The 115,343-nt window shown below is 63.6% G+C and carries 93 protein-coding genes and 2 pseudogenes (1 of these 95 running past the window's edge); 59 read left to right on the plus strand and 36 right to left on the minus strand.

From position 1 onward, the window contains the following. Positions 1-11,004: non-ribosomal peptide synthetase (locus NCS03_RS28925; RefSeq protein ID WP_502801553.1), on the plus strand; the 11,004-nt coding region annotated here is incomplete at its 5' end. A gap of 101 nt (positions 11,005-11,105) precedes the next feature. Here the strand turns inward: NCS03_RS28925 and NCS03_RS28930 are convergent. After that, positions 11,106-11,765, minus strand: coding sequence for a hypothetical protein (locus NCS03_RS28930; protein WP_250522582.1), 660 nt, complete (start codon positions 11,763-11,765; stop codon positions 11,106-11,108). A gap of 172 nt (positions 11,766-11,937) precedes the next feature. Here NCS03_RS28930 and NCS03_RS28935 point away from each other — a divergent pair, with 172 nt between their 5' ends. From NCS03_RS28935 to NCS03_RS28945, 3 genes and pseudogenes are all read left to right on the plus strand, one after another. After that, positions 11,938-12,795, plus strand: coding sequence for an alpha/beta fold hydrolase (locus tag NCS03_RS28935; protein WP_008345483.1), 858 nt, complete (start codon positions 11,938-11,940; stop codon positions 12,793-12,795). Continuing rightward, complete coding sequence (locus tag NCS03_RS28940; protein WP_250530329.1) at positions 12,795-14,486, plus strand: cyclic peptide export ABC transporter; 1,692 nt, start codon at positions 12,795-12,797, stop codon at positions 14,484-14,486. Before NCS03_RS28935 ends, NCS03_RS28940 begins: the two co-directional genes overlap by 1 nt. 131 nt (positions 14,487-14,617) lie before the next feature. Further along, positions 14,618-14,788: pseudogene (locus NCS03_RS28945) on the plus strand (NAD-dependent epimerase/dehydratase family protein); the annotation flags it as partial. 12 nt (positions 14,789-14,800) lie between these two features. On the opposite strand, the gene NCS03_RS28950 reads toward NCS03_RS28945, so the two are convergent. After that, a complete protein-coding gene (locus NCS03_RS28950; protein ID WP_250530330.1) occupies positions 14,801-16,354 on the minus strand; it encodes a methyl-accepting chemotaxis protein in 1,554 nt (517 codons plus the stop codon). A 1,000-nt stretch (positions 16,355-17,354) separates the two neighbouring features. Between NCS03_RS28950 and NCS03_RS28955 the strand changes: the two genes are divergently transcribed. From NCS03_RS28955 to NCS03_RS28965, 3 genes are all read left to right on the plus strand, one after another. Then, positions 17,355-18,533 carry a porin gene (locus NCS03_RS28955; protein ID WP_250530331.1) on the plus strand — a complete coding sequence of 393 codons (1,179 nt, stop codon included), beginning with the start codon at positions 17,355-17,357 and terminating at the stop codon, positions 18,531-18,533. A gap of 1,115 nt (positions 18,534-19,648) precedes the next feature. Further along, positions 19,649-20,716 (plus strand): hypothetical protein, encoded by a 1,068-nt coding sequence (locus NCS03_RS28960; RefSeq protein WP_008345468.1) that lies wholly within the window; start codon positions 19,649-19,651, stop codon positions 20,714-20,716. An 804-nt stretch (positions 20,717-21,520) separates the two neighbouring features. Next, positions 21,521-21,775, plus strand: coding sequence for a hypothetical protein (locus NCS03_RS28965; RefSeq protein WP_250530332.1), 255 nt, complete (start codon positions 21,521-21,523; stop codon positions 21,773-21,775). Positions 21,776-21,847: 72 nt separating this feature from the next. Here NCS03_RS28965 and NCS03_RS28970 read toward each other — a convergent pair whose 3' ends face one another. Genes NCS03_RS28970 through NCS03_RS28980 form a run of 3 tightly spaced genes read right to left on the minus strand, consistent with a single transcriptional unit; the run spans position 21,848 to position 26,294 of the window. Further along, the gene (locus NCS03_RS28970; protein ID WP_250504333.1) at positions 21,848-23,782 is read right to left on the minus strand and encodes a putative bifunctional diguanylate cyclase/phosphodiesterase; all 1,935 of its coding nucleotides are present in this window, start codon (positions 23,780-23,782) and stop codon (positions 21,848-21,850) included. After that, the gene (locus tag NCS03_RS28975) at positions 23,779-24,300 is read right to left on the minus strand and encodes a YfiR family protein (RefSeq protein WP_250457634.1); all 522 of its coding nucleotides are present in this window, start codon (positions 24,298-24,300) and stop codon (positions 23,779-23,781) included. The genes NCS03_RS28970 and NCS03_RS28975 overlap by 4 nt, the downstream gene beginning before the upstream one ends. A 2-nt stretch (positions 24,301-24,302) precedes the next feature. Next, positions 24,303-26,294 carry a TonB-dependent receptor plug domain-containing protein gene (locus NCS03_RS28980; protein ID WP_250530333.1) on the minus strand — a complete coding sequence of 664 codons (1,992 nt, stop codon included), beginning with the start codon at positions 26,292-26,294 and terminating at the stop codon, positions 24,303-24,305. A gap of 344 nt (positions 26,295-26,638) precedes the next feature. Between NCS03_RS28980 and NCS03_RS28985 the strand changes: the two genes are divergently transcribed. Beyond that, positions 26,639-29,038, plus strand: a complete 2,400-nt coding sequence (locus NCS03_RS28985; protein WP_250530334.1) for a hybrid sensor histidine kinase/response regulator — start codon at positions 26,639-26,641, stop codon at positions 29,036-29,038. Between the two features lie 176 nt (positions 29,039-29,214). On the opposite strand, the gene NCS03_RS28990 is transcribed toward NCS03_RS28985, so the two are convergent. Next, complete coding sequence (locus NCS03_RS28990; protein ID WP_250530335.1) at positions 29,215-30,582, minus strand: LLM class flavin-dependent oxidoreductase; 1,368 nt, start codon at positions 30,580-30,582, stop codon at positions 29,215-29,217. A 211-nt stretch (positions 30,583-30,793) separates the two neighbouring features. Between NCS03_RS28990 and NCS03_RS28995 the strand changes: the two genes are divergently transcribed. Genes NCS03_RS28995 through NCS03_RS29015 form a run of 5 tightly spaced genes read left to right on the plus strand, consistent with a single transcriptional unit; the run spans position 30,794 to position 36,712 of the window. Then, positions 30,794-31,228: an SDR family NAD(P)-dependent oxidoreductase gene (locus tag NCS03_RS28995; protein ID WP_051078948.1), complete on the plus strand. Its 435-nt coding sequence runs from the start codon at positions 30,794-30,796 to the stop codon at positions 31,226-31,228. A 40-nt stretch (positions 31,229-31,268) separates the two neighbouring features. Further along, positions 31,269-32,933 (plus strand): rhodanese-like domain-containing protein, encoded by a 1,665-nt coding sequence (locus NCS03_RS29000; protein ID WP_250530336.1) that lies wholly within the window; start codon positions 31,269-31,271, stop codon positions 32,931-32,933. Further along, the gene (locus tag NCS03_RS29005) at positions 32,930-34,123 is read left to right on the plus strand and encodes an LLM class flavin-dependent oxidoreductase (RefSeq protein ID WP_250530337.1); all 1,194 of its coding nucleotides are present in this window, start codon (positions 32,930-32,932) and stop codon (positions 34,121-34,123) included. The genes NCS03_RS29000 and NCS03_RS29005 overlap by 4 nt, the downstream gene beginning before the upstream one ends. Then, positions 34,120-35,457 carry an LLM class flavin-dependent oxidoreductase gene (locus tag NCS03_RS29010; RefSeq protein WP_250530338.1) on the plus strand — a complete coding sequence of 446 codons (1,338 nt, stop codon included), beginning with the start codon at positions 34,120-34,122 and terminating at the stop codon, positions 35,455-35,457. The genes NCS03_RS29005 and NCS03_RS29010 overlap by 4 nt, the downstream gene beginning before the upstream one ends. A 22-nt stretch (positions 35,458-35,479) precedes the next feature. After that, positions 35,480-36,712, plus strand: coding sequence for an SfnB family sulfur acquisition oxidoreductase (locus NCS03_RS29015; protein ID WP_250530339.1), 1,233 nt, complete (start codon positions 35,480-35,482; stop codon positions 36,710-36,712). Between the two features lie 49 nt (positions 36,713-36,761). Here NCS03_RS29015 and NCS03_RS29020 read toward each other — a convergent pair whose 3' ends face one another. The 3 genes from NCS03_RS29020 to NCS03_RS29030 form a co-directional block, all read right to left on the minus strand. Next, on the minus strand, positions 36,762-37,730 hold the full coding sequence (locus NCS03_RS29020; RefSeq protein ID WP_250530340.1) for an ABC transporter substrate-binding protein: 969 nt from the start codon (positions 37,728-37,730) through the stop codon (positions 36,762-36,764). A 61-nt stretch (positions 37,731-37,791) separates the two neighbouring features. Further along, a complete protein-coding gene (locus tag NCS03_RS29025) occupies positions 37,792-38,565 on the minus strand; it encodes an ABC transporter ATP-binding protein (RefSeq protein ID WP_250530341.1) in 774 nt (257 codons plus the stop codon). After that, the gene (locus tag NCS03_RS29030) at positions 38,552-39,460 is read right to left on the minus strand and encodes an ABC transporter permease (RefSeq protein ID WP_175982464.1); all 909 of its coding nucleotides are present in this window, start codon (positions 39,458-39,460) and stop codon (positions 38,552-38,554) included. Before NCS03_RS29030 ends, NCS03_RS29025 begins: the two co-directional genes overlap by 14 nt. A 443-nt stretch (positions 39,461-39,903) precedes the next feature. On the opposite strand from NCS03_RS29030, the gene NCS03_RS29035 reads away from it, so the two are divergent. From NCS03_RS29035 to NCS03_RS29085, 11 genes are all read left to right on the plus strand, one after another. Then, entirely contained in the window at positions 39,904-41,601 is a 1,698-nt protein-coding gene (locus tag NCS03_RS29035; protein WP_250530342.1) for a 5-guanidino-2-oxopentanoate decarboxylase, read from the plus strand. Next, entirely contained in the window at positions 41,598-43,073 is a 1,476-nt protein-coding gene (locus tag NCS03_RS29040; RefSeq protein ID WP_250530343.1) for an aldehyde dehydrogenase family protein, read from the plus strand. Before NCS03_RS29035 ends, NCS03_RS29040 begins: the two co-directional genes overlap by 4 nt. A 159-nt stretch (positions 43,074-43,232) precedes the next feature. Further along, positions 43,233-44,330, plus strand: coding sequence for an ABC transporter substrate-binding protein (locus NCS03_RS29045; RefSeq protein WP_250530344.1), 1,098 nt, complete (start codon positions 43,233-43,235; stop codon positions 44,328-44,330). A gap of 5 nt (positions 44,331-44,335) precedes the next feature. Further along, entirely contained in the window at positions 44,336-45,256 is a 921-nt protein-coding gene (locus NCS03_RS29050; protein ID WP_250530345.1) for an ABC transporter permease, read from the plus strand. Beyond that, a complete protein-coding gene (locus NCS03_RS29055; RefSeq protein ID WP_250530346.1) occupies positions 45,253-46,095 on the plus strand; it encodes an ABC transporter permease in 843 nt (280 codons plus the stop codon). Before NCS03_RS29050 ends, NCS03_RS29055 begins: the two co-directional genes overlap by 4 nt. Before the next feature lie 13 nt (positions 46,096-46,108). Continuing rightward, positions 46,109-47,191, plus strand: a complete 1,083-nt coding sequence (locus tag NCS03_RS29060) for an ABC transporter ATP-binding protein (protein WP_250504345.1) — start codon at positions 46,109-46,111, stop codon at positions 47,189-47,191. 39 nt (positions 47,192-47,230) lie between these two features. After that, positions 47,231-48,043: a transporter substrate-binding domain-containing protein gene (locus NCS03_RS29065; RefSeq protein ID WP_008345445.1), complete on the plus strand. Its 813-nt coding sequence runs from the start codon at positions 47,231-47,233 to the stop codon at positions 48,041-48,043. A gap of 43 nt (positions 48,044-48,086) precedes the next feature. After that, the gene (locus tag NCS03_RS29070; RefSeq protein ID WP_250522598.1) at positions 48,087-48,851 is read left to right on the plus strand and encodes an amino acid ABC transporter permease; all 765 of its coding nucleotides are present in this window, start codon (positions 48,087-48,089) and stop codon (positions 48,849-48,851) included. Continuing rightward, positions 48,848-49,504 carry an amino acid ABC transporter permease gene (locus tag NCS03_RS29075; protein WP_250437726.1) on the plus strand — a complete coding sequence of 219 codons (657 nt, stop codon included), beginning with the start codon at positions 48,848-48,850 and terminating at the stop codon, positions 49,502-49,504. Before NCS03_RS29070 ends, NCS03_RS29075 begins: the two co-directional genes overlap by 4 nt. A gap of 44 nt (positions 49,505-49,548) precedes the next feature. Beyond that, positions 49,549-50,274 (plus strand): amino acid ABC transporter ATP-binding protein, encoded by a 726-nt coding sequence (locus NCS03_RS29080; RefSeq protein ID WP_008345440.1) that lies wholly within the window; start codon positions 49,549-49,551, stop codon positions 50,272-50,274. Positions 50,275-50,339: 65 nt separating this feature from the next. Continuing rightward, positions 50,340-51,230, plus strand: coding sequence for a LysR substrate-binding domain-containing protein (locus tag NCS03_RS29085; RefSeq protein ID WP_175982457.1), 891 nt, complete (start codon positions 50,340-50,342; stop codon positions 51,228-51,230). 61 nt (positions 51,231-51,291) lie between these two features. Here the strand turns inward: NCS03_RS29085 and NCS03_RS29090 are convergent, their stop codons facing one another. Next, positions 51,292-51,993 carry a sterol desaturase family protein gene (locus NCS03_RS29090; protein ID WP_250437727.1) on the minus strand — a complete coding sequence of 234 codons (702 nt, stop codon included), beginning with the start codon at positions 51,991-51,993 and terminating at the stop codon, positions 51,292-51,294. A gap of 899 nt (positions 51,994-52,892) precedes the next feature. After that, entirely contained in the window at positions 52,893-54,206 is a 1,314-nt protein-coding gene (locus tag NCS03_RS29095; RefSeq protein WP_008345437.1) for a Gfo/Idh/MocA family protein, read from the minus strand. Between the two features lie 173 nt (positions 54,207-54,379). On the opposite strand from NCS03_RS29095, the gene NCS03_RS29100 reads away from it, so the two are divergent. Further along, positions 54,380-54,754: an ester cyclase gene (locus NCS03_RS29100; protein ID WP_008345436.1), complete on the plus strand. Its 375-nt coding sequence runs from the start codon at positions 54,380-54,382 to the stop codon at positions 54,752-54,754. Here the strand turns inward: NCS03_RS29100 and NCS03_RS29105 are convergent. The 6 genes from NCS03_RS29105 to NCS03_RS29130 form a co-directional block, all read right to left on the minus strand. After that, positions 54,751-55,521 (minus strand): ABC transporter ATP-binding protein, encoded by a 771-nt coding sequence (locus NCS03_RS29105; protein ID WP_033535709.1) that lies wholly within the window; start codon positions 55,519-55,521, stop codon positions 54,751-54,753. The genes NCS03_RS29100 and NCS03_RS29105 overlap by 4 nt on opposite strands. Positions 55,522-55,534: 13 nt before the next feature. Then, positions 55,535-56,317 carry an ABC transporter permease gene (locus NCS03_RS29110; RefSeq protein ID WP_008345434.1) on the minus strand — a complete coding sequence of 261 codons (783 nt, stop codon included), beginning with the start codon at positions 56,315-56,317 and terminating at the stop codon, positions 55,535-55,537. Positions 56,318-56,326: 9 nt separating this feature from the next. After that, complete coding sequence (locus NCS03_RS29115; protein ID WP_250530347.1) at positions 56,327-57,100, minus strand: ABC transporter permease; 774 nt, start codon at positions 57,098-57,100, stop codon at positions 56,327-56,329. Positions 57,101-57,151: 51 nt separating this feature from the next. After that, entirely contained in the window at positions 57,152-58,237 is a 1,086-nt protein-coding gene (locus NCS03_RS29120) for an ABC transporter substrate-binding protein (RefSeq protein WP_250442109.1), read from the minus strand. 66 nt (positions 58,238-58,303) lie between these two features. Next, positions 58,304-59,242 (minus strand): TauD/TfdA dioxygenase family protein, encoded by a 939-nt coding sequence (locus NCS03_RS29125; protein ID WP_008345425.1) that lies wholly within the window; start codon positions 59,240-59,242, stop codon positions 58,304-58,306. A 267-nt stretch (positions 59,243-59,509) separates the two neighbouring features. Then, a complete protein-coding gene (locus tag NCS03_RS29130) occupies positions 59,510-60,340 on the minus strand; it encodes a CmcJ/NvfI family oxidoreductase (RefSeq protein ID WP_008345423.1) in 831 nt (276 codons plus the stop codon). A gap of 322 nt (positions 60,341-60,662) precedes the next feature. Here NCS03_RS29130 and NCS03_RS29135 point away from each other — a divergent pair, with 322 nt between their 5' ends. The 6 genes from NCS03_RS29135 to NCS03_RS29160 are packed head-to-tail and all read left to right on the plus strand — an operon-like array spanning position 60,663 to position 68,565. Next, a complete protein-coding gene (locus NCS03_RS29135; RefSeq protein ID WP_033535660.1) occupies positions 60,663-61,907 on the plus strand; it encodes an acyl-CoA dehydrogenase family protein in 1,245 nt (414 codons plus the stop codon). Between the two features lie 27 nt (positions 61,908-61,934). Beyond that, positions 61,935-63,332, plus strand: a complete 1,398-nt coding sequence (locus NCS03_RS29140) for an LLM class flavin-dependent oxidoreductase (RefSeq protein ID WP_250530348.1) — start codon at positions 61,935-61,937, stop codon at positions 63,330-63,332. Continuing rightward, the gene (locus tag NCS03_RS29145) at positions 63,329-65,035 is read left to right on the plus strand and encodes an ABC transporter ATP-binding protein (protein WP_250530349.1); all 1,707 of its coding nucleotides are present in this window, start codon (positions 63,329-63,331) and stop codon (positions 65,033-65,035) included. Before NCS03_RS29140 ends, NCS03_RS29145 begins: the two co-directional genes overlap by 4 nt. Then, complete coding sequence (locus tag NCS03_RS29150) at positions 64,971-66,692, plus strand: ABC transporter substrate-binding protein (protein WP_250530350.1); 1,722 nt, start codon at positions 64,971-64,973, stop codon at positions 66,690-66,692. The genes NCS03_RS29145 and NCS03_RS29150 overlap by 65 nt, the downstream gene beginning before the upstream one ends. 5 nt (positions 66,693-66,697) lie before the next feature. After that, positions 66,698-67,690 (plus strand): ABC transporter permease, encoded by a 993-nt coding sequence (locus NCS03_RS29155; protein ID WP_250530351.1) that lies wholly within the window; start codon positions 66,698-66,700, stop codon positions 67,688-67,690. After that, positions 67,687-68,565 carry an ABC transporter permease gene (locus NCS03_RS29160; protein WP_250530352.1) on the plus strand — a complete coding sequence of 293 codons (879 nt, stop codon included), beginning with the start codon at positions 67,687-67,689 and terminating at the stop codon, positions 68,563-68,565. Before NCS03_RS29155 ends, NCS03_RS29160 begins: the two co-directional genes overlap by 4 nt. A 23-nt stretch (positions 68,566-68,588) precedes the next feature. Here the strand turns inward: NCS03_RS29160 and NCS03_RS29165 are convergent, their stop codons facing one another. After that, entirely contained in the window at positions 68,589-69,401 is an 813-nt protein-coding gene (locus NCS03_RS29165) for a MetQ/NlpA family ABC transporter substrate-binding protein (RefSeq protein WP_008345412.1), read from the minus strand. Positions 69,402-69,580: 179 nt separating this feature from the next. Here NCS03_RS29165 and NCS03_RS29170 point away from each other — a divergent pair, with 179 nt between their 5' ends. From NCS03_RS29170 to NCS03_RS29180, 3 genes are all read left to right on the plus strand, one after another. Then, complete coding sequence (locus NCS03_RS29170) at positions 69,581-70,756, plus strand: acyl-CoA dehydrogenase family protein (RefSeq protein WP_250530353.1); 1,176 nt, start codon at positions 69,581-69,583, stop codon at positions 70,754-70,756. A gap of 16 nt (positions 70,757-70,772) precedes the next feature. After that, a complete protein-coding gene (locus tag NCS03_RS29175) occupies positions 70,773-71,066 on the plus strand; it encodes a peptide ABC transporter substrate-binding protein (protein WP_008345409.1) in 294 nt (97 codons plus the stop codon). Between the two features lie 119 nt (positions 71,067-71,185). Further along, the gene (locus NCS03_RS29180; protein ID WP_175982444.1) at positions 71,186-72,004 is read left to right on the plus strand and encodes a MetQ/NlpA family ABC transporter substrate-binding protein; all 819 of its coding nucleotides are present in this window, start codon (positions 71,186-71,188) and stop codon (positions 72,002-72,004) included. An 85-nt stretch (positions 72,005-72,089) separates the two neighbouring features. Here NCS03_RS29180 and NCS03_RS29185 read toward each other — a convergent pair whose 3' ends face one another. Both NCS03_RS29185 and NCS03_RS29190 read right to left on the minus strand, forming a co-directional pair. Continuing rightward, a complete protein-coding gene (locus tag NCS03_RS29185; protein WP_502801554.1) occupies positions 72,090-73,526 on the minus strand; it encodes an MFS transporter in 1,437 nt (478 codons plus the stop codon). Positions 73,527-73,550: 24 nt separating this feature from the next. After that, positions 73,551-74,024 (minus strand): nuclear transport factor 2 family protein, encoded by a 474-nt coding sequence (locus NCS03_RS29190; protein WP_250437739.1) that lies wholly within the window; start codon positions 74,022-74,024, stop codon positions 73,551-73,553. A 234-nt stretch (positions 74,025-74,258) separates the two neighbouring features. Between NCS03_RS29190 and NCS03_RS29195 the strand changes: the two genes are divergently transcribed. The 3 genes from NCS03_RS29195 (at position 74,259) to NCS03_RS29205 (ending at position 76,774) form a co-directional block, all read left to right on the plus strand. After that, positions 74,259-74,885, plus strand: coding sequence for a TetR/AcrR family transcriptional regulator (locus NCS03_RS29195; protein WP_250437740.1), 627 nt, complete (start codon positions 74,259-74,261; stop codon positions 74,883-74,885). Positions 74,886-75,346: 461 nt separating this feature from the next. Next, positions 75,347-76,228: an NmrA family NAD(P)-binding protein gene (locus tag NCS03_RS29200; protein WP_250530388.1), complete on the plus strand. Its 882-nt coding sequence runs from the start codon at positions 75,347-75,349 to the stop codon at positions 76,226-76,228. Positions 76,229-76,312: 84 nt separating this feature from the next. Then, complete coding sequence (locus NCS03_RS29205) at positions 76,313-76,774, plus strand: MarR family winged helix-turn-helix transcriptional regulator (protein WP_250457676.1); 462 nt, start codon at positions 76,313-76,315, stop codon at positions 76,772-76,774. Positions 76,775-76,849: 75 nt separating this feature from the next. On the opposite strand, the gene NCS03_RS29210 is transcribed toward NCS03_RS29205, so the two are convergent. Then, positions 76,850-78,031, minus strand: a complete 1,182-nt coding sequence (locus tag NCS03_RS29210; protein WP_250530355.1) for an MFS transporter — start codon at positions 78,029-78,031, stop codon at positions 76,850-76,852. Positions 78,032-78,175: 144 nt separating this feature from the next. Here NCS03_RS29210 and NCS03_RS29215 point away from each other — a divergent pair, with 144 nt between their 5' ends. Continuing rightward, entirely contained in the window at positions 78,176-79,045 is an 870-nt protein-coding gene (locus NCS03_RS29215; RefSeq protein WP_284504517.1) for a LysR family transcriptional regulator, read from the plus strand. Between the two features lie 34 nt (positions 79,046-79,079). Here the strand turns inward: NCS03_RS29215 and NCS03_RS29220 are convergent, their stop codons facing one another. After that, positions 79,080-79,886 carry a phytanoyl-CoA dioxygenase family protein gene (locus NCS03_RS29220; protein WP_008345400.1) on the minus strand — a complete coding sequence of 269 codons (807 nt, stop codon included), beginning with the start codon at positions 79,884-79,886 and terminating at the stop codon, positions 79,080-79,082. Positions 79,887-79,989: 103 nt separating this feature from the next. On the opposite strand from NCS03_RS29220, the gene NCS03_RS29225 reads away from it, so the two are divergent. The 6 genes from NCS03_RS29225 to NCS03_RS29250 all read left to right on the plus strand — a co-directional run bounded on the left by NCS03_RS29225 (position 79,990) and on the right by NCS03_RS29250 (position 85,725). After that, positions 79,990-80,898, plus strand: a complete 909-nt coding sequence (locus NCS03_RS29225) for a LysR family transcriptional regulator (protein ID WP_008345399.1) — start codon at positions 79,990-79,992, stop codon at positions 80,896-80,898. Positions 80,899-81,132: 234 nt separating this feature from the next. Then, positions 81,133-82,032, plus strand: coding sequence for a LysR family transcriptional regulator (locus NCS03_RS29230; RefSeq protein WP_175982437.1), 900 nt, complete (start codon positions 81,133-81,135; stop codon positions 82,030-82,032). 186 nt (positions 82,033-82,218) lie between these two features. Further along, the gene (locus NCS03_RS29235; protein WP_033535663.1) at positions 82,219-83,565 is read left to right on the plus strand and encodes an MFS transporter; all 1,347 of its coding nucleotides are present in this window, start codon (positions 82,219-82,221) and stop codon (positions 83,563-83,565) included. Continuing rightward, positions 83,562-84,602 carry an amidohydrolase family protein gene (locus tag NCS03_RS29240; RefSeq protein ID WP_008345396.1) on the plus strand — a complete coding sequence of 347 codons (1,041 nt, stop codon included), beginning with the start codon at positions 83,562-83,564 and terminating at the stop codon, positions 84,600-84,602. Before NCS03_RS29235 ends, NCS03_RS29240 begins: the two co-directional genes overlap by 4 nt. Then, positions 84,599-85,267, plus strand: coding sequence for an RraA family protein (locus tag NCS03_RS29245; protein WP_008345394.1), 669 nt, complete (start codon positions 84,599-84,601; stop codon positions 85,265-85,267). Before NCS03_RS29240 ends, NCS03_RS29245 begins: the two co-directional genes overlap by 4 nt. A gap of 65 nt (positions 85,268-85,332) precedes the next feature. After that, positions 85,333-85,725 (plus strand): hypothetical protein, encoded by a 393-nt coding sequence (locus NCS03_RS29250; protein WP_033535664.1) that lies wholly within the window; start codon positions 85,333-85,335, stop codon positions 85,723-85,725. A 52-nt stretch (positions 85,726-85,777) separates the two neighbouring features. Here the strand turns inward: NCS03_RS29250 and NCS03_RS29255 are convergent. Both NCS03_RS29255 and NCS03_RS29260 read right to left on the minus strand, forming a co-directional pair. Beyond that, positions 85,778-87,348: pseudogene (locus NCS03_RS29255) on the minus strand (S53 family peptidase). A gap of 93 nt (positions 87,349-87,441) precedes the next feature. Continuing rightward, the gene (locus NCS03_RS29260) at positions 87,442-87,765 is read right to left on the minus strand and encodes a DUF4148 domain-containing protein (RefSeq protein WP_250442119.1); all 324 of its coding nucleotides are present in this window, start codon (positions 87,763-87,765) and stop codon (positions 87,442-87,444) included. A gap of 195 nt (positions 87,766-87,960) precedes the next feature. Here NCS03_RS29260 and NCS03_RS29265 point away from each other — a divergent pair, with 195 nt between their 5' ends. From NCS03_RS29265 to flhC, 4 genes are all read left to right on the plus strand, one after another. Further along, entirely contained in the window at positions 87,961-88,896 is a 936-nt protein-coding gene (locus NCS03_RS29265) for a cation diffusion facilitator family transporter (protein ID WP_033535665.1), read from the plus strand. 195 nt (positions 88,897-89,091) lie between these two features. Next, positions 89,092-91,452 (plus strand): putative bifunctional diguanylate cyclase/phosphodiesterase, encoded by a 2,361-nt coding sequence (locus tag NCS03_RS29270; RefSeq protein WP_250530357.1) that lies wholly within the window; start codon positions 89,092-89,094, stop codon positions 91,450-91,452. Between the two features lie 193 nt (positions 91,453-91,645). Next, complete coding sequence (gene flhD, locus NCS03_RS29275) at positions 91,646-91,963, plus strand: flagellar transcriptional regulator FlhD (protein ID WP_250530358.1); 318 nt, start codon at positions 91,646-91,648, stop codon at positions 91,961-91,963. After that, entirely contained in the window at positions 91,960-92,529 is a 570-nt protein-coding gene (gene flhC, locus NCS03_RS29280) for a flagellar transcriptional regulator FlhC (RefSeq protein WP_250522611.1), read from the plus strand. Before flhD ends, flhC begins: the two co-directional genes overlap by 4 nt. 10 nt (positions 92,530-92,539) lie before the next feature. Here flhC and NCS03_RS29285 read toward each other — a convergent pair whose 3' ends face one another. The 7 genes from NCS03_RS29285 to NCS03_RS29315 form a co-directional block, all read right to left on the minus strand. After that, entirely contained in the window at positions 92,540-93,205 is a 666-nt protein-coding gene (locus tag NCS03_RS29285) for a type VI immunity family protein (protein ID WP_250530359.1), read from the minus strand. A 254-nt stretch (positions 93,206-93,459) separates the two neighbouring features. Then, the gene (locus NCS03_RS29290; protein WP_144403556.1) at positions 93,460-93,987 is read right to left on the minus strand and encodes an SMI1/KNR4 family protein; all 528 of its coding nucleotides are present in this window, start codon (positions 93,985-93,987) and stop codon (positions 93,460-93,462) included. 9 nt (positions 93,988-93,996) lie between these two features. Continuing rightward, entirely contained in the window at positions 93,997-94,980 is a 984-nt protein-coding gene (locus NCS03_RS29295; RefSeq protein ID WP_284504510.1) for a PAAR-like domain-containing protein, read from the minus strand. 15 nt (positions 94,981-94,995) lie between these two features. Next, positions 94,996-96,066, minus strand: a complete 1,071-nt coding sequence (locus tag NCS03_RS29300; RefSeq protein WP_175982427.1) for a beta-ketoacyl synthase N-terminal-like domain-containing protein — start codon at positions 96,064-96,066, stop codon at positions 94,996-94,998. Beyond that, positions 96,063-97,061, minus strand: coding sequence for a DUF2169 family type VI secretion system accessory protein (locus NCS03_RS29305; RefSeq protein WP_250530361.1), 999 nt, complete (start codon positions 97,059-97,061; stop codon positions 96,063-96,065). Before NCS03_RS29305 ends, NCS03_RS29300 begins: the two co-directional genes overlap by 4 nt. A gap of 61 nt (positions 97,062-97,122) precedes the next feature. After that, positions 97,123-98,412 carry a TIGR02270 family protein gene (locus NCS03_RS29310; protein WP_250530362.1) on the minus strand — a complete coding sequence of 430 codons (1,290 nt, stop codon included), beginning with the start codon at positions 98,410-98,412 and terminating at the stop codon, positions 97,123-97,125. 11 nt (positions 98,413-98,423) lie between these two features. Next, the gene (locus NCS03_RS29315) at positions 98,424-98,891 is read right to left on the minus strand and encodes a DUF6484 domain-containing protein (protein ID WP_250442125.1); all 468 of its coding nucleotides are present in this window, start codon (positions 98,889-98,891) and stop codon (positions 98,424-98,426) included. 170 nt (positions 98,892-99,061) lie between these two features. Here NCS03_RS29315 and NCS03_RS29320 point away from each other — a divergent pair, with 170 nt between their 5' ends. Genes NCS03_RS29320 through NCS03_RS29330 form a run of 3 tightly spaced genes read left to right on the plus strand, consistent with a single transcriptional unit; the run spans position 99,062 to position 100,809 of the window. Then, the gene (locus NCS03_RS29320; protein WP_250530363.1) at positions 99,062-99,631 is read left to right on the plus strand and encodes a hypothetical protein; all 570 of its coding nucleotides are present in this window, start codon (positions 99,062-99,064) and stop codon (positions 99,629-99,631) included. A gap of 26 nt (positions 99,632-99,657) precedes the next feature. Next, positions 99,658-100,236 carry a hypothetical protein gene (locus NCS03_RS29325; protein ID WP_250530364.1) on the plus strand — a complete coding sequence of 193 codons (579 nt, stop codon included), beginning with the start codon at positions 99,658-99,660 and terminating at the stop codon, positions 100,234-100,236. A 33-nt stretch (positions 100,237-100,269) separates the two neighbouring features. Further along, positions 100,270-100,809: a hypothetical protein gene (locus NCS03_RS29330; RefSeq protein WP_250530365.1), complete on the plus strand. Its 540-nt coding sequence runs from the start codon at positions 100,270-100,272 to the stop codon at positions 100,807-100,809. A gap of 6 nt (positions 100,810-100,815) precedes the next feature. Here the strand turns inward: NCS03_RS29330 and NCS03_RS29335 are convergent, their stop codons facing one another. The 5 genes from NCS03_RS29335 to NCS03_RS29355 form a co-directional block, all read right to left on the minus strand. After that, complete coding sequence (locus tag NCS03_RS29335; RefSeq protein WP_200889158.1) at positions 100,816-101,703, minus strand: ABC transporter permease subunit; 888 nt, start codon at positions 101,701-101,703, stop codon at positions 100,816-100,818. A 10-nt stretch (positions 101,704-101,713) separates the two neighbouring features. Next, positions 101,714-102,529: a taurine ABC transporter ATP-binding protein gene (locus NCS03_RS29340; RefSeq protein WP_008345374.1), complete on the minus strand. Its 816-nt coding sequence runs from the start codon at positions 102,527-102,529 to the stop codon at positions 101,714-101,716. A 49-nt stretch (positions 102,530-102,578) separates the two neighbouring features. Next, positions 102,579-103,655 (minus strand): taurine ABC transporter substrate-binding protein, encoded by a 1,077-nt coding sequence (tauA, locus tag NCS03_RS29345; protein ID WP_250530366.1) that lies wholly within the window; start codon positions 103,653-103,655, stop codon positions 102,579-102,581. A 210-nt stretch (positions 103,656-103,865) separates the two neighbouring features. Further along, positions 103,866-105,113 (minus strand): ABC transporter substrate-binding protein, encoded by a 1,248-nt coding sequence (locus tag NCS03_RS29350; RefSeq protein ID WP_502801555.1) that lies wholly within the window; start codon positions 105,111-105,113, stop codon positions 103,866-103,868. A gap of 40 nt (positions 105,114-105,153) precedes the next feature. Beyond that, positions 105,154-106,404 (minus strand): DUF1479 domain-containing protein, encoded by a 1,251-nt coding sequence (locus NCS03_RS29355; protein ID WP_175982419.1) that lies wholly within the window; start codon positions 106,402-106,404, stop codon positions 105,154-105,156. Positions 106,405-106,497: 93 nt separating this feature from the next. On the opposite strand from NCS03_RS29355, the gene NCS03_RS29360 reads away from it, so the two are divergent. The 8 genes from NCS03_RS29360 to NCS03_RS29395 form a co-directional block, all read left to right on the plus strand. Next, a complete protein-coding gene (locus NCS03_RS29360) occupies positions 106,498-107,439 on the plus strand; it encodes a helix-turn-helix domain-containing protein (protein ID WP_008345370.1) in 942 nt (313 codons plus the stop codon). A gap of 351 nt (positions 107,440-107,790) precedes the next feature. After that, positions 107,791-108,465, plus strand: coding sequence for a PIG-L deacetylase family protein (locus NCS03_RS29365; RefSeq protein ID WP_250530367.1), 675 nt, complete (start codon positions 107,791-107,793; stop codon positions 108,463-108,465). Continuing rightward, positions 108,458-109,405 (plus strand): glycosyltransferase family 2 protein, encoded by a 948-nt coding sequence (locus NCS03_RS29370; protein WP_008345368.1) that lies wholly within the window; start codon positions 108,458-108,460, stop codon positions 109,403-109,405. Before NCS03_RS29365 ends, NCS03_RS29370 begins: the two co-directional genes overlap by 8 nt. 184 nt (positions 109,406-109,589) lie before the next feature. Then, on the plus strand, positions 109,590-110,861 hold the full coding sequence (locus NCS03_RS29375) for a glycosyltransferase family 4 protein (RefSeq protein ID WP_250530368.1): 1,272 nt from the start codon (positions 109,590-109,592) through the stop codon (positions 110,859-110,861). Further along, the gene (locus NCS03_RS29380; RefSeq protein WP_008345366.1) at positions 110,858-111,436 is read left to right on the plus strand and encodes a D-glycero-alpha-D-manno-heptose-1,7-bisphosphate 7-phosphatase; all 579 of its coding nucleotides are present in this window, start codon (positions 110,858-110,860) and stop codon (positions 111,434-111,436) included. Before NCS03_RS29375 ends, NCS03_RS29380 begins: the two co-directional genes overlap by 4 nt. Then, on the plus strand, positions 111,433-112,593 hold the full coding sequence (locus NCS03_RS29385; RefSeq protein ID WP_502801556.1) for a glycosyltransferase family 9 protein: 1,161 nt from the start codon (positions 111,433-111,435) through the stop codon (positions 112,591-112,593). Before NCS03_RS29380 ends, NCS03_RS29385 begins: the two co-directional genes overlap by 4 nt. Positions 112,594-112,596: 3 nt before the next feature. After that, on the plus strand, positions 112,597-114,342 hold the full coding sequence (locus NCS03_RS29390; protein ID WP_250530369.1) for a carbamoyltransferase family protein: 1,746 nt from the start codon (positions 112,597-112,599) through the stop codon (positions 114,340-114,342). A gap of 32 nt (positions 114,343-114,374) precedes the next feature. Further along, positions 114,375-115,343 carry the 5' portion of a glycosyltransferase family 2 protein gene (locus tag NCS03_RS29395; RefSeq protein WP_250530391.1) on the plus strand. Its footprint extends 48 nt past the window's final position, so only the first 969 of its 1,017 coding nucleotides appear in the window; its start codon is at positions 114,375-114,377; its stop codon lies off the right edge, out of view.

The raw sequence follows: 115,343 nt of genomic DNA on the forward strand, positions 1-115,343 counted from the left end.
CGCATGTACCGCACAGGCGATCTCGCACGTTATCGTGCCGATGGCAACATCGAGTTCCTCGGCCGCAACGATCATCAGGTGAAGGTGCGCGGCTTCCGTATCGAGCTCGGCGAGATCGAAGCGCAACTCGTGGATCATGCCGCCGTGCGTGAAGCGGTCGTCATCGCGCGGGCCCGCAGCGAAGCCTCCCAGGATCAGCAACTCATCGCTTATGTCACGCTGCTCGCCGATGTCGATGCCAGTGTCTTGCGCGAGCATCTCGCCGAGCGCTTGCCCGATTACATGGTGCCCTCAGCGATCGTCATGCTCGATGCACTGCCGCTCACGCCCAACGGCAAGCTCGACCGTCACGCGCTGCCCGATCCGCACGCCGATGCCTTCGCGTTGCGTCCCTTCGAAGCGCCTTTGGGCGAGACCGAATCGTCGCTCGCCGATCTGTGGGCCGAATTGCTGGGCCTCGATCGCGTCGGCCGGCAGGATAACTTCTTCGCGCTCGGCGGCCATTCGCTGCTGGCCGTCACGCTCATCGAACGCATGCGCCGCATCGGCCTGCACGCCAATGTGCGCGATCTCTTCGCCACGCCCGTGCTCAGCACGCTTGCCGCATCGATCGAGCGCGGTGCGATTGCGCACGATATCGTCGTGCCGCCCAATGTCATCACGCCCGACACGACCGCGCTCACCCCTGCCATGCTGCCGCTCATCGCCTTGACGCAAGCGGATATCGACTCCATCGTCGAACAAGTCCCGGGCGGCATAACGAACGTGCAGGACATTTACGCGCTCGCACCGCTGCAGGAAGGCATTCTGTTCCATCACATGCTGAGCACCGAGGGCGACCCGTATCTGCAAACCGCGCGCATCGCCTTCGATAGCCGCGAGCGTCTGGATGCCTGGCTCGATGCGCTGCAACGGATCATCGCACGGCACGACATCCTGCGCACCGCCTTCATCCACGACGGCATCAGCACGCCCGCGCAAGTCGTCTGTCGCCAAGCGCCTGTCACCATCGATGAGATCGAGCTCGATCCCGCACACGGTCCGGCTGTCGATCAACTCGCGCGTCTGTTCGATGCGCGCTCGCAACGCCTGCCTCTGCATCGGGCGCCCCTGCTTCGGCTCACCCTCGCGAAGGAACACGATTCGCCGCGCTGGCTCGCGCTGCTCGTGTGGCATCACCTGATCGGCGATCACGTTACGCTCGAAGTGATTCAGAAAGAGATCAGCGCATTGCTCGAGGGCCATGCCGATGCGCTCGATGTGGCGCAACCGTTTCGCGATCTGGTCGCGCAGGCGCGGCTCGGCGCCACTCAGCAGGAGCATGAAGCGTTCTTCCGCGACATGCTCGCCGCGCTCAGCGAGCCCACGCTGCCCTTCGGCTTCACCGATGTGCATCACGACGGCTCCTCGGTCGCCGAAGCTCGCGTGACGTTGCCCGCGGCGTTGAACACGCGTCTGCGCACGCAGGCGCGAGAACTCGGCGTCAGTCTCGCCAGTCTCTGTCATCTCGCATGGGCGCGTGTGCTCGACGCGGCAAGCACCGGCGATGGCCGCATCGTCTTCGGCACCGTGCTGCTCGGGCGCATGCAGGCAGGTGTCGATCAGGCGCTCGGGCTGCTCATCAACACCTTGCCGATTCGCCTCGATGTGAACGATGTCTCTGTTGTCGATAGCGTGCGTGACACGCATCAACGTCTCGCGGCCTTGCTGCAACATCAGCATGCTCCGCTCGCACTCGCTCAGCGATGCAGTGGCGTGGCCGCGCCCGCGCCGCTCTTTAGCGCGCTGCTGAACTATCGCCACAACCAGGCCGTCGCCGATGAACAATATGCCTTCGAGGGGATCGAGCTGCTGGGCGCCGAAGAGCGCACCAACTATCCGCTCATGCTCGCTGTCGAAGACAACGGCGAGAGCCTTGGCTTGACCGCGCAAACGCTCGCGCCGCTCTCGCCCGATCAGTTGTGCGGGTACATGGAGCAAGCGTTATCGAGCCTCGTGCAGGCACTCGAGCAGGCACCGCAGACGCCCGTCGACCAACTCGATGTGCTGCCGCCCAAGACGCGTCAGTTACTGGTCCAGACGTGGAACGATACGGCTGCGTCGTACCCTGTCGATCTGTGCATTCATCAGTTGTTCGAGCAGCAGGTCGAGCGCACGCCCGATGCGATCGCGCTGATCTTTGGAGATCAGACGCTCACGTATGCGCAACTCAATGCGCGCGCCAATCGGCTCGCGCATCATTTGATCAAGTTGGGCGTGCGTCCGGAAGATCGCGTGGCGCTGTGCGTGGAGCGTGGCATCGGCATGGTGGTGGCGTTGCTCGCGATACTCAAAGCGGGCGGCGCCTATGTGCCGCTCGATCCGGCTTACCCCGGCGAACGCCTGACTCACATCCTCACTGACTCGACGCCGCGCCTCTTGCTCGCCGATGCCATCGGCCGTGAAGCACTCGGCGATACGGGTACGTTGAGCGTGCTCGATCCGGACGCATCGCTCGATGCATCAGAGGACAATCCTCAAACCAGAATCGAACCACATCATCTCGCATACGTGCTCTTTACATCGGGCTCCACAGGCAAGCCCAAAGGCGTGATGATCGAGCATCGCCAGATGCTGAACTTCCTGTGCTCGATGCGCGATATCACCTCGATGAACGCCGCCGACACACTGCTCGCTGTCACGACGATATCCTTCGATATCGCGGGCCTGGAGTTGTATTTACCCTTGAGCGCCGGCGCGCGCATCGTGCTCGCATCGCGCAACGATGCGGCCGATCCGCTCGCGTTGCAAGCGCTCATCGATGCACACGCCATCAGCTTCATGCAGGCGACCCCGGCCACCTGGCGCATGCTGCTCGACACGCAGTGGAGCGGCAGCGCGAAGCTTACCGCGCTGTGCGGCGGTGAAGCGTTGTCCGCGAACCTCGCGGCGCGTCTGAACGAGAAGGTCAAGGCGCTGTGGAATCTCTACGGTCCGACTGAAACGACGGTCTGGTCCTCGTGCTATCGCACGGGCCGCGACGCGCATAGGTCATCCACGGTATCGGTCGGCCGGCCGATTGCCAACACGCGTCTGTACGTGCTCGATGCGCACTACCGGCTCGTGCCGCCGGGTGCCGTGGGCGAGTTGTATATCGGTGGCGCGGGGGTGGCGCGTGGTTATCTCAATCGTGCCGAGCTCACCGCCGAGCGCTTCCTCGACGATCCGTTCATTGCCGATGCGCGCATCTATCGCACGGGCGATCTCGCGCGCTATCGCGCCGATGGCAATCTCGAGTTCCTCGGACGCAACGATAATCAGGTCAAGATTCGCGGCTTCCGGATCGAACTCGGCGAGATCGAAGCGCAGCTCGCGAGTCATCCGGCCGTGCGCGAGGCCGTCGTCATCGCACGGGCGCGGCGTGAAGAGACGCAGGACCAGCAGCTCATCGCCTATGTCACTGGCGCCACCGCTATCGATACGAATGCGCTTCGCGAGCATGTGACTGCGCGCTTGCCGGATTACATGGTGCCATCGGCGTTCGTCACGCTCGATGCGCTTCCGCTCACGCCCAACGGCAAGCTCGATCGGCGCGCATTGCCCGATCCGCAGTGGCAGGATCTCGCCGCTTATGTCGCGCCGCGCACCTCGCTCGAACATACGCTCGCGCAGTGCTTTGCCAGCGTCCTCGGACTCGAGCGCGTGAGTGTCTTCGACAACTTCTTCGCGCTCGGCGGGCATTCGTTGCTGGCCACGCAACTCGTATCGCGCTTGCGTCAGGCGCTTTGCATCGAATTGCCCTTACGAACATTGTTCGATGCGCCGACGGTGGCTTCGCTCGGCGAAACCTTACAGCAGGAAGCGGGTCGCGTGAGCGCAATCCCGACACTGCAAGCACGCACGCGGCCGCAGCATTTACCGCTGTCTTTTGCGCAGGAACGCTTGTGGTTCCTCGAACAGCTCAACCCCGGACAGTCGACCTATAACATTCCGGTAGCCGTGCGCCTGAGCGGGTCGCTCGATGTTCCGGCGCTCGACACTGCGTTGAATGCCCTCGTGGAGCGTCACGAAAGCCTGCGTACTTCGTTCGTGCAACAAGACGGGCAGGCGGTTCAATGTATCGCGACGCAATTGCGGATCGCACTGCCTCTCGTCGAACTCGGCACGCTCGCCTCCGACGCGCAAGCCGCCGAAGTCCGCCGGATCACGCAAGCCGAAGCCACGCGAGCCTTCGATCTTCAGCATGGGCCGCTTCTTCGCGCGCGGCTGCTTCGCCTCGCCGAAGACGAGCATGTGCTGCTCTTCGCGATGCATCACATCATCTCCGATGGCTGGTCCATCGGCGTGCTCGTGCGTGAACTCGGCGCGTGCTATGAGGCCGCGTTGCATGACGAAGCGCTCGCTTTGCCGCCGTTGGCCGTGCAGTATGCCGACTTTACCTTGTGGCAGCGCGATTGGCTCACCGGCGCGGAACTCGATCGACAGACGCAATACTGGCGCACTCAGCTCGCCGAACTCGCACCGCTCGATCTGCCGACTGATCGCCCTCGCCCTGCGCGGATCAGCGGACGTGGCGCAACATTGCCCTTTTCGCTGAGTCCCAACTTGTCGGAGCGCGTGACCACGCTCGCGCATCGAGAAGGCGTGACGCCATTCATGGTGCTGCTCGCCACACTCCAGACGCTTCTTGGTCGTCTCTCCGGGCAATCGCAAGTGGCAGTCGGCTCGCCGATCGCCAATCGCACGCATGCACAGATCGAACCGCTCATCGGTCTGTTCGTCAATACGCTCGTATTGCGTGCGGACCTGTCGGGCGCGCCCAGCATGCGCGAATTGCTCACGCAAGTGCGCGATACGACGCTCGCCGCTTACGCACATCAGGACCTGCCTTTCGAAAAACTCGTCGAAGCGCTCGCGCCGGCGCGCGACACGAGCCGTACGCCGCTCTTTCAAGTGATGCTCGTCTTGCAGAATGCGCCGCTCGAGGCGCTTGCTTTGCCCGGTCTCACGCTGGAACTTCTGCCCCCGGCCGAAGCCGGCGCCAAGTTCGACCTCACGCTGAACCTGACTCACACGCACGACCGCTTCGCGGGCAGCATCAGCTACGCAAGCGATCTTTTCGATAGGCAGACTATCGTGCGTTTCGGCGAACGCTTCACGCGCTTGCTGGATCAGGCGCTCGCGCGGCCCGATGTACCGTTACATGCGCTCGAACTCGTGTTGCCTGAAGAGTATGCGCTGTTCGATCGATGGAACGACACGGCAGCCGCCTACCCCGAGCACCTCTCCATGCATCAGCTTTTCGAGCAACAGGTTCGACGCACGCCCGATGCCACCGCGCTCATCTTCGAAGACGAATCCCTCACGTATGCGGAGCTGAATGCGCGTGCTAATCGGCTTGCTCATCGACTGATCGCGCTGCGCGTGCGTCCGGAAGATCGCGTCGCGTTATGCATGGAGCGGCGCGTCGGCATGATCGTCTCGTTGATAGCCACGCTCAAGGCGGGCGGCGCATACGTGCCACTCGATCCTGCGTATCCGGGTGAACGGCTGAATCACATTCTTGCCGATGCCGCGCCTCGATTGCTGATCGCCGATGCAGCCGGCCGTCATGCGTTGGGCGACACGGGCACTCTGACGGTACTCGATCTTCATACATCCGACGACGAAACGCTCTCGCAGGCCGATCCGCAAGCACCGGTCGCGCCGCACAACCTCGCGTATGTGATCTATACGTCGGGATCGACGGGCAAGCCGAAGGGCGTCGCCATCGAACATCGAAACGCCGTCAACTTCCTGAACTGGGCGCAGAACGCCTTTACATCGAAAGAGCTTTCACACACGCTGTTTGCCACATCGATCAATTTCGATCTTTCGATCTATGAATGCTTCGCACCGTTGACCTGCGGCGCCACCGTGCATCTCGTCGACAACGTCCTCGCACTTTCCAGAAAGCCGCACGATGTGAGCCTCGTCAACACGGTGCCTTCGGCGATCACTTCCCTACTCGATGCAGGTGCATCGCTCGCATCCGTCGAGACTATCAACCTTGCGGGCGAGCCGCTCAGGCTCGCGCTGATGAAACGCATCTTCGCCGAGACCGATATCGAACGATTGTGCAATCTGTATGGCCCGTCCGAGACGACCACTTACTCGACGTGGATCGAGATGCATAGGGGCGATCACCTGAAGGAGACCATCGGCAAGCCGATCGCCAACACCCGCGTCTATCTGCTCGATGCGCGATGCAAGCCGGTGCCGCTCGGCACGGTGGGCGAAGTGTATATCGGCGGCGCGGGCGTGGCGCGTGGCTATCTCAACCGGCCTGAACTCACCGCCGAACGCTTCCGCGACGATCCGTTCATGCCCGGCGATCGCATGTACCGCACAGGCGATCTCGCACGTTATCGTGCCGATGGCAACATCGAGTTCCTCGGCCGCAACGATCATCAGGTGAAGGTGCGCGGCTTCCGTATCGAGCTCGGCGAGATCGAAGCGCAACTCGTGGATCATGCCGCCGTGCGTGAAGCGGTCGTCATCGCGCGGGCCCGCAGCGAAGCCTCCCAGGATCAGCAACTCATCGCTTATGTCACGCTGCTCGCCGATGTCGATGCCAGTGTCTTGCGCGAGCATCTCGCCGAGCGCTTGCCCGATTACATGGTGCCCTCAGCGATCGTCATGCTCGATGCACTGCCGCTCACGCCCAACGGCAAGCTCGACCGTCACGCGCTGCCCGATCCGCACGCCGATGCCTTCGCGTTGCGTCCCTTCGAAGCGCCTTTGGGCGAGACCGAATCGTCGCTCGCCGATCTGTGGGCCGAATTGCTGGGCCTCGATCGCGTCGGCCGGCAGGATAACTTCTTCGCGCTCGGCGGCCATTCGCTGCTGGCCGTCACGCTCATCGAACGCATGCGCCGCATCGGCCTGCACGCCAATGTGCGCGATCTCTTCGCCACGCCCGTGCTCAGCACGCTTGCCGCATCGATCGAGCGCGGTGCGATTGCGCACGATATCGTCGTGCCGCCCAATGTCATCACGCCCGACACGACCGCGCTCACCCCTGCCATGCTGCCGCTCATCGCCTTGACGCAAGCGGATATCGACTCCATCGTCGAACAAGTCCCGGGCGGCATAACGAACGTGCAGGACATTTACGCGCTCGCACCGCTGCAGGAAGGCATTCTGTTCCATCACATGCTGAGCACCGAGGGCGACCCGTATCTGCAAACCGCGCGCATCGCCTTCGATAGCCGCGAGCGTCTGGATGCCTGGCTCGATGCGCTGCAACGGATCATCGCACGGCACGACATCCTGCGCACCGCCTTCATCCACGACGGCATCAGCACGCCCGCGCAAGTCGTCTGTCGCCAAGCGCCTGTCACCATCGATGAGATCGAGCTCGATCCCGCACACGGTCCGGCTGTCGATCAACTCGCGCGTCTGTTCGATGCGCGCTCGCAACGCCTGCCTCTGCATCGGGCGCCCCTGCTTCGGCTCACCCTCGCGAAGGAACACGATTCGCCGCGCTGGCTCGCGCTGCTCGTGTGGCATCACCTGATCGGCGATCACGTTACGCTCGAAGTGATTCAGAAAGAGATCAGCGCATTGCTCGAGGGCCATGCCGATGCGCTCGATGTGGCGCAACCGTTTCGCGATCTGGTCGCGCAGGCGCGGCTCGGCGCCACTCAGCAGGAGCATGAAGCGTTCTTCCGCGACATGCTCGCCGCGCTCAGCGAGCCCACGCTGCCCTTCGGCTTCACCGATGTGCATCACGACGGCTCCTCGGTCGCCGAAGCTCGCGTGACGTTGCCCGCGGCGTTGAACACGCGTCTGCGCACGCAGGCGCGAGAACTCGGCGTCAGTCTCGCCAGTCTCTGTCATCTCGCATGGGCGCGTGTGCTCGACGCGGCAAGCACCGGCGATGGCCGCATCGTCTTCGGCACCGTGCTGCTCGGGCGCATGCAGGCAGGTGTCGATCAGGCGCTCGGGCTGCTCATCAACACCTTGCCGATTCGCCTCGATGTGAACGATGTCTCTGTTGTCGATAGCGTGCGTGACACGCATCAACGTCTCGCGGCCTTGCTGCAACATCAGCATGCTCCGCTCGCACTCGCTCAGCGATGCAGTGGCGTGGCCGCGCCCGCGCCGCTCTTTAGCGCGCTGCTGAACTATCGCCACAACCAGGCCGTCGCCGATGAACAATATGCCTTCGAGGGGATCGAGCTGCTGGGCGCCGAAGAGCGCACCAACTATCCGCTCATGCTCGCTGTCGAAGACAACGGCGAGAGCCTTGGCTTGACCGCGCAAACGCTCGCGCCGCTCTCGCCCGATCAGTTGTGCGGGTACATGGAGCAAGCGTTATCGAGCCTCGTGCAGGCACTCGAGCAGGCACCGCAGACGCCCGTCGACCAACTCGATGTGCTGCCGCCCAAGACGCGTCAGTTACTGGTCCAGACGTGGAACGATACGGCTGCGTCGTACCCTGTCGATCTGTGCATTCATCAGTTGTTCGAGCAGCAGGTCGAGCGCACGCCCGATGCGATCGCGCTGATCTTTGGAGATCAGACGCTCACGTATGCGCAACTCAATGCGCGCGCCAATCGGCTCGCGCATCATTTGATCAAGTTGGGCGTGCGTCCGGAAGATCGCGTGGCGCTGTGCGTGGAGCGTGGCATCGGCATGGTGGTGGCGTTGCTCGCGATACTCAAAGCGGGCGGCGCCTATGTGCCGCTCGATCCGGCTTACCCCGGCGAACGCCTGACTCACATCCTCACTGACTCGACGCCGCGCCTCTTGCTCGCCGATGCCATCGGCCGTGAAGCACTCGGCGATACGGGTACGTTGAGCGTGCTCGATCCGGACGCATCGCTCGATGCATCAGAGGACAATCCTCAAACCAGAATCGAACCACATCATCTCGCATACGTGCTCTTTACATCGGGCTCCACAGGCAAGCCCAAAGGCGTGATGATCGAGCATCGCCAGATGCTGAACTTCCTGTGCTCGATGCGCGATATCACCTCGATGAACGCCGCCGACACACTGCTCGCTGTCACGACGATATCCTTCGATATCGCGGGCCTGGAGTTGTATTTACCCTTGAGCGCCGGCGCGCGCATCGTGCTCGCATCGCGCAACGATGCGGCCGATCCGCTCGCGTTGCAAGCGCTCATCGATGCACACGCCATCAGCTTCATGCAGGCGACCCCGGCCACCTGGCGCATGCTGCTCGACACGCAGTGGAGCGGCAGCGCGAAGCTTACCGCGCTGTGCGGCGGTGAAGCGTTGTCCGCGAACCTCGCGGCGCGTCTGAACGAGAAGGTCAAGGCGCTGTGGAATCTCTACGGTCCGACTGAAACGACGGTCTGGTCCTCGTGCTATCGCACGGGCCGCGACGCGCATAGGTCATCCACGGTATCGGTCGGCCGGCCGATTGCCAACACGCGTCTGTACGTGCTCGATGCGCACTACCGGCTCGTGCCGCCGGGTGCCGTGGGCGAGTTGTATATCGGTGGCGCGGGGGTGGCGCGTGGTTATCTCAATCGTGCCGAGCTCACCGCCGAGCGCTTCCTCGACGATCCGTTCATTGCCGATGCGCGCATCTATCGCACGGGCGATCTCGCGCGCTATCGCGCCGATGGCAATCTCGAGTTCCTCGGACGCAACGATAATCAGGTCAAGATTCGCGGCTTCCGGATCGAACTCGGCGAGATCGAAGCGCAGCTCGCGAGTCATCCGGCCGTGCGCGAGGCCGTCGTCATCGCACGGGCGCGGCGTGAAGAGACGCAGGACCAGCAGCTCATCGCCTATGTCACTGGCGCCACCGCTATCGATACGAATGCGCTTCGCGAGCATGTGACTGCGCGCTTGCCGGATTACATGGTGCCATCGGCGTTCGTCACGCTCGATGCGCTTCCGCTCACGCCCAACGGCAAGCTCGATCGGCGCGCATTGCCCGATCCGCAGTGGCAGGATCTCGCCGCTTATGTCGCGCCGCGCACCTCGCTCGAACATACGCTCGCGCAGTGCTTTGCCAGCGTCCTCGGACTCGAGCGCGTGAGTGTCTTCGACAACTTCTTCGCGCTCGGCGGGCATTCGTTGCTGGCTGTTCAGTTGATGGCATCGATTCACGCGAAGCTCGGCCAGGACATTTCGATTCGCGTTCTCTTCAATGCGCCATCGGTCGCGGAACTCGCCGATCAACTGAACGCCGCGCCTTCGAACAACGAATTCGATCCGATTCTGCCTATCCGCGCATCGGGGAGCGGCGCACCGCTCTTCTGCATTCATCCGGTCGGCGGACTGGCGTGGAGCTATGCGGGTCTCGCGAAGATCATCGATGACGACCGGCCCCTCTACGCCGTCCAGACGCCGGCGTTGAAGGAGCCCGGCTACCGTCCCGCGAGCATCGTCGACATGGCGGCGGACTATATCGCGCGCATCCGCACGGTTCAGCCTCACGGTCCCTATCACCTCCTCGGCTGGTCCTTCGGCGGACTGCTCGCGTACGAAATGGCGACGCAACTGCAAAACCTTGGCGAGAAGATCGGCGAGCTCGTGTTGCTGGATTCGCGTCTTCCGGACGGACTCACTGCATCCGAAGTCGATGAATGGGCGCTGTTCGCCGCGACGTTCCCGGACATGTCGCCCGATCTCACGCTCACGCTTCAGGCAATGCAATCGACCACCGAGCGCGTGGTCGCGCTGCGTGAGCATCGGCTGATACCGGCGTATATCACGGACGAGCACGTCACAACGCTGATCGGCACGACGCAACGGAACATGCAGTTGCAATCGATGTACGCGCCCCGGTCGTTCCATGGCGATATCGTCTATTTCACGGCGACGCGCTCCGAAGCGCCCGGACAACCCCGACGTAGCGCGCAATGGCGAGCGTGCGTGAATGGTTCGATCGTGAACTACGACATCGAATGCATGCATGGCGAGATGTGCCTGCCATCGTCGCTCGCGATGATCGGACAGAACCTCGCATCGATGAATGTGATTGGTGCATCAGCGAAGTAGAGAACGAACAGCGCCACGGGCTTAGGCCGGTGGCGCTGCTATCGAACGAAGGAATGGAAGGAGTGAAAAGAGTGCGCCGAGGCCGCCGATATGACGATCGCTCAACCTGCGCGCCGCTGCTTGCGATCGGTATGCTTGCGCACGTTGCTGGCGAGTTCCGAAATGATTTCGGTGGCTGCGCCGATGATCTGACCGAAGTCGAATCCCGCGCGCGTCATCTCCCGATAGAACGATCGTGCAAGCATCTTCGAGAGCTGGCTCGGGTTCTGTACGGATTGCGCGACGATGTCGCCGATCGTCTGATCCGAAGATCGCTTGATCGTTGCCTGAGCGAACGGCGAGGCGACGAGCTTCTCAAGCCGGTCCGCCTCGACGGATCGCGTGACGAACGTGCCGAGAATGCGAAGCAGCTTCAGATCATGTTCATCGAATTGCCGTCCGAGCCGCGGTCCCGATACTTGCACGACGCCTATCGTCTTTCCGTTCATCGCGAGGACGGCGAACATCTTGTCGCGCGCGTCCGAGTATTCGACGATGGCCGTCTTCTCTCCGATATGCACTTCGCCGAATGCCTCCGTGCGGGCCGCGCACAACTCGACAACGCGATCGTCGACGGGTATCGAAACGACGCATCGCTTCACGCGCATTGCCTCGGCGACCATCGCTGCGAGTGCTTCCGGCGATACGTCGGTCGTCTCGGTGTCCGCAAACTCGACGAGCAGCGAATCCTGCGCTTCATAAACATGTTCGGCGCTTTTCATGAGCACTCCACCGGTAGGTTTGGATGTGCGTCAGGGTATGCGTCGAGAGTTAGTTCGCAGTTAGCCCATGACCGTGATTCGAACCGATCCGCGTCCTCATCCCACGCTAACTTTCGAAAGACACACTAAGCGTCATTCCTGACAGGTGCTCACGATGAAACGTCCCTTATTCATGCAGCGTCGCAGCATTAAGGTTCGCGACGGCCGTTTTGATATTTCCGTCGAAGAGTCCGGAAGTATCGGCACGCCCTGCGTCTTGCTGCACGGCCGCGGCGAGTGCAGCGGCGTATGGCGAACATTGACCGACGCAGCGTCGGCCGAACATCGTTTCGTGTCGATCGATCTGAGGGGCCACGGAGATTCGAGCTGGGACCCGGAGCGCGCTTACGATTCGCCAACCCTCGCGGGCGATGTATTGCAGGTTCTGCTTGCAATGAACATAAGAAAGCCCGTTCTTATCGGTCATTCGCTCGGCGGCAGTGTCGCACTGCAATTGAACGCACTGCTCGGACACCATGTTTCCGGACTGGTCATGGTGGACTTCGGACCGGAATCCGATGCATCGGGTTCACAACGCGTTCGTGCCGACATACGCGAGACGCCGGCTACATTCGACACGGTCGACGGATATGTCTCGTGGTTGCTCGAACGGCGTCCGCTGGCCAACGGCCGTGCGCTTCGCAATCTCGCGTTGCATGCGTTGCGCCGCACGCCGGCCGGAGTGTTCGAGCCGAAGCTGGACCGGCGCGTCGCCGATGAGTCGCCGCAAAAGAGGGAGCCGCAGGCGGAACAACTGTGGCAGATGCTGGCGTCCGTGCGCTGCCCGACGCTCGTCGTGAGAGGCGTCGGGTCAGCGGTGCTAAAGCCGCAGGTTGCGCAACGCATGGCGCATCACGCGCTATGTGAAGGGCAACTCGCCACGATATCCCGCGCCGGCCATGCGGTGATGACCGATAACCCCGACGAATTCAATCGTACGATCGACGCCTTCCTTGCTTCGCTGCCGGATGCCGTGAGCGGAGGTCAGTGATGTTCTCGATCATTCCCGCGCAGCTTCGCCGACAGTCGATGCCGCGACTGGTCATTGCAGTCATCGCCGGGTTCGCCGGGGCGCTGTGCAGCGCGGAGATCGCGCGTCTCATCGGCCAGGTCGCCGCCGGCCAGATCGAAACGCGCGGACTGGTGATCGTTTTCTTCGCGGTGTGCGCGGCGCAATTGCTGTTCAGAACGAGTTCGCAGATCATCGTGCTCGATTTCGGTCAGCAGGTGATCTGCAGTCTTCGAATCGAGCTATGCCGCAAGATCCTGCGCACGCCCTACAAGAAGCTGCAATCGCTCGGGAAGCCGCGCCTGCTCGCCATTCTTACCACGGACATCAACACGTTCGCGCAGGCATCGCAAATGCTGCCGCTCGCGTTCGGCAACGTCGTGCTCATTGTCGTATGCCTCGTGTATATGGCCTGGCTTTCGTGGCAGGCGTTCGCGTGCTTTTTCGTCTTTCTCGTCGTCGGGGGGGCGATCTATCACGGTATCGAACGCTGGCCCTTGCGCGAAATGCAAGCGGTGCGAGATCAGCTCGATGTCATCTTCCGGCACTTTCGTTCCTTGCTGGAAGGGACGCGGGAATTGCAACTCAACGACGCGCGAGCCCGATACTTCACCGAACACGTCGTTCATTCGACCGCACACGCATTCCGCCGATCGTTCACCCGCGCGATGCTCATCTATTCGCTCGTCGCCAACGCCGGTGGCATGCTCTTCTATGTGGCGATCGGCCTGATCCTGCTCGTCGTGCCGCACTGGTTTCCACAATCCCACGGCGTGCTCGTGACGCTCACCCTCCTGCTTCTTTTCCTGATCCATCCGGTCAGCGAAGTCATGACGATCTTGCCGATTCTTCGTCAGGCGTCGATTGCGCTTCAGCGCATCCGCATTCTCGATGCCGAGCTCACGCAGCAAGCGGACGATGACGGTCATGGGTCCGCAGACGATCCCTTCGGGGCCGCAGTCGAAGGCGTGCCGCTGATCCGGTTTTCCGCCGTATCGCATCGCTATCCGGGGCTGACGGAAGATCATCCGTTCACACTCGGACCGATCGATCTGTCGATTCGTCAGGGCGAAGTCGTTTATCTGATCGGCGGAAACGGCAGCGGCAAGACCACGCTCGCGATGCTGCTGCTCGGACTGTACGAGCCCGAGCAAGGGCACGTAGAACTGAACGGTGTAAAAGTCGAGAGAGACAACCTTGCGCATTATCGCGAGCGCTTCTCGGCCGTGTTCGCCGACTTTCATCTGTTCGATGAAGTGCTGTGTGAAGACCAGTCGCAAATCGCGAAGCAGGCGGCACAGTATCTTCACAAGCTCGAACTCGACCACAAGGTCAGCATGAAGGGCAACCGGTTCAGCACGGTCAATCTCTCTTCCGGACAACGCAAGCGCATGGCGCTCATAGCGTCGTATCTGGAAGACCGCCCGATCTATCTCTTCGACGAATGGGCCGCCGACCAGGACCCTGTATTCAGGCGCGTGTTCTACACGCAGTTGATTCCCGAGCTCAAGCGCAAGGGCAAGACGGTCATCGTCATTTCTCACGACGATGCCTATTTCGAATGCGCCGATCGTCTCGTTCAGGTTGCGAACGGGCGCCTCATCGACGTCTCTTCCGAAGCACTGAAAGAAGGCCTCTTCGCCGGACGCAGCGGCTCGGAAGTGGCCGAATAACTTCGCCGTTCGCTCGAACAAGACGTCCCCACCTACGGCGTTCGACAGCGACGCCGGCAAAGTCAGCGCCGACCAAGCAAACGTTTGGCGCGTAATTCCTTCCGGAAAAACTTAGGGTTGCGCAACCAGTGGAAGGCAAGCGCGCCGCGGAACGCTGTGCTTCGCCTATCGCCGCATGTACGGCACCGATGTGCGCGTCGCGCGCATCTTCAACACCTACGGTCCGCGCATGGACCCTCAGGACGGACGCGTCGCGTCGCGTCGCGTCGAACTTCATCGTGCAGGCGCTGCGCGGCGATCCAGCACCGCGCGGCTCACGCCACTTGAAACACCGCGACCGCCCGACGCAACGCTTCGGCCTGCTCGGCGAGCGATTGAGCGGCGGCGGACGCCTCTTCGACGAGTGCCGCGTTCTGCTGCGTGACCTCGTCCATCTGCGCGACGGCCACATTCACCTGATCGATGCCCATGCGCTGCTCGCCAGATGCCGCCGCCACTTCGCTCATGATGGCCGTCACGCGATTCACTGACGCGACCAGGCCTTCGATCGTGCCGCCGGCATGCTCGACGAGCGCCGAGCCGTTCGACACGCGCGCGTTCGAAGCATCGATGAGCGTCTTGATCTCCTTGGCGGCCACGGCGCTGCGTTGCGCCAGTGCGCGCACTTCGCCGGCGACGACCGCGAACCCGCGGCCCTGATCGCCTGCCCGCGCGGCCTCGACGGCCGCATTGAGCGCGAGGATGTTGGTCTGAAAGGCGATGCCTTCGATCACGCCGATGATGTCGGCCATCTGCGACGAAGCCTGCGCGATGCTGCGCATGGTCGCGACCACGTCGTTGACCGTGTCGCCGCCCTGAGTCGCGTCGCCGCATGCTTTCGTCGCGGCGTGCGTGCCCTCGGCGGCGTTGTCGGCATTCTTCGCGACCGTGCTCGCGAGTTCTTCCATGCTCGCCGCCGTTTCTTCGAGCGATGCCGCCTGAGACTCCGTGCGTTTCGACAGATCGACAGTGCCCTGCGCGATTTCGCTGGCCGCTTCGGCAATCGCCATGCTCGATGATTGAATGCCAACCACGATCGTGTTCAGACGCGCGCGCATCGTCTCGAGCGAGACCATCAGGCTGTCGGGGCTGCGGCCTTCGAGCGGGATCGCATCGCGTAGATTGCCTTGAGCGATGCGTGCCGCAAGCGCCATCGCTTCGCCCGGTTCGCCGCCGAGCGCGCGTGTAAGACCGCGCGTGATGACAAGCGCGGCTACGATGCCGGCAAGCAAGGCTGCTACGCCGAGCGCGAGCATGATCGCTTTGGCGCGGGCGTAGGCGGCGTCGGCGTCGCGGTTGGCGATATCGTTCTGTTCATCCTGGAGCGCGATCATGTCCTTCGTGGTACTCATCCAGTCCCGTTGCACAGGCCGCAACTCGTCGATCAGCACGCGAATTGCCGCCTGTTGCTCGCGCGCTTCGGCAAGCGAGATCGCCTTTTCGATGATCGGCGCGGCGGCGGCTTCGTTCGCGCGAAGCTTCTCGAATACCGCGCGTTCGCTTGCGGAGGTCTGATCGCTTTCCTTGAAGCGCGTGCCGAGTGCGTCGTAAGCCTGCGCGTAGCCTTGCGCCTGCGTACGGATGCGCGCTTTCTCCGTCTCGACCGCGGCCGCATCGGTCAGGAGCGCGATGTTGCGCAGTGCAATCATCCGGTCGCTCACCGACAGGCTCAGCACGTGCGCGAGCTTCGCCTCCGCATTGTTGACTTCGACGACTTCATCGAAGCGCGCCTGGATTTGCGACATGCTCACGAGACCGAAGACGAGCACGGCGAACAACGTTGACAGCACGATGCCGAAGCCCAGACCCAGTTTGGTGACGACCTTCATGGTTGTGATTCTCCGTAGACAGATGCGAGCGGGTTTCCCAGGATGAGAAATCCACTGCTTTCATACGGTTTACGGATAGCATTCGGTTTACTTTACGGTGCTTTCGGCGTCTTTTGACGAGTGTGCCGCGCAAAGCAACGGGCTAGCGCATCGCCTTGGTTTTGCCGTCGCTTGTACTTCCTCATTCGGGCAAATCACACCCTCAGGCATCGGGCGTCTCAAGTCTTGCGCTTCCACTGCCGATATGGCGAGATCGCTTTCGCCTCTTTAGCTCCGGACGCCACCGCTGCGCGCGAAGTAGAAACTCGAGAAGATAACTGAATGCGCTACAAAATATGCGATACATGCGGCGCCGAAGTAAGCGCTATGGCCTCTCTATGCAAACGCTGCCAGACACATTTGCCGCCGAATCCGCCTCCGGATGAAGCGACAGGAGAATCTCTGACGTCCTCGTCACAAAGCGTCAGCCGGCAGATGTTGCTCGCGTCGAGCATCGCCATCATCGGCGCGATCGCTGTTGGAGGGGTTCTCGCAACCGCTCCACGCGACGAGAGTCGAACGCAGCACAGAGCCGACGCGACCTCGGTAAGCGGTCGTGTGATTCCGGCTGAGCAGGCCGAACACCCGTCTTCGGAAAGTACATCGAAGTGAAGTCGGACCACGACGACGCAGGCCGACGCCCACCATGTCGTGACGTTACGGAATGACGGTCCCGATCGTACGAAGCTCGTCGGATTGCCCATCTGCGCAGTAGTCAGTCCGTTGGTCGCGGGCGTTAGTTAGCTGCGTGCCTGTTGTTCCAGCACGGATGTCCCGACATCTGTGTCTGCGTAGCTTTTGAGTTGGCAGATCTGACCGCGATCGCATAAAGTCAGGTAGAGCACATCGCGCCTTTTCGTATCGATGACTCGCAAGGCTAAGCACCCGTAAGACATCTAGCTCCGTGTAGAAAGCGTTCCCAGAGAATGTATCTCCCGGTCTTGGCTGCTGGAGCAGGCACATGAACAAGATGCTTAAGATAGGTGCGACGACGATCCTCACACTCGGCGGGGCAGCGCATGCGCAAAGCAGCGTCACGCTCTACGGGCTAATCGATGCGGGTTTGACCTATACGAACAGCCAGATCAGCGGGACGGGCGGCGGGCACAGCAACTGGGAAATGACGAGCGGCGCGGTCCAGTATAGCCGCTGGGGTTTGCGCGGGGCCGAGGACCTCGGCGGGGGCGTGAAGGCAATCTTCACACTGGAAAGCGGCTTCAATTTGAATACCGGGCAGTACTCGGCAAACATGCGCCTCTTCAATCGCCTGGCGTATGTCGGCTTGTCGAGCCGCGATTACGGCGCGCTCACGCTGGGCCGCCAGACCGACAGCATGGTCGATTTCGTCGCGCCGCTTTCATTGACGGGTACGGAGTTCGGGGGCACGCACTTTGCGCATCCGCTAGACAACGACAATCTGAACGACTCGTTTCAGATCAACAACGCGGTCAAGTACCTGAGCCCGAACATCGCAGGCTTTCGGTTCGGTGGGCTGTACGGCTTCTCCAATCAGGCGGGCGGATTCGCGAACAATCGTGCGTATAGCTTCGGCATCTCATACGTCGCGGGCGCGTGGAACTTCGGTGCGGGTTATCTCGCGCTCAGCAGTTCTGCCCGCACGCCGGCACAGTTGAATACGAACGGCGCAGTCACCGATACAACCGGCGCGTCCCTGCAAGGCGCGCTGACGCCGACGGGTGTGCCTTTGGGCGTGCTGGCCAGCAGTCAGAAGACCTTTGGCGCCGGTGTGAACTACACCTTCGGTCCGGGTGTGGCCGGCTTCGTGTACTCGCACACCAAGCTCTCGCAATTCTTTCAGACTGGGCTGAGCGGAACTTTCCAGAACTTCGAAGGAAACATTCGGTATGCGCTGACGCCGGCGGTCGAACTTTCGGGCGCGTACACCTATTCGCGCGCAGGCGGAAACGGCGGCGGCGGCATTCCACATTGGAATCAGGTAAGCGCGATGGCCGATTACCGCTTCTCTCGGCGCACCGATGTCTACATTCAGGGCGCGTGGCAACGGTCGAGCCCGAGCGGCACTTCGCCCTTGGGCGTGGCATGGATCAACGGCGTAACCGCCCCGGCTTCCACGACGAATCAGCTCGAAGCGGCCGTCGGCTTGAAGCATCGCTTCTGACGCCCTCGAACAGCCTTAAGCGTCAAACCGGACGAAGGACACTATCCAACGACGAATCTATCGATGACGGATGACCGCGCAAAGCGGTCCTCCCGGTCGTGTGCGGCCACCGATCGCCAAGAACGGTGGAACAACGGCGCACTGTGCGCTAATCGCATCGTCGCGCGCGGAGCCAATAACACATTGCGAGGCCGCATCGTAGCGATCGGAACGGATGAAGAACAGCCGCGCGCCTTTAGGCCCCATCCTTGTCGCCACCGGCACCTGAATAAAGCGGCGTGACGCTCAAAAGAAGAGAGACCACAATGTCGAGCAAGCGACGCATGCGTATCTCCTTCGAATGACAGCGCCGCGTATGGCGCGCGGCTCACCTTCAGTTAAGAAGAGTAGATTCGCAATGCGTCCGATTCAAGAAGCATCGGTCGACGTCAAGAATACAGCGGCGAAACCTCTATCGCGCCGAACCCAGGAAGCCACGAAAGCCGGCGCCACTTTATTTATTAGGATCGCTTACTTGATACTCGACGGTGGCGCCGCCTTATTTGCAGGCCAGGCCCGGCCGACTAGTCACATTCAGATCTGACGTGTAGTGCTCCACTTCCCGCGCTGCTTCCGCGACCGTCGGCTGTGTCATTGCCGGGCTGGCGTCGATCCGCGGATTGTGCAAAAGATTTCCCGGCGCATCAGCAATTATTACCTATTACCCAGATTCAAAGCGACTGCGTTTCGGTATCCCGTTCCGAAAACCTAAAGAACGCACAAAGCTTGCCGTAAAACTGTTTATAAGGCTCATCCATTCGGTAATTTTGGCTAGCCCTTACGCGTCCTCAAAGGTCGACGGGGTAGCAACATCGCGGAGCGACATTGCGACCGATTTGCGAACCCGGCTCCCTTGCCGTGCAAGTCGTCCTCATTAATCCCCTAACGCTCCGGTCCATACAGCGTACCGACCGAACTGCAGCAACCGGGCGTTTCAGTCCGAAACCTGCATTCCATCGCGGTCTGACTACCGACTTAGAGAGATAGCCGTCATCAGTCCGCACGCCCACGGCTTCGGAACACATCAATTCGTATTGCTAACTACCATGACAAACCACAGAAAACCTGGCCATTGCTTGCGTGACCGTTTCCGCCTCGTCAATATCTCGGCGGCCGTCGTTGCCGTCGCCACCAGTCTGATGCTCGCGGCATGCGGCGGCGGCGGCGAAGGCGCCGTCGAGGCCGCCACGGCGAAAGCCACCGATATGCCGGAGGCGACCGCAAAGGCGGCCACCACGGCTTCAATCTTTTACGGCATGAACGGTCACATTACCAACGGCGGCGCCTATGACAACACGCCCTACGCGACACAGCTCTCGCAGCTCCAAGACCTTGGCGTGAAGATTTTCCGCAACGACGTGTACAACTTGGCATCCGCCAAAGTGCTCGCTACCGTTGCCAAACAGTTTGCGGCAGGAGGGGTTCAGGTGTATCCGGTGATGCTGCTCGGGCTGGGTTTTGACAGCGAGGAAGCGGCTTACAATGCGGGCTTCGTAATGGGTCAGCAAACGGCACAGACCTATAAGTACACTTACTACGAAGTCGCCAACGAATTGGATTCTGCCGCGCTGGCCGGAAACTACGACGGCAACATCTGGTGGCAATACAGCAATCGGCCGTTCACGATCGCGCGCGGCGTGATCCGTGGCATGATCGCGGGTGTGAAGTCGGTCGACAGTTCCGCGAAGATTATCGTCGATGGCACATGGAAGCACATTGCGTTTTTTCAGATGCTTCTCGACGGCTCACAGCCCGACGGAACACACGGTCACCCGACCGTCAGCTGGGACATCACCGCATGGCACTGGTACTCCGACCAGGGCGACATGACGAATGCGTGCGGGGGCACGGGGTGTCACGACATTCTCGGTATCATCAGTTCCTTTGGCAGGCCCGTCTGGATCAACGAGTTCGGCGTGCGTCCGGAATATGGCGCGAATGACACTATCGCTTCTTACCTGACCGGTAACCTGATGATGCAGCAGTACTACACCCAGGCGTCGAAGTACAACATCCAGTCGATTCAAGGTTTCGAGTTGTACGACTCCCAGGAAGGCAACTACGGCATGCTGCAAAGCGATGGCAAGACGAAGAAGGCCTCGTACATGGCAGTCAAGAATTTCATTGCGAGCCACCCGAAGTAATAAGCGGCAGGGCGGACGCCAGCTGAAATGCGCCGCGTCGGGGCTTTCGATGACGCGGTCATCGAAAAACCCGGCGAACAAGGGAATCGCTCACTTCGAAAGATATTCGATTCCCTCGGATCCTCCACCGACTATTAACGGCTCGAGTTGGCCAGCTAAGACCGTCTAGCACAACCTCTCGATCTTTCGCCAAGGCGACCATCGGTCCAGCGCTTACGAACCGGCGACAACAACCTCGGCGACATCCCACTGTCGAGGCGTCTGCGGTCTCAACAACATTCTCCGAGTGGGCAAGGACGTCTGGCGCACAAGTGCCCCTCAGCCCCCTTTGCGGTATCACCGATTCCACTCAAGAACTGCCGATGCGACCGGAAGAATTTCGCAGACTCGTGCAAGCGCGCTCACCACGGGCTTAGCGCCGCAGCGGTCCACGCGCCGTTTCCATCACTTCCCGACCGTCGGGCCTCGGCTCGGCGAGCAGGAATCGCCTATGCCGCGAAATACTGGTTTTCCCGTATTAACTCGTCTTGTCAAATTGCCGTTATCCGCTGCAAGCAACAGGTCATAACGGCACGCAAGAGCGCCAACGTTTGCGTGACCAGGCGTTTCGAGCAGCCGTACATGGCGCTTTGATGCGTCGCATATCCCGAATTGGGATTGCAGAAGCCGGTCCGAATCGATGCGCCGGACTTGGCAAAAAGATGACTGATTCGATGAGAAAAGTACCGCTTTCCGATGCAGACGCTACCTCGGTAGTACGTTCGGGGACGCGGTTTCAGTTCATGCACATGGCAGGAGGCCGGGGTGATCCTCGAAAATGAAATTCGGCAACTTGAACGGTCCGTCAACACCCTGATATGCCGACCCACATTGATCCGCCGTGAATACTGGGCTGCTCAGACGGAAAAGCTTCTGGTGTTTCCGGGACTGTCCGCCCGCGATCGCCGTCGCTTGATCGCGTTACTGGATCTTCTTGGAATTTCAACCCGCGAAGAAGTCGCTCCGTTAGGCCCGCCCACGATGGTCTTCAGTATGTCCGGAGAGCCGACTGCGACGTGATTGATCCGCTTGCACCCTCTTCCGGTCTCTCAACGAAACGACAAGACGGACAATTCTCCTGAGCTGCCCGTGTTATGCCGATTGCGGGTGTTCATCATTGGCGATAATCCCGGACGTACCTGTCTGTTGCGCCAATGCATGCTCTCGTAGAAGGGCACGAAATCTGTCGATCGACATGGGCGTGCCGGTGAAATAACCCTGGACGACGTCGCATCCCGCTTCCATCAGCCACGCGAGCTGTTTCGCGTCTTCCACCCCCTCGGCAACCGCGTCCAGCCCGAAGCTATGAGCCATCGACAGGATCGCCGTCACGATGGGCTGTCCATGTTCTGGAAGCCTTTCGATGAATGAACGGTCGATCTTGATCGTATTGACAGGGAAGGCATGCAGATACGAGAGCGACGAATACCCTGTGCCGAAGTCATCGATGGATAACAGCACACCCGCAGTGCGCAGACGATTCATCACGTCGAGCGCCGTCTCGCGGTTGGCAATGAGGTGGCTCTCGGTAAGCTCGAGCTCGAGCAGCCCGGGTGCGAGGCCGCTCGCCGCGAGCGCCGCAAGGACGTCGTCGACAAAGGCCGGATGCCGCAACTGCCGCGCCGACACGTTCACCGCAACGCGAACGCTCACGTTCTGATGGTCGGCGCACCACGTCGCCGCTGCGACGCACGCGCGCTGCAGCACCGAACGCCCGAGCCGCACGATCAGATCGCTGTTCTCTGCGATCGGAATGAACTCTGCCGGCGATACGACGCCTTCGTCCCTATGCGTCCACCGCGTCAGCGCTTCTGCACCGACGAGCGAACCGTTGCGGCAGTCGAACTGCGGTTGATAGACGAGATCGAGCGCACCGCCGTCGACGGCCTTGCGCAATTCCGCTTCGAGATACGCACGGCGATGCGCTGCATTCATCAGTTCACGAGAGAATCCCACGACCATGTTCTTGCCGCGCGTTTTCGCTTCGTATAACGCGATGTCCGCGCTGGCGACAAGGCTTCCGCTGTCGTGCCCGGCCTCCGGAAAGCTCGCATAGCCGATGCTCGCCGTCACGCTGATCTCGTCGCCGTCGATTATCGCGGGCTGGCAGAGTGCGTGTCCGACTTCATTCGCGACTTCCTCAACCGCGCTCCGTTTCCAGGAGCACTCTACCGTTACGGCGAATTCGTCGCCGCCCATCCGACTCACGATCCCACGACCGCGCACGGCACTCGTCAGCACGCGCGCCACATGCTGCAGCAGTTCGTCGCCGGCCCCGTGACCGAGCGTGTCGTTCACCGTCTTGAAGTCATCGAGATCGATCAGCACGAGACCAAGATGGCGATGCGGGTCCTTTGCCGCCCCGAGCCGCGCCTCCAGCGTTTCATAGAACGTACGCCGGTTCGACAGGCTCGTGAGCGGGTCCGTGCGCGCCAGCTGCTCCAACTCGCGTTCCGCTTCCGTCACTCGTCGCCGCATCCGGCGCATGACGAGTGTCGAAACCCAGAGCGCACCCAGACACGCGACGCCGAGAAAGCACGCATATTGCAGGAGTTGTCGACGCACCAGGTCGCTCGTTGCTACGAGCACCACATGTCCCAGCTTGTGGCCTTTATGCTCGATCGTCGCGCGCACGTAAACGTCACCGAGCGAGAGTGTCGTGCGATGCTCCGTCGACGCGAGCGTACCCTCGTCGATGTGCTCCGCGCTAATTCCTGCGCGCGCGTAGCGAGTGAAGATCCGGTTGTCGTCGCGATATACGCTGACACTCTCGACGTAGGGAACGCGGCGCAGCGATCGCAAGACGTCTGTCATCGACGCTTCGTCATCGAACATCAACGATGCGCTGACGTTCTCTGCGATGACGGACGCTTGCAGCGACGCATCGTCATAGAGAGCGCTGCGGAATGCCACCGCCTGGTACACGAGAAGCACGATGCTCGCGACCACCAGCGCAATGCCGACGCTCACGAGATTCGCGTGCACCGTCAGACGCTCGGCGCTCCGACTGCTGCTCCGCATGGTCATTTGAGTCTCCTTGCAAGCCGCAGCAGTTTCGAGCTAAGAACCAGCTTTCGGCGTAAGGCCTCGGTGTTGCTGATGTCGAAGCGCAAATGTTCGTCCTCCGCGATCAGCTTGATGACCGCCTCACCGGGTGCGGTCGCGCCGGCGCCAGCGATGACGAGCACTGCATCGTCCGACCGCAATGCCTCGCGCATCTCCGCGCTCGTGCTGTCGCCGTCGTCCAGGGCAAGCACGTCGCATTCGCCGGCTCCCTTGCCGCCCACGGTCATAAAACGCCACACGCGCGCACCCACCAGCCGCCCATTGAGTCCAGCCAGCGCGTCGCGCAGCGAACTACGCTCGCTCGCACAGACGCGCAATTCGGCTCCGCGAGCGCGCTCAGCGGGCCATTGCGTGAATTGCGTGAAGTTGAAGATGTAGGCGCTCTCGAGCTTTGGCAGATCTACCTGCGCGTGCGCACACCATGCCGCGAGCGAACCGGCCGTGCACAAACAGAGCGCTATGCCTCGACGGATCCACATCTTCAGAACCCGTAGACCATTTTCGCCAGCAGCGTGCGGCTCTGCTGCACGATGACGTTCTGAGCGAAGCCGGGGCCGGCCGGATCTGCATATCGGCGGTCGAAGACGTTATAAACCGACAGCGACACATCTGCCGGCGCGATAAGTTTCCGGCTGTGGAGCGACACGTTGACGACGCAGTAGCCCCCCGCCGAACCCGCTTGTGCGAGCCGGGACGACAGACACTGCGCTTCCGAACCTGCGCGCGCCGACATGGCAAACAGCGGGACGCTCACGTTGACCTTGGCCATGTGGCGCGGCGAGTTTTGAAGCGCGCCGCCCGACACGGAATCGCGCGAGAACTGATAGGCGTAACTGGCCCGCGCGCGCACGCCCGAGGCAAACTGCTGCTGCCATGAGAGTTCCGCGCCGCGTGCCTGCGCGCGATCGACGTTGCGAAACACATAGAGACCCGAATCCGGGTCGATGGACTCGGTGATGAGGTCCCGAAGCGAGTAACGGAACAACGAGAGGGTCACGCGTCCCGTGCCGCCCAATGCACGCTCGTAGACGAACTCCTGCGTGCCGATACGTTCCGACTTCAACCAGGGGTTCGCAAGCTGCCCGCCTTCGCCGGGAATTGCGTAATACATCTCGTAGGCATTCGGCGCGCGATATGCGGTGCCGTAGACGAGCTTGAACGTATCGCTTGCGGTCGGCCGCCAGATCAACGCGATACGGGGACTGAAATTGCCGCCGATGCGCGTCTCGCTATCGAAGCGGCCGCCGATGTCGAGCGTCAGCGGCTCGGCAAGTTTGATTTCGTCATCGACATACACGCCGACGCGCTGACTGACGCGATGGTCGTCGAGCAGGCGCTCATACGGCCCAACGTTGTAGTTCCACTGGTCGCGTGCCGTGTTTATCGTGTAATCGACGCCGGCCACGATGCGATTGCGCGGCACCGTGCGCATGGTCGCATGCACATCGCCGCCGTACCACACGGCATGATCGCCATCGACGTTGCTGATGCCCGGCGCGGGGGAGACGAGCTGACGGCTCGTGTAGTCGTAACGCCCCGAATAAAGCTCATAGTCGATCGCAATGTCGTTGCGCAAATGATGCGTGTACGTGGCATCCACGAAGGAATGCGTGTCCGTTACGCTGAAGGGTGCGTTGAAGACAGCGTCGTAAGGCGCGCCCGGAACGTCCTTCGTGCGGTTGCCGTAGCCCGCGCTGATGCGCAAGCCGCCGATGCCGAACTTCGCGAACAACTTCTGGTTGCGCTCGCCATCGAGTCCGCTTGCTACGCCGTTGTTGTTGTCCGGCGTATCGAACTCGGGAAAAAAGAGGTCTTGGCCGTGGCGCTCGTAAGCCGTCGCGGACAGCACGAGGTCCGCGCCGTGCGCGCCATGCCAACCATACGTCGCTCGAGCTTGTTTCTCACCGAAGCTGCCGACAGCGCCGGCGAGTTGAACGCCACCGATCTCGCTGCCCTTCTTTGTGATTACGTTGATGGTGCCAAGCAACGCATTGGAACCATACACGGCCGAGCCGGGGCCGGGTATGTATTCGATACGCTCGACGAGATCCATGTCGATCGGAAAGTCGGAGCCGACGGGCGCCTGATCATAGACTCCGTCGTTCAAACGCATTCCGTCGACGAGCAGCAGGAAGCGGCTGTTGTAATCACCCGGGCGCTGGAAACCGCGCGCGCCGAGATACGAATACATGCGATCGGAGGTGATATACAGTCCGGGCAGCGTTGCAAGCGCATCGGCCAGCGTGCGCCAGCCGTAGTCGCGTATGTCACGGGCGGTCAGAACGATGACGGCGGCAGGCGCGCTCGCCGCGGACTGTGCGACCCGCGTCGCACCACTCACGGTCATGCTCATCAGCGACTCGAGCGGCATCGAAGCCAGGTCTTCGTTCTCCAGTTGGAGCGATGCGCGCGCGAGCGACGGAGCGGTAGCCGCACACGCGGGCGTCACGCACGCGCCGACGAACGCGGCCATGAACAGTCCGGCGACAAAGTGCAGCGGTGCATCAGCGGAACAAAGACTTGGCGGCTGGGTGAAGATCGACATCTGTACGGCATGTTCTAATGAATTCGAGGGTTCTTTTCTTATCGGCATCCGCACCCGGCCGCTTGAGTCGGACCCCATGCGTCGGCGCGCTTCAGCGGCCGTGTGTCGGTAATATTTTCGCGGCACCCCGCACCGCGCTGTGTGCCGGCGTGAGCGCACGCCAGCGCCGTCGTCTGATCGCTTACCCTGAAGCATGGCGGCACGGATGTTGCGCAACTGCCTTCTCCATCCTCCGGAGAATTCAAGGCGTCTCCTGCCGCGCCTCCGTCCCCATGGCCTCCCCTGAGATCTTCGCAGAAATTTTCAACACGGCGCCCGTCGGGAGCTACTTGCTCTCCCCCACACGGGACGCAATCATCCTTGCGGTCAACGATGCGTTCCTCAAGGCCTCGACGCTTCGCAGAGAAGAGATGGTCGGACGGAGCCTTTTCGATGTGTTCCCGCACAATGAAGCTGATCCGGAAGACACAGGAGTCGAAGCGCTGCGCCAATCGATTGCTCGTGCAATCGAGACGGGTGAACCTCAGACATTGCCGCTACAGCGATTCCCGCTCTGGGTGACCACCGACGACGGGAAGACACGTTACGAAGAACGCTTTTGGAGTGCTGTCAACACGCCGATTTTCAATTCAGAGGGCACGCTGCTCTGCGTCTCCCATACCACGACCGATGTCACGAATGCGCATTTGACCCGGCAAGCGCTCGCCGCAAGCGAACAGAGATTCCGAAGCCTCTTTGATGCGATCAACCAGGCGTTCTGCGTCATCGAGCTATCGTTCGATGAGGGCGCGGAGCCAATGGACTACAAGTTCGTCATGGTGAATCCCGCATTCCAGGCGCACACGGGGTTGGTGGACGTCGTGGGAAAGAACGTTTCCAAAGTGATTCCCGGCCACGACCGCCACTTCTTCGATATCTATGGCGCCGTCGCCAGGAATGGCCTCCCGATTCACGCACAGAGGGAGGCGTCGCAGCTAGGACGCTGGTTCGACATCTATGCATTCCGCCCTGACGCTGCAACGCCTCATCAGGTGGGAGTCCTCTTTTCTGACATTACCGAGCAGCGAGAAGATGAGCAACGTCTGGTCGCCAGCGAGCGGAACGCAAGAAGCGCCGCGCGCGAAGCACTGGACGCTACCCGCCGCCTGGACGCAGTATTGGAAGCCGCGCCGATCGGCATTGTCGTCAGCGACAAAGGCGGTGCGATCGAACGAGTGAATCGATCGTTTGCTCAGTTTTGGGGCGAGAATCATCCGCGCCCACAAAACATCGAAGACTTCGAGATGTGGAAAGGACGCTGGGCCGATCATTCAGACAGACACGGTCATCCACTCACCGCCCATGAGTGGACTACGGCGCGCGTTTTAAACGGTGAAGCCGCCGCCAGGGATATCGTCTCCATCGAAAGCTTCGATGACCCGCCCAATCGACGGACATTACTGAGCACGGGGGCCCCCATCAGGGACGATCATGGCGCCATCGTCGGCGCCGTTGTCGCACAGTTGGACATCACCGATCGCGTCAACGCCGAAGAGGAGTTGCGTCTCGCCGATAGACGGAAGGACGAATTCCTCGCCATGTTGTCACATGAACTCCGCAATCCGCTCTCGCCTATCGCAAGCGCGGCAGAACTGATGAGGGTCGCACCTAACGATGCGCGACGGGTCAGCAAGTCGTGCGAAATCATCTCGCGACAAGTAAAACACATGACGGGACTCATCGATGACCTTCTCGATGTGTCACGGGTAACGCAGGGACTGATCAACCTCAACGTCGAGGTGCTCGACGCAAATCGGGTTGCGGCTGACGCAATCGAGCAGGTCAGACCGATCATCGAGAGGAAAAGGCATCGTCTTTCGCTGCGTACGTCGTCGACGGCGGCGCTGGTACGGGCAGACGAGAAGCGGCTGACCCAAGTCTTCGTCAATCTGCTCAATAATGCAGCCAAGTACACGCCGGAAGCAGGCGTTATCGACTTCACCGTGAGCTTGAACGACGACTGTGTCAAAGCCGTCGTAGCTGACAACGGCATCGGGATGACGCCGGAAATTGCCGCGCGCGCCTTCGACTTGTTCGCGCAAGGCGAACGCAGTTCCGATCGCTCTCAAGGTGGACTGGGGATAGGACTCGCACTCGTCAAGAGTCTGGTCCAACTCCATGGAGGTACCGTCACCGCGTACAGCGCAGGTCCCGGCGAAGGCAGCACGTTTGTTGTATGCCTGAAGCAGGCTGAAACCTCGAATGTCCAACGAAATGACAAGACGGACAATTCTCTTGAGCTGCCTGTGTTATCCCGATTGCGGGTGTTGATCGTTGACGATAACCCGGACGCGTCGGAGACGCTTGCCATGCTGATGCAAACCTTGGGAAATGAAGTACGTGTCGCGGCAAACGGCAATGGAGCCCTGAAGGAAGTCGAACAGTGGAATCCCGACGTATGCCTTCTCGACATCGGCTTGCCCGACATGGACGGATATCAGTTGGCGTCCAAACTCAGGCGCCGCCCGGAGACCGCGCGCAAAGTTCTCATCGCAGTAACTGGATACGGCTTGCAACAGGACAAAGAGAAGGCGATCGCCGCCGGGTTCGATCATCACTTTGTCAAGCCATTGGACGTGCGGAGACTTTTTTCCCTGCTTGGCGATGTCGCTTCGCGCGCGGATCGCGAATAGAACACCATCGCCCGACAGGCGAATTGCGTTGACAGGCAGGCGTCTGCCGACCCGTCATGGCGGATCTGGCGAAGTTGGTAGATCAAGTCCTGCGCTCCTCCCGATAACGCAGTGCGGAGTTCGGTACTCGGCCCATGCTGTCTATGAAATCGGCACCGCATCGCGGGCGGCGCTTCTCAGCCCGCGCGATAACGCCCGCCGGGATGCGTGTCACGCAGATGCGGCCCGCGTCCCGCGAACAGCTTCTCGCGCAGGGTGCCGTCCGCATACGCCGTGCGGTATCGGCCACGGTTCTGCAACTCCGGCACGACCAGATCGACGAACGCATGCAGGCTCTCCGGCATGACCGTGCGACGCAGATTGAAGCCATCGACGCCGGTTTCATCGGCCCACGCGACGAGTTGATCCGCCACTTCTCCGGGATCGCCGACAATGAACGGCCCGCGCCCGCCGATCTGATCGAAGCGCGTCATGTCGCGCGGCGTGATCGGCCGCCCGGCGCGCTTCGTCAGGTTTTCGACGGTCGATTGCAGCGCATTGCTTTTGACATAGCGGATCGGTTCGTCGAGATCCATCGCCGCGAAGTCGATGCCGGTCCATCCCGACACGAGCACGAGCTGGCCGAGCGTGTCGACATATTCCGCGTATTCGGCGTGGAGTGCCCGAGCTTCCCTGGACGTGCGCGCCACCACGACGGTCGCGCCGAGATAAAGCAGCACGTCGTCAGGCGCGCGGCCGGCATCGACCGCATGCTTGCGGATGTCACGCGCCGCCGCCGCGACGATGGCAGGCGTCTGGCCTTCGAGGAACACGCATTCGGCATGCTTGCCGGCGAACGCCTTGCCGCGTCCCGATGCGCCGGCTTGATACAACACCGGCGTGCGTTGCGGCGACGGCTCCACGAGATTGAAGCCATCGACGCGAAAGTACGGCCCTTCGTGCAACACGCGGCGGATCTTCGACGGGTCCGTGTAAGGCTTGCCCGCGCGCCTGTCATGCACGACCGCGCCCTCCGTCCAGCTTCCTTCCCATAACTTGTAGACGGCTTCGAGGAAGTCCTCCCCCGCCGCATAGCGCTCGTCGTGCTCGCGCGCCTTCTCCAGTCCCATGCCCCGCGCCGCGCTCTCCAGATATCCGGTGACGACGTTCCAGCCAGCGCGCCCGCCCGTCAGATGATCCAGCGTCGAGAAACGCCGCGCGAACTGATACGGATGCTCGTACGTCAAATTGGCGGTCACGCCGAAGCCCAGGTGCTTCGTCGCATGCGCCATCGCGGGCACGGTCAGCAGCGGATCGTGCGATGGCGATTGCGCGGCGGAGAACAGCGTCGCGTCGACGCCGCCGCCGTAGACGTCGTAGATGCCGAAGACATCGGCCAAAAAAACGCCGTCGAACAGGCCGCGTTCGGCAGTCTGCGCAAGTTCGATCCAGTAGGCGAGCGTGTTGTGTTCGAGAGAACGGTCGCGCGGATGCCGCCAGAATCCGGCCCACGAATGCGCGGGCGCGTTCATGTGGAACGCGTTGAAATGCAGATGTCTGTTCATGGTGCGCGCGCTTTCTCGCGGCCGGCATTTCGGAGCGGTACACACTAGGAGAGAGGCCGCGTCGCGCCAACCAAGTTAATCAGCTAAGCAAATTGACCGGTCGCTGGCAAGCCCATTACGCCCATTGTGCAGAGCTTTCGCGAAATGATCCGTTCGTCCTGACGACACGAGGAATCAACATGGAGAGCTTCCATCCCATGTGCATCCGTCCATGTCCAGTCACGATCAGTTCAATGACCGGGTTTTCTGGGTCACAGGCGCATTCGGCGCGCTCGGCGCGGCCGTCGTGCGAAGACTCGCTTGCGCAGGCGCGCATGTGGTCGCGTCCTCGCGCAACATCGATAATCATTTCCCCGGTTCGAGCGTCAACGCCGCGCTGGACCTGCTCGTGCAAGGTCTCGGACGCAAGTACGGGCCGCATGGCGTGCGCGTCAACGCGGTCGCGCCCGGTCCGATCGAATCGCCGCGCTTCGCGTCGATGACGACCGGCCAGGTCGATGCCGAACCCACGCGTCTCACCGCGCTCGACGGCCCCGGCACGCCCGACGACGTCGCGGCGGCGGTCACGTATCTGCTCTCCGACGATGCCCGCTTCGTCACCGGGACGCGTCTCTATGTGGATGGCGGCGGCCCGCCGTACGCCTGATTTCTCGATTCCGCTTCCTACTTTCAAGGACTTCTCTCTCATGTCCCGTTCCGTATCCGCCTCGCAGTTGCGCACGCTCATCGCTCAACGCTCGGAACTCGCCGTGCTCGACGTGCGCGAGGAAGGCGTCTCCGCGCGAAAGCGTCTGTTCTATTCGTCGGTTGCGCCGGTGGGCCGGCTCGGACTGCTGATCGATCGCCTCGTGCCGCGCCGCGGCACACCCATCGTTCTCGTCGATACCCACGGCGAGTACACGCCGCGCGCAGCCGCCTTGCTCGAACGCTGGGGTTATACCGACGTCGCGATCCTCGAAGGCGGCCTCGAAGGCTGGGCGCAGGCGGGCTTCGAAGTTTTTTCGGGCACCAATGTGCCGGGCAAGGCATTCGGCGAAGTCATCGAGCACAAGCTGCATACGCCCAACATCGACGCCTCGACGTTGAAGGCCCGCCAGGATGCCGGCGACGATCTCGTCGTGCTCGACTCGCGTCCGTTCGGCGAATTCAACACGATGAGCATTCCCGGCGGCATCGATTGCGCGGGCGCGGAACTCGTCTATCGCGCGCTCGCTGCCGTGCCGTCGCCGGATACGCTGATCGTCGTGAACTGCGCGGGCCGCACGCGCAGCATCCTCGGCGCGCAGTCGCTCATCAACGCGGGCGTGCCGAACCCGGTCGCCGCGCTCACTGGCGGCTCCATGTCGTGGCTGCTCGAAGGCTTCGAACTCGAACACGGCAAGATCCGCACCGCGCCGCGCCCCGAAGGCGAGGCGCTCGCGACCGCGCGCGAGCTCGCCGCCGCCGCCGCGCGCCGCGCCCGTGTGCCGGTCATCGACCGCGACACGCTCGCCGCGCTCGAACGCGAAAGCGGGGAACGCACGCTGTATCGCTTCGACGTGCGCGATCCGCTCGAATACGAAGCGGGTCATCCGGCAGGCTGGCAAAACGCGCCCGGCGGACAGCTCGTGCAGGCAACCGACGAATACGTCGGCACGCTGCATGCGCGCGTCGTGCTGCGCGACGACGACGGGGTGCGCGCGCGCATGACGGCGTCGTGGCTCAAGCAACTCGGCTATCTCGATGTCCGCGTGCTCGACGATGCGGGGAGCGCATCGCTCGTCGCCGAGCACCTGGAAGCCGGTTCGCAGGCCGTGCGCGTGCGTCCGCACGGCGCGCGCACGCGCTGGATAGAAGCCGATGCGTTGTTGCGCGAGATCGAAGCGGGCGCCGTGCAGACCATCGATATCGACAGCAGCCTCGCGTTCCGCCGCGCCCATGTGAAGGGAGCGCGCTTCGTCGCGGCGAGCGCCGTTCTCGCGCATCTGAGCGACTTGCCGCGCGACACGCCGATCGTGCTCACGTCAGAAGACGGCGTGCTCGCGGGACTTGTCGCGGCGGAAATCGCGCAGACGCGCGGCGGCGTATCCGCGCTCATCGGCGGCACGCGCCGCTGGCTCGCGCTCGGACTGCCCCAGGACGCCGGCGACGCGGGCAACCTGACCGGCGACGACGACGCGTGGTACAGCCCGTATCACGCAAAGGCGGATCAGGTCGCCGCGCAGATGAACGCGTATCTCGCCTGGGAGTTGCAACTCGTCGAACAGGTGGACCGCGATGCGATCGCGTCCATCGACGTGCTCGACTTCGAAACGCCCACCGCGCGCCGCAGCCGCGAACGGCTCGCCGACATCGCGGGGCGCGCGAAATGAGCTCCACGTTCGACGGCGCATCGAGCCCGGCGGACATCGAAGGCAGTCCGCTGCACGCGGCGTTCCAGCAACCGCTGATCCTCGGCCTCTTCCTGCCGATCCAGAACGGCGGCTGGTCCATTTCGACGCTGCCGCGCGGCACCGACTGGCGCTTCGACTACAACGCGCGTCTGACGAAGCAGGCGGAAGCGCTCGGCTTCGATCTCGTCTTCGGGCTCGCGCAATGGCTCGGCAAGAACGGTCACGGCGGCGAGATGAAGTATCGCGAGCAGTCGCTCGATGCATTCATCGCGACGAGCGCGCTCGCCGCGATCACCGAGCGCATCCTGCTGATCTCGACGGTTCATGCGCTCTACGGGCCGTGGCATCCGCTGCATCTCGCGAAGTTCGGCGCGACGCTCGATCACATTTCGAACGGGCGCTGGGGCATCAATCTCGTGACCGGTCACGTCTCCACCGAATGGGCGATGTTCGGCCAGCCGATGATCGAGCACGACGAGCGCTATGCGCGCGCGGCGGAATTCGTCGGCGTGCTCGACACGCTCTGGCGCAGCGACGCGAACCTGACGATCCGCACGCCGCGCTGGCAGCTCGACGATGCCTTCGTGAGCCCGCGCCCGCGCTATCGCCGTCCGGTACTCGTCAACGCGACCGGCTCCGATGCCGGCATCGACTATGCGGTGCGCCATTCGGACCTCGTCTTCATCACGAGTCCGGCGGGCGCGGATTTCGACGACGCCATCGGCGCCTTGCCCGCGCATACCGCAAAAATTCGCGAAGGCGCGGCGCGCGTCGAACGGCGCGTACGCAAGCTCATTAACCCGACGATCGTATGCCGTCCGACCGAGCGCGAGGCGTATGCGTATCGCGACGCCATCGTCGCGCACGCCGATGAAGGGGCGCTCGACGGCTTCGTCGCGCAAGGCAGCCGCAGCGACGCGAAAGCGTGGTCGAAGCACAAGCGCGAGCAGCGCATCCTCGGCGGCAATCTGCATCTGATCGGTTCGCCCGAGCAGATCGTCGACAAGCTGCTCGCGCTGAAACGCGCCGGATGCGACGGCGTGCAACTGACCTTTTTCGACTTCGAACCCGATCTCGCCTATTTCGGTGAAGCGGTGCTGCCTTTGCTCGTCGAAGCGGGCCTGCGTCGCGACTTCGCCGGATCCAACTCTCCGCACACGACGACATGACCACCACGCGGCCACGGCAACTCCATCTGAACACGAACGTGACCGGCACCGGGCGGCATCCGGCGGGCTGGCGCACGCTCGACAATCCACGTTCGATCATCGATCTGAGCTTCTTCAAGGCGATCGCGGCGACGGCCGAGCGCGGCAAGCTCGATGCGGTGTTTCTCTCCGATACCCTGTCGCTGCGCAATCACGCCGAAGGCCCGTCGCAGGCGCTGGAACCGACCGTGCTGCTGACCGCGCTCGCGGGCGCGACGCAACATGTCGGCCTGATCGCGACGGCATCGACCACGTTCAACGATCCGTTCAATCTCGCGCGCCGCTTTGCATCGGTCGATCATCTGAGCGGCGGACGCATCGCGTTCAATGCGGTGACGACTTACGACACGCACGCCGCCGCGAACTTCAGCCACGAGATTCCGCTCTCGACCGAAGAGCGGTATGCGCGCGCACAGGAGTTCGTCGAGGTCGTGACGAAGCTCTGGGACAGTTGGGAAGACGATGCCTTCGTCGCCGACCGCCCGTCGGGCCGCTATACCGATCCCGCGCGCGTGCATACGATCGAGCATCGCGGCAAGTACTTCTCCGTGCGCGGGCCGCTGTCCGTGCCGCGCAGCCCGCAAGGGCGGCCCGTGCTCGTGCAGGCCGGCTCCTCGGAAGGCGGACGCGCGCTTGCCGCACGCTTCGCCGACGCCGTCTTTACCGCGCAGACGACGCTGCCGACGGCGCAGGCTTTCTACGCTCAGATGAAAGACCGCGTGCGCGCGCATGGCCGCAATCCCGATCATTTCCTGCTGCTGCCGGGGCTGTATCCGGTCGTCGGCGGAACCGAGCGCGAGGCGCGCGAACGCAAGGCCGAACTCGACGCGCTGCTCGATACCGATCGCGAAATCGCGCGGCTTGCAGGCGCACTCGGCCTCGCGCCCGACGATCTGTCGATCGATGCGCCCTTGCCCTACGAGCTCATCGGCAAGGTCGCGCGTTCGGACCTGCCGCGCGGTTTCATCGACTCGACGGTCGCGCTCGCGAAGAGCGGGAACCTCACGGTGCGCGATCTGCTCGACCGCAACCCCGGCGCCCACCGGATGATCGTCGGCACGCCCGAGCAGATCGCCGACGATATCGAGCAATGGTTCCAGGCACGCGGCGCGGACGGCTTCAATCTCAACGCCGACGTGTTTCCTTCGGGCCTCGCGGCCTTCGTCGATCACGTCGTGCCGATCCTGCAGCGCAAAGGCATTTTTCGCCGCGACTACGAAGGCACGACGCTGCGCGATCATCTCGGCCTGCCGCGACCGGCCAGCCAGTATGCATCGTCGGCGCATGCCGCATGAACATCGAGAGGACAGGAACCGCATGACACAGGACAAGCAACTCACGCGCGCGGCGCTCATCCGCTCGGACGACGAAGCCCTCGACACCGCGCGGCGTCTCGCCGCCGAATTCGCCGTCGACGCCGCCGCGCGCGATCGCGATCGCCGGCTGCCGCTCGACGAGATCGAAGTGTTCAGCGCGAGCGGCTTATGGGGCATCGGCGTGCCGCGCGCATTCGGCGGCATCGATGTCTCCGTGCGCACCATCGCGCAGGTGTTCGATACGATCTCGGCGGCGGATTCGTCGCTCGGGCAAATTCCGCAGAATCACTTCGCGACGCTCGAACGTCTGCGACACGACGGCACGCCGAGTCAGCAGGACTTCTTCTTTTCACGCGCGCTCGCCGGAGAACGCTTTGGCAATGCGACCGCCGAACCGGGCGACCGTCTGCCCTCGGAGCACGAGACGCGCGTGCGCCGCCGCGCGAATGGCAACGGCTTCGTGCTGACGGGCCGCAAGGTGTATTCGACGGGCGCGCTTTTCGCCCACTGGATTCCTGTCGCCGCGCGCGATGACGACGGTCTTCCCGTGACCGCTTTCGTCGCACGGCATGCGCGCGGCGTCGAAGTCATCGACGACTCATCGGGATTCGGTCAGCGCACGACGGCGAGCGGTCAGGTGCGGCTCGACGAGGTCGAACTCGATGCGCTGCAGATCGTCGCGCGCGGGCGCCGTCCGTATATCGATACGGCCAATGCCGTGTCGCAGGTGCTCCATGCGGCGATCGATCTCGGTATCGGCCGGGCCGCGCTCGATGAGACCAAGCGCTTCCTGCACGCGTTCGCGCATCCCGCGCGCGGCAGCGGCGCATCGCATGCGACGGACGACCCGTACACGCTGCGCGACATCGGCGCACTGACGGTCGATTTGCATGCGGCCGAGGCGCTGACCGCACGCGCCGCCGAGTCGATCGACCGGGCGCGCGACCCAAACGCGCCGCGCGAGGCCGTCGCCGCTGCCATCGTCGCGACGGCGGAAGCGAAGATCGTCACGACGCGATTCGCGCTCGATGCATCGAACAAGCTGTTCGAACTCGCGGGGACGCAATCGACGCGCTCCGAACACAATCTCGACCGGCATTGGCGCAATGCGCGCACGCACACGCTGCACGACAGCGTGCGGTGGAAATATCACGCGGTCGGGCAGTATGCGTTGAACGATCTACTCTGCGATCCGTTCAGTTACGCGAATCCTTATACGAAGCTCGACGTGTAAGTCAAAGGGCGTGCCTTCAGCACGAAAGGCACGCCGTTTCCGCGAAGCTTCAGTGCGATGCGACGGCCTGCCTGTCGAACACCGGGTTGAACTCTACGTCCACCTTGATCTGATTCTTGATGTCGCCGGATTTATAGAGCGTGTCCGCGATCTTCTGCTCGCGCGCCACCAGTTCCTTGTCGAGCGGATAGAACCGGGAACGTCCGTTTTCGGCGGAGAATTTCGCACGCGCCGGGCTTTGCTTCATCTTCTCGAGATAGATCTTCTCGACGGCCGGCACGTTCTGCGCCCACCACGTCCACGAGTTCTTCAGGCGGCCGAGGACGTCGCCGAGCGCCTCGCTCTTCTTCGGATCGCGCAGCACGTCGGTGCGGGCGGTGAACACGGACAACGCCGGTATGTCGAGTTCGTCGCTCCTGATGATGACGCGCGCATCGCCCTTGTCCACCGTTTCCTTGACCGGGCCGTAGCCGCCGGAATACACCGCGACCTGCCCCGCATTGAACGCGGACGCGGACACGTTGCCGTCGCCGAACTTGACGGCTTCGAAGTCCTTCGGCTTGAGTCCGGCCTTCACATACGAGAGCACGTATTGCAGATAGTTGAAGCCGCCGAAGTTATAGCCCCACGTTTTGCCCTTGAGATCGGCGAGGTCCTTGACGTCGGCGCTCTTGCGCACGACCGTGACGATAGGCGGATAGCTGCTATCCGGATTGCGCCAGCCCGCGATGATCTGCAAGGGCGCGGTGTCCGCGGTCCACGGCGTGCGTGCGTTGCCCTGTTCGATGATGAGCGACGTATCGCCCATCAGCCCGACATCGAGCACCTTCGAATACAGCGCGGACAGTTGCGCCGCCGGACCGGTCAGCACGGCCCATTTGACTTTGTACGGCGCGCCGTCGAGCACGTGCGACGCTTCGACGATCAATGGCCATGCGGCGTCCTGCGTGCCGATCGTGAGCGTCAGCGGTTCGCCTTGCGCGAACGATGCCGACGACCCCGCGACGAAACTCGTCACGAAAAAAGCGATGAAGCGTTTCCTGATGCGCATGAACGTGTGGTCTGAGTGAATGAAGTCTTCATGCCGCGTTTCGGGACGCGGCTTGCAATGCAGCGTCGTCGACGCCGAGTTCCGCGAGCAGCCGCGCGCGCAACGCGATGGCGTGCTCGTCGCCGCGCGAACGCGGACGCGGAGAATCGACCGTCACATCCGCGTTGATCTCGCCTTGCGATAGCACGACGATGCGATCGGACAGCAGAATCGCTTCGTCGATGTCGTGCGTCACGAGCACGACCGCAGGCGTATGCGCGCGCCACAGACGCGCGACGAGTTCGTACATGCGGATGCGCGTCAACGCATCGAGCGCGGCGAAGGGTTCGTCGAGCAACAAGAGCTTCGGCTCGCGCACGAGCGCACGCGCGAGCGCGACGCGTTGCGCCTCGCCGCCGGAAAGCGTCTTCGGCCAGCCTTGCGCGTGGCGCGACAAGCCGACTTCGTCGAGCGCGGCGAGCGCGGACTGCTTCGCCGCGCCCAGGCGGTCGTGGCCGATGACGACGTTTTCCCATACGCGCTTGGCGGGCACGAGACGCGGCTCCTGAAACACGACGGAACGCGCGCCCGCGACGCGCACGCGACCGCTGTCGGCGCGATCGAGCCCGGCGAGGATGCGCAACAGCGTCGTCTTGCCCGCGCCCGATGCGCCGAGCATCGACACGAACTGGCCGCGCCTGATGGTGAGCGAGACGTCCTTCAGCACCGCGCGCCCTGAGAACACGCGGCTCACGCGGTCGAGTTCGAGCGCGGCTTCGCGCTGTTGCAACGCGTCGAAGCGTTCGATGTCAGGCGAGTTCAAAACGCGGCCTCCACGGCAGGGCGAGATGTTCGAGCGCGCGCATCACGAGATCGGTGACGATGCCGAGCGCCGCATACACCAGAATGCCCGCGATGATGATGTCCGCGCGCTGATTCTGGTTCGCGTTCACGAGGATGTAGCCGATGCCGTTCTGCGCGTTGATCTGCTCCGCGACGACGAGCGCGAGCAAGGCGACGGCGCTCGAATAGCGCACGCCGACGAGGATCGATGGCAGCGCCGTCGGCAGAATGATGCGCAGCGCCATCTGCCGGCTCGACAGCCCGAAAACGCGCGCCGCTTCGAGCAGCTTCGGATCGACGCCGCGCACGCCGGCATACGTGTTGAGATACATCGGAAAGATGGTGGCCGCGAGGATCACGGCGACCTTCGCGCCTTCACCGATGCCGAACCAGGTGATGAAGAGCGGAATCAGGGCAATGAACGGAATGGTGCGCAGCATCTGCAGTGGCGCATCGACGATCTCTTCGCCGACGCGCCACAGGCCCGCAAACAGGCCCGCCAAAAGACCGATGCCGCCGCCGATGGCCAAGCCCGTCGCCGCGCGCACGAGCGACACGCCGATCGCGCTTTGCAGTTCGCCGTCCGCGATCAGTTCCTTCAGTGCCGCGACGATGACGGTCGGCGGCGGCAAGGTTTCGGGCGCGACGAGTTGCAGCGAGGATGCGAGCTGCCACAACACGATCAACGCGAGCGGAACGCCGATGCGCAAACCCCGCGAGCGCAGCACGCTCAACGTGCGCGCGCGTGCCTGCGCCGCTTCGCGTGTGGGCAGGTCGACTAGCGCGCGCGTATCGTTTGTGCGCTTGTCGTCCCGTTCGGGGGGCGCGCCGGCATCGAGCCGTAGCGCGGCGGAAGGATAGCGGGGAACGTTCATGGGCAGGCGGGCGGGAATGACCGGGAGCGGGTTGAACGAATGATGGTACGTTCGCCCCCATTGCGAGCAAACGAAGCGTTTGCCGGATGCTATGCGCGCTTTCCCGAATAACTATTGCAGTCGAGGGACTATCCGGACCCGGCGAGCCGCGCTGTTCCACCTCTTCATCTGTCAGGCCGATGCGGATCGGTCCGCCGACCAGCGCGAGCGTCGCATTTCACGCAGCCGCGTGTCCCGAGCTGAAGATCCGCGATGCGCTTCCGAAGCACGGAGCACGAGCCCGCCGCGGGGCTGCCATCCATCCACGCGCGGCCTGCCTGACCCATGCCGAAATCTGATGCGCCCCATGAGATCTTTTCGATTGGCTTCGCGACGGAGCCGCGTCGAGAATGATTGCACCCCAGCCGCCTCCGCAGTCCAACCAATCAGGAATGCAACGACCGATGAACCTTCGTGAATCCACCAGGCACTTCGACGATCGCAACGTGAGAACGGCAAACGGCCAGGCCGGCTCGCGCTATCGAACCTGTGGCGAATCGCTCGTCACCTTGCTCGAGATCTACGGGGTCCAGTATGTCTTCGGCATCCCGGGGGTGCACACAGTAGAGCTCTATCGCGGTCTTGCGCGCTCGTCGATCCGGCACGTGACGCCCCGTCACGAACAGGGCGCGGGCTTCATGGCCGACGGATATGCGCGTGTCACCGGCAAGCCCGGCGTGTGCTTCATCATCACCGGTCCGGGCATGACCAATATCGCGACCGCGATGGCACAGGCCCATGCCGATTCCATCCCGATGCTCGTGATATCGAGCGTCAATGCGCGCAGCGAACTCGGCAGCGGCGACGGACGCCTGCACGAACTGCCCTCGCAGCGCGAAGTATTCAACGGGCTCGCCGCGTTTTCGCACACCTTGCTCGATGCCGCCGATCTGCCTCAGGTGCTGGCCCGCGCGTTCGCGGTGTTCGAGAGCGCCCGGCCGCGGCCGGTGCATATCGAGATCCCGCTCGACGTCATCGTGTCGCCGGCGGGCGTCATCGAGGCGTCGTGCGCCGTGCGTGCGGCGAAACCCGCTGCACACCCCGCCGCGCTCGCCGCCGCCGCGGAACTGCTCGCGGAGGCGCGCCGCCCGCTGATTCTCGCTGGCGGCGGCGCGGCCGACGCTGCCGCCGAACTGCGCGAACTCGCCGAGCGGCTGCAGGCGCCGGTCGCGCTCACGACCAATGCGAAAGGACTGCTGCCGTCCGGACAGCCGCTTCTCATCGGGTCCACGCAGTCGCTGCCGCACACCCGCGCGATGATCCGCGAAGCCGACGTAGTGCTCGCGGTCGGAACCGAACTGGGCGAAACCGATTACGACGTCGTCTTCGACGGCGGCTTTGCGATCGCAGGCAAGCTCATCCGCATCGATATCGATGCGCAACAACTGATGCGCAACGTTCGTCCGGATGTGGCCATCGTCAGTGACGCGCGCGAGGCGTTGAGCGAGCTGTCGACGAGACTGCACGAGCGTCCCGTTCGCCCGGCCGCGACGGACTGGGGCGCGGCGCGCGTCGCCGCGGTGCGGGCCGCCAACCTGGCCGGCTGCGACGCCGCGATGCGCTCGCAGCAGCGCCTGATCGACACGATCGTCGGCACCTTGCCCGGCGTCGTCATTGCAGGCGATTCGACGAGCCCGGTCTACGCGGGCAACTTTCTCCACGATGCACCGGCGCCGCGCTCATGGTTCAACTCGTCGACCGGCTACGGCACGCTCGGGTATGGACTGCCCGCCGCCATCGGCGCGAAGCTCGCCGCGCCCAGGCGGCCGGTCGTCTGCCTGATCGGCGATGGCGGTCTGCAGTTCACGCTGCCGGAACTGGCGAGCGCGGTGGAGGCGCGCGTGCCCGTGATCGTGCTGGTGTGGAACAACTTCGGCTACGGCGAGATCCGCAAATACATGGAGCAACGCGATATCACGCCCGTCGGCGTCGATATCTACACGCCCGACTTCGCCGCGCTCGCCAAAGCCTTCGGATGCGAGGCCGCAAGAGTCGACGACCCGCGGACCCTCGAAGCCGAGCTGCGGCGCGCAGTATCGCGCGACGTCCCGACCGTGATCGAGGTCCGCGAAGCCGACTGGTTTGCACGGGTGCCGTCATGAACGCGGACGCACGCCCCGTCTTCGACTTTCCGCTGCGCACCCAGCTCTTCATCGACGGCTGCTGGTGCGCGCCCGAAACGCGGCAACGCTTGCCCGTCATCAATCCATCGACCGAAGAGACGATCGCCGAAGTGGACGCGGCCGGTCCCGCCGACGTCGATCGCGCGGTGCGCGCCGCGTCGCACGCATGGCGCGCCTGGAAACAGACTTCGGGCGCCGCGCGCGCCGCCTTTCTGCGAGCGATCGCACGCGGCGTGGAAGCCAGTGCCGAGCATCTCGCCGCGCTTCAGTCGCTCAACAACGGCAAGCCGATCGCCGAATCCCGCATCGATGTCGGCGACGTGGTCGCCACCTTCGACTACTACGCCGGGCTGGCCGAACGGCTGGATGAACCGGGCGAAGCGATCGCCATCCCGAGCGACCGGCATCGCGCGGTGATCCGCCGTGAACCCGCGGGCGTGGTCGGCCTGATCGTGCCGTGGAATTTCCCGATGGTGACCACGGCCTGGAAACTCGCGCCCGCGCTCGCCGCGGGATGCACGGTCGTGCTCAAGCCTTCCGAATTCACCCCGCTGCCGGAACTGGCGCTGGCCGCGATCGTCGAGCAGGCCGGCCTGCCACCCGGCGTGTTCAACATCGTGACCGGCACCGGCACCGATGTCGGCGCGGCGCTCACCACGCATCCGCTCATCGCCAAGGTCTCGTTCACCGGCAGCACGGCGGTCGGCGAGCAGGTCATGAAGGCGGCGGCGCAGTCCATCAAGGGCGTGAGCCTCGAACTGGGCGGGAAGTCGTCCATCGTCGTTTTCGCGGACGCCGACCTCGATCTCGCCGTCGATCTCGTCATCGGCGGTGCGTTCTTCAATGCCGGACAGATGTGCTCGGCCACGTCGCGCGTGCTGGTCGAACGGCCGCTCGCGCAGGCGCTGATCGCTCGCCTCGCCGACCGGGTCGCGCGCACCGTCGTCGGCGATCCGTTCGCCGCCGCCGTGCAGATGGGGCCGCTCACGAACCGCGCGCAGCACGAACGCGTGCAACGCTTCATCGCGCGGGGCAAGGCGGACGGCGCGAGCCTCGTGGTCCAGGGCGAGGCGCCCGACGGACCCGGATACTTCGTGCAGCCAACGATGTTCGTCGACGTGCCCACCGGCAGCGCCGTGTGGCGCGAAGAGATCTTCGGACCCGTCTTGTGCGTGCGCAGCTTCGACACGGAAGACGAAGCGATCGCCACCGCCAACGACACCGAGTTCGGGCTGGTCGCAAGCGTCGTCACGCGCGACGCGGCACGCGGACAGCGCGTGGCGGCCGCGTTGCAGGCGGGCGTCGTCTGGATCAACGCGCCGCAACTGATCTTTCCTCAGACATCCTGGGGCGGCTTCAAGAAGAGCAGCATCGGCCGCGAACTCGGGCCGTTCGGACTCGCGGCCTTCCAGGAAATCAAGCAGGTGCTGACTGCGGCCGATTCCGACTGAAAGCTTTTGTTAAGGCCGAGCCATGCGTTCGGCTCATGGCAACCATGCCGAGATTTCGATTGTTGCCGAAATTTTGCGTACCTAGAGTGCTCTCACAACGCCGCTGTTGATCGACCGACCGCATTGACCGACTGCTGCACGTTCAGCGAGGAGTGAACCATGCATGACATCAAACGAGGCAGAAGGCAGGCCATCAAGACCATCGGCATAGCGCTCGCCGCATCGAGTCTGCCGATGCCGTTCATCAGCACCGCGAAGGCGCAGGAGAGGAGCTTCGCCGGCAAGACGCTGCGCCTGCTCACATGGTCCGACGACACCGGCGCGGCGGCCTTGCGCAACATTGCCGCGACGTTCAGCCAGAAGACCGGCGCGCAGGTCATCGCCGATCGCGCCGACGGCACCTCCGGCATGGTGGCGAAAGTGAAAGCGGCCGGAGACCGCCCGACCTACGACGTCATCACGCTCGCGGGCGTGGGCGCCTCGGGTCTCGCGGATGCCGGTCTGCTGATGAAGCCCGATCTGAACAAACTCCCCAACCTGAAGGATGTCGCCGCGCGGTATCAAACGGGCGCCAACGGCTTCGGCATCGGCTATCTGTTGTGGTCGGACGGTCTCGTCTACAGCACGTCGTCGGTCAAGACGGCGCCCACGACCTACGAAGCGCTTTGGGATCCCAAGTATGCGGGGCGGATTTTCCTGCCGCCGCCGGAATGGGCCGAAGCGGTCGATCTCGCGATCATCGCCGCCAAGATGGCGGGCGGCTCGCAGCAGAACATCGAACCGGGCTTCGCGAAGCTCGCGCAACTCAAGGACCGCGTGCTCACGCTCGGCGAGAATCCGAATCAGGTCGCCGACCTGTTCCGCACGGGTTCGCTGGATATCGGCGGCATCTACTCGCCGGCGTTCTTCCCCGATCAATTGCGCAAGCCCGAGTACAAGATGGCCGTCACGTACGGGATGAAGGAAGGCTTCGCCACCCAGCTGATGTTCACGGTCATACCGAAGGCGCATCCGGGCGACATCGACCTGATCCACGCGTTCATCAACCATTCGCTCGACGCAGGCGTGCAAGGCCGCATGGCCGCCGACGTGCTGAACGGTCCGGTGAACTCGAAGGCGGCGATTCCCGCCGAAAGCCGCGCGTTCGTGCCGTCTCCCCAGCAAATCGCGGAGAACGCCGTGCTGCACGACGACAAGGCATTGGCGGCGGTGCAACCGGCGTGGATCAAGCGCTATACGGAAATCTTTTCGGCCTGAGCTCCATGTCCGCACTCTATTTCCGCCGCAGGACGGCAGCGCTGGCAGACGCCGCCTCCGGACAGACGTCGGCTCCCGCGCTGCCCAGGGTGCCGCCGTGGGTGCTGCTCGCGCCGATCCTCGCGTTTCTCGCCGTGCTCGTCGCGGCGTCGCTCGCGGTGCTGCGCATGAGCTTCGGCGTGCCGGGGAACGAGTGGCGCGCACTCACGCTTCACAATTACGCGGACCTCGCCGATTCGTACTTCCTGCGTTCGCTCGGGCTGACGCTCAAGCTCGCGTTTGAGAGCATGGTCTGCGCGGTGGCGCTGGCGATTCCGGTGGCGCTCGCGATGGCGCGCACCGAATCGCGGCTCGCTCGCCGGCTCCTTCTTGCCGGCGTGCTGCTGCCGCTGCTCGTCAATCTGCTGCTGCAGGGTTACGGCTGGCTCGTGATGCTCGGGCCGGCGGGCATGCTGAATAACGCGCTGCTCGCGGCTGGCGTCGTGCGGCGTCCGGTGCAGTGGCTTTATCGCGAGAACGGCGTGCTGCTCGGCCTGATCCAGACCGCGTTCCCGCTCGCCGTGCTGCCGCTCGCGAGCGCCATGCGCGCCATCTCGCGCTCTTACGAGGAAGCGGCCGCTACGCTCGGCGCGACGCGCTCGCAGACGCTGCGCCACATCGTCCTGCCGCTCGCGATGCCCGGTCTCGTTTCCGGCGCGCTGCTCGTCTTCGCCTACAACGCGAGCGCGTTCGCCGTGCCGCTGCTGCTGGGCGGCCGCCGCGTGCCCATGCTCGCCGTGCTCGTGCACGACCAGGTGGCGCCGCTTCTGAACTGGCCCGCCGCGTCGGCATTCGGCGTGGTGCTGATGGTGGCGACGCTCGTCGTCATGTCGGTATCGCAACGGCTCGTACGCGGCATGCAAAGCACGGAGGAAGCCCGTTCATGAGCGCCCTGCGCCTTTCCGCGATCATGCCGGGACGCCTGAGCCGCGCCGCCAGCCTGCTCGCGACCGTCGTGCTCTTTCTCGCCGCCCTGCCGATCCTCACGATGGTGACGATGTCGTTCGGCAATTCGGATACGCTCCAATTCCCGCCGCCGGGCTTCGGGCTGCGCTGGTATCGGGCCGCGTGGCACACGTTCGTATCGCCCGACGCAAGCGATGTGCTCTCGATGGGCACGGCCCTCACGACGAGCCTCGTCGTCGCGGTATCGACGATGATCATCGCCACCGCCGTCTCGGTGCCCGCCGCCTACGCGCTCTCGCGCTATCGCTTCCGCGGCAAGGCGGTTATCGAGCAGCTCGTCGCGCTGCCGCTGGTCTATCCGCTCGTGATGCTCGGGCTCTCGCTGCTGCTCGTGTTCAACGTGCTGCCCGTCGAGCTCGGCATTCTGCGGCTCATCATCGCGCACGTGATCCTCGCCTTGCCGTTCACGGTGAAGAACTGCGCCGCCTCGGTCGCGGCGATCGGCCCGGAGTTCGAGGAAGCCGCGTGCCTGATGGGCGCGAGCCCGCGCCGCGCGATCGTCGATGTGGTCCTGCCGCTCATGCGGCCCGGCATTCTCGCCGGCATGCTGTTCGCCTTCATCGTCTCGTTCAACGAGTTCACGGTCACGTTCTTTCTGTACGGCATCGACACGATGACGCTGCCCATCTGGCTGTACAGCCGCACCGTGTCCTCGCTCGATCCGACCGTGTTCTCGTTCGCGGTCGTCATCGTGCTCATCGACTTTGCGTTGATCTGGCTGCTCGAAAGGCTGATCGGCGACGAAGGCGTCGCGCTGTAACCGGGGAACCCTCATGACTCATCTGACACTTCAGGCGGTAACGAAGCGCTTCCACGCCGCATACGCCGTCGATCATGTCGATCTCGCCGTGCCCGACGGCAAGCTGGTGTGCTTTCTCGGGCCGTCCGGCTGCGGGAAGACGACGCTCTTGCGCATCATCGCGGGGCTGGAAACGGCGTCGTCCGGAACGGTCGCCTTCGCCGGCCGCGATCTGACTGACGTGCCCGCGAACCGACGCGATTTCGGCATGGTGTTCCAGTCGCTCGCGCTCTTTCCTCACATGACGGTCGCGCAGAACATCGCCTATCCGCTGCGTCTTCGCCGGGTCGGCAAGGAGGCGGAAGCCAGCCGCGTCGCCGAGCTGCTCGATCTGATCCGGTTGCCGCACATGACGGACCGGCCGGTCTCGCGGCTGTCGGGCGGACAGCGCCAGCGCGTGGCGATTGCGCGCGCCATCGCGTCGTCGCCGAAGCTCTTGCTGCTCGACGAGCCGCTCTCCGCGCTCGACGCGAAGCTGCGCGAGGCGATGCAGGTCGAGATCCGTCTCCTGCAGCAGCGCCTCGGCATCACGACGATCATGGTGACGCACGACCAGCGCGAAGCCATGACCATGGCCGACGAGATCGTCGTCATGGAAAAAGGACGCATCGCGCAGGTCGGCAAGCCGCTCGACATCTATCGCAATCCCGTCAGCGAATTCGTCGCCGACTTCATCGGCCTCGGCAACATCCTGCCCGTCACGCTCGAAGGCGGAGACCGGATCGCGCTTCCGGGCGGCCAGCAGATCGTCGTCGATGCCGCACCGCCCGCGCGCGGCGCGGCGGGCGACGTCCGCCTGCTGATTCGTCCCGAAGACGTCTGCATGCGGACAGCCGTAAACGGCGCCGTCGATCCCGGGCCCAACGTGCTCGCCGGAAAGGTGGCGTTCATCCGGGATGTCGGCGCGTCGCTCGAAGCGACCATCGATTGCGCGGGCTTCACGCTCACCGCCGCCACGACGCCGCGCGAGACGCCGGACCTGCGAATCGGCATGCCCGTCTTCGCGGAACTTCCGCCGCACGCCTGCAAGCTCATCGCGGCACGCACCGCGCACTGAATTCACGCCGCCCACCGTATCGACACAGGAGAGACCTTCATGCACACGACGACTTCCGCGCAGCGCTTCCTCGCCCGCACCGCCGCCCTCCTCGCCTTCTCGGGCATCGCGGGCCTCGGCGCATTCGCGCCGCTGGCGCACGCCGACGCGCTCGACTCGATCAACAAGTCCGGCGTCGTCCGGATCGGCGTCTTCGAGGACTATCCGCCGTTCGGCTCGATCGGGCCGGACATGAAGCCGCAGGGCTACGACATCGACGTGTCCAGCCTGATCGGCAAGACCCTCAACGCGAAGGTCGAACTGATTCAGGTCACCGGCGACAACCGCATGGCGTATCTCGTCGACCATAAGGCCGACATGCTGCTCTCGGTCGGCAAGACGCCCGAGCGCGAAAAGGTGATCGACTTCTCGCAGGCCTACGCGCCGTACAACCTGGCCGTATTCGGTCCGAAGTCGCTGCCCGTGAAGAACGCGGGCGACCTTGCCGGCAAGAGCGTGGCCGTCGCGCGCGGCACGCTGGAAGACCTGAGCGTGAGCAAGGTCGCGCCGCCGTCCGCGTCGATCAAGCGATTCGACGACCCGAACGGCGCGATCTCCGCGTTTCTGGCCGGGCAGGCGCAACTGCTCGTGGTGGGCAACGACGTGGGCGCGACGATCATCGCCCGTCACCCGTCGAACGATCCCGAGCAGAAGTTCTCGCTCTTCAGCTCGCCCGATCACGTGGGCCTGAACAAGAACGAGCCGCGCCTCAAGCAGAAGGTCGACGAAGCCATCGCCGCGGCGAAGAAGGACGGCACGATGAACGCGATCTCGCAGAAGTGGCTGCGCGCACCGCTGCCGGCCGACCTGTGATGCGCGGAGCGCTCCGTTCACTCGCACGCGGGAGGATCGCTCGATGACCTACACGTTCGACTTCAGCGACGTCGGCCTCTATGTCGATGTGCTCGCGCATGGCGTCGCGGTGACGCTCGGCCTGACCGCCATATCGACGCTGCTGGGCGGCCTGGTCGGCATCGGCGGCGCGTGTCTCGCCGTGACGGGCCCGAAGCCGGTCCGCGCGGCGATCACCGCATATGTCGAGCTGATTCGCAACACGCCGTTTCTCGTGCAGCTCTTCTTCGTGTTCTTCGGGCTGCCCAGCCTCGGCGTGCATATCGGCGAAATCGAGGCCGCCGTGCTGGCGATGACGGTGAACCTCGGCGCGTACGCCACGGAAATCGTCCGGGCGGGCATCGACTCGATACCGCGCGGACAGCTCCAGGCCGCGATGGCGCTCGGCCTGCGGGGACCGCACGTGTTCCGCCACGTCGTGTTGCCGCAGGCGCTCGCCAACGTGTTTCCCGCACTGCTCGGGCAGGTGCTGATCGTGATGCTCGGCTCCGCGGTCGTATCGCAGATTTCGGTGCCTGACCTGACGCACGCCGCCAGCTTCATTCAGTCGCGCAACTTCCGTTCGTTCGAGTGCTACGTGATCGTCACCGCGATCTATCTGCTGCTGTCGATCGTGCTGCGCATGCTGATCAACCGACTCGGCAAGCGGCTGTTCGCGGGACGGGCCGGCCGCGCGGCCGCGACCACTTCCCGGCGCGGTCTGCGCAACCTGATGTCCCTGCGCATCGGCGCGGCCGAACCCGGCCTTCCGAAGGAGCGTTCACGATGATCGAGTTCACGCTGTGGGATATCGCCCGCAACCTGACGCTGGCCGCGCGCTGGACGGTTGTGCTTTCGGTGATCGCGTTCGTCGGAGGCGGCCTCACGGGACTGGCGCTGCTCGCCATGCGCGTGTCGCCGCTGCCGTGGCTGCGCCGGACGGTGGTGCTGTATGTCGAGGTGTTCCAGGGCACGCCGCTTCTGATGCAGCTTTTCCTCGGCTTCTTCGGCTTGCCGCTGCTGGGCGTCGAAGTGTCGCCCTGGGCTGCCGCGACCGTCACGCTCACGCTGTACACGGGCGCCTGTCTCGCCGACATCTGGCGCGGCTGCGTGGAGGCGGTGCCGCGCGGCCAGTGGAGCGCCGCGGCGAGCCTCGGCATGACGTGGACGCAGCAGTTGCGTCACGTCGTCTGGCCGCAGGCATGGAAGATCGCCGTGCCGCCCACCGTGGGATTTCTCGTGCAGGTCGTGAAGAGCACCGCGCTCACGTCGATCATCGGTCTCACGGAGCTGACCAAGACCGGCACCATGATCACCAACGCAGTGTTCCGTCCCTTCCCGATCTACGCCCTCGTCGCGTTGCTCTACTTCGCGATGTGCTTTCCGCTGACCTGGTATGCGCGCGCGCTCGAGCGCCGGTATCGCGTCGGCAGACATCGCTAAAAGCCGCGTCTCAATGGCTAACGCACTTTCAAAAAGGTTTGCGCATGATTTCCATCGGTAACGTGTCGAAGTGGTACGGCCAGTTCCAGGTTCTGGCCGACTGCACCACCACCGTCGGCAAAGGCGAAGTGGTCGTGGTCTGCGGGCCGTCCGGGTCCGGCAAGTCGACGCTCATCAAGACCGTCAACGGGCTCGAGCCGTTCCAGAGCGGCAGCATCACGGTCAACGGGGAGTCCGTCCACGACAGGCGCACCAACCTGTCGAAACTGCGCTCGAAAGTGGGCATGGTGTTTCAGCATTTCGAGCTGTTTCCGCACATGTCGATCACGGACAACCTCACGCTCGCGCAGACGAAAGTGCTGGGGCGCTCGAAAGACGAAGCGTCCGACAAGGCGCTGCGTCTGCTCCAGCGCGTCGGCCTGCGCGCGCACGCCGACAAGTATCCCGCGCAGCTTTCAGGCGGCCAGCAGCAGCGCGTGGCGATTGCGCGCGCACTGTCGATGGACCCGGTCGCGATGCTGTTCGACGAACCCACTTCCGCGCTCGACCCGGAGATGATCAACGAGGTGCTGGACGTGATGGTCGAACTGGCACAGGAAGGCATGACGATGATGTGCGTCACGCACGAAATGGGCTTCGCCAGAAAGGTCGCGCACCGGGTGATCTTCATGGATCACGGGCGCATCGTGGAAGACGAAAATAAGGACGCGTTCTTTGCGCATCCGCGGTCCGACCGGGCGAGGGATTTTCTGGGCAAGATACTGCATTAGCACCGCGCCCGGCTTGCTACACTATTTCCGGCTGACGTGATTTTCATGATCGGAGACACGCCCCGATGCGACGACTTCCTCCGCTCAACGCACTGCAGATCTTCGAGACCGTCGCGCGTCACCGCAGCTTCACGCGTGCGGCGGAACATCTGTGCCTCACGCAGGGGGCGATCAGCAGACAGATTCTCGCGCTGGAGGAATACTTCGGCTTTCCCCTTTTCATCCGCGGCGCAAGGGGCCTGACCTTGACGGCGGAAGGCGACGTGCTGTTGCCCGTCGTGAGAGAGAGCTTCGGGCGCATCGAAGAGGTATCGCTGCGTCTCACGCGCCAGCGCACCGATCTCGCGCTGAAAGTGCCCACCTGCGTGATGCGATGGATGCTGCCGAGGATCATGCGCTTCCAGAGCGAGCATCCCGAACTGCAATTGCAGATCACGACGACCTGGCAGCACGATGTCGATTTCGAGGTCGAATCGTTCGATGCGGCGATCATCTACGGCTCGTCGCCCGGTGCGGACGTGCACGCCGTGCCGCTCTTCGACGAGCAGCTCACGCCCGTGTGCTCGCCCGAACTGCTCAATGAAAGTCCGCTCGCCGCCGCGGCTGATCTCGCGCATCATGCGTTGCTGCATCCGACGCGCGATCACCGCGACTGGAAGCTCTGGCTCGATTGCGCGGGTGCGAGCGAGATCGACGCGACGCTCGGACCGACATTCGAAACGCTCGATCTGGCGACCAACGCCGCCATGCAAGGGTTCGGCGTCGCGATCGGCGACCGGACGCTGGTCAGCGAAGACGTGGCGGCCCGGCGGCTCGTCATGCCGTTCGACACCGTGCTCGAAACGGGCTCACGCTATTACTTCGTCTATCCGGAGTGCGTCGCGAGTCAGCCGAAGGTCAAACTCTTCAGCGAATGGATCATGCGCAACCGTGAGGCGGCTGCGACGGCCGGGTAGTTCGAGGCCGCCGTACGCAACGCCACGTCGCGAGCGACTGTGTTTTGCGGAAACAAGCGCCTTAGTGGCCGCGTTCCAACGGTTCGCGCGCACGACCGGGAACGTCGCTGCGTGTGCCGAACAGCGTGTCGCAAATCGGGAACGTGAGGTTGAAATTCTGTGTCGCCATCACTTCGGGATCGTGGTGTGTAGCGTGCAGGCGCCGCACTGTGTTCACGAACGGAACGCGGTCGAGGAACGGGCTGTCGGTGACGTGCGAGAGCGTATGCAGGCCCTCGTACATCAGAAAGTATGCCGCCATCGTGAACAGCGCGATGTAGCCTGCGTTGCGGGAGAATACGAACCCGATCAGGAGCGCGAACGGCACGGCCGCCAGCACGAATGCAACCGGCGCGAAAGGCGGAAACAGCAGCGCGCGCCAGTGGCGGTGACCCTTGTATTCAAGCGTCACATGCGTGAAGAACCGGTGATGAACCGCGCAATGGCGCTTGTAGATCATGCTGAAATACTTCGTCGGACGATGCAGCACATAGCGGTGCGCCGCCCATTCCGCCCAGTTGCCGAACAGAAAGAGCGGAATGACGGCCATCCATTCGGCGAGCGTCGGCGCATGAAGCTGCATCAGGCAAAAGACGATCACGCCGCCCGTGAAGAGCAATGTGAAGCCGAGGTGCATTTCGCCGCGATACCACCATGGCGTGGCATCGACATACTCGTCGCGGAACTTGTAGGAACGCGCACGAACGTCATCTTCGTATTTCATCAATGTCTCCGGCTGTTGTGAAAGGCGTGTGCCCGTTGGCGTCCGCCGTTATGCGCAATGATTCGGGAGGGAGTCCGCGCGCAGCCGTCTTCGAGCTTGTCGAGCGTCTCCGACACCACGAATAACGCTGATCCCGAAGCCGATGCGCGCGCTCGTTCTGGAAGATCAGCACGGGCGCATGATCGGCGCTGCCGCGCGCGGACGACAACACCGGCTAGACGAATGCGGGATTGCCGTTCGCTGCGGCAGCGCGTGTTCATCAGCGTCTCCATCTGTGCGCGCCGACTGTGGTAAGCGAGCGCATTGGATGAAGCGTAGCGAGATCGCACCATAACGCCTAATACTGTTTATTGATGCGCCGGATAATTCGGGCTTATATCGGTGCTAGCCCGGATGACACCGTCCTTACGGTTCCGTATCAATGGGACGCGCGGGAATGGGCGGTTAAGCAGCAAGCCTGAATGAATGCCCGGCGCGCTCCGTCAAATCGATCTGATAACGGCGTCTTCGTCTATTAGCATCGCTGATGCCGCGAGGGACGGCTGATGTACCGCCCGTCTTTGCCGATCGTGCGAGAGTTGGCGCACGCGCGGGGCGGGCCACGGCGAAAGTGCTTCTTTTTCTGCGCGGGATCAACCTGTTGTTTCAGAGGGGCGCGTTCACGCCGGAGACACCGTCGCTGTGACGAAACTGTTCCGCTGCGGACTCGCGAATCAGTTCGCGACCGAAACGCGCTATCGCATGATCTCTGAGGCTTCGCGGTTAAGATTCTCGCCAACGTCGTGCTGGCCAATCCTTACCGCGCACAAGGCGTCCACCTCGCGACGGGCGTCAACGCGGCGAGCGTGCTCGTGCGCTATCTCTTCCGCACGCGCCACATGCCACCCGTTCGCAACCGATCAGAAAGTCTCTTCCTGCGGCTCCGGCCCGCGCGTCGGCGCATCCGGCTGGGCGAGCTTCACGGCGCGGCCGGTGCGCGCCGATTCGTAGATCGCGTCGATGATCCGCTGATCCTGCAAGCCTTCCTCGCCCGGCGTGTGCGGCACGAGATCGTCCTTCACGCAGACCGACATGTGATCGATTTCGCGCGCGAACTGGTTCTGCGGATCGATCTGCACTTCGGTCGTCGCGCTCTTGCCGTCGACGAGCATGCCGTGACGCAAGCGCAATCCGTTATAGCCGAACGCCGGATCCATCTCGACCCAGCCTTGTGCGCCTTGCAGCCTGAAGAAACGGGATTCGTGGCTTGCATAACTCGACATGCACGTCGCCGTGAGTCCGCTCGGAAAGCGCAGGATGAAGTGCACCGATTCCTCGACCTCGGCAAAGCGCGGATCGCCTTGCGGGCGATGCACCGTCGCGACAACTTCCATCGGCTCTTCGTTCGACAGAAAGCGCGCCGCGTTGAGGCAATAGAGGCCGATGTCGGGCATTGCGCCGCCGCCCGCGAGCGCCTTCTTCAAGCGCCATTGCGATGGATCGCCCACATTCTGCGAATTTCCCGCGATGAACTCGCGCAATGTGCCGAGCTTCTTCTCCTTGACCATCTTCGCAACCATGCGATCCATCGGCTCGTACTGGCTGCGATACGCGATCATCAGCTTGCGATTGGCGCGCTTCATCGCTTCGACCATCGCCTCGCAGTCGGCGGCATTGTTCGCCATCGGCTTCTCGCAGAGCACATGCTTGCCGATCTTCGCCGCGCGCAGCGTGAACGCCTTGTGCATGCCGTTCGGCAACACGATATACACGACGTGCACGCGCGGATTGTCTGCAAGACGCTCGAAGTCCTGATAATCGTGGATGTCGGCATCGGCGATGCCGTATTGACGCGCGACGCGCCGCGCCTTTTCGCGATCGCCGGAAACCAGCGCCGCCACCTTCGAGTATTTGCATTGCGCGAGCGCGGGCAGAATCTGATTCAACGAAAGACGTCCGAGCCCGACGATCGCATAGCCGATGCGCGCGTCGGGCGGCAGATTCGCGTCGGGCGTTTCTTCCTTCTGCTCCGTGTTCGGGTCTTGAATCAGCGGCAGCTTGACCTGATTGGCATCGGCACCTGAAGGACCGGCGGCCCATGCGCTGCCGGTTCCGGCCGCGAGCGCGACTGCAATGCCCGCGCCGCCGCGTGTCAGAAACGAACGGCGCCCCGCTTCCGGTTCGGCGGGCGCGGCGTTGGGCAAAAGCTGATCGGGTTGGCCGCGAAAAGGCATGGAGAACTCCGGCGGGGAAATGTGATCCCTGCGTTCAGCATTGCGCGTGCCATCCGAAGTAAGCTTGTTGGTTAGCGAGTCGTCGATGAGAATTGAGCGCTGCGCGCGTCGGTTCACCGCCGAACGCACAACGCTACGATAAGCGCATCACCATTCCTTTTGGAGCGCACACGATGCTTTCAGATATTTACAGGCAATACATCGCTTGCCTGAATGCGCGCGACTGGCCGAATCTCGGCGCGTTCGTTCACGATGCGCTGCAGTACAACGCGCGCGCGCTCACGCTCGATGACTATCGCGAGCTCCTGAAGAAAGATGTGCGCGAAATTCCGGACCTCCGCTTCGATATCGAGCTGCTGATAGCGGAGCCGCCGCGCGTCGCTTGCCGGTTGCGCTTCGAATGCACGCCGAAGGCTGACTTCCTCGGCCTGCATATCGATGGAAGACGCGTCGTGTTTTGCGAGAACGTCTTCTATGAGTTCCGCGATGGCAAGATCGAGCGCGTGTGGTCCGTTATCGATAAAGCGGCGATCGAAGCGCAGCTTTAGGCCGCTTCGGTAAAGAAGCTGTCCACGATATCGTCGCGCAACCTGGCGACCTTGCTATCTCCAACCTTTCGCGGCCGCGGCAGCGATACATCCACCACTTCCCCGATGCGTCCCGGCCGCGCCTGCATCACCACGATCCGGTCCGACAGCAGCACGGCTTCCTCCACATCGTGCGTGACGAGCACCATCGTGATCCGTTCATGCTCCCATATCCGCTGCAATTCGAGCTGCAAGCGGCTTCGCGTAAGTGCGTCGAGCGCACCGAAGGGTTCATCGAGCAACAGCAGACGCGGCCGGTTCACCAGTCCTCGCGCAATCGCAACGCGCTGCGCCATGCCGCCCGATAACTGATGCGGATAAAGCCGCTCGTAGCCCTTCAATCCGACGAGCTCGATATGCTCGGCCACCGCGCGCGCCTTCTCGGCCTTCGATAACGGCGCGTTGCGCAACGCGACCGCGACGTTCTGCGCGACATCGAGCCACGGAAACAGCCGATGATCCTGAAACACGATGCCGCGCGACAGATCCGTCGTCACGACGCGCTCGCCGCCGAAATCGATCTCGCCGTCGTAATCTCCATCTAGGCCCGCGATGAGCCGCAGCAACGTCGACTTTCCGCAACCGCTCGCCCCGACGATGCTCACGAACTCGCCGCTCGCAATCGACAGCTCGATGCGATCGAGCACCGGCGGCCCCGCATCGCCAGCGAAGCGCTTGCTCACGTGCCGCAGCGTCAGGCCACTGTCTTGCTCTATTTGCGTCGTCATATCCGGATTCTCCTCAAGCCGCGCGCGACGCGCCGAACCAGCGCCGCTGCACGCCGCGCGCGAAAGCATTCAACGCCCACCCCGTCAAACCGACCACGATCACGCCGAACACGACGAGATCCATACGAAACTGTTCGCTGCCATCGACGAGCGTATTGCCTATGCCGCTGCCCGCAACGAGCAGATACTCCGCGCCGAGCGTCGCGAGCCACGAATAGATGAGCGCCAGATACACGCCCGTGAAGATGGACGGCAACGCTGCGGGCACCACGACATAGGCCACCGTTTGCAGCCTGCCGTAGCGATATGCGCGCGCCACGTCGAGCCAGTTCGCGGGAACGGCGCGGATGCCGTCGCTCGTATGCATCACGACGGGCACGAGCGCGGCAAGCGACAGGAACACGACCTTCGCGACATCGCCGAGTCCGAACCACACGGAGATCAACGGAATCCACGCGAACAGCGACACTTGCTTGAACGTGTTGAAGCTCGGTGCGATCGCGCGATTCGCGAGCTTCGATATGCCGAGCAATGCGCCGAGCGCGAGGCCGAGACTGGTGCCGATCGCAAAGCCCGTCAACTCGCGCGCAAGCGATGCCGACAACGCGCGCGCGAGCGCCCCGCTGCGGACCTGATCGACCGCCGTACTCCACACGTGTGCAGGCGAAACCATCACGCCTCGCCCCACTTGCGCATCGCGCGACACGTACCACCACACGGCGAGCGCGGCTATCGGCAGCACGAGTCCGCGCCACGATCCTTTGACTGTTCCCGCTTCCCAATCCAGAGTCGACATGGCTGATCCTCAATTGACGCGGCCGCGTTGCAGCTTGCGCTCGAATGCATCGAGCAGGCGATCTGCCGCATAGCCGATTGCGCCGACGATCAGCACCGCGGCCAGCACGAGATCAAGCTGAAAAAGCTGACGTCCATACACGATCAGATAACCCAGCCCTTCCGACGACGCGACGAGCTCGACGACGACGAGCGTCAGCCACGCTTTCGTGAACGCGAGCCGCACGCCCGTGCCGATGACCGGAATCGCGGATGGCAAAGTCACGCGCGTGATGACTTGCCAGCGCGTATAGCGATACACCGACGCTACTTCCTGCAACGCACGCGGCGTGCCGCGAAAGCCTTGCAGTGTCGAGAGCGTGACGGGCACGAGCGCCGCATGCCCGATCAGCAGATACTTCAGCGGCTCGCCGATGCCGACGACGATCATGAGAAACGGCAACCAGCCGAGCACCGGCACTTGCACGATCGCGTTGAAGCTCGGCAGGACGTAGGCTTCCAGCGTGCGCGACAGGCCGAGCAATCCGCCGAGCGCGATGCCGAGCAGCACGCCGCCGCCGAATCCGACAGCGGCGCGCGTCGTGCTCGCCAGCAGATGCGTCCACAACTCGCCGCTCTTCGCGAGTGCGCCGAGCGTTTCGAAGACGAGCGCGGGCACCGGCAACACTTGCGCGGAGATCCAGCCGTAGTGCGAGCCGAGCACCCACAGCAACGCGCAGACGCTGGGCACGATCCACGGCAACGCAGTCCAGCCGATCGTGCGCCACGCATCAGTCGATGACATTCCGCGCGCACGATCCGCGGGCTGAAACACACGCGTCAGTGCATTGGCCATTTATCTGTTCTCCGCGAGACGTTCGCCGGAAGGCTTGCCCGTTGCATCGAAACGCGGCCAGTAGGCTTCGAGCTTCAGCGACTTCAGCGCCTGATCCAGATACTTCGGCTCGAACCATCCATTCACGCTGACGGGCTGACGAATCAGATTCAGACGCAACGCATCGTCGGCGACGGCCTGATAACGCGCGACCAGAAACGGATCGATGAGCGGCGACATGCGGTCCTTCATCGATTGATTCGCAAACTCGGACGACCACGATTCGACCGGCACGCCGCTCTTCGCCCACAACGCGAAGAGTGCATTGCGATGGGTTTCATCGGACGACCATTGCGCGGCCTGCACCACGGCGGTCACGACCTTCTGCACCGTGTCGGGATGCGCGCGCTCGTAGTCTTCGAGCACGAGAAGATGCGCCTGGCGCGTGAACTGCACGCCGTCATCGCGCGATGCATAGACGATCTTCGCGAGCCCCTGACGTTGCAGCTTGAAGAGCGAGTAGTCGAGGAACACCGCATCGACGCCCTTCGACGCCAGCGCGGCCTGCGAGGCAGCGGTATCGAGATTGATGACGCGCAGATCGCGTTCGCTGAGGCCGTTTTGCTTCAGCACGTTATCGGCGACGAGTTGCAGATTCGTCCCGCGAAAGATGCCGACGCGCTTGCCCTTCAGATCCTTGACGCTCTTGATGTCCGAATCAGGAGGCACCGCGAGGTACACACCGGTCCGGACGTTCGACGCCAGCAGCAGATGCGTCTTCAATCCGTTCGCGCGGCCGAGCACGGAAGGCAAATCGCCCTGATACGCGAAGTCGAGCTGCTTGTTCGCGAGCGCCTCGTTGACGGCGGGTCCCGCGCCCTTGAAGAAGATCCACTCGACCTTGATGTGCTCGGGCTGCAACGCATCTTCGACGCGATGCTGCAAAAGCGCGGTCGCCGCGGGCGAGCCGCCGAAAACGGGCGGATCGCCGGTTCCCTGCTGCGCGACGCCGATGCGCACCACGGCCGGATCGGCGGCCTGCGCGGGACCGATGAGCGCAGCGAACAGCGTCGCCGCGCCGACGAAGAGCTTGAATCGTAGTGTCATCGTGCAATGAGAAAGAGTGGATCGCCGGCGATGCGATCGCCGGTGCATGGGGTATCGCGCCACGCGTCAGGCGGTGCGCGTTTCCTGCTTGACGATGCGGCTCTTGCGCCCGTCGATGCCTACGGGCACATCGCCGTGCACGGTCGCGCGACGCACGACGCGATGCGCATCGGCGTAATCGGCCACCGCGTAATGCTGCGTCGCGCGGTTGTCCCAGATCGCGACATCGCCTTGCGTCCAGCGCCAGCGCACGGTGTTTTCGAGGCGCGTGACGTGATCGTGGAAGATTTCGGCGAGACGGTCCGAATCGCGCTGCGAAAGACCGATGAAGCGCTGCACGAAGTGACCCAGCACGAGCGTGCGTTCGCCCGTTTCCGGATGCACGCGCACGACCGGATGCTCCGTTTCATAGAGCGTCGAGGTGAATTGCTTGCGGTACTCGCGCTCGGATTCCGTATCGGGCACGTTGCGCGTGGCGGCATAGTCGTAGGCGTTCGAATGCAGCGCCCAGAGTTTGTCGGCGAGATCGCGCAGCGCTTCCGGCAGGTTCGCATATGCGGCGGCCGTGTTGGCCCATACCGTGTCGCCGCCGGCGGGCGGGATCACGACGCCGCGCAGAATCGAAATCTTCGGATAAGCATCGACGAACGTTACGTCCGTATGCCATGAATTCGCGCGCGTGCCATGCTTCGAATCGAGTTCGAGCAGACGGCTTCCACTCGAAAGCGACGGCACGGTCGGATGCGCGACGGTCTCGCCGAAACGCGCGGCGAAGGCTTCCTGCGCGGCGTCGTCGAGATGCGACTGGCCGCGGAAGAACAGAACCTTGTGTTCGAGCAGCGCATTGTTGATCGCGGCGATGGCGTTATCGTCGAGATCGGCGGAAAGCGTCACGCCGCGCACTTCCGCGCCGATGCGCCCGCCGATCGGGCGCACCTGGAACGGTTCATTCGACGTGACGGGAGACAGCGTGGATTCGGCGGCGAGCGTGGAAAGTTCGGACATCGAAAATCTCCGTTGTGGTTTGCGTTTGTCGGATGCAGGCCGCATTCAATGCGACGGAAACATTGAAGCATCGACAAGACGCGTCGCCAACGAAGCGTTTCGACTATGCATATCGCTGCAATCCCGCGATGCTTTCCCGCAGCTCGCCCATTGCGCGCCGTAGCCGAATTCGTTCGTTGCTTTCGCGGCCGCGTGCGATGCCTTCCTCTGCGATACCGAGTTACCTTTTCGTATTTGCAGCGCGTACCAGGCTTGCTCGGCAGTACCTCAGAAGAACAGCAGGCTGCGCAACTCGATGCTGCGGCGTGGCCGTGCATCGGGCGGCGATGCGGGATCGTCGAAGGCCGTGTGCGCGGTGAAACGCGCAACGCCGTCGCCGGCCGAGTCGTAGATCTTGATGAGCAGCGCCTCGTCGGGCGACATCAGCGGGAAGTAGTACCAGCGATGCAGCGGGTTATGCACGAACGCGTAGGTTTCGCCCGTCATCGTCGGATAGATGAAGTCCTGCGCGACCGCATCGCGTTCGTCGATGCTGCGCGAATCGCACAATGCGAGCGGTGACGATTCCACGACCTCGCCCACTGGCCGCCACAGATTGACGATCGCAAAGCGCCCTTGCAGCAGGCGGGCGGCTTCATCGGCGGGAAGATGATCGCGCACCCGGCGCGGCCCGGAAACGAAGGTCTGATCGTTGTGGATCAGATGCACCGGCTCCTTCACGCCGTTCGCGCGTGCCGCCGCGCCATCCCGCAGTGTGTGATCGAAGATGACGACGCGCTTCGCCCCCGTCCATTGCTTCAGCAGGCGCTCGGATTGCGGGTAGTAGACCGAACGAATCGCGGCATCGTCGGAGAAATCGCTGAGCGCGCTCGCTTCGCGATGCAACTCGAAACCATTCCGGTCCAGCGACAGGCCGCCCGGCGGCGGTCGCAGCCGCGCATTCGAAATCCTCACCGCGTGCGTGCGATATTCGCCGGTGCGGCGCGGCACGCCGGGCGGCGGATCGTAGGCGTAGGAGGCGGGCTTCACGCCCGTAGGCACGAGATAGTTCAACCCGGCCTCGACTTCGACCGGCTGCTCGATCACGACATCGCTCATGATTGCACGCCCCGCTGGCTAGGTTCGACAGATCGAATCTAGGCTCGCCGGAACGGTTCAACAACGAAGCATTTCTTCAATGCATTGCACGCGAGGAACGCGCGGCATCGTCAGACGGTCGATCAGCCCGAGCGCAAGCGCGACCAGCGGTGGCTCGAGGTCATAGCTGCTCGCCTGGCCCACGCGCCTGCCGCGAAGATGGCCGTCGACACCAGATAACGGCGAATAGCGGCGATTGCGCTTAGCTTCTGATGATTCATCGTTTAGCGTTGGCGCACGGGTTGCAGATAATCGACGCTTTCACGAATCACATCGGAGCGCCATGCCTTTCGATCGCAATGCTCCCCTGCCTTCCGGCGTCGAAGTCGGCGCAGCGTGGGGTCCCGGTCCCACGGAACGGTACGCCGCGCTCGCCGCGCGCTTTCGGCCCGTGTTCGCTCGCATCCGCGCACAGAGCGTCGCGCGCGAGCTCGAACGCCGTCTTCCCACCGACGAAATCGCCTGGCTGCGCGACGCCGGCTTCACGTCCTTGCGCGTGCCGGCCGACTATGGCGGCCAGGGCATCCGCCTCGTCGAATTGTTCGAATTGCTGATCGAGTTGTCGGAAGCCGATTCGAACATCACGCAGGCGCTGCGCGCGCACTTCGGCTTTATCGAGCACGCGCTCGACAGTCCCGTCGAACGACGCGAGCGATGGCTCGCGCGGCTCGCGAAGGGCGTCATCGTCGGGGCGGCTTGGTCCGAGACGGGCGAAGCGCCGCGCAGCCAGTTCGCGACGCGTCTCACCCGCGACGCGAACGGCTGGCATCTGAACGGCACGAAGTTCTATACGACCGGCTCGCTCTTCGCCGACTGGATCCACGTCGGCGCAACCAATGCGGACGACGAGGCCGTGTCCGTCACGGTCGATCGTCGTGCGGACGGCGTCGAAGTGATCGACGACTGGGACGGCATGGGCCAGCGCCTCACCGCGAGCGGCACGAGCCGCTTCGACAACGTGAAGGTCGACGAACGCGAAATCGTCGCGGGCCGCGCGCCGTTCCCGTACTCCGAAGCGTTCTATCAGCTCGTGCATCTGGCGACGCTCGCGGGCATCGGCCGGGCCGTCGCGAGCGACGCGGCCGCCGCCATCGCCGCGCGCACGCGCAGTTACAGCCACGCGGTCAGCACGCGCGCCGCGGACGATCCGCAATTGCTGCAAGTAGTCGGCCGCGCCCGCGCGCACGCCTGGACGGCCGGCGCGATCGTCGCGCAGGCGGCGCGCGCGCTCGAACGCGCGGCGGCGTCGTTCGACAGGCCGGATGCGCTCGCCGTCATCGCGGAAACGGAGATCGAGATCTGGCAGGCGCAGACGGTCGCGTCGCAACTCGTTCTCGACGCGAGCGCGAGCGTGTTCGACGCGCTCGGCGCATCCGCGACGCTGCGCACCGCCGGGCTCGACCGCTACTGGCGCAACGCGCGCACCATCGCGTCGCACAATCCGCGCATCTACAAGGACCGGATCGTCGGCGATTTCGCCGTGAACGGCACGCTGCCGCCGGGCCAATGGCGCATCGGCGTGGCCTGACTTTTTCTTCGTTCGCCCCGCCCTTTCATGAGCAAGAAGCACATCATTCTGAACGCGTTCAACATGAACTGCGTCGGCCATATCAATCATGGCCTCTGGACCCATCCGCGCGACCGTTCGACGGACTATCGCAAACTCTCCTATTGGACCGACCTCGCGAAGCTGCTTGAGCGTGGCCTCTTCGACGGGCTGTTCATCGCGGATATCGTCGGCGTGTACGACGTTTATCAGCAATCGGTCGATGTCACGCTGAAGGAGTCGGTGCAGTTACCCGTCAACGATCCGATGATGCTCGTCTCCGCGATGGCCGCCGCGACGCAGAACTTGGGCTTCGGCATCACCGTCAATCTCACCTATGAAGCGCCGTATCTGCTCGCGCGGCGCTTCTCGACGCTCGATCATCTGACCGAGGGACGTATCGGCTGGAACATCGTGACCGGCTATCTCGACAGCGCCGCCCGCGCGATGGGCGCAACCGAGATGATCGCGCACGACGAGCGCTACGATCGCGCCGACGAGTATCTGGACGTGCTCTACAAGCTGTGGGAAGGAAGCTGGCAGGACGATGCCGTGCTGCGCGACCGCGAGGCGCGCGTGTTCGCCCATCCCGCGAAGGTGCGCAAGGTGCGGCATCGCGGCCGTTATTACGACGTCGACGGTTATCACCTGTGCGAGCCGTCGCCGCAACGCACGCCGGTGCTGTTCCAGGCCGGATCGTCGGGGCGCGGCCAGGCGTTCGCCGTGCGTCATGCCGAATGCGTGTTCGTGTCGAGCCAGAGCAAGGAAGGCACGCGCAAGCTCGTGAACGCGCTGCGCGCGCAAGCCGTCGAAGCCGGACGCGATGCGGGCGATCTGAAGATCATCATGGGTATCACCGTGGTAGTCGGCCGCACGCAGCGCGAAGCCGAAGAGAAGTTCGCCGAGTACGCGCGGTATGCGAGTCCTGAAGCGGGTCTCGCGCACTTCGCGGCGGGCAGCGGCATCGACTATTCGACCTACGCGCCCGATGACGAACTCGCGCCGCCCGGCGGCCACAAGGGACGCGGCATCGAATCGTCGGTGCAGCGCGTGACCGACGGCAAGCGCGGCGTCACCGTGCGGCATCTGCTCGACCAGATGCAACTGGGCGGCCGCTACACGACGATCGTCGGCGACCCGGTTCAGGTGGCCGACGCGCTGCAATCCTGGGTCGACGAGGCCGGCATCGACGGCTTCAATCTCACGCGGACCGTGACGCCGGAAAGCTACGAGGACTTCATCGATCTCGTCATTCCGGAATTGCAGTCGCGCGGCATCTACAAGACGGCGTATGCAGAAGGCACGCTGCGCGAGAAGCTCTTCGGCGGCGGCGCGCGGCTCGGCGCGCGTCACACGGCCGCCGGCTTCCGCGATCCGTCCGGGCCGGCCGACAGGCAGGCGACATGAGCGCCGCGACGCCCCTGCTCGAGATCGACCAGTTGAGCGTGTCCTTCGGCGGCCATGCGGCGGTTCGCCCGTTCGATCTGACGATCGCGCGTGGCGAGATCGTCGCGCTCGTCGGCGAATCGGGCAGCGGGAAATCGACCGTCGCGCTCGCGACGATGGGACTGCTGCCGGAACGTGCGCGCGTGCAAGGCGCGATCCGCTTCGAAGGGAAACCGCTCTTCGCGCAAAGCGAGCGTGAATGGAGCGCGCTGCGGGGCGATCGCATCAGCATGATCTTTCAGGAGCCGATGACCTCGCTGAATCCGCTTCAGCCCGTCGGCAAGCAGGTCGCCGAAGCGCTCACGCTGCATCGCCCGATGTCCGCTCAGGCCGCGCGCAAGGAAGCGCTCGAGCTGCTCGAACTCGTGCATCTGCCGGAGCCGCGCCGGCGCTTCGCGCACTATCCGCATCAACTGTCGGGCGGACAGCGGCAACGCGTGATGATCGCCATCGCGGTCGCGTGCCGCCCCGGCCTCCTGATCGCCGACGAGCCGACCACCGCGCTCGACGTCACCATTCAGGCGCAGATTCTGGCGCTGATCGACCGCCTGCGGCGCGAACTGTCGATGGCCGTGCTGCTCATCACGCACGATCTCGGCGTGGTCGGGCGCTGGGCGGATCGCGTGGTCGTGATGAAGGACGGCGCGAAGGTCGAGGAAGCATCGAGCCGGCAACTGTTCACGCAGCCCGCGCAACCGTACACGCGCGCGCTGCTCGGCGCGTCGCTGCATTTCGGCGCGGGACTGCATTATCGCGACGCGCGGCTCACCGACGCGCCGCGCGCCAAGCCGCGATCCACCGCCGAAACGCCCGCGCGCGTGCTGCTGGACGCCCGCGACGTGCGCGTCGACTACGACGGCGTGCGCGCCGTGGACCGCGTCAGCTTCGAGATTCGCGCGGGCGAGACAGTGGGCCTCGTCGGCGAATCGGGATGCGGGAAGTCATCGCTGTCGCGCGCGCTGACGCGGCTCGTGGAGCCCACGGGCGGGCGCATCGTCTTCGACGGCGACGATGTCACGCATCGTGGACGGCGTGCGTTGCGGCCCTATCGCCGCCGCGTGCAGATGATCTTTCAGGATCCGTACGGCTCGCTCAATCCGCGTCATACCGTCGAACGCACGCTCGGTCATGCGCTCGCCATTCACGGCGTCTCGAACCGGCGCGAACGGCACGACAGGATTCGCCGCATCGTCGATGCCGTCGGTCTGCCGGAATCGGCGCTGCGGCGCTATCCGCACGAGTTCTCGGGCGGGCAGCGGCAGCGCATCGGCATCGCGCGCGCGCTCGTGCTGCGGCCGGAACTCGTCATCTGCGACGAGCCCGTGTCCGCGCTCGACGTCTCCATTCAGGCGCAGATTCTCGACCTGCTCGCCGACCTCAAGCACGAGCTGGGCCTCGCGCTGCTCTTCATTTCGCATGACCTGTCGGTAGTCCGCTATATCGCCGACCGCGTGCTCGTGATGCAGGCGGGACGCATCGTCGAGAGCGGCGATCACGCTTCGATCTGGACTTCGCCGCAACACACCTACACGCGCGCGCTGATCGACGCGGTGCCGTCATCGCATGCGCCATTCTTATTCGATACAAGGAAAATTGATCGTGACTTTCAAGCGCAAGCCGCAGCCGACCTCGACCTCGACCTCGACGCTTCTGTTCCGCGATGATCCGCTGGGCGCCGCCGTGGCCGATCTGAAGCGGCGCAGGCTGCTCAAGGGCGCGGGCGCGCTCGTCGCGGGCGCGGCGACGCCGTTCGTGTTCACGGGCAACGCCTGGGCCACGACCGAAACGACGCCGATCACGCTGAACGGCGCGAAGCGCGGCGGCACGCTCACGGCGGTCATCCATCCGGAACCGCCGACGCTCGCCTTCTTCGTCAACTCCGCGACGATGATCGGCGCGGTCGCAAGCAAGATCTTCGACGGCCTCGTCGAATACGGCCCGGACCTCAAGCCGCGCCCGCAGCTCGCGGAGAGCTGGACCGTCTCGCCCGACGGCCTCGCATGGACCTTCAGGCTGCGCCGCCATGCGCTGTGGCACGACGGCCAGCCCTTCACGTCCGCCGACGTCAAATTCTCAGCCGAGGAAGTGTGGTTGAAGATCAGCCCGGCGTCGCGGCGCGTGCTGCAATACCTGACGAAGATCGATACGCCCGATGCGCATACGGTCGTGCTGCATCTGTCGAAATCGACGCCCGCGACCTTCGGCATTCTCGATTCGCTCGGCACGCCGATCCTGCCGAAGCATCTCTATGAGAATACGGACATCCGCAACAATCCGTACAACAACAAGCCGGTCGGCACGGGTCCGTTCAAGTTCACGGAATGGGCGCGCGGCGACCGCATCGTGCTCGACCGCTTCGACAAGTATTGGGCGCCGGGTCAGCCGTATCTCGACCGCATCACATGGAAAATCACGCCCGACGTTTCCGGCCGCGCGACCGCGCTGGAAACCGGCGCGGCGCAATATGGCGAACGCAATCCGGTGACTTTCGCCGATGCCGACCGGCTCGCGAAGCTGCCCCATCTCGTCGTTTCGCGTGCAGGCTATAACGGCTACGCGGCGTGGCTCTGGCTGGAACCGAATCTGCGCGATCCGATTCTCGGCAAGCTCGAAGTGCGTCAGGCGATCGCGCACGCGATCAACCGCGACGTGCTCGTCAAGACCGTGTGGGGCGGCTACGCGGTGCCCGCGACGGGGCCGGAGTCGTCGCTGGTGAAGTCTTTCTATACGGCGGATACGCAGCAGTATCCGTACGATCCGAAGCGCGCCGAGGCCTTGCTCGACAAGGCCGGATTCCCGAAGAAGGCGGACGGCTGGCGCTTCAAGCTCGATCACGATTTCATTCCCTACGGCGACGACTATCGGCGCACCGGCGAGTTCGTGCGTCAGGCGCTGCGGCGCGTGGGCATCGACGTGAATCTGCGCGGACAAGACTTGCCGACGTGGATCAAGAACGTCTTCACCGATTACAACTTCCAGCTCATCAGCAGTTGGGGCACGGACGGCCTCGATCCGCAGATCGGCATCGAGCAGCATTACTGGTCGAAGGCGGCCTCCAACGGCACGCCGTGGTTCAACGCGTCCGGCTATGCGAGCACCGAGATGGACCGCGTGATCGAAGCGGCGCAGACGGAAACCGATCCGGCCAAACGGCGCGACCTGTACGTCGAGTTGCAGAAGATCGCGCAGCGCGACCTGTCGCTCATCAATCTGTTCGAGTTCCGCTGGTTCGGCGTGTGGGCGAAGGACTTGCGCAACGTCACCGACACCGCCAGCCATTCGCGCGCCAATTTCGCGCGCGTCTGGTTCGACAAGGCGTGACCGTCATGCGGCTTACATCGGCGCTCGCGGGACGCAGGATCGGGCACAGGCTGATTCAGCTCGTGCTCGTGCTGCTCGGCACCACCGTGCTCAACTTCGTGCTGCTCAAGCTGATGCCCGGCGATCTCGTCGATGTCATCGCGAGCGAGAGCGGCAACGTGTCGCCGCAATACGTCGCGCAGTTACGCGAAGCATATGGCTTGAATCACGGCGTCGGGTGGCAACTGCCGCATTACATCGAACATGCGCTGCGGCTCGATCTCGGCTTTTCGTTTCGCTTCGGCGAACCGGTCGCGTCGCTGATCTTCGCGCGCCTGCCCGCCACGCTCGCGCTGATCGGCACGGCGCTCGTCGTCTCCGTCAGTCTCGGGCTCATGCTCGGCGTGCTCGCCGCGCGCCGCCCGCACGGCGTCGTCGATACGCTCGTCTCCACGCTCGCGACCATCGGCTATTCCGCGCCGATGTTCTGGACCGCGCTGCTCCTGATCGTCGTCTTCGGCGTGCATCTCGACTGGCTGCCGATCGGCGGTGTCGCCGATACCAACGTTGCGCATCGCGGCGTTTCGCGCCTGCTCGATCATCTGCGCCATCTCGTGCTGCCCGCCGCGACGCTCGTGCTGTATTACGTGGCCATCTTCGCGCGGCTCGCGCGGGCTTCGATGATCGAGACGCTGCAGGAAGATTTCATCCGCACCGCGCGCGCGAAGGGCGGCCGGCCGTGGTACGTGACGACGCATCATGCGCTGCGCCATGCGGTGCTGCCCGTGCTCACGATGCTCGGCCTGCAGGGCAGCGCGCTGATCGGCGGCTCGGTGATCGTCGAGACGGTGTTCGGCTGGCCGGGGCTCGGGCAACTGTCGTTCGAGGCCATCAAAAGCCGCGACGTCAACCTGCTGGTCGGCGTGCTGCTGCTCTCGGCGTGTCTCGTCGTCCTGCTCAATCTGATGGTCGATCTGCTCTACGGACTCGTCGATCCACGCACGAGGTCGAACCGATGAAGCCGCTCACTTTCCTGCGCCAGCCTTCCGCGTTCGTCGGCGCGCTCCTGCTCGCGCTGGCGCTTGTCGCGGCGCTCTCGGCCAACTGGCTCTTTCCCGGCGATCCGCTCGACATGGTCGCCGCGCCCTATCAATGGCCCGGCGCCGATCGCGCGTTTCCGCTCGGCACCGACCTGATGGGCCGCGACCTGCTCGCCGGTCTCTTTCACGGCGCGCGCGTCTCGCTGTCCGTCGGCGGGACGGTCGCCGTTATCGCGCTCGTGCTGGGCGTGCTGATCGGCGGCGTCGCCGGTTACTTCGGCGGCGCGATCGACCGCGCGCTCATGGCGATCACCGAGTTCTTCCAGACCGTGCCGCCGTTTCTGCTCGCGATCATCCTCGTGGCGATTCTCACGCCGTCGCTTTCGACGATCGTGTTCGCGCTCGGCGTGACCGCGTGGCCGGGCATCGCGCGGCTCACGCGTGGCGAGTTCATCGTGCTGCGCGAGCGCGAGTTCGTCCGCGCGAGCATCGCGCTCGGCGCAAGCGATGCGCATCTGATCTTCATCGAGATCCTGCCCAACGCGCTCACGCCGATTCTCGTTTCGACCGCGCTGCTCGTCGCGAACGCGATTTTGTCGGAGGCGGCGCTATCGTTTCTCGGGCTCGGCGATCCGAACGTGGTGAGCTGGGGCTCGATGGTCGGCACCGGGCGCGAAGCGCTGCGCACCGCGTGGTACATGATCGCGGTGCCCGGCTCGGCGATCGCCCTGACGGTGCTCGCGCTCAATCTGCTGAGCGATGCGCTGCACGCCGCGTTCAATCCGCGTCTGTCGAGAAGCCGCCGCGACGATGCGGCGTCGCGGCTCGAAGCCGTCGAAGGGCTGCGGCCTTGAGCGTTGCGCCGCAGCGTTCCCGCTTACTGCGCCGGCTTGGAGAATCCCGCGAAGCGCTGCTCGATCACGCGCGCGAAATCCGCCGACCGGTACGCGTTCGCGATGTCCGTCACATACGGCTTGTTCAGATCGGCCGTGCGTACCGCGACGAGATTCAGGTAGTACGGCGGAATCTTTTCGAGCAGGAGCGCGTCATTGAGCTTGAGGCCGGCCGCGAGCGCGAAGTTGCCGTTCACGAACGCATAGTCGACGTCATCGAGCGAGCGCGGCAGTTGCGCGGCTTCGAGCGGCACGAGCTTGATCCTGTGCGGATTCGACGCGATATCCCGCTCCGACGATTTCACCGGATCGACGCCGGGCTTAAGCGTCACCCAGCCGAGTTGCTGCAACAGAATGATCGCGCGCGCCTGGTTGGTGACGTCGTTCGGCAGCGACACGGTCGCGCCGTCCTTCAGCTCGTCGAGGCGCTTGTGTTTGTGGCTGTAGAGTCCGATCGGCGCGGTGGGCACCTTCACGAGCTCCGAGAGCGCGAGCTTGTGATCCGCCGAGAACTTCTTGAGATACACCTCGTGCTGGAATGCGTTGGCGTCGAGCGCGCCGTCGGCGAGCGCGAGGTTCGGCTGCACGTAGTCGCTGAACTCGACGATCGTCACCTTGTAACCTTCCTTCTCCAACTGTGGCTTGATACCGTAGCGAATCTGGTCCGAGTACGGACCGGCCGTCGCGCCGAAGCGAATCTCGGGCTTGTTCGGATCGGCGGCCTGCGCGAGCGATGCGATCATTGCGCTCGATGCGATGGCCAGCACGCCGGCCCGCAACGGATGGAACTTCTTCATTGGGTTCTCCTCTTGCTTCGCGCGCGCGAGGCAGCGAAGCGGTTATCGTCGATGGTGCGCGACAAGCTTACAAATCGGCCCATCCAAGCCAAACCAATGTATTTATCTATGGTTTTCCGGTTTGACGCCAAAGCCGGGCATCGAACACGGCGCACCCTTCATCGACAGGAGACACTGCAATGAGCCGCACTCAAGACGCCCCGTGGGCCGAGCCTTTGGAAGCGGTGCTGCGCGAATGGGCGAAAACCGCCGCGGCACGCGACAAGGCCGGCGGAACCGCCTTTCATGAGCGCCGCCTGTTGCGCGAGAGCGGCCTGCTGCGACTGTCGTTGCCGGTGGAGTACGGCGGCGACGGCGCTCCGTGGTCGACGACGCTCGATGTCGTCAGACGGATGGCACGAGTCGACAGCTCGCTCGCGCATCTGTTCGCGTTCCATCATCTGCAACTCGCGACGATCCGCCGCTTCGGCAGCGATGCGCAGATTCGCCATTGGTCGCGTGAGACTGTCGCGCAGGGCTGGTTCTGGGGCAACGCGCTCAATCCGCTCGACAAGAGCACGCGCGCGCTGCCAGGCGACGCCGGCGGCTATGTCTTCGATGGCCGCAAGAGCTTTTGTTCCGGCGCCCGCGATTCGGACCAGCTGCTCGCGTCCGCGTTCGATGGCGACGGGCGGCTGCTGATCGGCATCACACCGACGAATCGCGCGGGCATCACCGTGCTCGACGACTGGGACAACATGGGGCAGCGCCAGACCGACAGCGGCACGGTGATCTTCGAGCGCGTGCCCATCGCGGCGGACGAATTGCTGCTCAATCCCGGACCGCTTTCCAGCCCGTTCGCGACGCTGCGGCCGCTGCTCGCGCAGTCGATCCTGTGCCATATCTATCTCGGCATCGGCGAAGGCGCATTGCAGGCGGCGCGCGACGCGACGCTCGCGCAGACGCGGCCGTGGATTGCCTCGCAGGCCGAGCGTCCCGCCGAGGATCCGTACGTGATCGCGCACTACGGCGACTTCTTTGTCGCGCTCGAAGGGGCGTGTCTGCTAGTCGAACGTTCGATGCAGGCCTTCGATCGCGCGTGGGCGCGCGGCCTTTCCCTCACCGAAAGCGAGCGCGGCGAAGTGGCCGTCGCAGTCGCCACGGCGAAGGTGGCGGCGGCGCGCGCGGGGCTCGACGTCGCGCATCGCATGTTCGAAGTGACGGGCGCGCGCTCGACGACGGCGGCGTTGCGGCTCGACCGCTTCTGGCGCAATGTGCGCGTGCATACGCTGCACGATCCGCTCGATTACAAGGTGCGCGAGCTGGGCGACTGGGCGCTCAACGGACGAATTCCGAAGCCGTCGTTCTATTCGTGAGACGACGCGCCGCGCCATGCGCTTTCGCCATGGCGCGCGGCCATTCCAGCAAACTGCGCGCGATCTTCAGGCCGCGCACTATTCGAATCCGGAAGTGGACCGACTGCTCGAAGCGGCCTCGGTGGAAACCGACGAAAACAGGCGCCGTCAGCTATTCCGGCAGTTCCAGCAGATCGTGCATGACGATATTCCGTCGATCGAGTTCGGCGCCAATCCGAACATCACGATCGCATCGACCAAAGTGAAGAACCATGCATCCACAGGCGAAGGTCTGAGAGGCAATTTCGCGGACCTTTACATCCTGCCGTGACGCGCGCCGAAACCGAAGGCAGGCCGGCATAAGGTTATGCCAACGGATTGGTTATCGGAACGGGATCGGGTCCATAGAATGACCGGGTTCGCCATCCTCACGACAAGGACACAGTTCTCGTGCAACGACTCTCCCTTTCCCTTCTGCGCGCGCTGCTATGCGCATTTTTTGCCGTGGTCGTGAGCGCGACCGCGCAGGCGGAAACGCCCTTGCTCAAGATCGGCGTGACGAGCGGACCTCATGAGGAAATCTTCGAGGCGGTGAAAAAGGTCGCGGAGCGCGACTACGGTCTGCGCATCAAGATCGTGTCGTTCAACGACTATATTCAGCCCGACGCGGCCCTCGACGCAGGCGATCTCGATGCCAACAGCTACCAGCACCGGCCTTTCCTCTCCTCGCAGATTCGCGCGCGCGGCTACAAGCTGGTCGGCATCGGCCGCACGTGGATCGGGCCGATCGGACTCTATTCGAAGCGTTACCGGAAGTACTCGGACCTGCCGGACGGCGCGACCATCGGCATTCCGAACGATCCCGCCAACGAGAGCCGGATTCTCCTGCTGTTGCAGAAGGCGGGCAGCATTCGGCTGCGACAGGGCATCGATCCTGTCACGGGCGTCAACGCGACGCCCCTCGACATCATCGACAATCCCAGGCACTTCCGATTCAAGGAAGTGGATGCGGCGCAGCTTCCGCGCACGCTCGACGATTTCGACGCCACGACGGTCAATGCGGACTATGCGATCAAGGCCGGACTCAACCCGGCGAAGGACACGATCCTGCGCGAGGACGGCTCCGGGGTCTACGCGTGTCTGATCGCCGTACGCGAGCAGGATGCGAACAAGCCGTGGGTGCAGCAGATCGTCGCCGCCTATCAGTCTCCCGAAGTCAGGCAGTTCATCCTGTCGCGCTATCGAGGCGCGATCATTCCGGCATTCTGAGGGGCCGGGTGCTGGCCGAAATGGCACGGGGTCGCCATCGACATGTCCACGGCCCTGCAATGCCGTGAGTGATGGCGCGCCGGACTCAACGAGGCGCCGCCCTCGCAGCGGCATGAATGCTCGATCTCGAAGCGACGATAGACAGGACGGCTGAAACGGTCAGACTGCCGCCGACGCACATCATGGCGATGACCAGTGCCCTGGCCAAGGTCACCGAATCCGGCGAAGTCCCCGCGACACTGAAGAAAACACCGCCGATGACCGCGACACCCAGTGCTGCGCTGATTTGCAACGCCGAATTCGTGATGCCCGCGATCATCCCGGAACCGGTCGCCGGTGCGCGATTGATAACCGAGCGCACCAGCGTCGGCAGCGCCCAGCCCTGACCGAATCCCAGGAGCGCTACTGCTTCTATCAGCGGAAACTGAGCCGGCATCTGTCCGGGCGCGCCGGCCACGAGGGCGGCGAGGAGTATGCAGCCGGCGACCTCCAGCATCATGCCGATGGCGGGGACGCGGTCGCCGAAGAGGCGAATGGCCAGCGGGGTCGTCAGCGGCCCGATAAAGGCGCCGACCCCGAACGGCAGGAAGACCAGCCCTGTCTCGAATGGGCTCATCCCAAGCGCCGCCTGGAGGTAGACGGAGAACGTCAGGAAGAATGCAGAGACGACGTAGAAGAAGAGGACGCCCGTAAGCCCGCTCATCAGGCCGGGCCTGCGGATGAGCTCCACGCTGATTAGAGGCACGCCGCCTCGGCGGGCGTAGGCCATCTCATATCGGCAGAAGCCCACCCCGGCGACGGGGGATGCGATCAGCATTGCGCAGGCCCACCACGGCCAATCCAGTTCCCGCCCTTCGACCAGAGGCACGATGAGCAAGCCCAGCGTGAGTGCGCAGAGCAGCACGCCGATTCGGTCTACAGGTGCCGGGCTGTCACCGCGGACGTCGGGTAGCAACGGCAGCCCGAAGATCAGAACAGCGGCGACGACGGGCAAGTTGATGAGAAAGACGACGCGCCACTCAAGGTGAAAGACGTCCGCAGAGATCAACGCGCCCCCGAGCGCCTGCGCGGCTACGGCGGCCAGACCCACCGCCGCGCCGTATAGGCCCAAGGCGCGCGCACGCTCTTTCTCTGGAAACAGGGCGTGAATGGAGGCCAGTCCTTGCGGCGCCATGGCGGCGGCGCTCAGACCCTGCAGCACTCGCCCGAGGATCAGTATGGCGGGCGACGATGCGAGCCCGCAGATCACCGATGTCAGTCCGAAGCCCGTGACGCCGATCAGAAAGATACTTCGTCGTCCGAATAGATCGCCTAGCCGTCCGCCTGTGATAAGGAAAACCGCGTAGGCCGCGGCATATCCGGAAATGACGAGTTGCAGCTCCGCAGCGCTCGTGTGGAGCGTGCTTTGGATGGACGGCAGGGCGACGTTCACGATGAAGAAGTCCAGCGGCGGCAGAAATGCGCCCACCAGCAACACCGCGAACGCCGACCATCGACGTGTGGAAGAGGTTGTCATATGCATAAGTCCCGGCGGCCGCGGGCCGCATCAAGCCGGACGGCCGAAGCGCTCCGTTCCCGCGATGGGGTGCCAGTTCTGGAGCGGCGTCGCGTAGTGCATGGTGAAGGTGCGCTCGACGAATGCCCAGCGGCCTTCGCGTCGCTGATAGATGTCGCGGTATTGGCCGCTCACCTGGAGCGTGCCCTGATCGACGTCGTAGAAAAGACAGTCCGCCGCTACAAGGCCGTGGCCGTTGTCACCGTCCACCGTGATTAGCGCGTTCGCCATCCAATGATGCATGTGGGGCATGCGCTTCATGTTGATGCGCGCTTGCGCCAGGATCGCCTCCAGGCCATCGGAGTTGCCGTTCGCGCCCAGGTGCAGTCGCGAATCGGGATGCCAGAGCGTGGCCAGCAGCTCGATATTCATGGTGTCGAACGCCTCGGCGTAGTTGGCGATCAGCGCCTCGATGGCGAAGCGGCTTTCGATGGCGTCAAGACGTGCTTCGAGTTCTTTGGACATTGGCTTATTCCATACCGAATGGTACATAAAAGGCTAAAAAAATGCGGGGTTCGTGTGATGACCCCGCGCGGCTCCGGCTTTACATACCGAATGGTACATATTTAAAAGAATACGGAAGGCTGTGTCAACCGCTTTCTTGAACGGCCCGCTGACATGCACCAGAGGTGCCGACTCGCGACTTGCAACGAAATTATGTATCGACTAGTATGTATATTTCGACTGAAGGAGATGTTCATGGTTCAGCGGGGTCGGCCACGCACGTTCGACCGCGATGCGGCAATCATTTCGGCGATGCATCTGTTCTGGGAACATGGCTATGAATCGACGTCTTTGTCGCAGTTGAAGGCCGCGATCGGCGGGGGCATCTCCGCGCCCAGCTTCTATGCGGCCTTCGAGTCCAAAGAGGCGCTGTACAAGGAGGCGCTGGAACGATACATGGAGATTTACGGCAAGGTGACGCGCAGTCTCCATGACACGTCGCTTCCGCCACGGGAGGGCGTGTTTCTGGCGATGCTTCGGTCGGCAAGGATGCAGACCGAGAGCGGCCACCCGAAAGGCTGTATGGTCGCGCTAGGCGTTGTGGGGGCCAGTTCCACCGGCAGCGAAGCCGTCACTCAGTTGCTTCGTGAGGTGCGCAATCGCACGCGCGCTGGCTTCCGCGCCTGCGTGGCACGGGGCATCAAGAGTGGGGAGCTGCGCAGCAGCACGGATCCGGCGTCGCTATCCATCGCGCTCGACTGCTTTTTTCAGGGGTTGTCCGTGCTCGCCCGCGATTCAGTCCGGCATGCCGTCATCGAGAAGGCCGTGAACGACGCGATGGGGATCTGGGATGCCGCAGTAGACCGGCCGATGCCGCAGTAGAAGCGCGTGGTGCCGTGGAAGGCACCGATGCATATCATCACGATCGCTCATTCCCGCCGCCGCGCATGTACCGCTGTTAGCACCGGCAACACGCGGCCGGCCTCGTATATGTCGCGATACTGCTTCCGCTGTCCGTTCACGCGCTTCCAGATGACAAGGTAATCGCCCGCGTCATTCCGCAGGGACTCGGCCATCGGCCTTGCTGTCGCATCCGAATGAGGATGACCGGAAACTGGCGGGGATAGCGCTCTCCGCGCTGTATTCGACGGGGCGCATGGCGCATGGCGAGCGGCAGAGCGCGTCGTCTCCCTGCTTTCGTTTGAAGGATGTCTGTCGGCCGAATTTGCGCCGACGCTCCGCTCTGCGTGAAAGAGCCGACAAAAAACTTGACTATGCGAGCATATGCACCTAATCTCCATCTCGAGAGAGCATATGCTCTCACTTTCAAACGGAGCGAAGCGATGAACGGACCTGAGATTCTTGTGAGCGGTGCAACCGGACGGACCGGAGGCAATGCTATTGACGAACTGCTCGAGATGGGCAAACGCGTGCGGGCATATGTGCGTACGGATGACGATCGAGCGGAAGCGCTGAGGCAGCGCGGCGTCGATGTCGCGGTCGGGGACTTTACCGACATCGACGATATTCGGGCAGCGATGGAAGGCATTCGATCGGCCTATTTCCTTCATCCGATTGCGCCGGGAATCATCGGGGCCGCGGCCTATTTCGCGCAGGCAGCACAGGAAGCGGGCGTCACGGCGATCGTCAACATGTCGCAGATTTCCGCGCGTCGGGAATCGATGAGCCACGCAGCACAGGATCACTGGGTCTCCGAGCGAGTCTTCGATTGGTCGGGTGTCGCGACTACGCATTTGCGCCCGACGTTCTTTGCCGATTGGCTCGTCTATCCGCATTTCGCGCGGGAAATCTGGGCCACGAAGAAGATCGAATTTCCGTTCGGCAACGGCCGTCACGCGCCTATCTCCAGCGACGATCAGGGACGCGTGATCGCCCACATCCTCGCCAACCCCGAAGGCCACGAGGGCAGGACCTACACGCTCCACGGCCCCGTCGAGATGAATCACGTCGAGATCGCAGCCAAAATGAGCGAGGTTCTCGGCGCCCGGATCGAATACGCGCCGACTTCCATCGAGGAGTTTCGGATCAAGATGGAAACCCTTTACAAGTTTCCGCCGTTCCTCACGCAGCATCTGGTCGAAGTCGCGCAGGACTATCGCGACGGCATTTTCTCGGGCACTAACGACGCCGTCGAGAAGATCACCGGGAAGCCGCCGCTGTCGGTCCAGGAGTTCGTCGCGAAGTATCGGGACGCCTTCGTGTGAACAGGTCCTTGAATAGCTATCGCCGCACCTTCGCACGACGCGCGCGTAAGCTTCTCGCAATTAACCGAATGAGGAGTGCAACGGATGTTGCCAGTAAATAAGCCGCTCGGCATCGATCAATGCAACTGCTTCGCCGTGAGGAAGGCGAGCAGGCAGATCTCCCGACTCTACGATAGCCATCTCGAGCCCTCGGGTCTGCGCATCACGCAATTCCTCACCCTGGCCGCCCTGCGCGAAGTGGGAAGTACCCCGGTCAACGCGCTTGCCGAACGGCTCGATATCGAACGAACCGCGATGGGGAAGATGGTGGGCTTCCTGGAGCGCGACGGTTTCGTCACGATCAAGCCCTCGCCCACCGATGGCAGAAGCCGCCTTGTCGAACTCACCAAGGAGGGACGGCGCCTGCATGAAAGAGCAGCCCCTCTCTGGCAGGAAGCGCAACGGGAGTTTGAGCAGTTGAACGGTGCGGACAACGTTCTCGAGTTACGAGAACGGTTGAGAGGGGTACTCATCGGCGACGTGTCGATGCGTTCGTCGGAAGACTGAGCCTTCCGATGCATTGCGGCAAGAACGTCATTCGTCAAGCACGTGTTCCGCAACCAGATCACCGCACATGTCGAATCAATCGCGCAAACATCTTTCCTGCACGCCGGCACCGGCCACCCCCGGTCCGGCCTGCAACGCCAAAGACCCGCACGCGAGAACGAGGCCGACACCACACACTCCCGGCCATTGCCATACGCTCCACGCCCACACGCCCAGCAACGAACCGAGCGCGCCGCCCGCGAAGCGAATCGTCATATACAGTGTGTTAATGCGGCTCATCGCATCGCTCCTGATGCTCATGCTGCGTGCCATGTTCGCGACGTGTGCGCTTTGCAGCCCGAAATCGAGAACGATCACACCGGCGATCAGACCGGCGATACCGTAGCCCACCCACGCGAAGATTGCGAACGCCATGAAGAAAATTGCGGAGCTCGCCAAAACCACAAGACGCGGATTGCGCTTGTCTATCAGCTTGCCCGCTCCCGTCGAGGCCAGCGCTCCGACCACGCCCACAAGTCCGAACAGACCGGCGATCTCGCTGCCGTAATGCGCATTCATGCTGCGCAAATGAAACGTCAGCGTGACCCAGAATGCGCTGAAGGCAGCGAACTGAAGGGCCGCGATCGCCGACGTCCGGCGCAAGAGCGCCTCTTCGCGGATAAGCGTCCATAGCGAACCCATCAGGCGTCGGTACGTGCCCGACCAAGTCGGCGTCGAGCGAGGCAGCCTGTGCGACAGTACGGCGGCCGTGACAAGCATCGCTGCGGATGCAAGCCAGTACACGGTCCGCCATCCCCAATGCTGGGCGATCGATCCGGATACCGCGCGCGACATGAGGATGCCGGATAGCAATCCGAACATCACGATGCCGACCGCTTCGCCGCGTCGCTCGGGTCCTGCAATTTGCGCCGCGAAGGGCGTGAGCAACTGCGGCGCGACGCTGGTAAGCCCGGTCAGGAAACTGGCGGCCACGAGCCAGTCGAGTGTCGGTGACACTGCCACTGCGGCGAGTGCGAGGCTCGAGATGCACAGCAGCGTGCCCAGTATCGAACGTCGATCGAGCTTGTCGCCCAGCGGAACGAAGAGCAGAAGTCCGAGCGCATAGCCGGTCTGCGTCGCAACCGATGCTGCACCGGCTGCGCGCTCGGTGGTGTGAAACGTGAGCGCGAAGTCGGCGAGCAAGGGCTGATTGTAGTAGTTGTTCGCGACCACGATGCCCGCCGCCGCGGCCATCAGCCAATACACCGACCGTTTCATCTCTGTGCTCCTCAGGCTGCGCCCCGCCTTTGCTATTCCGTTTGCGACGAATGTAGACTATTCCGGATTTCGCCAGTATCCCTCTGATGCGGCAATCACCCTTGCTGAATACGGAAGAGCCGAATCATGGACCGCCTCGAAGCAATGAACGTCTACGTGCGGGTCGTCGATGCCGGTAGTTTGTCGGCCGCCGCGCGCGCGATTCCGATGTCGCTAACTTCGGTCAGCAGGCACATTTCGGTGCTGGAAGAGCATTTCGGCGCGCAACTGCTTCGACGCACCACACGCCATCTCGCGATGACCGACGAAGGTCGCATCCTGTACGACCGCGCGAAGGCAATCCTTGGCGAAGTGGATGAACTCGGCAGTGCGATGTCGGCGGGGCGTGGCAAGCTCTCTGGCCGCCTACGGCTCAGCGCGCCGAACCTGCTCGGCCGGCTGGTGATCGCGCCACTTTTGCCGCGCTTTCTCGAGCTTCATCCGGACGTGGCTGTTGATCTCCTGCTCGTCGATCGTGCGGTCAATCTGGTCGACGAGGGTCTGCATCTCGCGGTGCGCATCGGGCGTCTGCCGGATTCGAGCCTCGTCGCGCGCAAGCTCGGCGACATTCAGATGGTGACCTGCGCAGCGCCCGCGTACCTCGCGCATCGCGGCACGCCTCATACTCCCGGCGATCTGCGCAAGCACGATTGCCTCGTCTTTTCAGACGCACCTGGGGCCGTTGACTGGCGCTTCGAGTCGCGTGCGATGCGCACGCGCGTCAGCGTAACGGGCCGTCTGTGGATGAATAGCCTGGACGCGCTGGTACTGGCGTCGATTCAAGGTGCCGGGATCGTGCGCGCGCCCGCATGGCAGGTCGCGGAGCACGTCCAGTCGGGTCGCTTGCGGCCCGTCCTGGAGATGTACGCACCGCCCGCAACGCCGGTCCGCGTGCTGTTTGAACGCGTGAAATTGTCGTCGCCGAAAATCCGGATCTTCGCCGACTATCTCGTCGAACATTGGCCATCCGCATGACCGTCTTGCGCCAGGCAAGCGACGCCGCGCAAGTTCAACCGATCCGAACGCTGTCGAGAATCTCGTCTGAACCGGCCTCGAGCGGAGCGAAATTGGTCGAGCGCACATAATCCGGTCGCGGCTGCTCTACTTCTTCAGGCTTGTTCTTCACCTGGTTGTAGACGATATAGGCCTGCCATCGATCGTCACCGGACAGGTTATGACCCGACGCATGCACAATGTTCGCGTCGAAAAACACGACTGTTCCCGGGCGGCCGATGATAGGCACGGCCTTGGGATGGCTGGACAAGATATCGAGCATGGTCGGCTTCGGTACCACGTAGAAGCGATAACCGGTTGCCTCGTCGAACGTCGGATCGAGCGAACCCAGTTTGTGGCTCCCCGGGATGAAGTAGAGACATCCGCCCATTTCGGTCGGCTGGTCGAGCATGACCAAGGCAGTTGTCATCCGCGGCTCTTTCACGCCGTCGATATGCCAGGTGCCGAAGTCTTGATGCCATTGCCAGACGGAACCGTCGATTGCCGTCTTCAAATTGCACTTCGTGTGATAGACGTAGAGCTGGTCATCGTCGATCAGTTGTTGTGCCGGCCCGAGCAATCTGGGAGAGCGCACTGCGGCGTGAAAAACCGCCGATGCCGTCGGACTTTCTGTCTCGTGAACCTTGTAGATGGTTTTTGCAATGCCGCCCGTTTTTTCCCGGACAAGATGGTCGGTGTCAATCTTCTGGATTCGGCGCAACTCGCTCTTCATATGCGCAATTTCTTCTTCTGAGAAAAGCTCCGGCAGAACAACGAATCCATCGCGCTCGTATGCTTCCAACTGTGACGCGGTAAGTTCCATGAGGGCTCTCCTGACTTGTCGGCGCAATGTCACGATCGTAAGACCGGTCACGTCCAATGTAAAAGATATAATAAGTTGCGTATCGATACCTCAGAGGTTCCACATGGAACTGCGTCATCTACGCTACTTTCTGGTGGTGGCACGCACACTCAACTTCACGAAAGCGGCGGATGAACTGCACATGGCGCAGCCGCCGTTGAGCCGGCAGATTCGCGATCTGGAAGAAGAACTCGGCGTAGCGCTTTTTGAGCGACGGGGCAAACGAGTGTTTCTTTCGTCGGCGGGCCAGGTCTTCGAAGAACGGGCCAAGCGAATCCTGATGGAAACGAACTCCGCGATCGTGGATTCGCAACGCGCGGCACGAGGGGAAGTCGGCCGGGTGGCGGTGGGGTTCTTCGAGCACATCGCGTATACGCTGCTGCCGCCGCTCTTGCGCGAATTTCAGCAGCGTTATCCCGCTGTGACAGTCGAGCTTCGATGGTTTTCCTCCGCGGAACAGATCAATGCGCTCGACCGAGGGGACATCGATCTGGCGTTCGTCCGCTCTTTGCCGCCTGATACGCGACTGAACAGCGTCTTGTTGCTTCAGGAGCCGTTTTACGTTGCTATCGCCAAGGACAACCCACTCGCAGCAAAACGGCGGATTTCCATCAAGGACTGCAGGCAGTTGCGCGTCATCAATTACCGGAAAGATGTCGCGCCGGACTATCACGCCACCATCAACCAGTTGTGCGCGCTTGCCGGATTTTCCCCATCCACGAGCTTTGAAATGGGGCAGATCTACGCTTCGCTTGGCCTCGTAAGCGCCGGGTTTGGCGTGACGCTCGTACCGGCGTCAGTTCAACGAACGCACATGGACAACGTCGTCTATCGTCCTCTGCGCGAACAGCACGCGAAAAGCGAACTCTACCTCGCGTGGAAGGAACCCGGTCCGCCCCCCGCGCTAGGCTCTTTTGTTCAACTAGCGCGCGAGATAGCCGCGCACTACCCGCGAAAAGCGAAGGTCGAGTAAGCGCGAAGCGGTACGGCGTCAATGGCGATGAACAGGTTGGTTTTGAAAAAGGGAAAATGTCGGCGAACCTGCTCTGCTTTGCGGCCACCCTATGCGACGCTGATGCGATTGCTCGATCGCCACGCATTCGGCAAGATTCGGTGATCGCTTCGCCCGACGTCATCCAGCACACCGCCTGCATCGGCGCGCACTCATACGTTTGCAACGTTCGCCATCGTATCCAAGAAGGTCGACATGAATTTCAGGTCCTTACAGTGCTTCGTCATTCTCGCGGAGGAACTGAACTTCAGCCGCGCGGCCGAGCGGCTGCATATCGCGCAACCGGCGTTGAGCCAGCAGATCCGGCTGCTGGAAGAGCGGCTCGGCACGCAACTCGTCGATCGCGCGAGACGCCCGCTGCGGCTCACCGAGGCGGGCCACTATCTCTGCACCGAAGCGCGTCAGATTCTCGGCTCGTGGGAACAAGCCAGTCTGGGCGCGCAGGAAATCGGCATCGGGCGGCGCGGCTGGCTGTCGATCGGGTTCACGCGATCCGCGATGTACAGCATCCTGCCGCCCGCGCTGAAGGCGTTCCATCACTCGTATCCGGAAGTCGAGCTCAAGCTCTTCGAGATGCTGACCGAAGAACAGACCGATGCACTGCGCGACCTGCGCATTCATGTCGGGATCGGACGTCAGCCGCTCGACATCCCCGGTTGCACGTCGTATCCGCTGCTGCGTGAACATGTGGTGGCCGTGCTGTCGCCGGATCATCCGCTGGCGGGCAGGAAGAAGGTGCGTATCGCCGAACTCGAAGATACACCGCTCATCGTGTATCCGAAGCATCAGAACGCGCAGTTCAAGCGCACCGTGCAGTCCTTGTATCGCGATGCGGGCGTCACGCCTTTCATCGCGCATCAGGCTTACGAAATCCAGACGGCGATCGCGCTCGTCGCGGCGGGGCTCGGCGTGACCTTCGTCGGCGAATCGGTGGCGCGGCATGGACGCACCGACGTCGTGTTCCGTCAGCTCTCAGGCCCGGGTGCGTCGCGCTGGTCCACGCTCGCCGCCACATTCCGCACGGACGACGATTCGGCGCATCTGCGTGCCTTTCTCGCGTGCCTTCCTCCGCCGCTGACCGGCGCCGCACTATAAGAGAACGCTTATAGAAGCATAAGGAACGCGTCTTGGACGCGGGCCGGCGCGCTACTTATCATCGATTTTCATGTCCTGGGCCGGCATGCCTTACGCGCAGCCGAACGGACAGACGAGCGGCGCAGGCCGTTTGTAAAGCGAGGCCGCAGAGCCTCGCGATCCGATGAAAAAGAACGTGGAGACGGCATGGCCCCATTCAACGAAGCAGCAACGATGCGAAAGGTATACGGGCGGCTCATGCCCCTGCTCTTCGCGATGATGTTCTTCAACTACCTCGATCGCATCAACATCGGCTTTGCCGCGCTCGACATGAACAAGGCGCTCGGCTTCAGCCCCGCCGTGTTCGGCTTCGCAGGCAGCATCTTCTTCGTCGGCTACATGGTGCTCGAGGTGCCGAGCAATCTGCTGCTGCATCGCGTGGGCGCGCGCCGCTGGATCGCGCGCATCCTGCTCACGTGGGGCGCGGTCGCGGCCGTCACCGCGTTCGTATTCGACGACAAGAGCTTCTACGTGCTGCGCTTTCTGCTCGGCGTCATGGAAGCGGGTTTCCTGCCGGGCGTCGCGGTCTATCTGACGAAGTGGTTTCCCGAGCGCTATCGGGCGCGCGCGGTCGGCGGCTACATCATCGCGGGATCGTTTTCCGCCGTGCTCGGCGGCCCGATCTCGACCGCGCTGATGACCTACGCGAACGGCATCCTCGGCCTGCAGGGATGGCAATGGATGTTCATCCTCGAAGGCATTCCGGCGATGCTGCTCGGCCTGCTCACGCTGCGCATCATGACGGAGCGCCCCGCCGACGCCGACTGGCTCGCCGACGACGAAAAGCGCTGGCTCGAAACGACGCTCGCGGCAGAGCGCGAAGCGGTCGGCGGCAACGCGCACTTCCCGCTGCTGCGCGTGGCGGGCGATGTCCGCGTATGGAGCCTCGCGTGTCTCTTCGGCTGCGCGCTCGTCGGCATCTACGGGCTCTTTCTGTGGCTGCCGCAGATCGTCAAGAGTCTCGGTCATCTGAGCAACATCGAAGTCGGCTTTCTTTCCGCCGCGCCGCCGCTTCTCGGCGTGCTCGGCACGTTCATCATCAGCCGCAGTTCGGACCGCACGGGCGACCGCAAGAAGCATCTCGCGTTCGTCTACGGCATGAGCGCCCTCGCGATCGCGGGCAGCGCGTATGCGCCGAATCCGGTCGTCGCCTATGCGCTGCTGTGCGTGACCGGCCTCTTCATCTACGCAGGCAATCCGCTGTTCTGGAGCCTCGCCTCGTCGTTCAGGACCGGCGCGGCGGGCGCGGCGACCATCGCGCTCATCAACACGATCGCGCAGTTCGGCGGCCTCGTCGGGCCGTGGAGCATCGGGCTCGTGCGCAACGCGACGGGCAACTTCAAGCTCGCGTTGCTGACGATCGCGGCGTTCCTCGTCGTCGCGACGATCATCGCGCTCGTCATGCGTGTGAAGCCCGCCGACGACGAAGACACTTCGCTGCCCGCATCCGATTCGCACGAAGCGGGCGCACAACGACAGGAAAACCACGCATGATCATCGATTGTCACGGTCACTACACGACCTCGCCGCCGCAGCACGAAGCATGGCGCGCGCAGCAGATCGCCGCGCTGAAGGACGGCGCATCGGCGCCGCCGCGCCCCGCCATCTCCGACGATGAAATCCGCGAAAGCATCGAGAACGGCCAGCTTCGCATCCAGCGCGAGCGCGGCACCGATCTCACGATCTTCTCGCCGCGCGCCGCCGGCATGGGCCATCATCTGGCGACGGCGGAGGCCAACGCGGTCTGGTCGGAAGCATGCAACGACCTCGTGCATCGCGTCGTCGACCTGTTTCCGCGTAATTTCGTCGGCGTCTGTCAGTTGCCGCAAGCGCCGGGCGTGGCGCCCGAGAATTGCATCGCCGAACTGCGCCGCTGCGTGGAAGAGCTGGGTTTCATCGGCTGCAATCTGAATCCCGATCCTTCGGGCGGGCACTGGTCCGGGCTGCCGCTCACCGACCGCTCGTGGTATCCGCTCTACGAAGCGATGGTCGAGCTCGACGTGCCCGCGATGATCCACGTTTCGTCGTCGTGCAACCCGAACTTCCATGCGACCGGCGCGCATTACATCAACGGCGATACATCGGCGTTCATGCAATTGCTCCAAGGCGATCTGTTCGCGGATTTCCCGACGCTCAAGTTCGTCATTCCGCACGGCGGCGGCGCGGTGCCGTATCACTGGGGACGATATCGCGGACTCGCGCAGGACATGAAGCGGCCGCTGCTCACCGAATATCTGCTGAACAACGTGTTCTTCGATACCTGCGTCTACCATCAGCCGGGCGCCGAGCTGCTCGCAAAGGTGATTCCGGCGAAGAACATCCTGTTCGCGTCGGAGACGATCGGCGCGGTGCAGGGCATCGATCCCGAAACGGGTCATTACTTCGACGACACGCGCCGTTATATCGACGCGATCGAATGGCTCAGCGACGCGGATCGCCAGCGCATTTTCGAGGACAACGCGCGCGCGGTGTACGGACGGCTTTCCGCGCAACTGGAACGGCAACGATCGAACGAAGGAGCGACCGCATGAATCCGGCCGGATGGCGTGAATACGAATCCGCGGCTCAGGCGAGCCCCGCGACGCTCGCCGCGTTGCGCGAGCTGGCGGTATCGCTTCTGAGCGACAACATGGCCCGCGTGAGCGGCACGACCGGACTGCGTCCCTATCATCGTCCGAAGCCGATGGCCGGAACGGCCGTCACGGTACGCACGCGCGGCGGCGACAATCTCGCGATCCATCGCGCGTTCGACTACTGCCGCCCCGGCGACGTGCTCGTCATCGACGGCGCCGGCGAGCTCACGCAGGCGCTCATGGGCGACATCATGGCGAGCTTCGCGCAGAGCATCGGCGTGCAGGGTCTCGTCATCGACGGCGCGATCCGCGATGTCGGCGCGCTCGGCCAGCGCGACTTTCCCGTGTACGCGCGCGGCGTCACGCATCGTGGGCCGTACAAGAACGGGCCGGGCGAGATCAACGTGCCGGTGACGGTCGGCGGGATGGTGGTGAATCCGGGTGATATCGTCGTCGGCGATGAAGACGGCGTGCTCGCCATCGCGCCCGCCGACGTCGAAGCGGTGATCGAAGGCGCGCGCAAGCAGGCGGCGAAGGAAGCGGCGGCGCTCGAGTCGATCGCGGAAGGCCGTTTCGATCGTGCGTGGGTCGCGGTTCAACGCGACCGCATGATGAACGGCTGACGCCTTGCCGAACCGCCGCGAACGCGCGCATGATGGCGCGTTCGCTTCATCGACTATCGACCGCCATGCCCGACTTTCTCGACGCCGCCGCGCTCATCGACCTCGCGCGACGCGCGCAAGCCCGCGCGCCGCAACCCTGCGCGTGCACGAAAACGCCGCTCGACGGCTGGCAATCGCAGCCGCTGTCGCTCGACGAATCGCAGTTCCGCGAGATCGGCACGCTGTTACCGGAGCACGATCCGGAGCCGACCTTCGCCGAATATCTGCCAGGCAAGACGAACTACTGGTCCGCCGATGCGCCCATCGCGCCGCGCTTCTTTCCGTATAACCGCTGCGGCGTCTGGGAATGCTCGTCCTGCGGGCGGCTGTATCTGCGCTACACGGAAGGCGGCGGCTACTTCGTCGATCGCAGGATTCGCGCGGTGCGCGCGGATCTGATCGAAGACGTCTCGCCGTGACAATGCGCGCTCGCGCAGGAACGTCCGTTTCGCGCGAGCACGCATTTCAGCCTCAACTCACCGCATCCTTCACCTTCTTGCCATCGGGCCGTCCGAGGCCGGTGCAGGCGTCCCATCCGGCTGTCGCGTGGAAATCGTCGTTATTGCCCTTTGTGATGTCGACGAGCGCCAGCGGGTCCTTGTAGAGATGCGGATTGATATACCCCACCGGCGCGCCCTTGATCGCGTTGATGCGCGCGATCAGTCCGGCCCATAGCGGCGCGACCGCGCTCGTTCCGCCGATCACCATGTCGTGACCGTCGACGCGCACTTCGTAGCCGGTCACGGGATCGGCATTGCCGGCGACATCGGGCACGCCGCGCATCGCGAGCGGACTGTGTGCGCCGCCCGCGCGCGTGACCCGCAGCCCTTCCTGCCACGCGGGCAGCGCGAAGAACGAGCTCACGCCGCCGCCGGTCGCGCCGCCGTTGGCGCCGTCGTTCATACGGTCTCGCTAGCGATTCCGTTGCCGCTCGCCTGCAGCGACGTGCCGCCGCAGCCCAGCGCATACGGACTGGACGCCGGGAAATCGACGTGATCCGCGCCATCGCCCACGCCGTCGCCGGAACCGTTGTCGCCGGATGCCGCGCAAATCGTCACGCCGAGCGCCGCCGCCGACTGGAACGCCTGATCGAACGCGTTCATCGCCTGCTGCGTCCATGCCGATTCCGGACCGCCCCAGCTGATCGAAATCACCGACGGCTTGTTCTTCGTGTCATGAATCGCGGTGCCGATGGCGTCGATAAAACCCGCGTCGGTGTTGGGCGCGAAATAGACGACGATCTTCGCGCCCGGCGCGACCGCGCCCGCGACTTCGATATCGAGCATCACTTCGCCATCGGGACCGTTCGGATCGCCGGTCGGATGGTTCCGTCCGTGATCGACCGAAACCGCGGTCACGGACGGCGCCTTCATATTCAGCGACGCGAAATACGTCTTGAGATCCGCGGGACGGTAGCCGCCGCCCAGCTCGATGATCCCGATGCATTGATTCTGGCCGTCGCCTTGCGGGAAGTCATAGAGCGACGCGAGCTGCACGGGCGTGAACGTCGACGCGCCCGCTGCGCGCGCTGTCCAGCGCACGTTGCCCTGCGCGCGGGTCCGGAAGCTGGGCCGCGCCTGCGGACGGTTGTCGAGACCCATGACGGCATCGACGACGCCGTTCAGTTCATCGGGCAGATGGATCGGTCCCGTGCGGCCGCGATAGGTGCCGCCGTCATGTTCGTACTGTTGCAGGCTCACGCCGAAGGCCGCGTCGAACTGCGCGACCGTGCCGGAGAGCACGACCGCGCGCCGCGCCTCGTGACTCTCGACGACCGACAGTCCGTGCTTTTGCGCGAACGCATGGACCGCCGCCAGGTCCGCGCTGTCCGCGCCGAAATGCTTCGTGAACTCGTCGTGATCGATATGCTTCGCCGACGCGCCTTGCGCCGCGAGCGCGCTGATGTGCTTCTCGAACGCATCGTGCGAGCGCCGTCGCACGAGCATGGTGACCTCCAGACGTTCGTTCGGGTCTGCCTTGCCGATGGGCTGCGCGTCCTTTAAACACTCGCGTTCGCTTCCGTTGAGCGGATGGTTTGCCATGTCTGAACACTCCTGAGAAACGCCGCCGTCGTGGGTTGCGTTTTCGATGCCTCGCGGGCGGCGGGCGGGCATCGGATGCCGTGCGATACGCGCTTATTGACCGCCGAAATAGATCTGCTTCATCTCCTGCGCTGATGCCGGGCGCATGACGGCGCGAGCGCCCGTCGCCGACGCGCCCGACATCGCGCCGCCATAGCCAGTCGCGTCGTTCCGGCTCGATACGCGCGCCTCCGCTGCCTGGATCGCCGCCGGATAGCCGGGATCCTCGCCTCTGCCCGGGTAGTAGCCGGCCTGCTCCAGTTGCTCGAGCTCGGCGCGCACCTGGGCGCGCGTGAGCGCCGCGTCCGTCTGCGCGAGCGCGGCAATCGGCAGCGCAAGCGCGGACGCCGCCGCGAGCGCCATCAAAATCGGTTTCATGATGATCTCCTTGATGATGCGAAAGTCCGTGACGCGGACGTGCTCGTCCGCAGATGAAAGACGATCACCGATGGAAAAAATCGCATTCTTCGTTGCGCGATATGAACGCGATGCGCGCGAAGGGCAACGCCTTCGCGAATCGTCCGTAGAATCGCGTCAGAATAATGCTGCGCGAAAAGCTGCAAGGAGCTAACGATGTCACAACGAAACACTGACGAGGCGCTTCGTCGCATGGCGTCGATCGTCGCGCTGGTGTTCGCGCTGGTGCTCGTCGTGTTGAAGGTGTGGGCCTGGTTCGCGACCGGATCGATTTCGCTGCTCACCGCCGCAGCCGATGGCCTCGTCGATGTCGTCGCGTCTTCGGTGACGTTCATGGGTGTGCGCTATGCCCTGCGCCCGGTCGACGAGGGGCACCGCTACGGTCACGGCAAGGCCGAAGCGGTGGCGGCGTTCGTGCAGGCGCTGCTGCTCACGGGCGTGGCTGTCGGACTCGGCATCGAATCGGGGCAGCGCGTCGTGAATCCCGAACCGTTGAATCAGACAGACTTCGGGATCGCGGTCATCGTCGTGAGTACGCTTGCGGCCATCGGACTCGTGCTGATGCAGACGTGGGTCGTGAAGCGCACGGGATCGACCGCCATCGCCGCCGACCGCGCGCACTATGCGACCGATATCGCCGTGAATATCGCCGTGCTCGTCGCCCTGCTGCTCGATCACTTGCTCGACTGGCCACGCGCCGACGCAATCGGCGCGCTGTGCATCTCGCTCTACATGCTGTGGAACGCGCGCGGCATGGCGGTGGCTGCGCTCGTGCAACTGCTCGATCGCGAACTGGACGATCCCGAACGCGCGCGCATTGCGGCGGCCGTGACGGCGGTCGAAGGCGTGCAAGGCGTGCACGACATCCGCACGCGAAACGGCGGCGATCGCGTATTCGTCGAGTTCCATCTCGAAGTGGCCGGCGAGCTGACCGTCGCGCAGGGCCACGCCATCGCCGATGACGCGGAAAGAGCCGTGCAGCGGCTCTTTCAGGCATCGGACGTCACGGCGCACGTCGAACCGGCGGGCATCGTCGACGATCGTCTGGACGACCGCGTGCTCGGCACGGCATCCACCGCCGGCCACAAGTGATTGCATCGGTTCGTCGTGGCGCGGCGCACGCGGCATCGGCTGGACAAAATTACCGCGTCGGCGCGTCGGCCGACGCCCGCCGGCTTCCGGGCGCCTAAAGCTCCCGAATCCGGCTGACGTAAACAAGGCGTGATCTTCGCTAAAAGCAACGCCGAGCCCGCTGCCCGTTCATCGAGAGCCCGCGTCATCAACGTAATGTCCCAGTCTCCCCAATCCGGATCGTCCAGCACCGTCGCCAGCGGCGATCGCTCGCGACAGGGGCACAAGACCGCGCGAAATCAGGAATTTCTCGCTTTCTTTCTGTCCACGCGAAGCGACCGCGCGACGCTCTCCTGGACCGTTCTCACGCAGATCGGCCTCGCGGGCCTGGGCGTCGGCGCGCTCTGCTACCTCGCACTGTCGTTCGTGTCCGAAGGTGCGGCTTCCTGCGCGGGCGTCGTCTCGGGCGCGATCGCGTTCGCGTTCTTTTTGCGTCGTGCACGCCGGAGCGCCGCGCGCGCGAACGCCACGACCGCGCTCGCAAAAGCGCTTCTCGACGCCAATCGCGAATGCCTGAAACTGCTCGACGCCGATGGCCGCATGGTCCGCATTTCCGAATATGGCGCCGAACTCATGGAAGCGAGCGCGCCCGAACAACTCGCCGGTTCGAACTGGCTCGGCTTCTGGTCCGGTGAAGACGCGACCGCCGCGCACGATGCGTTTCATGCCGCCATGAGCGGCGCACGCGCGACATTCCGAGGCAGTTGCCCGACCACGTCGGGCGCGCCCAAGACCTGGCATTCGCGCCTCATTCCGATAGAGAACGGCGACGGCGGCGTGGAAGGCGTGATTTGCGCCTCGCAGGACATGACGCAGCAGGCGGAACTCGCCGCCGCGCTCTGCGCCAGAGAGACGCTGATGTCGGAGATGGAGGCGCACGTCGGCCTTTGCTTCTATTCCTATAACGCCGATTTCACGGGCTTTCATCACATCAGCGCGGGATGCGCGGCCGTCTTCGGCCTGGATGCGCAAACGTTTCGCGAGTCGCCCCAGGCCTGGATGGCGCTCGTGCTGCAGGAGGACCTGCCGCAACTCACGGCCGCGATGCGCCGGATCGCCGAATCGAAAGTCAGCCAGAAGGCGCTATACCGCATCCGCCGTCTGGACGGCAATGTGCGCTGGATTCAAAGCACCGGATCGCCCGTTCTGGACGGCGCGGGCAATGTGGCGCGCATCGTCGGCATCAGCGAGGATGTCACGGCGGAGCAGGACCGCCTCGCCGAACTCGACCGCCTCGCCTTCACGGATTCGCTGACCGGTCTCGCGAATCGCGCCGCGCTCATGTGCAGGATCGACGAGCGATGCCGCAAGCAGGCGCCCTTCGCGCTGATGTTCATCGACCTGGACCGTTTCAAGGTGCTCAACGACACGCTCGGTCACACGGCGGCGGACCGGCTGCTCAAATCGCTGAGCAGGGTCATCCGGGCCGCGTTGCCGGCCGATGCATTTCTCGCACGTCTCGGCGGCGACGAATTCGCCGTGCTGATCGACGGCGCGAAGCACAAGGACCCGCTCGCCGAGATCGCGCGCGCCACGCTCGATGCGCTCGTGCAGGCGGATCAGGCACACCGCGCCGGCACGATCACGGCGTCGATCGGCATATCGGTCTTTCCCGAAAACGGGGCGAATCGCGAGACGCTTCTGACGAGCGCCGATATCGCGATGTATGCGGCCAAGAAAGCCGGACGCAACGGCTACCGTTTCGCCGACAAGGATTCGAGCGAACGCATCGTCGATTTCGAACTCGAGCGCGACCTGCCCGCGGCGCTCGCCAAGAAGGAGTTTCAGCTTCACTACCAGGCGATCCACGAGCCGCACACGCGCGAGGTCCGCAGCGTCGAAGCGCTCATTCGCTGGCGGCATCCGGAGCGCGGGCTCGTCTCGCCGGGCGTCTTCATTCCCATTCTCGAAGAGAGCGGCTTCATCGCCGAAGTCGGCGCATGGGTGATGGACGACGCCCTGCGTCAGCTCGCGCTATGGCGGCAGGCCGGCGCGCGCGCGCTCGGCGTTTCGGTGAACGTGTCGGCGCGACAGTTGCGCGACGCGACCATCGTCGATGTCGTCGACGAAGCCTTGCGCCGCCATGCCCTGCCCGCCTCGACGCTGCAACTCGAACTCACCGAGAGCGCGCTGATGGACGACCCGAGCCTTGCACAGCGCACGCTCGGTGCGTTGAAGAAGCTGGGCGTGCGCATCGCCATCGACGACTTCGGCACCGGCTATTCGAGTCTGCGCTATCTGGCTGATTTCGCACCGGACTGCGTGAAGATCGACCGCTCCTTCATCACGCGGATGGAATCGGATCAGGCAACGCGCAGCATCGTGTGCGGCATCATCCAGATGTGTCACACGCTGGGCCTGAGCGTGACGGCTGAAGGCGTCGAGGAAACAGCGCAACTGGAATTGCTCAGGCATGCGCAATGTGACTTCGTGCAGGGCTTCCTGTTGAGCCGGCCGGTCGCCCCCGACGACGTGCTCGGGCTCCCGATCGCCACGCCATCCGCATTGATAGATTAGGAAAGGAACCGCGAAATTCGCGCGCTTGCTTTTCCTTTCGGTGAACCCTAACCTTACGCCGAAGTTGTGACTAAATGTAACGTTTGTATCAAGATGATCGCGAACGTCGATCGAGTCGCAAACGACGCACAAGAAAATTGCACGGCAAGAATGCCGGCATGAACCACGGGGTTTTTCCGAAGAGCGGGAAACCATGAATAGCAGTGAATCGCTTGACTCGATCCGCGAGATCAATCTGTCGTACGTGATCCTTGCACAACGCATGTTGCTCGAGGACAAGTCCGTCGCCATGTTCCGGCTCGGGCTTTCGCCGGAAATCGCCATGATTCTGGCCGGTCTCACGCCCGCGCAAACAATCAAGCTTTGCAGTTCGAACCAGTTGTTGTGCGCGTTCCGCTTCAACGATCATTCGTTGCTGTCCGCATTGACGCAACCGGCCACGCACGTCGACGTCGGCGCCACTCACGCCGCCATCCTGCTGGCCGGACAGCCGGCGGAACAGTTCGCATGAGCATGGAAACCACGCTTCGCAAAAGCGTCAGCGACGACGCGCAGGAAGTCTATCGCGCGATTGCTCTCATCGAACTGGGCGCTCGCATGCAGTTGCTCGAAACCGAGTTGACGTTATCGCGCGACCGCATGATCCGTCTGTATCGGGAATTGAAGGGCATGCCGCCGCCCAAGGGCATGCTGCCGTTCTCGGCGGACTGGTACATGACGTGGATGCCCAACATCCATTCATCGCTCTTCTACAACATCTATCTGTTTCTCAAGGAGCAGACACGCTGTTCGCGTCTCGATGCGTTGACCAAGGCTTATCGACTGTATGTCGAGCACTGCGGGCAGAACCGGCTCGAAGTCGTCCTGAGCCTGACGCGTGCATGGACACTGGTGCGCTTCTTCGAAGCGGACATGCTGCAGCAGACGCCATGCTGCCGCTGCAAGGGCAAGTTCGTCGCGCACAGGCACGATCTTCAGGTGCATTTCGTGTGCGGCGCGTGTCAGCCGCCGTCACGCGCGGGGCGGACGAAGAAGGCTGCGAGCAGCAAGGCCGAGTGCGGTTCGCTGGCGGCGTGAGTGGATGAACTCAGGTCGGCCATCCATGTGTGAAGCGCTGTAGCCACGCCATGGTCTGGCCGCCTTCCCATCGAGTGCTCCAGAACGGTTCGTGGCTTTTGATCTGCATCGGCAACAACGCATGTGCGACATCGAAATACGGTTTCAGATCCGCTTGAACGTTGCGGTCGCCGAGCGTCGGGCTGTCCGACACCTGCAAAAGCGTCGCGAAAGGCCCATCGACGAAATCGAAAGCAGCAAGCTTCGCCTGCGCTAATTCCTTTTGAAATTGCGTTCGAAAAGGTTCGCCGATGACCGTCAGCCAACTCAAGCACTTGTAGCCTCGCTTGAGTTCCCTGGCGCTCAGTTCGATCTCCTCCACATCGCAGCCCCAGTATCGGCGCGCCAAAGCATAGATGCGCTCGAACGAAACTTCTTCGTATTTCGAAGACGGACGTCCCTGCAGCAGATAACCGCCATAGCCCGAGCAAACCGGAAACATCGACATCATGTCGAGTGCGAGTGAACGGAGGAATGCGGCATCGACTTGCCAATCGAATTCGAAGCGAAAGAAGCTCGCCATTTCGGGTTCCGTAAAAGGCCGAAAGCCGTGAAACATGAAGACCCGCGAATCGACGGGCTTTTCGTCCGAAAACCCATAGCCCCAATGCACCGTCTTGCGCAGTTCGGGAAGCAAGACGGTTTCGAAGCGAATGCGCGCCGCCGCATCCCACGCTTCGAGCCTCGCCCACGAAACGGTCGACCTGTAGTTCCTGAAGACATCGCCGACCGCGCGAAGGTACGCGTCATACACGCGTCTCGCCGTGACCGGACCGGGCGGATCGGGCACATAGAACACGAGATGCTGTTTCAATTCGACCAGCGGCATGGGCGACGAAGGATCATCCGTGAATTCGAGGATGGGGTTTGCCATCGCGTCGGACTTCCCGGTCAGGGTTTGAGGTTTTTCCGGTCTTTCTGCTGAGCGGCAACACGACGCTCCAGCACTGAAAGATAGCCTTTCAGGAAAGCCTCGAAGTTATCGTGACGCCATTGCTCCCCGATGCTGGAAATCCACACAACCTCGTAGCCATGCTTAGAGGGCGAAGTGTCCACGTCGAACGAAACGCACTCCGGCGTGTTCCCCGCACCGATGACGAACTGGCTGCACGCCGGGTACTCGTCGACCATTTCCGGAAGGAGACCGTGGTCGTCGCGCGCGACCTCGAGCGCCGAAAGCAGTGACAATTCATCATTCATCAAGCTGGATACGCCATTGCTCGTGGACAGAAACAATCGATAACTCGCCGGCATGACGAGGTTGCGCGCTTGCAGAAAGGCATCGAGCGCCGCGAGGTCGCCTCCGCTCGCCGGCGGGCGCAGTTGAGGCCGCACGGGATCGTCGCTGAAGTAGCCGTTGAGCTTGAACTTGGTATCACTCAGCTTCTGCAGCAGGTCTTGCATCTGTTGGGTGTTCACGCGACCTCCTTAATCACAGTTACAAGAGGGATGCGCTTTCATGCGCTTGGGGGCGGGTTTGAGCCGGTTCATGCTGCCGCCGACCGTGTAATTCACGCGGGCGTCGGCCCATCGCATATTGGCGCTGGTGAGTGGCCCGCTAAGAGAAGCCGGGTGCATGTGATCCGGATTCATTGCGCCCCGGCCGCTGCGAGCGGGGTCCGCCAATCCTCCCGCCTGCTTCCATTTTTCGTGCTGACAGTCCGGCGGCTTCACGTTCTTCGGACTGTAAAACATGCGCTTGATGGCCGGATGATCGGGATTGCCGGCGGCCGCGGTCACTGCGTCGGCGAAGTCCTTCGCGAATTGCTTGAGGCTCGCCTGATACGCATCGTAGTGGTCGGAACCGGCATTGCTGGGGCTATCGCTCAGCCTCGCCTTCTTGCTCTTCGACTGGTTGTAGGCCTTGACCATCTCGCAGACCTGACCGCACATGCAATCGTCCCATTTGCGCTTTTTCTTTTTCTTCTTTTTCCCGCAATCCGGTCCGACCTGAGTCGCCGGCGGACGTTTCGATCTTTTCTGCTTCACGCCTGTCATCGTCGCGCCGGTATTGGGCGGAGAACCGTTCGGGCCGCAGTTGTTGAGCATCGGCTCGGCGAGAAGATGAACGCTCTTGCCCTCGATTTTCACCGTCATCGAACCCGGCGTGATGAATCTGGCCGGCCCGTGCGTGTTGCTCGAAAGCAGACCGCCGCCCGTGCCCTTGCTGGCCATGTCGCCGAAGCTGTTGAACATCGCGCCCCGGATAGCCACCTCGTCGCCCTCGATCTTGACGCTCGTCGAATAGCCGTCCGGCGAATCGCCCGATTTGGCGGTATTGGGCAACGCAGCCGGAACGAACGGAGCGGGCGGCCCCGGCATCTTGCACATGTTCGGGAGCGTGGCCCGAGCGGTGCCGGAACTGCCCTTGGTGACAGGCGTCTTCGGAGGATGGATTCCAACGCTGGTCATGGCGCGTCGAGCAAGTCAATGGCGCGAAGCGGCCGGCATCGTGGCCGATTCGAAAAGCGCGCAGGCCCGCAAGCCCGCCTCCGAACTCGACCAGATCAATGTTCTCGGGCCTGCCGCATAGCCACGCGACGCCGCCTGATGAGCCAGCATCGCGAACAATGGCCCGGACGCCGCGCCCACATCGCCCCAGACGTCCGCTGGCGACAGATAGCCGGTGGCATCCTTGAAATGCCGGCCCAGTCTCAGGCAGACGAACCCCCACTCTTCGCCTCGATAACGCTCGCCGTTGATATCGCAGATGACATGATCGATCGTCTTCCGCGCGCCCGGCGCGCTCGTCAGCGCGTCTCGCACGACCGCGGTCAGACCCTTGCCGACGCACACCTCGCGCGTTTTGATGAGGCAGCGCTCCGATCCTGTCGCAGCGGCGACGAGGTGCATCGTTTCGGCAACGCCGAGCCGCCGGCACGCGGCGTCGCTCATCAACAGGCAGAATGCCGCGCCTTCGCCGGGGACGAAGCCGCTCCTCGATCCTTCGCCTGCGATCTGCCTGCGGCCGTCGAGCCAATTCAGCGTCTCAGGATGCAGATAGCTGTCGATGCCGCCGACGACGCACGCGTCCAGTTCGCCGCTTCCGAGCGACTCGCTCGCCTTCCTGAAGGCCGCTACTCCGGCTGCGTGCCCCTGCGCATGCACCGAGACTTGTATCGGATCGATCGTCGATCCGCCCAGCCGCCGCAATCCCTGCATGACGGCGCTCGCGTCTTCATGCGTGAAGCCAGGGCGGATCTCCGGCAGCGCGACCATCATCGGCGATCGAAGCGGCGCTTCGCCCAGGTGAGCGAGGGCGCGCGTCAGGTCGCGCCACGCGAAACCTGCCAGCGCAAGCAGACGAGACGGACCGTGCAGCCCCGGGTCGAGTTCGGCGTCGAAGGCCAGGTTCACGTAGTTGCCGAGCCTGTCGACGATGAACGGATGCTCGCGCGCCGCCCCTATACCCGCCCGCACGGCCGCCGCGCTTGCCTCTGCCCCGAGACCGAGCGGCGTGCGCGCACCGGCGGCCGCCATGACGACGCGTGCGCTCATGACAGGTAATCCTTCTCGCGGACCAGCGTGCTCTCGAGATAATCGGGTTCGTCTTCGACCTTCAGAACCGTGACCCACACGAGCATCAAACGCAGCGCATCGGGTTCCAGTATCACCGACGAAAGGCGTGCGCGATGCTCCTCGTCGCGGGTGTCGATGCGCGTCGTGAAAGCCAGGCGCACCTTCGGCAGCGCGAAGGACATCGACCCTGCGGGCGTGAGGTTGATCAGTTCGACCGGCTCTCCGCCCTGCAGAGGGCTTGCGGGTTGCTGATCGGGTGGAGCGCACTGCAAGGAGTGCGGACTCCAATCCTCGGGCAACAGCGGCGAGCGATCGCGCATCCACGCATCGTCGTAAGTGCCGGCGCGTTCCCGCCTCGGCGACCAGAAGCTGTCGATGGCGCCGAACCCGGCGGGGCCATCCTTGTCCAGACGTCCGCTCGGGTATTCGAAATTGGGCATCGCCATGCCTTCCCGGCTCTGCCCGGCGCCGACTACGCCTCGCCCGACCGGATTTCGGGCGTCATAGCCGTGTCTGGCGGGGTCGTCGCCGGGCGCATCGTAGCCGCCATAAGCGAGCTCGTAGATGACCGGCAGACGGACGACCGGCTCCGCCAGCATGCGTCCGGGCATCCCTTTTCCCCATCTACGATGTCCGCGAACACGCAGCGTCTTGCGAACCGGCCCAACCCGCATGTCGACCAGAAAGTCGTCGCTGGGCCTGCCGCCGGGCGCGTAAGCGGTACCGTTGAGCACGATGTCGGTCGTCGGCTTGGGCCCGAGCAAGTCCGAGTCGTAGCGAAGGCTGGACCGTCCGGGCGTGCCGGTGTATTCGGCGGTCTCGACCGGCGGCGTCTGCTCGTCCGCGAGCCGCGGTCCCGCCGGCGTGATGTCATAGGTCGCCTTTACCGCGACGATCCATTCGTGCGTGCCCTCCTTGTCGCGCGTCCATGACGTATCGACTTCGTAGGCAGTCCGATTCTCGATGCTCCACATTGACGACCCCCTATCGCGAACAGTGTTAAGACGAAGCACGAAGAATCGTTTTGAAAGAGCGTCAATCCATCGCCTGCAATGCGCGTCGCTGACGCCATGCAGGCGCTGCGCAATTGAAGAGCACGCTGCGCGGATCGGCGAGGCGCAGTTGAATGGCCGCCGCGGCGCGCTGCCGCTGAGCGCCATTGCGCAACACGTCGATGCACTGCGCTTTCGACGACAACGCGCCCATGAGATAGCGCCCGTTGCCCGGCATCCGCGCCTTGTTGGCGTGCCACCATGTGCGCGTCTTGTCGGGGTCCGGCCACGGCGCGCCGTCGTCCTCTTCCTCGGCGGCATCGGCATCTTTTTCGCCGCCGGAATTCCCCGATGCCAACGGCGCGCGTTCCAGCCCGAGACGAACGAAATCGACTCCCGTGATGAGACTGAAGCTCTCGCCCGCGAGCCGCGCCACGCGGTCATCGTCCATACGGCCGATCAGCCACTGCGCATAACGTGGATCGCCGGTGAAACCGACGGCGCGAATCAGCCTGCGCGCACTCGCCGGTTTAGAAGCGAATCGCTCCAGCCATCGATGCGCATCGGCGGGCGCGAGCACGCTCGCCGCGAGCGCGAGCGCGATGTCGCCGAACATGGATGGCGTAGCCGCTATATCGCGTATGACCTCGAGCGCCTCGTCGCGATCGCCGAACAGCAGCGCGGATCGCGCGGCATGAAACCGGCATGACGCGTCCGCGTGATCGAGATGGGCCTGACATGTTCCGAGCAGATCGACGCGGCCGATATCACCCGCGCAGCGCAGCGCCCGGGCGCGCAGCACAGCGTCGTCGGAAACGAGCGCCGCGTCGAGATGCCGCTTCGGATCGACGCGATGCTGTGCACATCCCTCGATGCCGGCCAGTCGCGCGGCGGGGTCGTCGCACGCGAGCAGGATCGAGACGACACCGGCGAGACGGCCCGGACTCACCCAGCCGAACGCCGAATGAAAGCCCGCTCTGGCATTGGGCGTGGCCTGACTCAAAGCGAGCAGCCGCATGATCGCCGGGTCCGAACGCGCCTCGATGCAACCGACGGCGGCGGTGAACAGTTCGCCCTTGCCCGCGTGCTCCAGCGCCCGAATGCTCGAACGCAGGCCGGCGCGTCCCGCCACGGCGATGCCGTCGAGATGCGCCGCGATGCGTTCGTCGAGCCGTGTCAGATCGGAGAGCCTCACATGCGGCGCGCGCACGAGACGGGAGCGGATTCGCCGCAAGGCGGCGGCGTCTTCGACATGTTGCTCCAGCACGCGGAAAAGCACGCCGCTCGCCGAGTCGGCGACCGGTTCGGCTTCGTCGGCTTTCGTCGTGTCCACGGCGACATGCATCAGTTGATCTGCACCGATCCGCCGATGATGCGATTCAGTCCTGACGCACTGCTCGACACGCTGCTTCCGCGTATGCGCACATGTCCGTCGCGCGTGAGCGTGATGCTGGCTTTTCCGCAACGCAGCACCATCTGCTCCTTCGCCGTCACGAGAAGCCGCTTGCCATCGGCGTCGACATCGATCTGTGCGGGCGCATCGTCGAACGGCCAGGCTTCGCATCCGATCAGACAGCCGATGACGATCGGGCGCGTCGGGTCTCCGGCTTCGAACATCAGCGCGACTTGACGGCCGATATGCATGCCGCGCAGATCGACGACCGTGCGCGCGACGAGCGCCGCGCTCCCCGGCTGGCCAGGGTAGACGACGAACGGGGACGCAGCGTCGCCATCGAGTCCGATCAACTCGCCGATCCTCACCCCGTCGATGGCCGCAAGAGGGCCTTGTTCGAGAAAATCGCGTCCGCTCATCGCGTGCTCCTTCGGGTCTCATTCAAAGACGAACGAGCCGACGGCGATTTGCAAAGCTATCCATGACTTCGCGGCGCTTGAAATAAGCGCATCGCGAACCTATGCTCATTGAACAGTCGAATCCGGTCCGCAAGCCCCATGCGGACGTCGTCAGTGGAAGGAGACGCCTCATGCGTCTGTCGCTTATCTTCGTGGTCCTGTCGGCCGTGAGCGCAATGTCCCTGCATGCGGACGCAGACGAGAGGCAGGACTGGCGACGACATCGCGACCAGCCCGCCCTGAAAGTATTCGATGCACAAGGCAAACTTATCGGACGCCTTGCTTCTTACGGCGGCTACGACGGCGTGTTCCTCACGATCGACCGCGCGCTCGTCTTCGCGCAGATCACGCGCCTGAACAACAACGGCGAAGCGTACGACTCGGCGAAATTCCAGTGGTCGACTTACGGACCATTCGACTACTCGACCGCCGATTGCAGCGGCTCGCCGATCATTCCTCCCGGCAGCGGCCCACGACCGTCGATCGCGATGAGAACGGGCGCGGACGTCACGCTCCTGATCGCGGGCGATACGGACTCGTCGCCCGCTCAGGTCGTCGCGGTCTTCGACGGCAAGCAGTGCACGCCGCCGCCGACTATCGGGCACATGCCGCCATCGACCGCGCCCGTGCCCGCATTCACGGCCGAGACGAACTATCCGCTGACGGCTCATTATCCCGAGCCGCTCACCATCAGATATTGATCGGGCACGATCGACGGAGACGCTTCATGTGTCGAATGCTTGTTGTGCTGCTCGTCCTGTGCGCGAGCGTGAGCGCCGCCGATGAACGCAATGAACGCGATAAACGCGACGATCGCGCGCATTCCGGCGAGAACACATTGCGCCAGCCGATGGTGTACGACGCACAGGGAAAGCGCGTCGGCCCGCTGGAGGTTTATTCGGGCGTCAACGGCGTGTATCTCGCGATAGACGGCGAGCCCGTCTTCGTGGCGGTGAATCACAAGCGCGTCGGTCCGTTGCAGTATTCGGCCTCGCAATACGAATGGGTCGGCTATACGTTCGTGCCGTACCCATCGCGCGATTGCACCGGAAGCGTCGCCGTCGCGGATGCCGGCAGCCCCGCTCCGGCGATGCCGCTCAGAGAAGGCGCCGACGTGACCGTCTATATCGCGGGCAAGCAAATGTCCGGCAACGTGCAAGTGTGGTCGTTCAGGCAGACAGATCCGTCTACCGGGGCGACGACCTGCCTGACGAGTCTGTCTGACCAAGGCGCCAACTACTGGGCCATCGAGCGCACGTATCCGCTGACGCAGCATTATCCCGAGCCGTTGCGCGTGGCTTATTGACGGAAGACGCGCACGGACCGCACGGAGACCGACATGAGGCACTGGCTGATCGGAGCGCTGATCGCGCTATACGCAACAACATCGCCCGCCGATGACTTCGCGCATCAGGCAAGGCATCGCCCTGTCAGGGTGTTCGATGCGAACGGTCACGTCATCGGCGATCTCACGATCTTCGCCGCGCAAAACGGCGTCGCGCTGACGGCCGGAGACGCAACCGCCGTGATTCCCATTGCACGCGTACAGGACGCGACCTTTCACTTTTCCGCGACCGACTTCAACTGGCTCGCGACGAAGGTCGTCGATTTCGCATCGTCCGATTGCAGCGGTGATCCGATCCTCGACTCGCTCAACGGACCGCGCGCCGCGCTCGCGGTCAGACGCGGCAACGACGTCACCGTGTACTTCGCGGCCGAAGGCGTCACGCAGTCGTTCCAGGCGAATTCGGCGCTCGATCCGAACGCGGCGAACGGATGCCGTCCGTTCACGGCATCCATCACGCTTTCGGGCTTCAAGGTCGGCGCGACGCTCACGATCAGCCGCACGCATCCCGAGCCGCTCAGGATCGGCTATTGAAAGGCATCACACGCGGCCTTTCCACGGCACCATCGCTTTTTCCAGATACCGCATCAGCAGATCGAAGCAAAGCGCGAAGAAGCCGATCACGATGATGCCCATGATGACGACATCGCTCGCAAGAAACTCGGCCGCGTTGAGCACCATGAAGCCGAGACCGCGCGTCGAAGCGACCATCTCCGCCGCGACGAGCGTCGTCCAGCCGACGCCGATGCCGATACGCATGCCCGTGAAAATCTCCGGCAGCGCGGACTTGAGGATCACATGCGTGACGACCTGCGTGCGCGACGCGCCCATCGAATACGCGGCGTGGATCTGCTCGATCGACACCGAGCGCACGCCCGCGCGCGCGGCGATCGCGAGCGGCGCGAAGATCGCGAGATAGATCAGGAAGATCTTGGAGAACTCGCCGATGCCGAACCAGATGATGATGAGCGGCAAATACGCGAGCGGCGGCAGCGGCCGGTAAAACTCGATCGGCGGATCGAACACGCCGCGCGCGTGCCGCGAGACGCCCATCATCACGCCGACCGGAATCGCCGTCGCACACGCGAGCGCGAATGCGCCGAACACGCGCAGCAAGCTCGCGACGACGTGTTCCGCGAGCGTCGAGTTCGCGAAGCCATCGCTCGCCACCGCGATGAACTTCGCATAGACCGCTTGCGGCGACGGAAGAAAGAGCGGCTTGACCCAGTGCATGCCGGTGATCAGAAACCAGCCGGCCACGAGCACGGCGACGGTCGCGATGCTCATCGCGAAGCTGCTGCCGTAGCCTGGCACGCCGAACGTGTCGCCCGGCTTCACCGGCTTCTTCTTCGATTGCCGCGCGGGCCGGCCCGGCGGACGCCGCGATGCGCCGATGCCGCTGTCGATCGCGGGACCCGGCACCGTCATCGATGCGCGCTTAACCATGATGAATCTCCTCCGCATGATGAGCGGCGCGCTCGTCGCCGTAGATGATGCCGAGCACCCGCTCGCGCATCTCGATGAAATCGGGGCTGGACTTGATCGCGCGCGCATCGCGTGTGGCGAGGAAGCGGCGGTTGAAATCGAGATCGTAGCTATGCGTGATGCGGCCCGGACGCGGCGACATCACGATCAGCCTGCTCGCCAGAAAAAGCGCCTCCTCGACGCTATGCGTGATGAAGAACAACATCTTCTGCGTGCGCTGCCAGACATCGAGCAGCAGCTCCTGGATGGTCTCGCGCGTGAGGGCATCGAGCGCGGCCATCGGCTCGTCCATCAGCAGCATCGCCGGATCGCAGGTCAGCGCGCGCGCAATGCCGACGCGCTGCTGCATGCCGCCCGACAGCTGATAAATCATGTGCCGATGAAAATCCTGAAGGCCGACGAGCGCGAGATTGCGCTTCGCGATGTCCTCGCGCTGCGCCTTCGGCACGCCTTGCAGCTTCAGGCCGAAGGTCGCGTTGTCGAGCACGTTGAGCCACGGCAAGAGCGCGTGCTTCTGGAACACAACGCCGCGATCGGCGCCCGGCCCTTCTACCGGCCTGCCGTTGAGCAGCATCTCACCCGATGACGGCGCGATGAAACCCGCCATCAGCGATAAAAGCGTCGTCTTGCCGCAACCCGACGCACCCAGCGCGACGACGAATTCGCCATCGCCGATAGTGAGATCGATGCCGTCGAGCGCTTGCACGCGCTCGCCCGGGCGTCGGCCCGGAAACACCACGCTCACGTTCTTCACCTGCATGCAACCCATATGTCCTCCGGACTCGGATGTGCCAAGGGCAAGCGGCGCGCGGCCGGGCTTATTTCAGTTTTTCCGCGGCTTCGACGTATTCCGCCGTCACGAACTTCGAATAGTCCGGCAGCACGGCGTCGACGCGCTTCTGCTGCTTCAGGAAGTCCGCCGTGTCCTTGAGCGCGAAGGCCGCGCGGCTCGATGCGCCGCCGCCGAGCCACTGCTTCGTCGCCTGCTCCTGCGCCGACGGATAGCCATACAGCGAAAGCGAGCCCGGCACGTCGGCCGGCGCGCCGCCGATCGTCTTCGCGATGGCCGCGGCCTGCTGCGACTGCGCGGTCCATTTGGCCGGATCGTTGCGGTATTGCGCATCGAGATCGGAGATGGCCTTGACGAACTTCGCCATGAAGTCCTTGTGCGCTTCGCCCCACGCACGATCGACCGCGATGCCGTCGAACGTCGGCTTGCCGAGCTTGGACAGATCGCCCGACGTAATCAGCACCTTGCCGCTCTTCTTGAGTTGCGAGAGCGCCGGATCCCACACGTAGGCAGCGTCGATATCGCCGCGCTCCCACGCCGCCGCGATCTGATTCGGCTGCATGTTGAGAATCTTCACCGACGACGGATCGATGCCCCAGTGCTGCAGCGCGAACATCGTGTGATAGTGCGTCGTCGAGACGAACGGGACGCCGATGGTCTTGCCCTTCAGATCCGCCGGCTTGGCGATGCCCGAGCCGTTGCGCACGACCATCGCCTCGGCTTCGTTGATGTTGTCGAGAATCCAGAAGAGCTGCGCGTCCACGCCCTGGCTGACGGCGGCGGCGAGCGGGCTGGAGCCGATCACGCCGATCTTGATGTCGCCCGAGGCCATCGCGGTCGCCACCTTCGCGCCGGATTCGAATTGCCGCCAGTTGATCTTGTAGCCGGTCGCCTTGGCGATGGAGCCATCGGCGATGCCGACGACCCAGGGATCGACGATCTGCTGATACGCGATCGTCACTTCCTTGTCTTCGGCGTTCGCGGCCTGCGCGCCGCCCCACGCGCACACGGCGACGACGAGTGTCGCCAGCGCGCGCGCCGGCGAGAACTTTCTAAACAACTTGCCCGGCAGGCGTTTCAAGCCACAGACGCGGATCGTGTTCATGACGGTTCCTGGAGAAGTGGAAAATCGGGCTCGCCGGCGCGGCATTCCCCGTTTCGGTGCGGTCCGTCGCGCAAGCGGCGAACCGATGACCGAGTATCCACAGCGAAAAATCCAGGAAGTTAGTGCCAGACGGGAACAATCGTTGAGTCCACATTCCGTCGGGCGGCGGGAAGGCTTCTTATGAAGGCGTCGGCGCTACGGATGCGCCTTTTATTTAATCTTCGCGGCGGCGGCGAGCTTGCGCACGCCTTCCTTCGCATCCTCGTTCGAGTTCATGAAATTCGTCACGACGTCGGTGATCGCGCCCGCCGTCACCGGCGATTGAAGTTCGCCGAAAGCCAGCGAAGGCAGGAAGCCGCCCGACTTGATCGTCGCCTGCTCGTCCGCGCGAGACTTCTTCGCGCAGCTGTCGAACTTGTCCATCGGCACATCGAGGCGAACGGGAATCGAACCCTTGTTGAGGCTGAACTGTTCCTGGAATTCGGGCGACATGATCGTCCTCGCCATCGCGATCTGTCCCGGCGTCGCATCCTTCTTCCCGTTCTGCTGGAAGAACACGAAGGTATCCGCCGTGTACGTGTAGGCGTTCGACGTGCCCGGAGCGGGCGCGCAGACGAAGTCGACGTCCGCCTTCTTGCTCGCGTTCGCGAATTCGCCCTTGGCCCAGTCGCCCATGAACTGCATGCCGCCCGAGCCCGAGATCACCATCGCGGTGGCGAGATTCCAGTCGCGGCCGTGATAGGCCTTGTCGAAGTAAGTGCGTATCTTCTGCACCGTCTCGAAGACCTGAATCATTTGCGGCGACGTGAGCGTCTTCTGATCGAGATCGATGAGCGCCTTGCGATAGAAGTCCGTGCCTTGCGACAGCACGACCGTCTCCCAGATGGTCATGTCCTGCCACGGCTGACCGCCATGCGCGACAGGCGTGATGCCCGCCGCGCGAAATTTGTCGGCAAGGGCGAAGAACTCCGGCCACGTCGTGGGCGGCTTGCCGCCGACCTTGTCGAGATCCGCCTTGTTGATCCACAGCCAGTTGATCCGATGCACCGAGAACGGCGCGGCGACGTAATGTCCGCCCGACTTCATCGCGTTGTCGATCTGCGCGGGCGTGTGGGCTTTCCAGTCGGCCGCGGCCTGATCGATCGCGACGACCACGCCCTGATCGGCCCAGTCCTGAATCAGCGGTCCTTTGATCTGCGCGGCGGAGGGCGCGTTGCCCGAGATCACCTGTGTCTTCAGCGCGGTCATGGCCGCCGTGCCCGATCCGCCCGCGACGGCGAAGTCCTTCCATTCGTATCCTTGCTTGCTCATGTCGTCCTTGAGCACGCGGATCGCTTTCGATTCGCCGCCGGAAGTCCACCAGTGCAGGACCGAGATCTGTTCGGCGGCCGTTACCGCGTGCGTGCCGGCGATGAACATCGCGACGGCTGCCGCAACCGACATCGTTGATCGTTTCATTGCTTGTCTCCGGGTTTTATTTATTCATGAAGCGACGCGTTCACGCGCGCTGTTCGAATCCGAGTTGCGACTTGCCGAGCGGCGTCAGGTCGTCGGGCGTCGCGCGGCCTTCGAAATCGACTTCGAAATGATCGCCTGGAAAATCGGGCGGGCTTTCGCCCTTCAGGAAGCTCGGCAATTGACGCTTCAGATACGCGTCGTTTTTGGCGCATCCGGGCGCGGAAGCGATGTACATGACGTTGCTGTAGCCGGCGCCCTTGTGTTCGTCTTCGACCGCGTGAATGACGTCGCTATGCCAGAACACGGTGTCGCCCGCATCCATCTTCGGGATCGACGACAGCGCCTCGAACAGCGGCGCGTGAAACTCCGGCCTGATCGACAGCGCGCGTCCGGGCATCGCGCCGCACAGGTCGTCGTCGGCGACGTCGTCCTGAAGCGCGCGCAGCAGGATGTACACCATCGCGTTGGCGATGGGCACGAGCTGCAGCGTGCCGTCGCCCGGACCTTGCGGCGTCAATGCGGTCCAGCCCTGGAACGTGCGGAACATCGAACACACGGCCGGCGATGCGATCTCTTCGACATCGGGACGGAAAGCGGCATCGAACGCATCGTAATCGCGCCAGTTGCCCGCGAAGACGTGGCGATACACCTTGCGGAAATTGCCTTCGATCCAGCGCTCGACCGAGCCGCCATCGCAATGCGCCGACAAGCCGAGCGACGCGGAACCGGGCGGCCGCCGGCGCAGACGGTCGGCATAAACCGGCACATGTTCCGGGTCGAAGTGAACGCGTCCTTCGCTCTCGTTGCGCCAGAGCTTGTTGAGAAACACGCGCGCCGCGGTCAGCGACTCCGACTGGCGCGCCAGCACTTGAGGCTTCGACCAGTACACGCCGTAGATTTGCGGCTTGCTCGACGCGAGCTGACCGAAGTACTTGTCTTCGGCGCGGTTTTCGAGGCGCTTGTCGAGGCGATTTCGTTCGACGTAATGCGCGATGTCTTCATCCCATTGCTGTACCTGTGCGCGTGGAAAGACATTGCGGATCACGCACGCGCCGCTCGACTTGACGAGCGCGATCTGCTCGCCGCTCACGCGCCCTTCGGTGATGTCGGCGAACTGAATTTCCGGAATGACGTCTTCGCCGCGATCGCGCCGCGCGGCGATCCGCTTCGCTTCCTCGCCGATCGTCTGCTCGACTTGCGCGAACACTTCGCGGTAGTTCGGCAGCGCGGCGCGCAGTTCCTTTTTTGCTTGCCGGATCGCGCCCGGCAAGTCATCGATTTTCAGCGCCATGATCGTCTCCACATGAATTGCCGTGGACACAGCATATGATGCGTCCGTCTGCGGCGGTGATACGATTCAGGCAATTCATTTGCGTTTTCGGCCATGAAACCAGCCTACGAGCATGTCGAATTCGGCGCGGACTGTTCGGTGCGGGTTTACCATCGGCGGCTCGCGCGTATTCCATTCGAATGGCATCACCATCCGGAATACGAGCTGACGCTGACGATGAACAGTCACGGCAAGCGCTATATCGGCGATTCGGTGAACGACTATCAGGCCGAGGATCTCGTCCTCGTGCCGCCTGATTTGCCGCATACGTGGTCGTCGAACCGGTCGATCGACTCGTCGTTGCCGCAAGTCGCCATCGTCATCTGGTTCGACGGCGACTGGGCGCGGCGCATGGCGGACTGCTGCCGCGAATACGAGCCGCTTCGCAAGCTCCTGCGCCGTGCGGCGTGCGGGCTGGCGTTCGAGCCTCCCGCCGGCGAACGGATGCGCAGCCGTCTCGAACAGTTGCTCTCGACCGCGCCGCGCGAACGCCTGAGCGCCGCGCTCGATGTCCTGTGCACGCTCGCCGATGCGCCGGGCCATCCGCTCGCGTCGCCGAGCGCTTTCAATCAGACGAACGCGGGGCCGTCCGGTCACGAGCCCGAGCGCATCAATCGCGTTCTTTCGATGATCGATGCGCGCTTTGCCGAACCGCTCCGGCTATCGGAGCTATGTGAAGCGGCGAGCCTTTCGGAGCGCACCTTGACGCGCTATTTCGTGCAGCACATCGGCGAGAGCGTCGGGCGATACATCGCTCGGGTTCGAATCGGCCATGCGTGCCGGATGCTGGGCGACACGTCCCTGCCGATATCGGTCATCGCCGCGCGCTCGGGATTTGCGAACGTCGCCAACTTCAATCGGCAATTCAAGGCCGCGAAGCAAACGACGCCGGCGGAGTACCGGCGTCAGTTCATCGATGCAGGCGCGCTCGTCAAGGACACGGCGAACAGCCTGACCGAACGGCCGCCTTCGCTTCAGCAGAAGCGGCGGCGTTGAAGTTATCGCGATGCGCTGAGCCTATGCCCTGCATCGCGCGACAATCTCAGATAGCCCGCGATCGTCCGGCTCGCCTTCTTGTGCGCCGGCGTGCTCACGCTCTTGTTAAGCGTCGGTCGCGGCCGATGCGCCTGGGTCGGAGCGGACCCCGGCGGTGCCTTCATGCGAATGGGCTGAAGTCGTCTCCGCGTTGCGATTAGCTTGGGTTCCTAATCAATCGACACGCGCCGACCGCGCACGATCAGACGATTACCTGCAGACCGGCGCGTCGAGGCACGCACATTGCGCAGTGGCTTCGGATCGATTCATCGAAAGCAACCGGCCATGCCTCTCTCCGCTCAAAGAACCCTGGTGATTTCCCCGCATCTCGACGATGCCGTCTTCAGTTGCGGCGCCCTGCTCGCCGCGTCGCCGGGCGCATCCGTCTGCACGATATTCGCGGGTGCGCCGGACACGGCGCTCGCCACCGACTGGGACGCGCAGTGCGGCTTCGCGGACGCACATCAGGCGATGCGCGAGCGCCGTGTCGAAGACAAAGCCGCGCTGCACGTCCTGGGCGCTCGCGCCGTGCATCTCGGCTTTCTCGACTCCCAATACACGCAAGGCGGCACGAGCGCGACCACCGCCAAGATCGCTTCGGCCATTCGCGACGTGATGCGCGAGATGGATTGCACCACGCTCCTCATCCCGCTCGGCCTCTTTCATTCCGACCACGCGCTGGTTCATACGGCCGCGCGCGAGGCGTGCCTTTCGGACGCGACGGCATGCATTGCGTACGAAGACTGTCTATATCGGCGCATGGATGGCCTCGTGCAGCAACGGCTCGTCGAGCTCATCGGAAGCGGCATCGAAGCGACGCCGCTGCTCGATCCGATCGATGCCGCCACGCTCTCGCGCTGCATCGAAGCGAAGCAACGCGCGGTGCAATGTTATGCGAGTCAGCTCAAAGCCTTCGGGCCCCACGGCTATGACGACGTGCTCGCGCCCGAACGCTTCTGGACTCTGCGAGCCGTCGACCATGGCTGAACCGGCAACACTTTCCGAGCCCGATCGCGCGCGGCTCACCGTCGTCGTGCTGACGTACAACAGAGCCGATCAGGTGCTCGACACGCTCGCAAGACTTGCCGCGCTGCCGGACCGCATCCGCATCGTAGCGGTCGATAATGCGTCCACCGACGGCACGGCCGAGCGCATTGCGGCGCAGTTTCCATCGGTCGAACTCGTCGTGGCGCCGGACAATCTCGGCGCCGCCGGACGCAATCTCGGCGTCGCTCGCGTCGCGACGGAGTACGTCGCATTCTGCGATGACGACACCTGGTGGAGCGCCGGATCGCTGTCGCGCGCCGTCGCGATCCTCGACGCGGCGCCGCGCGTCGCGGTGCTCAACGCGCGCGTCGTCGTCGGTGCCGACGGCGCGGCGGACGAGACCTGCCAACGAATGCGCGAAAGCCCGCTGCCGCATCGCGGCTTGCCCGGTCCCGCGCTCGTCGGCTTCATGGCGGGCGCGTGCGTGTTCCGCACCGACGTCTTCCGGCAAGTCGGCGGCTACGAGCCCAGGCTTTTCATCGGCGGAGAAGAAACGCTCGTCTCGCTGGATGTCCTGTCCGCCGGCTACGAGATGGTCTATATGGATGACCTCGTCCTTCATCACCATCCCTCACCGCTGCGCGACAGCGCACAACGGCGCAGGCTCCTCGCGCGCAACGCCGCGTGGGTCGCATGGATGCGCCTGCCATTCGACCAAGCCCTTCACGCCACCGGAAAAGCCTTCCTCGTGGCATGGCGCGAGCGCACGCTGATGCGCGATTTACCGATCCTCGCAAGCGGCATCGCTTGGGCGATGACCAGGCGCCGCGTGATCCCCTCGCGCGTCCAGGACATGCGCCGCGTCGTGCGCGAAGACGATTTGCGCCGCGCCAGGCAGACGAAATCGTCGGCGTCTTTCGGTTCTACACGCCCCACGTAAAAACGCGTGCGTCGCGCGACGAACCAAACGAAATTTGGTTCGTCCCGCATCGAACCGCAAATCGTTTCGCAGTTCTCGCCAGTTCGACAACGAGTGGCACAGGGAATGCTGAACGCTGGTGACTGATCCACGCGATGGCGCGCCGCGCACACGCACATTGGGATCGCAAGATAAGGGGACTTCCGTGAAAATCGCATTGATCAGTGAGCACGCATCGCCCTTGGCGATCGCGGGTGGCGTAGACAGCGGCGGGCAAAACATCTATGTGGCGAATGTCGCGCGTCAGCTCGTTCGCATCGGTCACGACGTCGATGTGTTCACGCGTTGCGACCGTTCGTTATTGCCGCTCGTCTCGCGCTTCGAAAACATCCGCGTGATAAATGTACCGGCCGGTCCGCCCGTGCAGTTGCCGAAGGAACAGCTTCTGCCGCATATGGATGCGTTCGCCGGCTTCATGATCGACTTCATGAAGAACGAAGCGCAACCGTATGACATCGTGCACGCGAACTTCTTCATGTCGGGCCTCGTGGGTCTGCGCATCAAGGACGCGCTCGGCGTGCCGCTCGTCACGACGTTTCATGCGCTGGGGCGCGTGCGACGCCTGCATCAAGGCGAATCGGACGGCTTTCCCGATGCGCGCTTCGATATAGAAGACGAGCTCGTCAGGCGCTCCGATTCGGTCATCGCCGAATGTCCCCAGGACGAGAACGATCTGATTCATCTGTACGACGCCGATCCCGCGCGCATCGACCTCGTGCCGTGCGGCTTCGATCGCGCGGAGTTCCATCCGCTAGACAAGGCGGCAGCGAGAGAACGTCTCGGCTGGCCGCAAGACCGGTTCATCGTGCTGCAACTCGGGCGCATGGTGCCGCGCAAGGGCGTCGACAATGTCGTGCGCGCGCTCGGCATGCTACACGGTGAGCATGGCGAAAGTGCCGAGCTTTATGTGGCGGGCGGCAATTCCGACGAAGCGAACGAGAACGCGACGCCGGAGATCGGCAGGCTGCGCGGGGTCGCGCGCCAATGCGGCATCGAAGAGCATGTTCACTTCGTGGGCCGTCATGGACGAGGTGAACTGAAGCACTTCTATAACGCAGCCGATGTCTTCGTGACGACGCCGTGGTATGAGCCGTTCGGCATCACGCCGCTGGAGGCGATGGCTTGCGGGCGGCCCGTCATCGGTGCTGCTGTCGGCGGCATTCGCTACTCGGTGGCGCACGGAGAAACCGGCTTGCTCGTGCCGCCGAAGAATCCGGCCGCGCTCGCGGATGCGCTCGTCACGCTCAAGCGAGATGCCGCGCTCGCCACGCGAATGGGCGAAGCGGGCCTCGCCCGCGCGAACGCAATGTTCACATGGTCGAGCGTCGCGCAGGCGCTCGCACAGGTCTACGTGCGACTTGCGGGCGAGGAAGGACAAGCCGCCGCGCGCGTTGCCATGGGCGGAGCCGCACGATGACGCAACCACTGCGGCCTGCGATCTTCATCGACAAGGACGGCACCTTGCTCGACGATGTGCCCTGGAACGTCGATCCGCTGAAGATGCGCCTCGCGCCGGGCGCGCTCGACGCGTTGCGCCTGTTTTCGTGGCTCGAACTGCCGATCTTCGTAATCAGCAATCAGAGCGGCGTCGCGCTCGGCAAGTTCGACTTGCAGGCACTCGATCGCGTCGAAGCGCGTTTGCGTGAACTCGCAGCCGAAGCGGGCGCGTCGTTCGCCGGCATTTACTGGTGCCCGCATCATCCGCGGGGCGTCGTGCCTGAATTCACGCGCGCGTGTGAATGCCGCAAGCCCGCGCCCGGCCTGCTGTTGCGTGCGGCGCGCGAGCATGGCATCGATCTTTCGCAGAGCTGGTTCATCGGCGACATTCTCGATGACGTCGAAGCCGGTCATCGCGCGGGCTGCCGCAGTGCGCTGATCGATAACGGCAACGAAACCGAATGGCTCAAAGGCGTTGGACGCGAGCCGGATATCGTTGCGAAGGACCTGTACGAGGCGGCGATTGCAGTCGTCAATGCGGAGTGTCCCGCATGAAGCCCATGCTTGCACCCGTCGTCGAAGCGCATGCGCGCAAGAGCGCCGCGAGCCAGGCGCGCGAATGGGGCGCGGATGTCAAGCGCATTCTCTGCATCCGTCTCGACAATCTCGGCGACGTGCTGATGACGACGCCCGCGCTGCACGCGTTACGCGCCGCGCAGCCGGGCAGGCATCTGACCTTGCTCGCATCGCGTTCGGGCAAGGCGACGGCGCCTTTCATCGATGCAATCGACGATGTGATCGAATACGACGCGCCGTGGGTCAAGCAGGATGCGCCCATCGACGCCCTCGCCGATCTCGCCATGCGTGCGCGCCTTGCATCGGCGCATTTCGATGCAGCGGTGATCTTCAGCGTCTACAGCCAGAATCCGCTGCCCGCGGCCATGTTGTGTCATCTCGCCGGCATTCCGCTGCGGCTCGCGCATTGCCGCGAGAATCCGTATGGTTTGCTCACCGACTGGGTTCAGGAGACTGAACCGCAGCACGGCACACGGCATGAAGTGGAGCGGCAACTCGCTCTCGTCGCAAGAGTCGGTGCGAAAGCCGACGATACGCGCATGCGCTTCTCCGTGCGCCCCGCCGATATCGACTCGCTGACGCAAAAGCTCATCGCCCGCGATGTCGATATGGACGCACCGTTCATCGTCGTGCATCCGGGTGCGAGCGCGGAATCGCGCCGCTATCCCGTCGAACGCTTCGCCGAAACGATCGAACGTCTCGGCGCTCAATTGGAATGGCCGATTCTCGTGACGGGCTCGCGAAGCGAAAGTCACTTGTGCCGCGCCGCCTGCGGCACGAGTCCCTACGCGCACGATCTGTCCGGCGTGCTCGAACTCGGCGAACTCGCCGCGCTCATCCAGCGCGCTCGCGTTCTCATCTCGAACAACAGCGGACCGGTGCATCTCGCATCCGCGCTGGGCGCGCCCGTCGTGGATCTCTACGCACTCACGAATCCGCAGCACATGCCGTGGCAAACATCGCATCGCGTGCTGTATCACGATGTCTCGTGCCGCTGGTGCTATCGCAGCGTGTGTCCCGAAGGCCATCACGCGTGCCTTGTCGGCGTCGAGGTAGACGAGGTTGTCTCCGCCGCGCTCGAGCTCATCGAAGAAGAACATGCATCGCCCGTCCATCCGATAACACAGGCAAGCTAAGCTATGTACACACTTGGAATCAACGCGGTTTATCACGACAGCGCCGCGGCGCTGGTCAAGGACGGCGTCGTCATCGCGGCGGCCGAGGACGAGCGCTTCACGCACGTCAAGCATGCGAAACGGCCGGTGCCGTTTTCCACATGGCAGCTTCCGTTCGATGCAATCGACTATTGCCTGAAGGAAGCGGGCATCGAACTCGCGGATGTGGATCACATCGCGTATTCGTACGATCCGCATCTGTTTTCCGGCATGCCGAAGGACGCAAACGCGAACATATCCCTGCCGATGATGCCCTCGGCGCAAGCGATGACGAACCCGTCCGAATCGCCCTGGGATCCGCTGTTCCTGAGCTATATCGTCAATGCGAAGGGTCAGTTGATCGACGGCGCGCCGCATCATCTGAAGCGGCGTTTCCTAAGCGGCGGACGCGCCCCGCGCTTCGCGTGGCATAACGTCGATCATCATCTCTGTCACGAAGCGAGCGCGTTTCTCGCCGCACCTTTCGACGACACCGCCGTACTTACGATGGACGGTCGCGGCGAAGGCGTCACGACGAGTCTCGGGCAATTCGTGAATGGCGAATACACGCGCATCAAGCAAGTGGAACTGCCGCACTCGCTCGGCCTGCTCTATGAAACGGTGACGGGCTATCTCGGCTTCCTGCACTCGTCCGACGAGTACAAGGTGATGGCGCTCGCGTCGTTCGGCAAGCCCGCGTATGTCGATCAGTTTCGCGAGATCGTGAAGTATCGCCGCGACGGCAGCTATACCGTCGATGCGCCGCGTCTCGTCGAGCGCTTCGGTCCCGCGCGCGAACGCGGCGGCCCGCTCACGCAGCATCATTTCGATATCGCGCATTCATTGCAGGTCGTTCTGGAAGAGACCGCGCTCGAACTCGCGAAGTGGCTGCACGAACGTACGGGTCTGAAGAATCTCGCGATGGCGGGCGGCGTCGCGCTCAACTGCGTGATGAACGCGCGCCTGCGCGATCGCGGACCGTTCGATGAAATCTGGGTTCAGCCCGCCGCCGGCGATGCGGGCACGGCGCTCGGCGCTGCCTTGTGGACCGACTATCAGCAACGCGCGAAGACCGGCGATCGCGGTCGAAAATGGCGCATGGATCACGCATATCTCGGACCGTCGTTCGATGACGACGAGATCGAAACCTTCCTCAAGTGGACGCGCGCGCCGTATCGCAAGCTCACGAATATCGCCGAAGAAACCGCGGACATTCTCGCGCAGAACCGCGTCATCGGCTGGTATCAGGGACGCACCGAGTTCGGCCCGCGTGCGCTCGGCGCGCGTTCGATTCTGGCATCGCCCATCGATGCGTCCATGCAGGCGCGCCTGAACGAGATCAAGGATCGCGAGGACTTTCGTCCGGTTGCGCCCGTCGTGATGGAAGAGCACGCAGCCGACTGGTTCGTCGATGCACGCGTCGCGCCGTTCATGCTCTTCGTGTTCGACGTGCGCGACGACATGAAGACGCGCATTCCCGCGGTCACGCATATCGACGGCACCGCGCGCGTGCAGACCGTCAATCGCGCGCAGCATCCGCTTTACTACGATCTGCTCGCGGCGTTCAAGGCGCGCACGGGCGTGCCGGTTGTCGTCAATACATCGTTCAATACGCGCGGCGAGCCGATGGTGAATACGCCGCGCGACGCACTCGAATCGTTCTGGACGTCGCCGCTCGATGCGCTCGTGATCGGCTCGTTCCTTGTCGAAAAGCCGGGCGCGCACGCATGAGCACCTACGCCGAACTCTTCGATCACGGCGCGATGAGCGCGGCCGATGCACCCGCGATACCGCGCGGCGATTTCATCCCGGACGTGACCGTGGTCGTGCCGACGTATCGCCGCCCCGCGATGCTCGAACGCTGCGTGCTGGCGCTCGCGGCGCAGACCTACGATCCGGCGCGCTACGAGATCATCGTATGCGACGACGGCCCCGACGAAGCGACGAAGGCATGCGTGCAGCGCCTGTCGCAATCGCGTGCGCGGCGCGGCCCGTTGATCCGCTACGTTCCCGTCACCGCGACGCAGGGTCCGGCGGGCGCGCGCAACGCGGGCTGGCGCGCATCGCTTGCGCGGCGCATCGCCTTCACCGACGACGACACCATTCCCGATCCGAACTGGATCGCCAATGGCATGCGTGCGCTCGATGCGGGCGCGGATGCCGTGTCGGGCCGCATCGTCGTGCCGCTGGGACCACGCCCGACCGATTACGAACGCGACGCCGCCGGACTCGCCAGCGCCGAATTCGCGACGGCGAACACCTTCGTCACGCGTGCCGCACTCGAACGTACGGGCGGCTTCGATGCGCGCTTTACGGCGGCGTGGCGCGAGGACTCGGATCTGCAATTCGCGCTGATTAAGGCGGGACTCGTCATCGCGCGTGCGGAAGACGCAACCGTGCTGCATCCGGTGCGCCCCGCGCGCTGGGGCGTGAGCATATCGCAGCAGAAGAAGAGCCAGTTCGATGCACTGCTCTACAAAAAGTATCCCGCGATGTTTCGCACGCGCATCCGCCGCAATCCGCCGCTTTTGTACTACGCGATGCTCGCGGCGCTCGTCGTTGCGATCGGATCGTTCGCAGCACACGCGCCGCGCACCGGGTCGCTCGCATTGCTTGCCTGGGCCGCAATGACCATATGGTTCAGCATGCAACGATTGAAGACGACTGCGCGCACGCCGTCGCACGTCGCGGAAATGCTGTGGACGTCGGCGATCATTCCGTATCTGTCGATC

The sequence above is a fragment of the Caballeronia sp. ATUFL_F1_KS4A genome, from assembly GCF_023630905.1.
GTDB lineage: Bacteria > Pseudomonadota > Gammaproteobacteria > Burkholderiales > Burkholderiaceae > Caballeronia > Caballeronia zhejiangensis.

Coding starts and splice junctions, on each gene's coding strand:
- NCS03_RS29190 (WP_250437739.1), bottom strand. CDS start 74,024: ATGTCCAAAGAACTCGAAGCACGTCTTGACGCCATCGAAAGCCGCTTC.
- tauA (WP_250530366.1), bottom strand. CDS start 103,655: ATGAACACGATCCGCGTCTGTGGCTTGAAACGCCTGCCGGGCAAGTTG.
- NCS03_RS28990 (WP_250530335.1), bottom strand. CDS start 30,582: ATGAACAGACATCTGCATTTCAACGCGTTCCACATGAACGCGCCCGCG.
- NCS03_RS29325 (WP_250530364.1), top strand. CDS start 99,658: ATGTGTCGAATGCTTGTTGTGCTGCTCGTCCTGTGCGCGAGCGTGAGC.
- NCS03_RS29260 (WP_250442119.1), bottom strand. CDS start 87,765: ATGAAACCGATTTTGATGGCGCTCGCGGCGGCGTCCGCGCTTGCGCTG.
- NCS03_RS29385 (WP_502801556.1), top strand. CDS start 111,433: ATGAAGCCCATGCTTGCACCCGTCGTCGAAGCGCATGCGCGCAAGAGC.
- NCS03_RS29380 (WP_008345366.1), top strand. CDS start 110,858: ATGACGCAACCACTGCGGCCTGCGATCTTCATCGACAAGGACGGCACC.
- NCS03_RS29085 (WP_175982457.1), top strand. CDS start 50,340: ATGCGACGACTTCCTCCGCTCAACGCACTGCAGATCTTCGAGACCGTC.
- NCS03_RS29135 (WP_033535660.1), top strand. CDS start 60,663: ATGCCTTTCGATCGCAATGCTCCCCTGCCTTCCGGCGTCGAAGTCGGC.
- NCS03_RS29200 (WP_250530388.1), top strand. CDS start 75,347: ATGAACGGACCTGAGATTCTTGTGAGCGGTGCAACCGGACGGACCGGA.
- NCS03_RS29185 (WP_502801554.1), bottom strand. CDS start 73,526: ATGCATATGACAACCTCTTCCACACGTCGATGGTCGGCGTTCGCGGTG.
- NCS03_RS29145 (WP_250530349.1), top strand. CDS start 63,329: ATGAGCGCCGCGACGCCCCTGCTCGAGATCGACCAGTTGAGCGTGTCC.
- NCS03_RS28940 (WP_250530329.1), top strand. CDS start 12,795: ATGTTCTCGATCATTCCCGCGCAGCTTCGCCGACAGTCGATGCCGCGA.
- NCS03_RS29160 (WP_250530352.1), top strand. CDS start 67,687: ATGAAGCCGCTCACTTTCCTGCGCCAGCCTTCCGCGTTCGTCGGCGCG.
- NCS03_RS29175 (WP_008345409.1), top strand. CDS start 70,773: ATGCGCTTTCGCCATGGCGCGCGGCCATTCCAGCAAACTGCGCGCGAT.
- NCS03_RS29015 (WP_250530339.1), top strand. CDS start 35,480: ATGACACAGGACAAGCAACTCACGCGCGCGGCGCTCATCCGCTCGGAC.
- NCS03_RS29005 (WP_250530337.1), top strand. CDS start 32,930: ATGAGCTCCACGTTCGACGGCGCATCGAGCCCGGCGGACATCGAAGGC.
- NCS03_RS29100 (WP_008345436.1), top strand. CDS start 54,380: ATGCTTTCAGATATTTACAGGCAATACATCGCTTGCCTGAATGCGCGC.
- NCS03_RS29115 (WP_250530347.1), bottom strand. CDS start 57,100: ATGTCATCGACTGATGCGTGGCGCACGATCGGCTGGACTGCGTTGCCG.
- NCS03_RS29090 (WP_250437727.1), bottom strand. CDS start 51,993: ATGAAATACGAAGATGACGTTCGTGCGCGTTCCTACAAGTTCCGCGAC.
- flhC (WP_250522611.1), top strand. CDS start 91,960: ATGAGCATGGAAACCACGCTTCGCAAAAGCGTCAGCGACGACGCGCAG.
- NCS03_RS29140 (WP_250530348.1), top strand. CDS start 61,935: ATGAGCAAGAAGCACATCATTCTGAACGCGTTCAACATGAACTGCGTC.
- NCS03_RS29165 (WP_008345412.1), bottom strand. CDS start 69,401: ATGAAGAAGTTCCATCCGTTGCGGGCCGGCGTGCTGGCCATCGCATCG.
- NCS03_RS29080 (WP_008345440.1), top strand. CDS start 49,549: ATGATTTCCATCGGTAACGTGTCGAAGTGGTACGGCCAGTTCCAGGTT.
- NCS03_RS28985 (WP_250530334.1), top strand. CDS start 26,639: ATGGCCTCCCCTGAGATCTTCGCAGAAATTTTCAACACGGCGCCCGTC.
- NCS03_RS29060 (WP_250504345.1), top strand. CDS start 46,109: ATGACTCATCTGACACTTCAGGCGGTAACGAAGCGCTTCCACGCCGCA.
- NCS03_RS28995 (WP_051078948.1), top strand. CDS start 30,794: ATGTCCAGTCACGATCAGTTCAATGACCGGGTTTTCTGGGTCACAGGC.
- NCS03_RS29055 (WP_250530346.1), top strand. CDS start 45,253: ATGAGCGCCCTGCGCCTTTCCGCGATCATGCCGGGACGCCTGAGCCGC.
- NCS03_RS29240 (WP_008345396.1), top strand. CDS start 83,562: ATGATCATCGATTGTCACGGTCACTACACGACCTCGCCGCCGCAGCAC.
- NCS03_RS29340 (WP_008345374.1), bottom strand. CDS start 102,529: ATGGGTTGCATGCAGGTGAAGAACGTGAGCGTGGTGTTTCCGGGCCGA.
- NCS03_RS29235 (WP_033535663.1), top strand. CDS start 82,219: ATGGCCCCATTCAACGAAGCAGCAACGATGCGAAAGGTATACGGGCGG.
- NCS03_RS29110 (WP_008345434.1), bottom strand. CDS start 56,317: ATGTCGACTCTGGATTGGGAAGCGGGAACAGTCAAAGGATCGTGGCGC.
- NCS03_RS29040 (WP_250530343.1), top strand. CDS start 41,598: ATGAACGCGGACGCACGCCCCGTCTTCGACTTTCCGCTGCGCACCCAG.
- NCS03_RS29355 (WP_175982419.1), bottom strand. CDS start 106,404: ATGGCGCTGAAAATCGATGACTTGCCGGGCGCGATCCGGCAAGCAAAA.
- NCS03_RS29350 (WP_502801555.1), bottom strand. CDS start 105,113: ATGAAACGATCAACGATGTCGGTTGCGGCAGCCGTCGCGATGTTCATC.
- NCS03_RS29070 (WP_250522598.1), top strand. CDS start 48,087: ATGACCTACACGTTCGACTTCAGCGACGTCGGCCTCTATGTCGATGTG.
- NCS03_RS29360 (WP_008345370.1), top strand. CDS start 106,498: ATGAAACCAGCCTACGAGCATGTCGAATTCGGCGCGGACTGTTCGGTG.
- NCS03_RS29000 (WP_250530336.1), top strand. CDS start 31,269: ATGTCCCGTTCCGTATCCGCCTCGCAGTTGCGCACGCTCATCGCTCAA.
- NCS03_RS29075 (WP_250437726.1), top strand. CDS start 48,848: ATGATCGAGTTCACGCTGTGGGATATCGCCCGCAACCTGACGCTGGCC.
- NCS03_RS29270 (WP_250530357.1), top strand. CDS start 89,092: ATGTCCCAGTCTCCCCAATCCGGATCGTCCAGCACCGTCGCCAGCGGC.
- NCS03_RS28950 (WP_250530330.1), bottom strand. CDS start 16,354: ATGAAGGTCGTCACCAAACTGGGTCTGGGCTTCGGCATCGTGCTGTCA.
- NCS03_RS29370 (WP_008345368.1), top strand. CDS start 108,458: ATGGCTGAACCGGCAACACTTTCCGAGCCCGATCGCGCGCGGCTCACC.
- NCS03_RS29220 (WP_008345400.1), bottom strand. CDS start 79,886: ATGGAACTTACCGCGTCACAGTTGGAAGCATACGAGCGCGATGGATTC.
- NCS03_RS29335 (WP_200889158.1), bottom strand. CDS start 101,703: ATGACGGTGCCGGGTCCCGCGATCGACAGCGGCATCGGCGCATCGCGG.
- NCS03_RS29250 (WP_033535664.1), top strand. CDS start 85,333: ATGCCCGACTTTCTCGACGCCGCCGCGCTCATCGACCTCGCGCGACGC.
- NCS03_RS29045 (WP_250530344.1), top strand. CDS start 43,233: ATGCATGACATCAAACGAGGCAGAAGGCAGGCCATCAAGACCATCGGC.
- NCS03_RS28975 (WP_250457634.1), bottom strand. CDS start 24,300: ATGTGGATCCGTCGAGGCATAGCGCTCTGTTTGTGCACGGCCGGTTCG.
- NCS03_RS29300 (WP_175982427.1), bottom strand. CDS start 96,066: ATGAGCGCACGCGTCGTCATGGCGGCCGCCGGTGCGCGCACGCCGCTC.
- NCS03_RS28980 (WP_250530333.1), bottom strand. CDS start 26,294: ATGGCCGCGTTCGTCGGCGCGTGCGTGACGCCCGCGTGTGCGGCTACC.
- NCS03_RS29225 (WP_008345399.1), top strand. CDS start 79,990: ATGGAACTGCGTCATCTACGCTACTTTCTGGTGGTGGCACGCACACTC.
- NCS03_RS29210 (WP_250530355.1), bottom strand. CDS start 78,031: ATGAAACGGTCGGTGTATTGGCTGATGGCCGCGGCGGCGGGCATCGTG.
- NCS03_RS29120 (WP_250442109.1), bottom strand. CDS start 58,237: ATGACACTACGATTCAAGCTCTTCGTCGGCGCGGCGACGCTGTTCGCT.
- NCS03_RS29295 (WP_284504510.1), bottom strand. CDS start 94,980: ATGACCAGCGTTGGAATCCATCCTCCGAAGACGCCTGTCACCAAGGGC.
- NCS03_RS29230 (WP_175982437.1), top strand. CDS start 81,133: ATGAATTTCAGGTCCTTACAGTGCTTCGTCATTCTCGCGGAGGAACTG.
- NCS03_RS28935 (WP_008345483.1), top strand. CDS start 11,938: ATGCAGCGTCGCAGCATTAAGGTTCGCGACGGCCGTTTTGATATTTCC.
- flhD (WP_250530358.1), top strand. CDS start 91,646: ATGAATAGCAGTGAATCGCTTGACTCGATCCGCGAGATCAATCTGTCG.
- NCS03_RS29245 (WP_008345394.1), top strand. CDS start 84,599: ATGAATCCGGCCGGATGGCGTGAATACGAATCCGCGGCTCAGGCGAGC.
- NCS03_RS29170 (WP_250530353.1), top strand. CDS start 69,581: ATGAGCCGCACTCAAGACGCCCCGTGGGCCGAGCCTTTGGAAGCGGTG.
- NCS03_RS29315 (WP_250442125.1), bottom strand. CDS start 98,891: ATGAGCGGACGCGATTTTCTCGAACAAGGCCCTCTTGCGGCCATCGAC.
- NCS03_RS29155 (WP_250530351.1), top strand. CDS start 66,698: ATGCGGCTTACATCGGCGCTCGCGGGACGCAGGATCGGGCACAGGCTG.
- NCS03_RS29105 (WP_033535709.1), bottom strand. CDS start 55,521: ATGACGACGCAAATAGAGCAAGACAGTGGCCTGACGCTGCGGCACGTG.
- NCS03_RS29305 (WP_250530361.1), bottom strand. CDS start 97,061: ATGTGGAGCATCGAGAATCGGACTGCCTACGAAGTCGATACGTCATGG.
- NCS03_RS29195 (WP_250437740.1), top strand. CDS start 74,259: ATGGTTCAGCGGGGTCGGCCACGCACGTTCGACCGCGATGCGGCAATC.
- NCS03_RS29330 (WP_250530365.1), top strand. CDS start 100,270: ATGAGGCACTGGCTGATCGGAGCGCTGATCGCGCTATACGCAACAACA.
- NCS03_RS28955 (WP_250530331.1), top strand. CDS start 17,355: ATGAACAAGATGCTTAAGATAGGTGCGACGACGATCCTCACACTCGGC.
- NCS03_RS29130 (WP_008345423.1), bottom strand. CDS start 60,340: ATGAGCGATGTCGTGATCGAGCAGCCGGTCGAAGTCGAGGCCGGGTTG.
- NCS03_RS29390 (WP_250530369.1), top strand. CDS start 112,597: ATGTACACACTTGGAATCAACGCGGTTTATCACGACAGCGCCGCGGCG.
- NCS03_RS29050 (WP_250530345.1), top strand. CDS start 44,336: ATGTCCGCACTCTATTTCCGCCGCAGGACGGCAGCGCTGGCAGACGCC.
- NCS03_RS29205 (WP_250457676.1), top strand. CDS start 76,313: ATGTTGCCAGTAAATAAGCCGCTCGGCATCGATCAATGCAACTGCTTC.
- NCS03_RS29035 (WP_250530342.1), top strand. CDS start 39,904: ATGAACCTTCGTGAATCCACCAGGCACTTCGACGATCGCAACGTGAGA.
- NCS03_RS29320 (WP_250530363.1), top strand. CDS start 99,062: ATGCGTCTGTCGCTTATCTTCGTGGTCCTGTCGGCCGTGAGCGCAATG.
- NCS03_RS29010 (WP_250530338.1), top strand. CDS start 34,120: ATGACCACCACGCGGCCACGGCAACTCCATCTGAACACGAACGTGACC.
- NCS03_RS28970 (WP_250504333.1), bottom strand. CDS start 23,782: ATGACCATGCGGAGCAGCAGTCGGAGCGCCGAGCGTCTGACGGTGCAC.
- NCS03_RS29030 (WP_175982464.1), bottom strand. CDS start 39,460: ATGAACGTTCCCCGCTATCCTTCCGCCGCGCTACGGCTCGATGCCGGC.
- NCS03_RS29065 (WP_008345445.1), top strand. CDS start 47,231: ATGCACACGACGACTTCCGCGCAGCGCTTCCTCGCCCGCACCGCCGCC.
- NCS03_RS28930 (WP_250522582.1), bottom strand. CDS start 11,765: ATGAAAAGCGCCGAACATGTTTATGAAGCGCAGGATTCGCTGCTCGTC.
- NCS03_RS29215 (WP_284504517.1), top strand. CDS start 78,176: ATGAACGTCTACGTGCGGGTCGTCGATGCCGGTAGTTTGTCGGCCGCC.
- NCS03_RS29125 (WP_008345425.1), bottom strand. CDS start 59,242: ATGTCCGAACTTTCCACGCTCGCCGCCGAATCCACGCTGTCTCCCGTC.
- NCS03_RS29265 (WP_033535665.1), top strand. CDS start 87,961: ATGTCACAACGAAACACTGACGAGGCGCTTCGTCGCATGGCGTCGATC.
- NCS03_RS29095 (WP_008345437.1), bottom strand. CDS start 54,206: ATGCCTTTTCGCGGCCAACCCGATCAGCTTTTGCCCAACGCCGCGCCC.